Source organism: Nocardiopsis sp. NPDC058631, assembly GCF_042716955.1.
Lineage (GTDB): Bacteria > Actinomycetota > Actinomycetes > Streptosporangiales > Streptosporangiaceae > Nocardiopsis.
Map to the genome: position 1 here is coordinate 1 of NZ_JBHXQY010000005.1, position 114091 is coordinate 114091.

Here is a 114091-nt window from a genome sequence, read left to right on the forward strand (position 1 = left end):
TCGTACCCGCATCAGTCACTTCGCAGCGCTTCGCCCCGCCGAGCAACAGCTCGACGGGGCGACGTGATCAGGACCCCGAAATAGCCAACAGCATCCCCCCGTGGGGAGGCCCTGGGGGCGGCATCCACCGCAACCAGACCCCGCCGGGACCCGCGATCGGCGATACTGGAACAGATGCCCTCACCATCGTCTCCACCACCGGGCGGACCCCCGGGGCCGGACTCCGCCTCCGGCCACCACAGCGCGTTCGCCCACCTCAACGCACCCAACGCCGACCTGTACCGCGCGGTCATGGCCGAGTTCGTCCGGGCCAAGGAGCAGTTCCGGGTCCACCTGCGCCCGGAGGAGGTCCACACCGGCCTGCCCGAGGCACTGCGCCCGCCCACCGCCGACCCCGTCGCCGACGCGCTCGCCAGACTCGCCCTCTGGGGCAACCTGCGCCAGGACCCCGACACCGAGCGGGTCACCGCCGTCGAGGACTTCTACCGCCGCCGCCACATCTACCAGCTCACCCCCGCGGGCGAGGCCGTCGAACGGGCGCTGCGCACCTACGACGAGGCACTGGGACGGCGCGGCTCCCTCCAGACCGTCGCCCTGGCCGACATCGCCACCCAGCTGCGGGCCCTGCTGGAACTGGCCGGGCAGGACGACCCCGACCCGGCCGTCACCTACCTGACCCTGCGCGGACTGGTGGACCGGTTCACCGGGCTGGCCGACAACGCCAGCGCGTTCATGGGGTCCCTGCAGCGCACCATCGACCTGCACGACGCCGACGTCGACGCGTTCCTGGCCTACAAGGACCGGCTGATCTCCTACCTGGAGCGGTTCATCGCCGACCTCATCACCCGGGGGGCCGAGATCGCGGGCGTGCTCACCGAACTCGACGGCGACGGCACCGACCCCTCCCCGGCCGAACGCCTCCTGCGCGTGGCCGCCCTGCGGGAGGCCGCCGACGCGGCCCCCGGCCAGGGGGACGGCGACGCCCCGCCGCAGGACTCCCCGCAGTTCCGGGAGGCCCTGGAATCCTGGCTGCGCCGCTGGGAGGGCCTGCGCTCCTGGTTCGTCTCGGCGCCCGACCGCCCCGCCCAGTCCCAGCGGCTGCGCGTCAGCGCCCGCAGCGCCATCCCCCAGCTGCTGCGCGTGGTCTCGGCCATCAACGACCGGCGCACCGGCCGCTCCGACCGGTCCGCGGACTTTCGCGCCCTCGCCCGCTGGTTCGCCCAGGCGCCCGACGACGACGCCAGGCACCGGCTGTGGCGGACCGCGTTCGGCCTCCACCCCTCCCGGCACCTGACCGTGGACGCCGCCACCGTCGACGCCCGCGAACAGGACCAGGTCCCGGCCGGCACGCCGTGGGCGGAGGCCGAACCGCTCACCATCAGCCCCCGCCTGCGCCGTACCGGCAGCTACGAGCGGCGCGGGCGCTCCCGCAAGGTCCTCGACCGCAGCGAGGAACGCCGCTACCTCGCCGAGCTCGCCCACAAGCAGGCACGCGAGATCGCCGCGGCCCGCGCCCGGCTGGCCACCGACGGCACGGTGCGCCTGTCCGCACTGGGAGAACTCGACCCGGTCGCCTTCGGCCTGTTCCTGCAGCTGCTCGGCGACGCCCTGGCCCGCTGGGGTCCCGGAACCACCCAGGCCACGGCGACCAGCAACGACGGAACCATGGAGATCCACCTGAGCGCCATCGAGGACGGGGGCACCGCCACCGTCCACACACCCGGGGGGACGTTCAGCGGCCCCGACCACCTCGTCCGCATCACCGACGCGACCGGGGGAGGGGCGGCTTGGTAGGCAGCGCCTCCCACGACCTGGACCTGGCGCGGCTGCACCGGGCCGCCCGCGCCCTGCTGCGCCGCCCGCTCCTGCGGGCGACCGGCGACGACGCCGACTTCCGGCTCGTACGCGAGCACGCCGCCCGGCTCCGCGCCTGGTTCGACCGCAACACCGGGTGGACCCTGCACGTGGACGCCGAGACGGTGCGCCTGCGCAAGGTCCCCGGCAACCCCCACGACCCCACCCACCCGGCCAGGGAGGAGGGCCGGGGCCGCCTGGTCTTCGACCGCCGCCGCTACGTCCTGCTGTGCCTGTCCCTGGCCGTCCTCGAACGCGCCGAGGCGCAGATCGCCCTGGGGCGCCTGTCCGAACAGGTCATCCTGGAGGCCGCCGCCCCCGAGTTCGAGGACGTCGCGTTCACCCTCACCACCCGCGACGAGCGCCTGGACCTGGTGGCCGTGGTCCGCCTGCTGCTGCGCCTGGGCGTGCTCGGCCGCGTCGCCGGGGACGAGGACGCCTTCGTCCGCTCCTCCGGCGACGTGCTCTACGACGTCGACCGCCGCGTCCTGGCCGGAATGCTCGCCGGTGCGCGCGGGCCCTCCACCGTCACCGACACCGACCCCGCCGACCGGCTGCGCGCCCTGGCCGAGGACTCCGTCGCCCACCACCTGGACAGCGACGACCTGCGCAACACGGCCATCCGCCACCGCCTCACCCGCCGCCTCCTCGACGACCCCGTGCTCTACCACGACGCGCTCACCGAAGAGGAGCGCGCCTACCTCACCAGCCAGCGCGGCGCCATCACACGCCGCATCACCGAACTCACCGGCCTGGTCCCCGAGGTGCGCGCCGAGGGTGTGGCCATGGTCGACCCCGACGACGACCTCACCGACGTGCGCATGCCCGAGCAGGGCACCCAGGGGCACGCCACCCTGCTCCTGGCCGAACACCTGGCCGCCGCGCACGGCCCCGTCACCGTCGAGGACCTGTGCGCGCGGGTACGCGAACTCGCCGCCGAGCACGCCTCCTACTGGTCCAAGTCCGCCCGCACCCCCGGCAACGAACCCGAACTGGTCGCCCAGGCCCTCGAACGGCTCCGCGCCCTGGGCCTGGTCGAACCCGCCGCCGTCGACGGGCGGCCCGCGGTCGTAGGCCTTCCCGCACTGGCCCGCTACGCCGTCGCCGCACCCGTCGTCACCACACCCAAGGGAGGCACCCCGTGACCGCACCGCTGCCCGAACCCGGTCGAGAGCGCTGGCAGCCACTGCGCGTGGGCGTCGTCGACCTCTTCTACTACGAGGACGAACAGTTCTGGTTCCGTGACGGCCGCCTGCTGCTGCGGGGCAACAACGGCACGGGCAAGTCCAAGGTCCTCGCCCTGACCCTGCCCTTCCTCCTGGACGGCGAACTGTCCGCCCACCGGGTCGAACCCGACGGCGACCCCAAGAAGCGCATGGAGTGGAACCTGCTCCTGGGCGGCGAGTACCCGCACGGCGAACGCCTCGGCTACGCCTGGATCGAGTTCGGCCGGCGCACCGCCGGGGGCGGCACCGAGTTCCGCACCCTGGGCTGCGGACTCAAGGCCGTGTCCGGGCGCGGCATCGCCCGCCACTGGTACTTCTCCACCCCGCAGCGGATCGGCTCCGGGGACGGCCGGATCAGCCTCCTCGACGCCACCCGCACCGCCCTGTCCCGTGACCGCCTCGCCGACGCCGTCGAGGGCCACGGCATGGTCTACGACCGCGCCCGCGACTACCGGCGCGCCGTGGACGAGGCCCTGTTCGGCCTGGGCGAACAGCGCTACGGCGCCCTCGTCGACCTGCTCGTCCAGCTGCGCCAGCCGCAGCTGTCCAAGCGCCCCAGCGAGACGGCCCTGTCCAAGGCGCTCACCGAGTCGCTGCCGCCGGTGGACCAGGCGGTCATCGCCGACGTCGCCGAGGCCTACCGGGAACTGGAGGACGACGAGACCGAGCTCAACGCCATGACCGACGCGGAACGGGCCGCCTCCGCCTTCCTGGGCCACTACCGCGACTACGCGCGCGCCGCCGCACGCCGGGCGGCCCGCCCGCCCCGCACCGAACACTCCCGCTACGAGCGGCTCACCACCGCACGCAACGAGGCCGAGACCGCCCGCGCCGAGGCCGAGAGCACCCTGGCGCACGTGGAGGCCCGCACCACCGACCTGGCCGAACACGTCGCCCGCCTGCACAGCCAGGACCAGACCCTGCGCCGCAGCCCGGAGATGGACAGCGCCCGCGACCTGGACCGCGCCCGCGTCGAGGCCGAGCGGGCCGCCGAGCGCGCCACACAGGCCGCCGGCGACGCGGCCCGCGCCGGCCAGGACGCGGCCCGCGCCGAACACCGGCGCGACCAGGCCCGGCAACGCCTCGACGGCGCGGCCCAGGACCTGGGCGCCGCACGAGAGCAGGCCGCACGGGCCGCCGCGCGGGCGGGCGTGGAGGCCGGCCACCGCCACGGCGTCGACGCACCACTGGCCCCCGGGCGGGCCCACGGCGCCGACCCCGCAGCGCCCGACCGCACCGGCGACGGGCCAGGAGCCGACCGCCCCGGCACCCCGCCCCCCGCCGAGCACGCCGAGCACTCCGAGCACTCCGAGCACGCCGACCACTCCGACCGCCGCGAGCCCCGGGCCCGGGAGGCCGCCGAGGCCCTTGTCGAGCGCCGCACCCGCGCCCTCGACCACACCGCCGACCTGCTCGGCGCCGCCGAGCGCACCAGGGCCGAGCACCGGGGCGCGCTCCAGCGCCTGGAGGACACCGAAGCCGAACTCACCGAACTGGCCGACCACCGCGCCGGCGCCGAGCAGCACCTGGCCCGGACCGCCGAGGCCCACGTCCTGGCCGTGCGCGACCACCTCGGCGGCTGCCAGGAGCTGCGCCCCGACGACCCCGAGTCCACCCTCGACCTGGTCGCGGCCTGGGCCACCACCCTGGACGGCCCCGACCCGGCCCGCGTGCGCGCCCGCGAGAGCGCCCAGCAGGTCGAGGCCGACCTGGCCTCCCAGGAGGCCGGACTGGGCCTGGCCGACACCGCGCTGCGCCGCGACCGCGAGTCCCTGGAGGCCGAACGCCGCACCCTGGCCTCCGGAGGCCAGGGCGCACCCCCCGCCCCCCGCACCCGCACCGCCGACCGCGCACCCGGCCGCCCCGGCGCGCCCCTGTGGAAACTCGTCGACTTCGCCGACCACCTCGGCCCCGCCCCCCGCGCACTGCTGGAGGCCGCCCTGGAGGCCTCCGGGCTGCTGGACGCCTGGGTGGGCCCCGACGGGACCCTCACCGACCCCGCCGGCCACGACGTGCGCGCCCTGCCCGGCGACCCGGTCGACGGCCCCCACCTGGGCACCCTGCTGCGCCCCGCCATCGATCCGCACGACACCGACGCCCGCGCCGTCACCCCCGACACCCTTCGCGCACTCCTGGCCGGGATCGGCGTCGGCCCCGACACCGGCGCCGCCACCTGGGTCGGCACCGACGGCGCGTTCCAGACCGGTGTGCTGCGCGGCACCTGGGCCAAGGACGAGGCCCGCCACCTCGGCGAGGGCGCCCGCGAACAGGCCCGCCGCGACCGCCTCGCCCAGATCGCACACGAACTCGACGACCTCGCCCGCCGGGCCGAGGACGTCCGCAACGGACTCCAGGCGCTGGCCCGCCGGCGCACCGCCCTGCGCGCCGAACTGGCCGCCCTGCCCGACGACACCGGCCTGCGCGCCGCCCACGCCGCCGTCGCGGACGCAGTCCGCACCGTCATCGCCCTCACCCGCCGACGCGACGAACGCGCAGCCCGCGCCGACCAGACCCGACAGGGCCGCCAGGACGCCGAACGCGAACTCGCCGACACCTGCGCCGAACTCGGCACCCCCGCCGACCCCGCCGACCTGGCCGCGCACCGCGACGCCCTCGCCGCCTACCGCGTCGCCCTGGCCGGGCTCTGGCCCGCGGCCCGCGCCCACACCGAGGCCCTGCGCGGCCTGGCCGACGAGCACGGCGAGGCCGACCGCGCCCGCGACGTCGCCGCCGACCTGGCCGAACGCGCAGAACAGGCCCGGCTGGAGGCCGGCGCCGCCGACCAGCGCCACACCACCCTCGGCGAGACCGTCGGCGCGGCCGTCGCCGAACTCAACCGCAGGCTCGCCCGGGTCGAGGCGGACCTGAAGGCCTCCCGGGCCCGGGAGAGGGACCTCGCGCAGGCCCGCGCCGAGGCCCTGGACCAGCGCGGCCGCGCCGCCGGGCGCGTCGAGACCCTGGACGCCGACATCACCGACAGCGTCCGGGCCCGCGCCGAGGCCGTCGAGGGCCTGCGCGCCTTCGGCGCCACCGGGCTGATGGCGGTGGCGCTCCCGGACCTGGACGTCCCCGACCCCGGACAGCCCTGGGCCGCCGACCCGGCCGTGCGCCTGGCCCGCACCCTGGACCGCGAACTCGACGGCGCCGACGACTCCCCCCAGGTCTGGGACCGGCTCCAGAAGAACCTCTCCCAGCAGTTCAAGAACCTCCAGGACGCCCTGTCCCGGCACGGGCACGGCGCCACCTCCTGGCCCGAGGCCGGGGTCATCATCGTCCGCGTCACCTTCCAGGGCCGCGAGCAACCCGTGCCCGAACTCGCCGGCGCCCTGGCCGCCGAGGTCGCCGCCCGCCGCGCCCTGCTCTCCGCCCGTGAGCGCGAGGTCCTGGAGAACCACCTGCTCACCGAGGTCGCCGGGACCCTCCAGGACCTCATCGCCACCGCCGAACGCCAGGTCCTGCGCATGAACGGCGAGCTCAAGGACCGGCCCACCAGCACCGGAATGCGGCTGCGCCTGTCCTGGAGGCTGCGCAAGGACGCCCCCGAGGGGGTGGACACCGCCCGCGACCGGCTCCTGCGCCAGACCGCGGACGCCTGGTCCCAGGGGGACCGGGCCGCCGTCGGCGACTTCCTGCAACGCCTCATCGAGCAGGAACGGGCCAAGGACCCCACCGGGTCCTGGTTCGACCGGCTCGCCCGCGCACTCGACTACCGGTCCTGGCACCACTTCGCCGTCGAACGCCACCAGCACGGCCAGTGGAACAGCGCCACCGGCCCGGCCTCCGGCGGCGAACGGGTCCTGTCCGCGTCGGTCCCCCTGTTCGCGGCGGCCTCCTCCTACTACGCGACCGCCTCCAACCCGCACGCGCCCCGCCTCATCACCCTGGACGAGGCGTTCGCCGGGGTCGACGACGACTCCCGCGCCAAGTGCCTGGGGCTGCTGCACGCCTTCGACCTGGACGTGGCGATGACCAGCGAACGGGAGTGGGGCTGCTACCCGCAGGTCCCCGGTCTGGCCATCGCCCAGCTGTCCCGGGTGGACGGGGTCCCCGCCGTCCTGGTCACCCGCTGGGAGTGGGACGGCCGCGAACGCACCCTGGCCGCCGACCCCGCCGCGTCCGACCCGGCCGGGGCGGACCCGGGCGCCGGCACCGATACCGGCTCCGACCCGGACACCGGGGGCCGGGACGACGCGCAGGAGAGCCTGTGGACCTGACCGGCCCCGACCTCCCCCGGCTGCGGCGCCTGCTCGGCGGCCCCGGGACCGCACGCCTCCTGGCCCGGCTGCGCCGCCGCATGGAGGACGGCACACCCCTGACCGGCACCCTCACCCTGAGCAGGGTGGGCGAGGGCGAACGCGCGGCCGTGGAGTCCCTGCTCGGCCGGCGCCCCGGAACGGGCACCTCCCTGAGCGTTCCCCTGGACACCCTCGACACGGTGCTGCGCTCCAGCGCCGCCAGCCCCGACGGGCTGGCGGCGGCCGTGATCCTGCTGACCGGGCCCGTGCGCTCCCGCAGGGAGGCGGACGACGAGCGCGAACGCGCCTGGGCCGCAGCCCTCGCCCCGCTTGAACAGGTGTGCGAAACCAACGGGGCCCTCGCGCGCTGGTGCGCCCGCGTCCGCTCCGACGGCCGTATCCGCCGCCTCACCGCCGACAACGACGACGCCGCGCGCCTGGTGCGGACGGTGGCGCGCGCCGTCGCCGCGCTCCCCGCCGAGGGCGTGGCCCTGTCGGAGTTCGCCGCCCGCACCCTGGGCGACGCCCACGCCCTGGACGACGACCGCCCCGCCACCGGCCTGGTCCTGGGCGCCGCCCGGGCCCTGACCGACCAGCCCGAGGGCGGCGGGGCTGCCTGGCGCCGACGCGTGTGGGCGGCGGTGGGCGTGCTCAAGGACGAACTCTCGTCGACCGTCCTGGCCCTCAACCTGCCCGGCGACCCCGCGACCGCCACCGGCCGCGCCCTGGCCGCGCTGGGGGAGGCGGGACAGCCCGCCGTGCTCACCCTGCGCCAGCTGGCGGGCGAACCCGCGCACACCCGCTGGTCCGGCACGACCGTGTCCGTGTGCGAGAACCCCGCGGTGGTCGCCGCCGCGGCCGACCGGCTGGGGGAGCGCTGCGCGCCCCTGGTGTGCCTGCAGGGCCAGCCCAGCGCGGCCGCACTGGCACTGCTGCGCCAGGCGGTGGGAGGCGGGGCGCGCCTGCGGGTCCACGGCGACTTCGACTGGGGCGGCGTACGCATCGCCACGGGACTGGCCCGCCACGTCGCGTGGCAACCCTGGCGGTTCGGCGCCGCGGACTACCGGGCGGCGGTGAGCGGACGGGGGCGGCCGCTCACCGGCACACCGGCCCCCACCGGTTGGGACCCCGGCCTGGCCGGGCTGATGGAGCAGCACGGGCGCCGGGTGGAGGAGGAGACCGTGGTCGGGGAACTGCTCGCCGACCTGGCGCGGGACTGACCCGGGGTCAGTGCCGGTTCGGGCCCGGGTCCCGGTGCCGGCCCCGGCCGCGCCACGGGTTGGTGGGCCCGCGCCGGAACCAGTTGCGGACACGGAACCGCTCGCGCTCCCCGGTGCGGTCGCCGCCGGCGCTCTCCGCGGTGTCCTCCGGGCGCACGGGCGGTGCCGGGGCGGGCCCCGTGACCTCCGAGGTCCGGGACCGGGCCGGGTTCCGCAGGTCCGCGGAACGGGGACCGTGCCGCCCCCGCGACGGCGCGACCGCTCTGGCGCGGACGGCGTCGCGGGCCCTGGCCGCGGTCGACGCGTCCGGGTGGTGGCGGCCGATCGCGTCCAGGACCGGGAGCGTGTCGGGGTGCTCGGGGCTCCACAAACGGTCCGTGTCGTCCAGGACGAGCTGTTCGATGTCCGGCGCGCCCTCGGCGGAGAGGAAGGGCGACGGGTCCTCGGGGCTGCGTTCCGCGGCCGCCGCGATCATGTCGATGACGATCCAGTGCCCGCGCCCGGCCATGAGCCGGTCGGTGTCCTCCGAGGACAGCATCCCCGAGGCGAGCAGGACGATGGCCGCCAGGCTCACCACGGACGGGCGGTCGGAGAACAGGAGGGCGCGCAGTTCGGGCTCGATCTCCGAACTGGTGGCGTCCAGCACCTTCGTCCCCGTCCAGCGCCGCAGCGCCTGACCGGGGCCGCAGGCCACGGCGACGATCTGGCCGAGCGCCTCGGCCGGGGTCCGCCCGTCCAGCCACGGGCCGATCTCCGCGAACAGGTGCTCGTGCGGCAGCGCCTCCAGGGCGTCGAGGAACTCCGCAGCCCCCGCACCGGCCAGGCTGCCGACGAGCGGGGCGGGGACGCCCTCCTCCTCCAGGAGGCGGCGCACCCCGTACCTGCCCAGGGGCGTCAGCTCGACCGTGGGGACACCGCGCCCGGTAGACCCAGAGGTCTCACCCGCCCCCGGTTCCGCCGCGGTACCCGGCCCGTCCGCCTCCGCGGCCAGGTGCACACCACCGGTGGCGTGCACCAGGCGCAGGGCCCGCAGGACCCGTGCGGAGATCCGCCGCCGGTCCCGCGGCGAGAGGGCGTCCGAACCCGGCTCCCCGCCGAGCGTGCCCAGAACCGACCGGAGCAGCACCGAGAACGGCACACGGAACCCGTCCGGCGCCTCGTAGAGGAAGCGCAGGGCGGTGAGGACCGGACAGGGGGCGTCGCCGCCGGAGCGGGAGAACCCGGTGCCGGCGGCCTCGTCCCGGGCGCGCCCGACGGAGGCCCCGAACACACCGGACCACCAGATCAGGACCTGACCGGGATCGCGGACCCGCTCCTCCAGGTCGGGTGCCGGCCCGGCCCAGTCGGCGGTCGCCTCCAGCAGGCCCAGGCGCACGGCGGTCCTCCAGGGCAGCGCGAAACTCGCGGCTTCGGCGGCAGCGGCGCCGCCCCGGTCCTGCTGCTCGGTGCGCGCGGCGGCCGCCGTGTCGAGGCCGTGCGGCCACAGCCCCAGCGCCTGGATCGCCGCGTGGGCGTCGTCCGGGTACGGCAGGCCCCCGGGGGTGAGGGGGATGGCGGGAGCACTCCAGCGGGCCAGGCGCAGGGCGTCGCGGAGCAGGGGTGTGGTCAGGGCGGCGCTCGCGAGGGCGTCCGGCGGCAGGAGCGACACGGGTCTGGCCGAGGACGGCTCCCGGCCCTGGGCCGGCCGGTCATGAGAGGGCATGTTCGCTCCGGGTCTCCTTGCGGTGGGCGGACATCCCTTCTACCTCTCCGGAGCACCGCCGTGGGGCGGTTTCGCAAACACCGCCGGTCAGGCTTGTCGACGACGGTGTTCCGGGCCCCGGCCAGGGGGCGGCGCGGGGGAGGAAGAATGCCCGGCCTCGTCCGCGGGGGGCCGGTTCGTCCCGGGTGCGCGGACCGCGCACGGCCGCGGTGGAGAACCCCCTCCCACAGCACCCGCGGGAGGCCGGAGCGTCACGACTCGGGAGGTGTTTTCCACAGCACACGAGCGGTACCCGGTCCGGTCTGCCACCATGTCCGGGGAGGTGCGGATGGGCACGGACAACAGGGACCGCCGTCAGGCCACGCGCAGGAAGGAGCGTGAACACAGGCGCCACCGCTCGGCGGCACAGACCGGATCGGGACCCGGGGCACAGACCGGATCGGGACCGGGCCCCCAGGCGGGTCCGGGATCGGCATCGCAGGCAGGACCGCAGGCGGGACCGGGACCGGGCGCGCAGGCCGGACCGCCGCCGTCCGGACAGTACCGGCAGGGCGACGCCGAACGGGTCCTGGCGCTGGTCGGGCAGGCCGTCCAGGCCTTCCACCACGGACGCTCCGGCCCCGCCCAACGCGTCGTCGGCCTCCTCGCCGCGGGCACCACCGGGTGGCGCACCACGGTCGACCGCGTCCTGTTCGCCGAACTCCAACAGGCCGTCTCCCAGGTGTGGCCCCGGGGCTGGCAACCCGCCGAACTGGTCCGCGGCGCGCGCCGCGAGACGGGTGAGGTGGGCTCCGCCCTGACCGCCGACCTCGTGGTGGCCCAGCACCGGAGCTACGCCGCCGCCCGCGTCGCACCGGAGTGGGCGGACCAGGTCCGCGCCCTGGGCGAACCCTGGTGGGACCGGGACGCCGACCACCCGCAGCTGTTCGCCGAACGCCACCGGCTACGGCGCGTCGCAGCCCTGGACACCGCACTGCGGGTCCTCACCTTCCTGTACGCCGTGCCCCCGCTCCAGGTGTTCTGCCCCCTCCCGGGCCGCGCCCGCACCTCTCCCACCGGCGCCACCACCCGCGCCGACCCCGCCAAACTCGCCCGCATCCGCGCCCTCCTGGCCAAGGCCGAGGCCACGGAGTTCCCCGAGGAGGCCGAGGCCCTCTCCGCCCGCGCCCAGGAGATGATGGCCCGGCACAGCATCGACCACGCCGCGCTCGCCGCCCAGGCGGGGACCACGGGGGACACCCGCGGCCGCCGCCTGCCGGTGGAGGCGCCCTACGAGCAGCACAAGGCCTCCCTGCTCTCCGTGGTCGCCGAGGCCAACCACTGCCGCTCGGTGTGGCACAAGGACCTGGGTATGTGCACCGTGATGGGCGCCGCCGGGGACGTGGACGCGGTCGAGCTCCTCTTCACCTCGCTGCTGCTCCAGGCCACCAGGGCCATGCGCCAGGCCGGGGTCACCCGCGACGCCTACGGCCGCTCCACCACCCGCTCGTTCCGCACCTCGTTCCTGGCGGCCTTCACCACGCGCGTGGGCGAACGGCTGGCGGAGGCCGCCGTCGCCGGACGCGGACAGGCTGTCGACGAGTACGCCGAGTCGGGCACCGACCTGGTGCCGGTCCTGGCCCGCAGGGAGCGCGAGGTGGAGGAGGCGTTCGCGAAGGCCTTCCCCGAACTCGTGGAGATGCCCGTCGCCAGCCCCTCCAACGCCGACGGGTGGTCGGCCGGGCGCGCGGCGGCCGACGCCGCCGACTTCGGCGTCCGCGACCCGCTGGACGGGTGACGCGCTGGACCGGGCGCCCTTGCCTGCGGGGGACCGGCTCCTGCGGGGACCGGCCCACCGAACCCCCTCTCGGAGTCACCCTCAAGGGCGAGAGTGACTCCGGGAGGCGGTTCACCAGCGGTACGGCACGGGCGGCGGGCCTGCCTCTACAGGCCCACACGGTCCAACTCGGCGAGAAACCGCCGCTTGCGCTTGTGCTCCCGGCGCAGCCCGGCCGCGAACTCCGCGGCGTCCTGCGGCCGCCCGAGCCGCCCGTAGAGTCCGTGGACCCTGCGGGCCAGCTCGGCCGCCCGCGGGTAGAGCGCAGTATCGGCCCGCGTGACCATTCGGGCGACCTGCGGCACGTACACACCGAGGGCGTCACCCGGATGGTCGTCCTCCCTCAGAGCCGCGATCCTCAACCACTGCCCGTCATCGCAGCCGTGTTCCGTGGCGGCCTCCCACGCCTGGTCCCCACTGCCCTCCCAGAGCAGCACCTCCACCAGAGAGCACGGGAAGTGCCGGGACCTGCGCCTGGCCGCCGACCGCCGCAGCACGGCCAGGGCCTGGTCGCGGACCTGGGGCCACTCCTTCTCGGTGCTGTCCTCGCGCAGGGCGCTGTAGCTCCCCACCTCGGGGGACTGCTCGAACGCCTCCCACCGAACCCGGCACAGGTCCTCCCACCTCTCCGCGGTGCGGTAGGCGCCCACGACGTGGTCCACGAGCCGCTCGTCGGGGCGGCCTTCCCGTGCGGCCAGCCCCCGCTCGGCCCACTCCAGGGCCTCGCGGTCGCGCCCGGCGGAGCGCAGGGCGTCGACGATCCCCGCGTAGTACACCCTGTCCCGGTCCTGGGAGTACACGCGTACGAGCAGGTCCACGTCACCACTGACCCGGGCGAACTCGGACATCAGGAAACGCGAACCCCAGTCGGCGGACGGACGGCTTGCCCTGATGCCGGCCAGCCTGACCCCGTAGTGCTCCAGCCCCACCTCACCAAGAACCCCGGCATAGGGCTCCAACAGGAGTTCGGGGACGCCTGAGCCGTTCAGCTGCCGGTCCAGGAGCCACTCCGCCAGCTCCACCGGATCCGGCTCGGCCCTCGCGCACGCCTCGACGTGGGCCTCCAGGACGTGGTCGGCGGCCTCTCCCACGTGACCGGCCGAGTCGTCGGTGAGGGGCATGTACTCCCCGAGCCGCCCGACCGCGTACCGGGAGAGCTCCTCGGCCTCGTCGTGCAGGCCGTCGTGCAGGAGCTTTTCCAGCTCACCGGCGACACCGGCCACCGTTGCCGCGTACTCCCCGGCTTCGCGGTACTCCACGAAATCGTCGATACGCAGCGCCTGGTCGACGAAGGCGCGCAGGGCAGACATGTTCACCACGCCTCCGGTGGCGGCGGCAGCCGAGGCCGCACGAACCTCCAACCTGCGACTGAGCGCCTCGTCGGTGTCGGCCGCCGCCACCAGCAGGTCGACCAGTTCGGCGTGGTCGAGCGACTCCAGGTACGCGCGGATGTCCGGCGGGGCCGCGGAGACGGGGACGGCCGTTCCGTGCTCCACAGCGGAGAGGTACACCAGTCCGAGCGCCACGCAGTGCTTGCAGAAGTTGCCCTCCTCCGCCCACGGGCAGTCGCACTCCCAGGACATCCCGGATCGGCGAGGCGTGAGTTCGACCCGGTAGGCGTGGGTCCCGGTGACCGTGCCGCGCACGGTCGTCCTGTCGGCGGACAGCCCCTCCACGGCGGGGACGTAGGAGGCCCCGCGGTCGTAGGACTTCCGCCCGGCCAGTTCGAGGAGTTCTTCACGGGTGAACGTACGCATTCGACCATTGAACAACGGACGCGATGCCCGGTCCGGCGAATCGCTTCGCTGTGGTCGTCGCCACCGGAGCCCCTTACCCCGAATCCGCGGGGAGCCCCCTTCCCTGCGGGGATCGGCCCACCGAACCCCCTCCCGGAGTCACCCGTCAGGGCGAAAGTGACTCCGGGAGGGGGTTCACCGGGGGTACGGCACGGGCGGCGGGCCTGCCTCTACAAGTCCACCCGGTCCAGCTCGGCGAGGAACCGCCGCTTGCGGGGACACCTGCCTGGAGTGGATCCGGTCCACGGTCACCCGCGACGACTCCCGGCTCGATTCCTGCTCGCCCGGGCGCAACCAGTCCTGTTTGTGAGGTTCGGGCCTCACAAACAAGAAGTGCTGCGGATTCCCGGCCCACCGCTGAGCCCGCACCAGCCGGTCCTCACCTCGGTACCCGGCGCGGAAAGGGACCCTGCGGCCGGACAGGACTCCTGCCCGCCCGTCCGGGGCCACCGGAGCCGGCTGGGGGTCTCTCACGTCACACGTCGCAGCTCCGACAGCGACGCTCGGCGCTCCGCGCCGTGTTGCCGTGCGTGGCCCGGGCCGGTGTCCCCTCGCTGATACGTCGCCACAGCTGGGGGTCGGGTTCGGGGATCCACCCCCACTGCGGTGCCCTGACCTCGCTGTCGTTCTGGTGCATGCAGCCCGGACGGTGGGCTACGCCCCGAGGTGAGACGAGGATGGCCCCACTGGGGAAGACGGAGCCCGCTGACACGGCACCTGCGTCTCCTGCCCGTGTGGCCTCGCCGTTCCGGCCGAGAGAGCAGGCGCAGCCGCCGCCGATGGGGAGTTCACAGAAATCGCAGCGTTCCATGGACCCCATCGTGCTCGTCCCCTGTGACCATCGGGCTCCGAGGAAACCCCTCCTGCCCAGGCCCGCCGTCGTGTTTCCAGGTCACGGGGCGGATGGCCGGAAGCGGCCACCTTCGAGACCGAGAAACCGGTCGAACGGGCGACCGGTTCCCGGACACCGGCACCGGCCGGGTCGGGGCGCGACGCGAGGCCTCAGTCCACGGGAACGCTCTGCGCGAGCACGCGTGCCCGCAGGAGCGGGACGGTCCTGACCATCACCGCCGACACCACCACGCAGTAGCCGCCCAGAGCGGCCAACTGCCCGGGGTAGGGGACACCCGCGTCGATGAGCAGACCCGCCGCGCCGGGGCCGGCGGCGGAGGCGAACACCATGACCGCCACGATCACCGACCGGATCGAACCCAGGTGCGCGGTGCCGTAGACCTCCGGCCACACCGCGCCGAACAGGCTCAGCGACAGGCCGTTGGTGACGCCGTACAGCGCCATGAAGGCGAAGGCGCCCCACTGGCCGGGCACCGCCGCCAGCACGAACAGCCCGAGGCCGAGCGGCAGCAGGTAGGCGGGGACCAGCCGCATCGCGCTGAACCGGTCCACCAACTGCCCTCCCACCAGGTTGAACACGACCGTGGTCACCGCGTACACGGTGAACGCGGTGGCGAACGCCGCGGGCGCCCACCCGCGCGACTCCACCAGGTACACCTGGTGGAAGAACACCGTGTTGCCGATCAGAGCGGGGGCCGCCATCGCAGCCGCGACCAGGTAGAAGTAGGGGTCCCGCAGCGTCTGGTGGCGTGTCCAGTTCCGTGCCCGCAGCCCCCGGCCCGCCTCGGCCGCCGGGGCGGGTTCGCGCTCGGCGCGCATGAGCGCCGTGACCGGCCAGGCGAGGACGAGCAGGAGCACCGCGGCCGACCACCACGTCCCCCGCCAGCCGATCAGGGCGACGAGCCAGACCACCGCCAGGGGGAGCAGCGCCTCCCCGGTGTTCAACCCCAGCGTCGCCACCGACGTGGCGCGTCCCCGTTCACGTCCGAACCACCGCCCCATGAGCGTGAACGAGGTGTGCGTCATCATCCCCTGCCCGAACAGGCGCAGCAGGAACAGCGCTCCGAAGAGCGCGAGGACGTGCGCCGACAGCGCCATCGCCGCCGCGCCCGCGGCCAGGAGCGCGAAGACGCCGAACACGACCCCCGCCGCGCCGAAGCGGTCGACCACCGAGCCGATCTGCGTCAGGGCCAGGGCGCTCGCCAGGGTCGCGAACATGAAGAGCGAGCCGAACTCCCCGTGGGAGAGCCCGTACTCCGCCCTGATGTCGCCGGCGAACAGCGAAACGAAGAAGGTCTGCCCGAAGGCGGACATGAGGAAGAGCGCGAAACCTCCGAGGAGCCAGCGCCGGTTCGAGTGCAGGAAACGCAGGTAGCCGGGCATGTCCACTCTTCGCTGGTCGTGTCCTGGCACGCCCCGGGCCGGTCGGTCTCCTCGCGCGCCGGGCCGCACGGGTACCCGGACGGGGCAGACGCGGTCGCGGCCGATCCTAGCCCCCCGCCCGCGGCCGCAGCGCGGCCCACTCCGCTCGCGGACCCGCCGGCCTCCCGCGCTCGGCTGAGGCCGGGCTTCGTCCAGGCCGGGTATTCGCTTTGGGGCCGTGCCTGATTCCTTAATCGGGTGGCCGCAAATCCCTTCTGCGGGGCGGGGATCCCTGCTGGGGGCCTCTTTTTTATGGAGGGGTCATGTCATGACATGTGCCAAAAGAAGGGTCATTCTTCGCGAAGGCATTTGAGGCATGGTGTGGCGAATGGTGGAGGCCATTTGTCGTCTTTTGTTCCTCTAAGTCACGGGTTTGAGCTGGTATCGAAGAGGGGAGCTCGAATATTTTCACGATTTCCTCATGGATGAGCCAGTGAAGATCGCGAATTCCAAAGGCCTCTCCCCGGAGCGGGAAAAACACGATTCCGCTGCCGTGACCTCGGGGTCTCTCCTAAAGTGATCATCGTTTCACGGGGCGCGGTTCTGAGGCCACCAGCGCCGGGCGGCTCGCGTAAACGACCAGCCAACCCTCCTTCCCCTCACCCGTCCCGTGAGATCCCCCGAGGACTCACGGGACGGGTACAACGACCAGCACGAGGAGAAACACCGCGGATGTCGATCGACTCAGCCCCCGAGGTACGGACCAGCGAGCAGCGCAGCCTGGCGACCGCGGCGGCGCGCAACCTCGCCACCACCACCAAGTCCGCGCCGCAGATGCAGGGCATCAGCTCCCGCTGGCTGCTCAAGATGCTCCTGTGGGTCCAGGCCGACGGCGGCGCCTACCGGGTCAACCGGCGACTCACCTACACCGTCGGCGACGGCCGGATCGACTTCGAGCAGACCGGATCCGAGGTCCGCGTCATCCCGGGCGAACTCGGTGAGCTCTCCCTGCTGCGCGGCTACGAGGACGTGGAGGTGCTGCAGGCGCTGGCCGGACGCTTCGTCCAGCGCGAGTTCGAGGCGGGAGAGGTGCTGGCCCAGGAGGGGACCCCGGCCGACCACCTCTACCTCCTGGCGCACGGCCGGGTGCACAAGACCACCAACGGCCACTACGGCGAGGTCAACCGGCTCGGGGTGCTGGCCGACGGCGACAAGTTCGGAGAGCGCTACCTCCTCGACACCGAACCGCTCTGGGACTTCACCATCAAGGCGGCGACCGCCGGTGTCCTGCTGCAGCTGCCCCGCCACGAGTTCATCTCCATCCTGGACGACTCGCCCAGCCTCCAGGCCCAGGTCCAGGAGTTCCTGTCCCTGCCCGAGCACCGGCAGAACAAGCACGGCGAGGCCGAGATCGCCCTGTCCTCCGGCCACGTCGGTGAGACCGAGCTGGCCGGCACCTTCGTGGACTACGAGCTCAAGCCCCGCGAGTACGAGCTGAGCGTCGCCCAGACGGTCCTGCGGGTGCACACCCGGGTCGCGGACCTCTACAACAAGCCGATGAACCAGACCGAGCAGCAGCTGCGGCTGACCATCGAGGCGCTGCGCGAGCGCCAGGAGTCCGAACTGGTCAACAACCGCGACTTCGGCCTGCTCCACAACGCCGACTTCAAGCAGCGCATCCAGACCCACGAGGGTCCGCCCACCCCGGACGACCTCGACGACCTGCTGAGCATGCGCCGCAACACCCAGTTCATGTTCGCCCACCCCCGCGCCATCGCCGCCTTCGGCAAGGAGTGCAACAAGCGCGGCCTGAACATGGGCACGGTCGACGTCAACGGCCACCACCTGCCCGCGTGGCGCGGCGTACCGCTCCTGCCCTGCGGGAAGATCCCCGTCTCCGACCACCAGACCTCGTCGATCATCGCCATCCGCACCGGCGAGGACAACGAGGGGGTCATCGGGCTGCACCAGACCGGGCTCCCCGACGAGGTCGAGCCCGGCCTCAACGCACGGTTCATGGGCATCGACGACAAGGCGATCATCTCCTACCTCGTCAGCACCTACTTCTCCGCCGCGGTGCTCGTCCCCGACGCCATCGGCATCCTGGAGAACGCCGAGGTCCGGCCCCGTGCCTGAGCGCCCGACACTGTCAGGGAAGGAGGACTGAGACGGTGTCACTGCTGACCCGGATGGCGGCCTCCACCGCCACCCACAAGACGGCGGACCTGGTGGACGCCCTTCTCCGCGATCCGAAACGCCCCGGCAGACCCGACCTGCTGGTACCCCCGGCGGTGCCGGCCCCGGACGGTTCCGCCACCACGCGGCTCCCCACCGGGCCCACCGGGCTCGGCGTCGCGGCGGCCACGATCCGGCTCCCCGCGCCGCCCGTCCGGGGACCGAGCGCGGTCCCCACCGGGGCCCCGGGCCGGGCCCACATCGGTGCGAGGACCCTGCCGCGGACACCCGGCGCGCCCGCCGGCCCCGGCAGCGCCGGTACGCCCGCGGGCAGGGGAGCGGCGAACACCGCCACCCGCCCGCAGGGCACCGGGCGCCCCCCGGCGGACGGCGCGGCGGCCGTACCCGTGCTGTACTGCCCGCCGGCCGTCCGCGACGACCCCGCCCTGGGCGACGAGGTCGACGACCGCCTCGTCGCATGGGCCGAGGAGGTCGGGGTCTACCCCGGCCAGCTCGACCGGGTCAGGGCGACCGGGTTCGGACGCCTCATCATGCTCGCCCACCCGGAGACGGACGACCCCGAACGGCTGCTGGCGGCGGCCAAGTGCGCGCTGGCCGAATGGTCCGTGGACGACCACTACGTCGACGGCGAGGCGGAGGAGGCACACCCGGAACTGCTCGGACAGCGACTGGCCATCGCCCACTCGGTGATCGACCAGGCCCACCTCCCGCTGAGCTACGCGCCCCAGCTGGAGGAGGTCGTCCAGAGCGATCCGGTGATGGTCGCCCTGCGCTCCAGCCTGGACAACCTCTCCCGCTACGCCTCCTCCGCCCAGGTGCGCAGGCTCCGCCACGAGCTCGCCACCATGTTCGTGGCCTACGGCCAGGAGGGTGTCTGGGCGGCCACGGGGCAGCGCCCGCCCGTCTGGGAGTTCCTCATGCACCGGCACGAGAACAGCTTCGTGCCCTGCATGGCGCTCATCGACTCGGTCGCCGGCTACGAACTCTCCGCGGAGGAGTTCTCCGACCCCAGGGTCCGCCGCGTGTTCACCATGGCCGGATCGGCGAGCGTGATCGTCAACGACCTGTACTCGATGGGCAAGGAGGACCCCTCCGACTTCAGCCTCCCCCGGCTGATCGCCACCGAGGACGGGTGCTCCGAGCGCGAGGCGATCGAGCGCACCGTGGTGATCCACGACGAGCTCATGCACACCTGTGAGGCGGAGGCCTCCGCCCTGGCCCTCGCCGGCTCACCCGAGCTGCGCCGCTTCCTGGCCGGGGTGTGGGCCTGGCTCGGCGGAAGCCGCGAATGGCACGCACGCACCGCCCGCTACCACGGTACGGGCACCACCTGAGCGACCCACGACCTCCCAGACGCCACCACCGCGGCCGGTGCACGCCCCTGGCCGGAAACCACCACAAGGAGTACACGCGATGACCACGACCATGCCCTCCCCGGACAACGTGCTGCGTACCGCCTACCAGAAGTCCGTGGCCGCGTACTGGAACGCGGAGAAGGACCCCGTCAACATCCGCCTGGGTGAGGTCGACGGCTTCTTCCACCACCACTACGGGCTCGGCGCATACGACCCGTCCGTCCTGGAGGGGCCCGAGACGACCCGCGATCAGCGCATCATCGAGGAGATGCACCGCCTGGAGACGGCCCAGGCGAACGTGCTCATCGACCACCTCGGCAACATCCGGCCCGAGGACCGCATCCAGGACACCGGCTCCGGCCGGGGCGGCACCAGCTTCATGGCCAACCAGCGTTTCGGCTGCCACGTGGACGGCGTGTCCATCTCCCAGCAGCAGGTCGACTTCGCCAACGCGCAGGCCCGCGACCGGGGCGTCGACGACAAGGTGCGCTTCCACTTCCGCAACATGCTGGACACCGGCTTCGAGACCGGGTCCATGCGCGCCACCTGGAACAACGAGTCGACCATGTACGTCGACCTGTTCGAGCTCTTCCGCGAGCACTCCCGCCTGCTCCAGTACGGTGGCCGCTACGTCACCATCACCGGCTGCTACAACGACGTGACCGGCGGCCGGTCCAAGGCGGTCAGCCGCATCGACGAGCACTACACGTGCAACATCCACCCCCGGAGCGCGTACTTCAAGGCGATGGCGGCCAACGGCCTCGTGCCCATCAGCGTCGTCGACCTCACCGAGGACACGATCCCGTACTGGGAGCTGCGCGCGCAGTCCTCGGTCGCCACCGGTGTCGAGGAGCCGTTCCTCACCGCCTACAAGGAGGGCAGCTTCCACTACCTCCTCATCGCCGCCGACAAGGTCTGACCCCCGGCCCCGGCACGCGGGCGCTCCCCGCCCCCGCGGTGGGCGCCCGCACCGCACCCCCGCCGCCCGGCCACGGCCCGGGCAGCGCGACCCCGGACACACCGGCGGGCCCGCGACACCGGGCCCGCCGACCCCGCCCCCTCCGTCGAACCGAAGGACCTACATGACCACGAGCCCCGCCACAGGCCACCCCGGTACCGCAGCCACAGCCCCGTCCGGAGACCGCGCGGACCACCTGATCATGCTCGAACTGGTCGACGAGGCGGGAACCACCATCGGCACGGCCGAGAAGCTCTCCGCGCACCTGGCCCCAGGGCGGCTCCACCGGGCCTTCTCGGTCTTCCTCCTCGACGGCCGGGGCCGCCTCCTGCTCCAACGCCGGGCCCTGGGCAAGTACCACTCGCCCGGCGTGTGGTCGAACACCTGCTGCGGCCACCCCTACCCCGGGGAGCCGCCGTTCGCGGCCGCCGCCCGCCGCGTCGGCGAGGAGCTGGGTATGGCGCCCGCGCTGATGCGCGAAGCCGGCACCGTGCGCTACCACCACCCCGACCCCGACTCCGGGTTGGTCGAGCAGGAGTACAACCACCTGTTCGTGGGCCTGGTCGACGACGGCCCGCGCCCCGACCCGGACGAGATCGCCGAGACCGCCTTCGTCTACCCGGAGGAGCTGGCGCGGGCCCTGGACGAGGACCGCTTCTCGGTGTGGTTCACGACGGTTCTCGACGCGGTCCGGCCGGGACTGCGCGAACTGGCGCCCTCCTCCGGCTGGTAGCCGGCCGGGGCCGGGGCCCTTCCGGGTGCGCGTGTCCTTCGGGGGGCGTCGGCGGGCCGGAGGATGAGTCCGGACCGCGCCCGCCGACGGACCCGAAGGCGCCCGGAACGCGCTCAGCCCGCCTTCGCGGTCAGCCCGGTCAGGAACTCCTGCGTCTCGGGGTCCGTCGAGTACAGGAGAGTGCCCCGCATCCCTCGTGTGAGCAGCACCTTGTAGGTGTTGCGGATGAGGGCCTCGGCCTCGGTGTCGGTCGCTTTCTTCCCCATGGCGGGATCCCTGTTGGCCTGACGGTCGATGACCAGGTGACCGTCCCGGACGAGCAGGTCCGGCCCCAGGATCACACCGGACCAGTCGTACTCGAACCCCTGCGCCGTGTACACGCACCCCACCTGGTCGAACCCGCCCTCCTCGGTCGCCCACAGGGAGCTCGGCGGCACGCCAGGCAACCAGCGCTCCAGGCGGCTGTTCCACGGGCGTTCCCAGTCACCGATGCGGACGTCGTTCTCCAGGGGCCGGTCCTTCTCGGCCCTGCTCCACGGCCAGCAGTACCCGGCGCTCATCCGCGCGGTGTAGCCCTGTTCCAGGGTGGGGCGCAGAACCCCGTCCATCTCAGCCGGGGAGGGCACCGTGCGGAGGACGAAGTTCTCGTCCCCCTCCCAGCGAACCGGGCCGCCCGGGACCAGCCCGAGGAGGCGGAGCACCCACTGTTCGTAGAGGGCGCTGCCACCGCACCGGAACTGTCCGGACAGGTCGATCTGGTGGACCTCGAAGTCCTTGGCCTTCGCATGCTGGCGGATCGTCTCCACGGTGCCCATCTCACCGGGCCGCACGACCTGGTGCTCGTCCAGGAGGAAGACGGGCACCCTGGCCGCTGAGAGCAACTCGTCCACCTGTGACCTACCGGTGCGCAGCGTGGCCTTCGTGTACCTGTTGGCCGAGGTCTCGCGGATGCGGTGCGACTCGTCGCAGATCAGCACCTCGAACTGGTTCTTCGAGGCCTCCATGAAGCTGTTGAAGTACTTGAACAGCTCCTGCACCCGCGGGCTGCGCTTGCCCGCCACCTTGCGCATGGTCGTGGTGAAGGCCTTCGAGCCGGTCGCGTGCATGGTGCTGATGCCCTTGCGGGAGAGCTCGCCGAGCAGGGACAGGGCGATGACGCTCTTGCCGCTTCCCGGACCGCCGCTGATGATGACGGCGGTCTTGCGGTCTTCCTCGTGGGCCCGCTCCACCGCGTGCATGACCGTGCGGAACGCGATGTGCTGCTCGTCCAGCAGGGTGAACTGCGTCCGCTCCTTGACCTCGGCGGCGGCGACCTTCATCAACTGGCGGCTGGGCCGGATCTTCCCGCCCAGGAGGCGGTCCGCGGCCTCCGCGCCGGGAAGCGGCGCGAGCCTGCTGCGGAGGAAGTCGAGGAACTCACCGCGCCGTTGGGCGGTGAAGAGCCGGCCGTTGCCGTCCTGCGGGAGGTCGAAGAGGTCGCGAACGGCCGGGTCGTAGGCGTTGTGCAGGTAGGCGGCGCCGCGGACCTGCTTCTCGGGGTCGGTGACCGAGGAGACGAAGTCGCCGATGTAGGAGCAGTAGTCGCGCACCTGCAGGACGGGGTGGAGCTTGGGGCCGCCGGGCTGGTGGGGGACCAGCACCATGGTCGGGTCCTCCTCCCACGACTCTGCCTCGCTCCACTGCTTGAGCTCCACGACCACGTAACTGTGGTCGTCCGTCTCGGGGTGGTGGCCGGCGAGCACCACGTCCACGCGCTTGTCGGACAGCGGCAGGCGGTACTCCATCAGCACCTCGACCTCGCCCAGCCCGGCGTCGACCAGATCGTTGGCGAGTGCGGGCAGGCTGCGGTTCCAGGAACGGACCTCGGCGGGGCTGGGGGAACGCCCGGTCGCGTACCGCAGGTGCTCGGCGAGAAGCTCGCCGAGCTCCTCCTCGAGGGGCGAGAAACGGGACAGGGACGCGGCGGATCGGCGGAAAGCCGTCAAAGCACACTCCAGAGCAGCACGAAGGAGGACTCGTGCGGGTGGAGGCGTGTCCTACGGGGCAGGAAGCCTGTCGGGCCGCGAGAAGTACCGACCCAGGCTAGCGACGTCCAGCCAGGAGGAACCAGCCTTCACGGAACACGAGGGGGAGTCCCGGCGGACAGGCGCGGGATGTCACAAGTGCTTTGTACCATAAGTGGCCTTGGCGGCTTATGCGGCCAAGAATTCCCCTCATGCTGTTCTCCTGGCACGCAGAAAGCTGCCAGGGACACACTTCGTGGAGGTGATCGCTGTTACCACTGCCTTCGTCTACGTCGGCGCCGACGGGAAGCACAACCTGGATATCGGCATCGACCTCTCAGTCTGGGGATGGAAGGCATCCACGGCTGAGACCCCCCAGAACCAGGCGGTCCTCGGTTCCCTCAAAGAAGGCGACCGGCTCGTCCTCGGTCATCTGGGACTGGGGAGGATCTCACCGGAGGAGGCGCAGACCAGGACGGTGTCCGAGCTGGTGGTGGCCCGTCTGACCGGCTCCCCCTACCAGGACACGTCCCCGGTGTGGCCCGACGACGACTACCCGTACCGGGTCCCCCTCGAGGTTCTCGAGATCAGGGAGGACGTCACCAGGGACGAGATCGGCGCCGAGTCCATCGAGGCACTGCGCCAGTCGGCCAGCACCCAGGGCTCCCCGCGTCTGCCCGAAGGCCAGGGGTCCGAGTTGGAGGCCTTCCTGGAGCAGGAGATCGAGAAGTACAAGGAGGAGCTCTCCGACCCGGAGGATCCGGCCGACAGCACGAACCTCGAGCTGCCCCCGGTCCTGGACCTCCCCGCCTTTGTCCTCGCTCGCGCGGAACAGAAGAAGCTGCGCAAGGCCAAACTCAAGGGCAGGCCCCAGGTCCACTGCGACCTGTGCCAACTGCTTCTCCCGGCCCGGCTGGTCCACACCGCGCACGTCAAGAAGCGCAGCAAGAGCTCCTACCAGGAGCGGGGCGACCTCGACAACCTGATGCTGGCCTGTGTCCTCGGGTGCGACTCCCTGTTCGAGCACGGTTACGTCTACGTGGCCGCTGACGGGTCCATCCACCCCTCGGCTCGGGTGAGGGCCGCCCCGGGGCTCGGTGCCGCAGTGGAGCGTGTCGGCCGGACGTGCTCCTCCCACAACGACGCCAGCGCCGACTACTTCGCCTGGCACCGCCACCACATCGCGAACATGGATGAGAGCTGATGCCGGAAACCTCCCCCGATCCCCTGAGGTTCGTGCACTCCGGCCGAGTCGGCGACACGGCCCAGCACCTCGAGATGCCCGGGTTCATCGACCAGTGCCGAGGTCGCTACCGTGCCGCGGGTTTCGGAGAGCCGGAGAAGTCCGAGGTCGACAGCTGGCGCAACAGCTGGCCCCCGCTCCTGCGGGCACTGGTTCGCGCAGGACTCGAAGATCTGTGGATCTATCTGGAGTTCGGCACGCCCGAGGGGAACAGCCGCTTCGACGCCCTCCTGCTTGGAAGTACCGACACCGGTGAACTCGCAGCCGTCGTGGTCGAGCTCAAGCAGTGGACACAGGCCACGGTGCTCTCGCACGACCGCGTTCATGTGAGACAGGGCGGTATGGTCCGAACCCATCCCGTGGCACAAGTGGCTGGTTACACAGCCTTCCTCCGCCACTGGTTTTCTTCTTCCGAATTGTCACTCGATGTGCGAGGGCTGGTCTTTCTGCACAACGCCGACGAGAAGGATGTCGCCCCGCTCAGAGGGCTCTCTCCAACCGGCTACGGATGCCCCGTGCTCAGTCGTGAGTTGGTGTCCGGTACCTCGGACGGAGAAGCCCTGCGCGAGATTTTCCGCTGCTCCGACGTCCGTGCTGTGAGCGAATCACAACTCAGGGCATTCGAGACTTCGTCTTGGCGGCCGAACCGTGAGTTGCTCTCCCTGGTCGCGGATGCCATCCGGCGCAATCCGTCGTTCGTCCTGATCGGCGACCAACAGGACGCCTTCCTGCAGATCAAGGCGAAGGTCGATGACGCACTGGCCAGCGGACGCCAGAGCGTCATCCTGGTCAGCGGAGGCCCGGGAAGCGGTAAAACCGCGCTGGCCATGCGTCTTCTGGGCACCTACATGGGTGAGACGGAGGAGGGCGCCCGATACGGGACGCCTTCGGGGACGCTCCGGCGCAACGTCCGACTGGCCGCAGGAGTGCCCGGTTCGTCCAGGCTCTTCGACCTGCCCAGGGGGGTGCTCAAGGGAGCGACCCTGGTGATCCTCGACGAGGCACACCGACTTCGCCGTTCCAGCGGCGACTTCGGTACCTATGTTCGGAAGAACCTGGCGAACGTCCCCGTCGTGGTGGTCTTCCTGGACGAGCGCCAGAGAATCCGGCCGACCGAGGGGCTCGGGGCATGGGAGGTGCACAGGCTGGGAGAGGACTCGCGAATCGACGTGGTCTCCCACGAACTGCGGGGGAGTTTCCGCTGCAACGGGTCGCGTGCGTTCAGCGCCTGGGTCGACGCCCTCCTCTACGACCAGCCCTACGCGTGGTCCGCGCCCGACTACGACCTCGGTGTAGTGCACAACCCCTCCGAGATGGAGAGGTGGCTCGAAGAGTGCCTTCGCCAAGAGCGCAGGGCCCGGATCAGCGCCGGTTTCTGCTGGAGTTGGGAGACGGTCGAGGAGGGGCAGCGTTTTCCGGGTGTGCGTATCGAGTGGCAGGACCCCCACACGGGGGGCGTACACCTGTGGCGGAGGCCATGGAACCTGCACGATGAGGTGTTCGGAGAGGAGGGGGAAGTCGTCGCTCCCCACAACCAACTCTGGGCCACGCAAGCGGGTGGTGAGCACCAGATCGGCTGCGTCTACACCGCCCAGGGGCTCGAGTACGACGACGCCGGAGTCATCTTCGGCCCTGACCTGGTGCGGCGCGGGGATCGGTGGGAGGCCCGTCCCGAGGAGAGTCGCGACGGAGCGATGCGGGGAGTCGATGCAAAGGAGTACCTCGACCTGGCCCGGAACACCTACCGCGTGCTGATGACCCGGGGGATGGGCTCGTGCCGTCTGTACTCCACGGACGGGGAGACCCAGCGGTTCCTGACCTCACTCATTCCGCAAACCGTGGACTGACGTGCTGAACCCGGTGGGCGGGCCCGCCTGCCCGCCCACCGGGCCGTACCTGTGGAGAACCGCGGACGGAAGCCGACCTCTCTGCCACCACTGATGGGATGGAACTCGAACCTCGGCATACTGACTCGCTTGTCGGGTCCGCGGAGACGCGGATGGTTGTTCTCCCTGCGCGCGGAGTTCCGTTCACGTCCGTCTCCCGACCCGTCGTGGAGCAGGCCCGGGCCGGGCCGAAAAGCAGGAACATCGGCTCACGCCTGTGTGCCCTGGGGCGGGGACGGGTACAGGGAGAGCTTCTACGTCGGGCACCGCGACGGGGTCGACGACGGGGGAGGCCGCGTCGTCATCTCGTGGACCGCGGCCGCCGCCATGCGCTCCCGGTGCGGCGGTCCTGTCCTGGGCGGCCCGGACAGCACCCCGGCTGTCCGACACGGAACCGGATGGCTCCCGACTCTGCGTGGTCCTTCGGGTCTTCATGGGCTCAGGGTGTTCCTGCCCTTCGAATGACCGAAGCCCGCGACCTTGACGCTTCGCAAAACCCTTCATCGGTGATCCGCGATGCCGTGGGTGGCCGAAGTTCTAGGCGGAGGCCGTGTCGTCAATCCGGGCTGCGACCTTCTCGCGCAGGCGCTCGGCCCGGGGGTCGGTGAAACCCTCCAGGGCCTCCAAAGCCTCGAACCAGTGCCCTTGGGCCGCATCCGGGTCACCGTTCCGGGACACCACGCCGGCCAGCCGGTCGAGGCTGACCGCCAGGTTCCACCGGGACTGGTTCCTCCGATAGCCGCTGGCTGCCTGACGGTAGAACTGCGCCGCCTCCTCAAGACGGTTGAGGGACTCATAGACCTCACCCACGCCCTCGAAGGACTCGGACTCGCGAACGTGGTCGCCGATCGAGCGGTGCAGGCTCGCAGCCTCGTGGAAGTTGGTCAGGGCCTCCTCCGGTTGTCGGAGCAGCGCGTGGATCCGGCCGAGTTCCAGGAGCGCGAACCCCTCCCGGACGGTGTGGTCGAGATCCTGTGCGATCTCCAGAGCCCGCCGGGTCAGGGCCAGGGACCGGTCGGCCTGGTCCATTTCGCGCAGGGCCGCGCTCAGGGACGTCAGGCAGGCGAACTCGCTCATGCGGTTGCCGGTCTCCCGGTGAATTTCCAGAGCCTGCTCGGCCAGGAGCACCGCATCCTCACGCAGTCCCAGGTCCAGGAGGCAGCGGACCAGGTTTCCCTGAGCGATTCCCTCCCACAACCGGTCGCCGAGGTCCCGGGCGGCTGCGTTGGAGCGTTCGAGATGGTCACGTGCCTCGTCGAGCCGGTGGCCGCGCAGATGGGCCAGGCCGAGGGCGTTCAGGGACATGACCACCCCGGGCTCGTCTACCAGCTCCCGCCGCAGTTCGAGGGCGCGGGTGTGGTGCTCGATCCCCTCGACGGGCCGGTTGGAGTGCAGGTGGGCGCCGACGAGCGTGTCCAGGGAGCGCCGGGCGCGACGTACGGGCAGATTCGCGAGGGCGGCTGCGGCACCGACGTCGAAATCCCGTCCGGGGTGCAGGCCCAGGAGGCGGAACAGGCGTGCGGCGTCCTGGGGCAGGACCCGGTAGGACCAGGCGAACACGGAGCGCACCGTGTCGGCCTCCTCCTCGTCACCGGTGGCCAACGCGTTCCACAGCCCGGACTCGTCGCGCAGGTCCTGGATGAGGTCGGCGAGCGGCATGTGCGGACGGCTGGCCGCGCGCTCGGCGGCGATGCGCAGGGCCAACGGGAGCTGCCCGCACAGGCGGGCGAGTTCGGCGACCTCGCCCGGGTCGTCCTGGGGGCGGTGGTGGACGGTCACCTACTCCAGGAGTTCCACCGCCTCGGCGGGGTCGAGGGTACGCACGGTGAGGCGCTGTGCCCCGTCCCTGGCGACCAGGCCGGACAGCCGGTCCCTGCTGGTGATGACGACCGCGCAGTCGGCGGACCCCGGTAGCAGTGGACGGACCTGAGCGGCGGTTGCGGCGTTGTCCAGCAGGATCAGAACGCGCTTACGCGCCAGGAAGGACCGGTAGAGGGCGGCTCGGCTGTCGGTGTCGGGGGGAATCGATCCGGCGGAGACACCGAACGCCCGCAGGAACCGCTCCAGCACCTGCTCCGGGGCCGCAGGCAGGCCGGGGCCGTAGCCCTGGAGGTCGACGTAGAGCTGACCGTCGGGGAAGTGGTCGTGGACCCGGTGCGCCCAGCGCAGCGCGAGCGCGGTCTTGCCCACCCTGGCCGTACCGACGACGACGTGGATCGCGGCCTCGAAGGGCCCGTCCGCATCCTGCCCGGTACTCGGCAGGCGGCTGCTGAGCACCTCGAGTTCCCCGGTACGGTTCACGAACCCGCGTACGTCACCGGAAAGCTGTCTGGGCACAGGGGTGCTGAAACGCTCCGAACGGTCCGAGTGGAAGTGCACCCCGCCGCGGACGTCCCTCGCCTGCACCGCACGGCCGGAGACATCGGACATGCGGGACCGCGTGTCCGCCGACGGGTTCTCCTCGGGTTCCTCACCGTGCCGGGGTGCGCGGCTATCGGGCACGGGTGGCTTCCGACTCGGACACTTCGCGGACGAAGTAGTCCTCCAGAACCTCGGCCCGCTGGTGCAGCGCAGCGATCTCGGGCCGGCACCCTTCGATAACGGCGGGGTCGGTGAACCTGACCGCGCCTTCGGCCACGCCCTCTGCGTCGTAGAGAATCTTGTAGGTCACCTCGTCTCCGAGGACGACGATCTCCGGAACGGGACGCTCCCGTTCGAAGGCCGCGAGCGGGTCAGGGGAGATGACTCGGATGTCCTCACCGCACTGGGCACGGACCCGCAGCGAGTGCAACTCCCACAGCAGGTAGGTCGGAAAGGGTTGCTCCACGACCCGGACCCGTCGAACCGAGCACCCTGCCTGGGCGAGGCGGTCGAACTGCTCGCGCAGGGCGGGACGCCTGGCCTCCAGGAGGCGGAGGGACTCCTCGGGCCGGCCTTGGAGGAAGGCTATCCAGCTGTCACTCTCCGGCTGGTGGAACACCTGCTGCCGTTCGAGCTTCCAGACGGGGGAGTCGCGCACCGACCAGAACCGTGCGCTGAAGTCCTGCCGGTAAGAGGCCGCGTCCAGCCGTTCACCAGGGAGCCGAGCCATGCTCTCAAGCATCGGGGATGTCCGCCTTGGCCGCCACCAACGTGTTGCGGGGCAGGACCACGAGTCGTTCGTCCCGTGCGATGGCCGCGCCTTGGGGAAGCCGGTGTTCGTAGACCTCCGTCAGGTCGCGGCCGATCACCGCGATGTCGCCATTGTCAAGTTCCCAGATATCTGGGCAGCCGTCGACGTTGTCGGTGTTGCCCAGATTGGCGGGAGAAATGCCCAGACGACGTTTCATTATCGCTGTGGGGTCGGCTTCCCAAGGGCGTGGCATGGATTTTCCTTCCACGTACTCCGATAGGGCAGTGAGTGCGTCTATGGGAAGAATAACACGAGGCGGTCATGGTTCGGAGGCAGTCTTGTGTGTCGGAGGGGTACGGTCCGGTTCCCCTTGGCGGTAGGTCTTGTGGGCGGCGACGGGCAGTCGGCAACCCGAGGGAAATGGCAGCTCGCGGGGTTTGCGAGGTACGATGAAGGGGTTGCATTCGGACCGTTTGCCAAGGAAATCCTGACCGTACTCAGAAGGGAAAAATCGCCTGAGTCCTACGCTGGATCCGGCGGGGCGAGCGGGTGTTCGGCGTTGTGGTCGCAAGGGACGAAAGTCTCTTTCTTGTGGCAGTTTTCGGTCGTGTGAAAGAGCGGACTTTTCTTCACCCCCGCCACTGGCGTCGCTGCGCCATCACACTCCCACCAACCGAGGAGTACGGTCCCTGCCGAGCGGATCTGGCTGGATGTCCCCTACGAGGAGAAGGACCTGGCAGAGGCGGAAGCGGCGAGGTGGGACCCCCGGGCGCGTCGCTGGTCCGCACCCCGGCCCGGTCTCGCCGGGCTGGGGCGCTGGGTGGCCCGTCCCGACCTCCCCGAGCTACTGCCGGGCGAGGACCGTTCGCTGGGTGCGGGGTTGTTCGTGGACCTGGGGCGCCTCGAAGCTTTCGGACAGCGTCCCCAGGGACGATCAGCTCCCGGTCTGCTTGGACGGGCGCCCGCGGTGCGGGGGAGGCGGCGCACCTTCCGGGCCCTGACAGCGCAGGAGCACCGCACGCACCCGCTCGCGGCCGGAGAGGCGGAGGGACGTGGTCAGTAGACCCGGGTGACCTCGCGGACCTCGGCGGAGACCAGGTACTCGTCGGGGTCCAGGGCCATCGCCTTGCGCTCGGGGGATTCCCAGTACCGGCGGTTGCGTTGGGCGAAGCTCTCGGGGCCCTCGTAGGAGATCTCCCAGAGGAAGTGGTTGCGCTCCCGGTCGACCCAGGCGCCGCCCAGGGAGAAGCCGAACTCCAGGCGCAGGGGCACGATCTCCTCCCTCCAGCGCCGGACCCACTCGTCGAGCAGGCCCTCTCGGATCGTGTAGGTGCGTACCTGGGTGGTGGCGGCCATGGTGCTGCCTTTCCGGGTGATCGGTGCGGAAACGGTCGTCCGTGCTGTCCTGGCCACGGGCGGAAGAGACGGTCCGTCGCGCGCGACGGGCTGTGTGCTCTCCCAGTGTTCCCGAGGGGAGCCGGGCGACGCTTCGGGAGCGCGAGGACGGGGGCTGAGGGCGCGGGCCAAGGACAGCCGGCACGGGCGGTGGTGAGGAAGGCGGCCCCACTCGGCGGCGGTGAAGGAGAGGCGGCCCTTGGCCGGGTTCCCGGGGATCCGGGTGGCCTCGCTCCACGGCTTGAGTTCGACCACGACGAAGCTGTCCCCTCCGGAGCCCGGCATGGTCCCGCGGTTGGGGTCGTGGCAGGTGAGCGCACTTCGGGACCAAGGGCACCTGGTCGCGTACCGCCGGACCCCTATGCTGGGTGGGCAGTCGAGCAGGCACAGAACTGGACAGGGAGCCGCTGGATGGCCGACCGATGGTGGGGCAAGCCCTCGGAGTTCCCCTGGGAGCAGTCCGCGCTGGAGCACGTACGGGAGCACTTTCCCGACCGTGAGCCCTACCGCGCCTGGCAGGGGTTCACCTTCACCTCCCGCAACCACCGCATCCGCGAGTGCGACCTGTTCGCCGTGACCCCCACGGGTGCCTTCCTCATCGAGATCAAGAGCCACCCCGGGCGGGCCGCCAACCGGGGCGGTGACTGGACCTTCGACCACGGCCGCCGCCGGACCGTGACCAACCCGCTGCACCTGACCGATCAGAAGGCCAAGGAACTCAAGGGCCGTCTCATCGAGGCCGCGGACCGGCTTGAACTGCGCAACATCAAAGTCCCCTTCATCAAGGCCGCGGTCTTCCTCTCGGCGGAGGACCTCGTCTGCGCCTTCGACGAGATCCAGCGCGTGGAGGTCTACGGCCGCGAGGGGATCGAGGACCAGACCACCCTGCCGGGGATCTGGAGCGGGCTGGTCAGCCGTCCGCACAGCACGGTCAACCCGGGCTTCCTGAAGAACGTCACCCGCCTCATGCAGGAGATCGGCGCCCAGCCGATGGACCGCGAGCTCTCGCTGGGGACCTACACCCTGGAGAAGCGCTCCTCGGAGAGCGGCCCGACCTGGACCGACTACAGGGCCAGGCACCCTCAGCTGGGCAGCGACCGCACCCGTGTGCGGGTCTACCACTACGGTGACGCCCCGGGGGAGGACGAGCGCAAGTCCGTCGAGCGCGCCGCCAAGCGCGAGTACATGTCGTTGGAGGGCATCTCCCACGAGGGCATCGTCAAGGCCGAGTACTTCGATGTCCTGGACAACCTCGGGCCGGCGATCGCCTTCCGCCACCCCTCCTCCTGGCAGCGGCTCGACCACTTCATGGCCGAGCGCGGTGCGGACCTGGACATCGACACGCGGTTGGAGATGGTGCGCCAACTCGCCGATGCGGTCAACCACGCCCACCGCAACCGCCTCTTCCACCGCGCGCTGGCGGCCCGCAGCGTGTGGGTGGAGATGGACGGTGCCTACCCCCGGCTGCGTATCGCCGACTGGCAGGTCGCCTCCCGCGAGAACATCCGGCTGCGCAGCAGCGGCGGGCACACCGCCCATGCCCCCGGGCGGGGATCGGCGACCGAACACCTCGGTGAGGCGCTCGGAGAGCGCGTTCTGGCCGCGCACGTGGAGGCCGCGGCCCAGGCATACCTGGCCCCCGAGTTCCCCGACTACGGGGGCAGGGCAGCCACCCAGGACATCTTCGGCCTCGGCGCCCTGACCTACCTCGTCTTCACGGGCAGGGCCCCGGGCCGCGACCGCCGCGAGATGAGCCAGCAGATCCACGACTACGGCTGCCTCACCCCGGCGGCGGTCAGCGACGACGTCACCCCCCAGATGGACACCCTCGTCCGGGACGCCACCCACCGGCTCCCCGGTGACCGGATGCCCACGGTGCAGGCGTTCCTGCGCATGCTCGACGAGGTCGAGGAGTTCCTGACCCTTCCCGAGGTCAAGACCGACCCCCTCACGGCCAGACGCGGCGACGAGATCGAGCAGGGGTGGAAGGTCCAGGAGGTCCTCGGCAAGGGCGCCACCTCCCGGGCGCTCCTCATGCGGGGGCCGCGGGACGAGGAGGTCGTCTACAAGGTCGCCCTGGACACCGACACGGCCGCCACCTCCCTGCGCGGTGAGGCGGAGACCCTCCAGGCCGTGGGTTCGAGCACGCGGATCGTGGCGCTGGCCCCCATGGGCCCGGAGCGGGACACCGGTGTGCGCAGGATCGGCGAGCGCACGGTCCTGCCACTGGAGCGCGCGGGCGAGAGCACCCTCGCCGACTACCTGTCCAGGCAGGGAGCCCTCGCCACCGGCGAACTGCTCCGTTTCGGACAGCACCTGTTCGACGCGGTGGAGCACCTGGAGGACAAGGAGGTCCTGCACCGCGACATCAAACCCGCCAACCTCGGCGTGCGCGAGATGCGCAAGCAGGGCCGGGCGCTGGTGCTCTTCGACTTCTCCCTGTCGAAGGCCTCGACACGCAACACCCGCGCCGGAACCCGCGGCTACCTCGACCCCTTCCTCGGTGAGGACCGCCCCTACGACGGGCAAGCCGAACGCTACGCGCTGGCCGTGACCCTGCACGAGATGGCCACCGGCGACCTTCCAGTGTGGGACGAGGACGGGCTCGACCCCGAGTTCCTGGCGGCCGACGTCGAACTGCCCGCGCTGGCGGAGGACGCCTTCCCGGAGCAGAACCGCACCGCTCTGGCCACTTTCTTCCACCGCGCGCTGCACCGCCGTCCGGAGAGGCGCTTCGGCGGCCTGGACGAGATGCGCCGCGCGTGGGAGGCCCTCTTCCACGCCGGCGCCGCCACCGAGGCGGTGGTGGAGGACGAGGAGACCCGCAGGCGCAACGCCGAGAACGCGAGCCTGGACACGGCGCTGCACCTGGCCGGACTGACACCCCTGGCCCTGGACACCGCCACCCGCGTACTGGGCTGCCACACGGTCGGTGAGCTGCTCACCCGGCCCGTCGCGGAGCTGCGCCGCCTGCGCGGGGTCTCCTACACCACCCGCAACGAACTGGTGAAGGCGGTGACCGACTGGCGCAAGCGTCTGGACGCCGCCGAGTACGCGGTCTCCGTGCGCGCCAAGCTCGCACGTGACGCGGGCGAGGAGGAGAAGCGCGCGGCCACCCTGGACCAGGTGATCCGCCAGTTCATCCCCGCGACCACCGACGCCAACAGCGAGTGGGTGCGGGTGGTGCGCGAACTGGTCGGTATCCCCGAGAACTCCGCCGCGCGCACGGGTGGGTGGCCCACGCACCGCGAGGTCGCCGCGAGCCTGGGACTGTCGCAGCCGCTGGTGGACCAGGCACTGGCACGGGCCTTCGCCTACTGGTCCAAGAGCGCTTCGCTCCTGGGCCCGGTCCGTGACGACGTCGTGGAGATCCTGTCCCGCAACGGCCGGGTCCGCGAGGTTGGCCAGATCGCGGCGGAGCTGTTGAACCTTCGGGGCACCAGCCTGGACGGGGACGCGCGCCGCGCCTACGCCCTGGCCGCGGTGCGGGTGGCCGTCGAGTGCGAGGAGCGCAGGAACACCGAGCCCCGCTTCCTCGTCCGCCGCTACGCCAGGTCGGTGCTGGCCGCCCAGATCGTCGACGGCGATCCGCTGGTGCCGGTGGAGGACGACCTGTTCGACCACGCGGCGCAGCTCGGCTGCAGGGCCGACGAGCTGGTGGACCTGGGCCCGCGCGACCCGCTGCCCACCCCCGCCGCCGTGCGTGAGGCGCTGCGCGGGGTCCAGGCCCCCTTGGGCATGGACCCGTTCACCGACACCGGCCTGGTGCAGCTGGCCTCGGCGGCCTCCCGCAACGCCGAGTTCACCCCCCGGTTGGAACTCTACCCGGCGGACCTGGACCTGGAGCGCGCACTGCAGATCACGCAGGCCGTCGGCTACCTGGGCGAGCCGGGTATCACCCCCAAGCAGGTCCGCGACCGGGTGCGGGCGCGCTTCCCCGCGCTGCCCAGCCCGAGCGACGACCAGCTGTGGAAGCTGCTCGTCAGCAAGCACAGGAAGCTTCAGCGGCGCGAGGCCGAGGGCACCTGGTTCTGGTACCTGGAACCGGAACTCACCACGATCCGCCCCTCCACCCACACCGGTCACCACCACCGTCCCGGGCAGGTCGACACCGCCTCCGCGCAGGCATGGACCCGCCTGGAGTCGGCTGTCGAGCGGGGCGGCTACCGCGCGGTCAAGGCGTGGATGACCGATACCGAACGCAGCGCCGAAGCGCTGGGGCGCACCCCCGGTGTGGTGCCCTTCGACGTCTCCGCCGCGTTCGTGGCGGTCGTGGACGAGCTGATCGACGCCTCGGGCGGGCGCCCCTCCTGGGAGGTCGTGCTCGAGGCCGACAACAGCCGCCCGGTCTACTTCGACCGGATGCTGGGCGAGGTGTTCCGGCGTCTGGGCGAGCGGGTGCGCGCCGCGGGCGCGCAGGCTCCCGGAGGCGACGGCGTGGTGCTGCTGTACCGGGCCACGCCCCTGGCCCGCTACGCGCCCGGCCGCGCACTGCTGAGCACGCTGGCGCAGGAGGCGCGCGAGTCGGGCACCGGTCCGCGCGGGCTGTGGCTGCTGTGCCCCATGCGCGGCCCGCAGAGCGCGGCGACCCTTGACGGCCACCCTGCGGGGATCATCGCCGATGCCGAGCAGGTCCTGCTCCCGCGCGGCTTCGCCGCCCCCGAGGCGGCGCTGGCCTCCTGACATTCTCGGACAGGGGGACCCGGTCGGGCGACAACCTGGCCGGGTTCCTTCTCTGTCCATATCTGCATATATAAGATCTCAATGCCTTCATTGTCCGAATTGGAAATTTGTGCGGGCTACTCGAAACTATGTGCGCTGAATGTTTGGTGGGGGTAGCATAGTCGGCATTCCTCGCTTTTCCTTCTCCTCTTCTGCTGTGCGCGAGTTGTCGTGCGTGCTCGGCCATCTCATCCTGCGAAGGTGTACATGCGGATCAAGACCGTTCGAGTCGAGAACTTTCGGCGTCTTCGCCAAGTCAAGATCGACCTGGATGAGAGCGCGACCGTGTGTGTGGGGGCGAACAACAGCGGCAAGACCTCGATCACGCACATCTTCCGTTCGTTCTTCGTGGAGAAGGCGCGGGACCTGACTTTCTACGACTTCAACTCCGGTTGCTGGGACGACTTCTCCAGCATCGACGAAGGCGCGGATTTTCCGGTGATCCGACTGGACCTGCTCCTGGAGGTGGAGAAGGAGGACTGGTACCGCGTCATCGAGATGATGTCGTTCCAGGACCTGGACCAGGACATCGGCCAGGTGGCACTGAGGATGGAGTTCGGTCCCAAGGAAGGTCCCGGTGGACTCCTGGCGGCCTTCAGGGAGGCTCGACAGAAGGCGAGGCACACCACGCGGAAGGCGAAGTCGGAGAAGAGGTGGAGGAAGGGGGTGTACTCCCCTTGGCCCGAGGACATGCGCGACTACCTCGACAAGAGGTTGCGGGATTCCTACGCGCTGAGCTACCACGTGATCGATCCGAGGAGCTTCGACCGCGACGAGTGCCGGGACGAGGACGTCGTCGGTCCACTCACCGACAATCCGACCGCGGCACAGCGCTTCCTCGACAGCCTCGTTCGCGTGGACATGGTCGACGCCCAGCGCTTCCTCTCGGACGACCCCACCTCCAAAGGGCTCGACCTGTCACGACACGTGTCCAAGTTCCTGCGGCGCAACATCGACCCGGGCGAGGTCAACCACGCCGCACTGCAGGCGATGCGGATGTCGGAGCGGGGGGCCGAAGACTATCTTCAGGAGAAGCTCAAGGACACCTTCGACGAACTGAACGACAGCTCCGACGACCGGATGGACAACCTGCGTCTGGTCGTGCGCAGCCGCGTCGACAACGACAGCCTCATCATGGACAGCGCGTCGATCCACGTGTCCTCCACGGGCGTCGACGGCAGGCAGCTCGAACTGCCGGAACGCTACAACGGGCTCGGTTACAAGAACTACCTCTACATGATCCTCGAGGTCATCGGCATGCACCGGGCGTGGACCAGGGCCGAGGAGGACAGGGCGGTCATCCATCTGGTGGTGATCGAGGAGCCCGAGGCGCACATGCACCCGCAGCTGCAGCAGGCGTTCCTTAACGTCGTCAGGGCATGCGTGAGGAAGAACGCGACGACTGGTTTCCATACGCAGATCATCGTGACCACGCACTCGCCCAACATCATCTATGACACCTCCTTCGGCCCCATCAGGTACTTCCGGCGTATCTCCGAGACTGCGGGGGCTCCCGCGACCCAGGTGCGTGACCTGTCCCGGTTGAACGTGGAGAACGACGAGACGAACTTCCTGCGGCGCTTCCTGAAGTTGACCAACTGCCACCTGTTCTTCGCTGACGCGGTGGTGCTCGTCGAAGGTGACGCGGAGCGGATTCTGCTGCCGCTGATGATCGAGAACCATGCCCGGAACCTCTCTCGCCTGACCCGGGCGCACATCTCCTACCTGGAGGTCGGTGGATCCCATGCCTTCAGGTTCGAACCCCTGGTGGAATTCCTGGGGCTGCCGGCACTGATCATCACCGACCTGGACAGCGTGGACCCGGGCCAGAACAGGAAGGCGTGTACCGCCGGCACGCAGGATGCGGTCACGAACAACCAGACGCTCATCCAATGGTTGCCGAAGAAGAAGAGCGTGCAGGAGCTGTGGGCGGCCACCGCTGCGGAGAGGACCGGCGTCTACGGCGCGGGCGAGACCTCGTCGGCGGTGTGGGTGGCCTACCAGACACCTCAGGCGTTCATGTGGCAGGGAGTGCCGGGCACGGCGAGCGGGAGGACTCTCGAGGACGCCATGATCCTGGAGAACCTCGCGTGGGTGGAAAAGAACGGTAAGGACGAGATTCCGCTCAAGCTGGACAGCGATATGTCGCATGGCGAAGTGGTCGGGAAGGTTCACACGTTCGTCCGTAACCTGTCCGGCAGCAAGACCAACCTGGCACTGACGTTCTTCGACCTGTTCGCCAAGGAGAAGTGGACCACCCCTCATTACATCGACGAGGGTCTGGTGTGGCTCAACACCCAGCTCGATCGGGAGGCGGACCTGTGAGCGGGCGCCTTCACCGCAAGGACACCCGCGCCGACACCGAGATCCGCGAGGTCCTTGACTCTTCGACCAAGGGTGGTTTCGTGGTCATCGCCGGAGCCGGGTCGGGTAAGACGACATCACTGGTCAAGGCACTCGGGCACATCAGCCGCGTCCATGGACCCGACCTGCGTGCCCGGGGACGCAGGATCGCCTGTATCACCTACACGAACGTCGCGGTGGAGGAGATCCGCAAGGACGTCGGCCATGACAGCCTCTTCTTCGTCTCGACCATCCACAGCTTCCTGTGGGAGATCGCCAAGCCCTTCCAACATGCGATAGCACGGTGGGTTCGCCAGGAGATCACCCGGCGCGTGGCCAAGAACCCGCTGGACGATCTCCAGGAGGCCCTCGAGCGGCTGGACACCCTGAACCCGCGATTCACCTACGAATCGGGGCGGAACTTCGCCCGAGGTGTGCTCGGCCACAGCGACATCACCCGCCTCGTGCCCTGGCTGATCGAGGAGTACCCGAATCTGGCCACCATGACCGCGCAGTCCTTCCCCTACATCCTGGTCGACGAAAGTCAGGACACCACCCGCAATGTGGTCGACGCGCTCAAGACCATCGAACGGCTCGAGCGCGGGAACGTCTGTGTCGGATTCTTCGGGGACCCGATGCAGCAGATCTACACGGGCGGAGCCGGGATCATCGAGGGGGACGAAGGGGCGGACTGGACCACCATCAGGAAGAAGGAGAACTGGCGCTGCCCGGATCGTGTCCTGCACGTCATCAACGGCATCCGTGCGGCCTCACCGCGTGACGGCGGGCTTCAACAGATACCGGGCAGGAAGCCGGGGGTGAGGCCACATCCGGGCTTCGCGGACCTGTTCGTCCTCCCCTCGGACGGGGACGACGACGCCCAGGTGGCCAGGGTTCGTGAATTCCTCGCTCAGAGTCAGAACGACGACGAGTGGCGGGCCGGAACCGAAGGCACGGATCTCAGGATCCTGGTGCTGGAGCACCGACTCGCCGCTGAGCGAATGGGGTTCGCCGATCTGCACGGGGCCTTCGCCAAGGGAAAGAGCGCAGAGGTGAAGGACGGCTTCCGAGAGGGAACCCACTGGAGCCTCGCGCCGTTCATGAAGCGGATCCTCCCCCTGGTCGAGGCGGTGGAGGGAGAGGAAGGGATGACGGCGCTGGCGATACTGCGCGAGTCCGCTCCCCGCCTCCGGGCCTTCTTGGATGGGAAGGACTCGGCGGAGGCCCTCACCGAGGTGAAGCGCGACACCGATGAACTGGTCTCACTCATGAAACACGGTAGCGGGAAGACCGTCGGGCAGGTATTGAGCCATGTGGTGCACACCAAGCTCATCCCGTTCGATCTTCGGCTCCGTCCCCACCTGTTGCGTGCGGTCGACTCCGAAGGACTGGACCGGGTGCCCGTGGAAGAAGGGGAGTTCGCCCCGGAAGCGCCGACGCGGGAGAAACAGGAGGTCATGCGCGCGGTGATGGACGCCTACCTCGCCTGCCCGGTCGATCAGGTCAGGGCTTACCGCGACTACATCACCGGCCAGTCGCCGTACGAGACCCAGCAGGGAGTGAAGGGGGCCGAGTTCGAGCGGGTCATGGTCCTGGTGGATGCCGAACGGAGCCGTCACCCCGATTTCTCCTACGCGAAGTTCTTCGGCCTGCGCGAAACCAGCGACACGGACCGCAGGAACGAGGAGGCGGGCAAGGACTACGCCGTCGACCGGACCCGACGGCTTTTCTACGTGGGCTGCTCGCGAGCGACCCGGTCGCTGGCCGTGGTGCTGTTCACCGAGGAGCCGGAGAAAGCGCTTGATCTGCTGCGCCAGGACGACGGGAGCCCTTTCCCTTACGACAGCGTGCATGGGATCGGTGATCTGGAGGCGTAGGAGGTCTTATGGCGGACGAAGCACGGATGATCGAGGAGGCTGGGCCGGTCAGCCCGCTGCCTGACGGTGTCCGTGCCGTGGTTCGCTGTTCCGAATACGGCGGGTGTCCACCGCGACCGTGCCCCGAGTGTCACCCGGGGGGTCACGGGCTGGCCGCCTCGGGTTCGGCCAACGGCACCGTGCGGGTGTGGGACGCCGACATGCCCCTGGAGGAGCTGGCGCGGCGGCGCACCTTCCAAATACTGACACCGCAGGAGCGGCGCCGCGCGCACCTGCTCGCGGTCGGTGAGGAGTAGGGGCGGCGCCAGTAGACCCGGGTGACCTCGCGGACCTCGGTGGAGACCAGGTAGTCGTCGGGGTCCAGAGCCAGCGCCTGGCGCTCGAAGGATTTGCAGTACCGGCTTCTACCTGCTGGAACTGCGCGCAGGCCATGCCCAGGCTCTCCCAGAGGTCGGACTCGGCCGAGTGCTCCCCTCGTTCCGGGCGGTCTCGATACCGGTGGCGGATTCGCATCGACTGCATATAGGTGCAAACTGGTATTTAGTGGACGTTTCGCGCGCGGAGTGTTTCACACCGCGCCGGGGGAGGAGCGGTCCGGTGGACACGTCAGTGAGGGTCCTGGTCACGGAGGGGGAGTCGCCCCCTGACCGCGTGGACGAGATGACCCGCCAGCTCAGACGCGAACTGCTCCAGCTCGACGTGGACGACGTCGTACCGCCCCGAGGGGACAAGGCCCCACCCGGCTCACGCGGTTGGGACATGGCGGAGACCGGGGCGCTGCTGGTCACCCTGGGCCAGTCCGCCACCGCACTGCGTGCGGTCATCGACGCCGTCAGGAACTGGAGGGCCCGCTGCAGGGAGCGCCCGACCATCCGGCTGGTGATCGACGGTGACGTCCTGGAGATCTCCGAAGCCACCCCGGACCAGGCCGCGCGGTCGTTCGAGCTCTTCGCCGGCCGCCACTCCTCCACCGGGGGCACGTCATGAACGGCGTCCGGCACGCCCTGATCGTCGCCACCGACTTCTACCAGGACGACGGCCTGGCGCACCTGAAGTCGCCGGGCCAGGACGCTGTGGTCCTGGCCGACGTGCTGCGCGATCCGCAGATCGGCGGGTTCGAGGTCGAGGTGCTGCGCAACGAGCCCGTGCACGTGCTGCGCAGGCGCGTGGAGGACTTCTTCTCCGACCGGCACCGTGAAGACTCGCTTCTCCTGCACTTCTCGTGCCACGGGCTGAAGAACGACTCCGGAGAACTCCACTTCGCCACCGTTGACACCCTGCCCCAGAGGCTGTCCTCGACCGCGGTCTCCGCGGACTTCGTCCACAGGTGCATGACCGAGGGGAGGGCGCGCAACGCCATCCTCTTCCTCGACTGCTGCTACGGCGGCGCGTACATGACGGGCATGGGCACCCGCGCGGCCGGGAACGCGAACGTTTTCGACTCCTTCACCGCAGAGGGGTTCGGCAGCGGACAAGGGTGGGCGGTGCTCACCGCCTCCAACGCCATGGAGTACTCCTTCGAGGGCACGGAGCTGGCCGACGACCACCAGGTACGGGCCTCGGTGTTCACCCGTGTGCTCGCCGAAGGACTGACCTCCGGCGAGGCGGACCTGGACGCCGACGGGCGCGTGTCGATCAACGAGCTGTACGACTACCTCTACGACCAGGTCCGCCAAGAGAACCCGCACCAGCCGCCCAGCCGCCGCATCGAACTGCAGGGTGACGTCTACCTGGCCCACAGCAAGCGGAGCAGGACCGATGGGGAGGGTCTGCCGGAGGCGCTGAGGTTCGCGGTCGCGAGCCCCGACGTGTTCACCCGGCGCGGTTCGGTACCCGAGCTTCGGGACCGCTTGCAGAGTTCGGACAGGGAGACCGCGGAGGTGGCGTGCCAGGCGCTCCGCGGGCTGGTGCGCAACGACATCAGGTCGATCGCGGAGGAGGCGTCCCACGCCCTGGACGAGGTGGCGGTACGCTCCTCGCCGAGGTCGCTGGACTTCGGACGCATCGTCCAGAACTCTCCCGCGCCGCACCGCAGGGTCCAGCTCCTCGGCCCCGCATTGGCACACGAGTGCGTCCCGTACCCGCTGGAGCCCTGGATTCACGTGGCGGAGGAGCCGGACGGGCTGGACGTGTCCGTCGACACGGCGCGGCCGGGCAGGTGGGAGGGCTCCCTCTCGCTCGAGGGCAGGGCCGGGGACTCCGTGATGCCCGTCCGCGCGGAAGTGGTACCCGCTCCGGTGCCTGCGGAGCCCGTTCCCTCACCGGCACCGCGTTCGGCCGGGGACGGCAGGGTGCCGGTCACCGCACCAACGCCACCCGTGTCCCTTGGCCCACCACCTGTGCGTCGATCAGCGGGCGGAACCGCCTCCGGGCCTGTGGCTCCCGGACCACGGGCCCCCGACCCCGGCCTGAGGGTTACGCCGGTGACGCCCACCTCACGGCTGTTTGCCGGCTTCGGGGTGAGACTGGCAGCGCGGTTCATCGACTACACCCTGGTGCTGCTCTTCGCTGTGGTGGCGGTCTTCGCCGTGGTGCTGGTCGCGGCGGTCCTGGCCGCCCCGGACAGCTCCATGGACACGCTGGCTGACATCCTCTTGGTGCTGTTCTTCCTGGGGTGGGGCGTGTTGCTCTTCTTCTACGACTGGATCTTCCTGCGGCACCTGGGTGCGACCTTCGGCAAGATGCTCCTGCGGATCAGGGTGGTGAACGCCGCTGACGGCGGGGAGCTGAGCCACCGGCAGGCGGCGGGCAGAGCCGCGGTTTTCGGGCTGCCGCAGACGATCCCGCTCCTGGGGCAGTTAGTGGTCTTCTTCGAGTCGCTCGCCGCACAGACCGATTCGCGTGAACAGGCTCTGCACGACAGGTGGGCGGGGACCGTGGTGGTCCGGGTCCAGGGTCGAGAGTGAGGCAGGAACCCCGGCTTCACCCTGGCACCGGAATTCCCGGACACCCCGGGTAGAGGGGTGAGAGGAAGCGAAGAGCACGCCGCTCACCCGACGGACTCCTCGTGGTCGCGCAGGCCGGTGGCGGTAGATGGGGGCGGAGTCCGCAGGGAAGCGGAAGCGAATACTTCTGACCCAGGGACCACAGCTGACCAAGGCATGGGGCAGGAGGATGCACGACGGCGCCCCTACCCGTGGTGGGCGAGGGCGCCGGACGTGGGGGCAAGCCGAGGATCAGTCTGTGCGGGCGACTCTGAGGAAGGCTTCCCACTCGGCTGAGGGGAAGGGGAAGTGCCCCTTGGCCGGGTTCTTGGAGTCCCGGACGGCCGCACCGCAGGGCAGGTCAGCGACCTCAACACAGTTGTTGTTGACACCGCTGTAGCTGCTCTTGCGCCACATCATCTGGTCGGTCACTGTACTCACTCTTCTAGCTCTTGAACCCGGTGGTTGATAAATTTCAAGGTCTGCGCCGGGGTCATGGAACAACTCTGCGTGCTGCCGAACATGTCGTTGTACGACCTGATCTGGTGGTCTTCTTCAAGAAACATGGTACTTGTGGGGTTCTCCAGGTAGACGATGCTCGCGTCTCTGGGGTCCGGGAAATCCATGATGAGGTAGTTGCCCTCGGTCGAGGTGTGGGCACCTGCGGAGAACGGAAGTACGTAGATGTCAATGTTGTGACGGGCAGCCATATGTGCGAGGTGGCGTAACTGTTCACGCATCACATCTACTGAACCGACCACGCGGTGGAGGGCTCCTTCGTCAAGGATGACCAGGTAGGTAGGCGGGTCCACACGGTTCAGGATGCTTTGGCGTGCGACTCGGGCTGTTACCCGTTGGGTGATTTCGTTGTCGTCCCGGACTCGGTTCGCACGGAAGATCGCATCAGCGTACGCCGGAGTCTGGAGAAGGCCGGGGACCACTTGAGACTCGTAGGTACGGATGGCGCAAGCTTCAGCCTCGAAGTCGACAAGGGTCTGAGGCATGAAGTCCTTGTACAAGGACCACCAGCCCCTCTGCCCAGCCAACTTGGAAAGCTGGTGCATGCTCGCACGAGTGTCGGCATCCTCTACCTCGTAGAGGTCCAGAAGCTTGTCCAGGGTTACGGCCGGGACAGTTTTGGACTCGGCCTGTTCGATCTTGCTCAGGTTGGACTTCCCCATCCCGGCGTGCTTCGCGGCGTCGAAGAGGGTCAGCCCTGACTTGGCTCGCAGGCGCCTGAGCTCTGCGGACAGGCGTCGGCGGCGGACACTGGGGCTGTAGGGAGCGACCATGACTGAAGCCTAACGCAGAATCAAAGTATCAGTGGAATCTACTTGACTCAGTGGATTCCACTGTCTATGTTGAAGATGTAGCCAGTGGCCGGAGTGTCACGCAGAGTTCACTCTGATCAGGCTACGCCGTGCCTCTTCCTCTTACTGGGAAACGCGAAAGCCTCCCGCCTGCGGGCACATCGAACCCCTGTTCCACTCCCACACGCCAAGGAGTCTGTTCGTCATGCCCGTCATCACCCCCGTGCCCCCGCTGCCCGAGGTGACCATCCGGCTCTCCGAGCTGGTCCCGCCGCTGTACCGGCACTACTTCAACGGCCGTCCCGACCGGCCCAACTACAGGGTCCGTCGCTACGACTTCGGGTCCTCCGCCAAGTTCCTTCCGCTGGTTCGCGCCTACCTGAACACGTGCGCTGCCCAGCGGGACGCCGACTACCAGTACCTGTTTTGTCTGCTCGGCACCGAGTTGGCCGCGAACGCGCTGAAGCACTCCAGGTCCGGGCTGCCCGGACGCTCCTACTCACTGCTGTGCGAACGCCACCGTGCTGGTCTGCTGCTCACCTGTCGTGATGACGGAGGGCTCGCCAACCGGAAGTTGGACGTCTACGAGCGGGAGTACCTCACCGTCGACCCCAGTGGTCTCGATCCCCGAGCCGAGTGTGGACGGGGCCTGGCCATGATCGACGCACTCGCCTCCAAGTGGGGAGACAACGGGCGTCCCAACTACCGCAAGGTGTGGTTCTTCCTCGCCTACGACATGGAGGACAGCCTCTGGCCTGACCTCCGGGCGTAGAAGACGGGCTTCGCGGCCCAGAACGTGAGAAGGGCCCAGGAAAGCGCGGCAACGCTTCCCGGGCCCAGGAACCCTGAAACCCACACTGCGAGATGTAAGAAAGCAGGATCAGTGACGCATCCTATCCCCGGATCACGACCGTCCAGTGACCCGATGTACCGCACCCGTCCGACTCCGACCCTGCCCCGACGCCGTCCGCTGGTCGGTCCGGCATGTGTCGAGTGCGAGCATCCTTCGTGCCGCAGGCGGCGAGCCCAGGCTCTGCCCAGGCTGGGTGGCCATCTCGCCGAGTTCTCCCGTGAGCACGCTCGGGCCGCAGCCCTTCAGGCCCACAACCCGCACGTTGTGCTCTGGTTCGGAGAGAGCACCCAGTCCTACTGGGTCGCCACCCCGACCGGCCTGGTCGAGGCCCGGGACCTTGCCGCACTGCTCCTGCTTCTGGACCCCGTGCCTGCCCTGCTCTGAGCACTTAGAGCTCATCTCATTTGGATTCTCGGTAACCTGTGCGCGTGTCGATGGTTGAACGCCTTGTGCCGGATGAGCTGTGGGAACTGTTCCAGCGAGTGGTGCCCGAGGCACCCACGCGTCCCCAAGGCGGCGGACGGCGCAGACACGGGGACCGCCAGGTGCTGGCCGCGATCATTTTCGTCGCGACCAGCGGCTGCACCTGGGCGCAGCTCCCGCCGGTGTTCGGCCCCTCCGGGCCCACCGCACACCGGCGCTTCACCGAGTGGAGCCGGGCCCGGGTCTGGGCCAAGCTGCACCGTCTGGTCCTGGACGAACTCGGTGCCCGCGGCGAGGTGGACTGGTCGCGGTGCGCGATCGACTCGGTCAACATGCGTGCCCTCAAAGGGGGGAGCTGACAGGTCCCAATCCTGTCGACCGGGGCAAGAAGGGCGCGAAGATCCACTTGATCACCGACCGGGCCGGTCTGCCCCTGTCCGTGGCGATCTCGGGGGCCAACACCCACGACAGCCAGGCCCTGCAGCCCCTGGTCCGCGGGATCCCTCCGATCCGGTCCCGCCGCGGGCCGCGGCGGCGCAGGCCCGCCAAACTGCACGGAGACAAGGGATACGACTACAACCACCTGCGCCGCTGGCTCCGAGAACGAGGGATCGTCCACCGCCTGGCCCGCAAGGGTGTGGAGTCCTTCAAGCGGTTGGGCCGGCACCGGTGGCAGGTCGAGCGCACCATGGCCTGGCTCGCCGGATGCCGCCGGCTGCACCGGCGCTACGAGCGCAAAGCCGAGCACTTCCTGGCCTTCGCCGGCATCGCCTGCACGTTGATTTGCTTCCGCAGACTCACCAAATGAGATGAGCTCTTACTGCTGTGGCGGTGGCTGCCTTCCGTGGCGGCAGCTACCGCCACAGGTTCACCACAGCGCGCGAGACCGAAGACAGCCACCATCGTTAGGCGCTTTCGGTCACCAACAGGGGCTTCCAAGCCCGACAATGAGAGGAACCCAGTCCCTCTCGTCGTCTTGGAGCCCTCGTGGTCGATCACGCCCATCTGTTGAAGGACCTACAGAAGCAGGTTCGTCTGCTGGAGACAGACCTGCGGGAACGCAGCGAGGATCCCACAGCGATCAAGGGCATCGGCCCCAACGGTGCCCCCGAGACCTTCGATGCCTTCCTAAAGCGTGAGTACCAGCGGGCCCGGGACGCTGAGCGAATTGCGACCACGGAAGGCGCTTGGCGTGAGGGTCAGGTCACCCAGGCCGCTGTTGCATGGGTTCTGGCAACGGTGTTCGTCCGCTTCTGCGAGGACAACGGCCTCCTGGAACAGCCCTTCATTGCCGGGCCTAAGGACGATCAGGACCGCTTCAGCGTGGCCCAAGAGCTGAAGGATGAGTGGGTTCTTCGGGGCCGCAGTGAGAACCCGAACGCGCCCGAACGCACCGACCGTGACTGGCTGGAGCACGCCTTCGAGCAGATGAGCGTGTCCTCAGTGATGGCTGGGCTCTTCGACAAAAAGCACAACCCGATGTGGACGATCACTCCGTCCCATCAGGCGGCCAAGATTCTGATCGACTTCTGGCGCTCAGTAGGCGACGACGGCCACCTCCTCCACAACTTCACTGATCCTGAATGGGATACTCGGTTCCTCGGTGACCTTTACCAAGACCTGTCTGAGGCCACACGGAAGACCTACGCTCTTCTCCAGACTCCGGACTTCGTCGAGGAGTTCATTCTTGATTACACTCTTGAACCGGCGATCGCAGAGTTCGGGCTCGATGGTAAACGGATCTATCAAACCGAGGACAAAGGCTTTCGGTTGATTGACCCGACCTGTGGGTCGGGGCACTTCCTGTTGGGCGCCTTCCATCGCTTGCTCAACAAGTGGCGTGAGGCGGAGCCTAGGGCTTCTGACTGGGATTTGATCAACCGCAGTTTGAAGAGTGTCCACGGCGTGGACAAGAATCCTTTTGCTGTGGCGATCGCCCGGTTTCGACTCCTTATTGCAGCTATGAAGGAAGGTGGAGTAACTAAGATAAGGAGTAATAATCCGGAATGGACTATCATTGTCGCAACCGGAGATTCTTTGATTCATGGGCGTGATGTTCCGGGGGCTAGGGATCAGCTGTTTGCCGCGAGCGAGGCGCATCATTACGCGACGGAGGATTTTTATGAACACGCACGCCATCAGGATCTACTTAGTGCTCAAAGCTATCATGTAGTCGTTGGCAATCCTCCATATATCACTGTGAAAGATAAGCAGGAGCGGGAGGGTTATAGGGAACGTTACTCTTCATGCTCTGGGTCCTATGCTCTATCGGTTCCTTTTGTCGAACGTTTCTTCAACTTGGCGAAGCGTGCTGGCGGGAATGATCCGGGGTCCGGTTTTATCGGTCAGATTACTGCCAATTCTTTCATGAAGCGTGAATTTGGAAAGAAGCTTATTGAAGAGTTTCTCCGAAACAAGGTGCGGCTCACGCACGTGGTTGATTCGTCGGGGGCTTACATTCCTGGGCATGGGACCCCGACGGTTATCCTAGTTGGCAGAAACGAGCCTAATAGTCACAGGTCGAAAATTCGGGCTATTCGTGGAATTCGGAATGAGCCTAAGCGTCCTGCGGTGGCCTCAGAAGGTCTCGTCTGGAGCGCCATTGCGTCTCAGATTAGCACTCCTGGGAGTGAGTCTGATTGGGTGAGTGTTGGAGATCTCAACTGGGAAGTATTTAAGTCGCATCCGTGGAGGCTTTCAGGTGGAGGGGCGGGAGAATTGGTTGAGAAAATTAAGGCATCCTCTTCTGGTGTCCTCAATTCTCATGTTTATCGCGTAGGCTTCTTTGGTGACACACATTCGGATGAGGCATTTTCTATTCCTGCTTCAGGTTTTCTAGGAAGTTTTGGCGAGAGGAAGCTCTTTGCCAGGCCTGCCCCTCGAGGTGACGAGGTTCGAGATTGGGCATCGACGGCCTCCGAGGCCTTGATTTTTCCGTATGATGAAAACCATGAACTACTCCCTTCTTCCATGCTGGGAAAAGAATTTTTGTCCAGGTTTTGGATGCTCCGCTCTGAGCTTTGGGGTAGGGGAACGTTTGGTGGTGGAACCTACCTATCTTCGGGAAGGGAGTGGTGGGAGTGGCATCAGCTTCCCAAGGATAAAGGTACACACGATTGGTCTATTGCTTTTTCTTTTGTGACTACTCACAACCACTTTAGCCTTTCTCGGGAAAATGGTGTATTTAACCGTTCGGCGCCGGTTATAAAGTTGCCGGAGGGTGTGTCGGTGGAACACTGTCTGGAATTGTTGGGAGTGTTGAATTCTTCGATAGCCTGTTTCTGGCTCAAGCAAGTGAGTCACAATAAAGGACGTCCGGGTGCGGAGCAAGCTGGTGCAGATGAACCATGGGAGCACAGGTTTGAGTTCACATCGACCAAAGTGCAGGATTTCCCAATGTCAAAGGTATTCGCCCTTGGGTGCTCTAGGGAAATTGACAAGCTCGCTCGACAGGTCGCTTCTCTTGAGCCCTTGGCTGTTGCTAGGTCCGCAACTCCGACTGCTGGACGCCTGAAGTTTGCGCGCGCGGAGAGCCTGGCCATGCGCGAGCAAATGGTGGCCCTCCAGGAGGAACTCGACTGGGAATATTACTGCCACTATCATCTCCTTAATGATGCTCAGTATCATGAATTGTGCGTTCTGGATAACGAGCTTCCTAGAATTAAACCAGGTGAGCGGGCGTTTGCCATTGCGATGGCTCGCAGAGTGGCTGTTGGTGATTTCTCCACTACTTGGTTTAGTCATCACAATCATCAGTTCACCCCTGTTACTGAGATCCCCGCGCACTGGCCCGAGGCATACAAGCAGGTTGTGGCCAAGCGCATTGAACTGATCGAGTCCGACAAGAACATCGGCCTGATCGAGCGCCCCGAGTACAAGCGCCGCTGGCAGTCCGAGCCGTGGGAGAAGAAGCAGCAGGCCGCGCTCAAGTCCTGGCTCCTGGACAAGTGCGAAGACCGGCGCCTGTGGTTCACCGCCGACGACTACGGTGACGAACGCGCACGCCCGCTCTCGGTCCGCGCCCTCGCCAACCGAGTACGCGATCTCTTCCCCGAGGTCGTCGAGGTCGCCGCGCTCTACGACTCCAGCAAGGACTTCGCTCAGGTCATCGCGGACATCGTCAAAACCGAGCACGTCCCTTACCTCGCAGCGCTGCGCTACAAGGACACCGGCATGCGCAAGCGCGCGGACTGGGAGCACGTGTGGGACCTCCAGCGTGAAGAGGACGCCCTTAACGCCGATCTGGCCGAAGGCGAGGCGGAGAAGCGCCTCGACATCCCCGTTCCGCCCAAGTACACCTCTGCGGACTTCCGCAAGAACGAGTACTGGTCCAACCGGGGCAAGCTCGACGTGCCCAAGGAGCGCTTCATCTCCTACCTCGGTGCCGAGAACGACTCCGACCCCTCGCTCCTCCTAGGCTGGGCCGGGTGGGACCACGCACAGCAGGCCGACGCCCTGGCCACCCTCGCCCACGAACGTCTCGAACAGGACGGCTGGGCCGAGCAGCGCGACCGGATGGTCCCCCTCCTGGCAGGGCTCACCGAACTACTGCCCTGGGTGAAGCAATGGCACAGCGAGAAGGACGAGTACGGCGACACCCCCGCCGACCACGCCGAAGAGGACCTCACCACCCTGCGCAACACCACCGGCATCACCGAGTCGGAGATGAAGGCCTGGCGTCCGGCGGCGCGGGGCAAGAAGGCCTGACCGGGGGCCGCTCCGGCACCGGTCTCCGGGCCGGAGCGGCACCTCGTCCATGACACCCGTGCGGCCCCGCGGCACCACACCGCGGGGCCGCACCCGGCGCAAGGGACTTTCAGCCCTTGTTCCGGGGCCGGAACCGGCCATCGGGTCACTCCGGTCACCCTGGAAACAGGTGTGTTCAGCCCATATCAGCGGCATAGGCTGGGCACCTGGTCATACGAGGGAACCGCGTACCATCCCCGCCTTCCGGAGCACATTCCCGGAAGTGGTACGCGCCCCCTCACCACAGCAGTCAGAAGGGCACACGGCGACGATGGCGACACCTCCCCCTGGACCGGGCGACGACGCCGGCAGCAGCCGGGTCATCAGCGACCTCATCGAGATCCCCGAGGCCGTCCACGACGGCGACCTGGTCGTCAAGCTCACCGAGAGCACCTCGACCCGCCAGGCCCAGGCCCTCGCCGAGTACGTCGTCACCCCCCAGCTCGCCGAGTCCTTCGACCAGGCGCTGGAGACCATCCGCTCCTCCGTCGTGGACGGCAAGTCCCAGGCCAGCTACTTGCACGGCTCCTTCGGCGCCGGTAAGAGCCACTTCCTCGCCGTGCTCTCCGCGATCCTGGACCACCACCCCGACGCCCGGGGCAAACGCGGACTGGCCGACACCGTCGCCAAGCACGACGGCTGGCTCCAGGGCAAGAAGTTCATCGAGGTCAAGAGCCACCTCATCGGTGAGGAGTCCATCGAGTCGCACGTCCTGGGCGGCTACGTCCGCCAGGTCCGCGCCGAGTACCCCGACGCGCAGGTCCCCGCCGTCTACCGGGCCGACGGGCTCCTGGCCGACGCCCGCGACATGCGCGCCCGCGAGGGCGACGCGGCGTTCATCGCGCAGCTCCCTCCCCGTGAAGCCAAGGCCGAGAGCACCGGGGGCGCCGAGGACGCCGGATCCTGGGGCGCCTTCGGCGGCCCCGCGACCTGGACTCCCGAAACCCTCGACCGGGCCTTCGCGGTCGTCCCCGAGACCGCCGACGACGCCGACCGCGCGCTGCGCGACGACCTCGTCAGCGCGCTGATCGCCGGACCCTTCAAACGCTTCACCGAGGCCGTCGGAGACTCCAGCAGCGCCTACATCGGCATGGACGAGGGCCTGGCCGTCATCAGCCGCCACGCCCGGGAACAGCTCGGCTGCGACGCCGTCATCCTGCTGCTGGACGAGCTGATCCTGCGCTTCACCGCCTTCATCGGCGACGAGGGCCGCATCAACTCCGAGATCCAGAAGATCGCCAAGCTGGTCGAGTCCTCCCAAAGCCACCGGCCCGCGCCCATTATCAGCTTCGTGCCGCGCCAGCGCGACCTGCGCGACCTCGTCGGACTGGGCGGGGGCACCGAGGGCGTCTCCCAGACCATCAACTACTGGGACGGGCGCTTCGGCCACATCAAGCTCGCCGACGCCAACCTCACCGAGGTGGTCCGCCACCGCCTCATCAGGCCCCGCAACGACGATGCCGCGAGCGAGATCGACGCGGCCTTCGAACGCATGACCCGCACCCGCCCCGAGGTCCGCGACGCCCTCCTGGACAGCGAGGGCGGCGACACCAGCACCTGGGAGGACTTCCGCAAGCTCTACCCGTTCAGCCCCGCCCTGCTGCACGTCATGGTGGACCTGTCCGGGGCGCTCCAGCGCCAGCGCAGCGCGCTCAAACTCCTGCTGCAGCTCCTGGTCCAGCACCGCTCCACCCTGCCCGTGGGGCAGATGGTGCCGCTCGGCGCGGTCTTCGACGTCCTCTTCGACGGCGAGGAACGCCCCTTCACCGACAAGTTCAGCGTCGAGTACGCCAAGATCCGCACCTTCTACCGCACCAAGGTCCGCCCCTGGCTGCTCAACCGCAACGGGACCAGCGAGGCCGAGGTCCACGGGCTCGACGTGCGGGCACCGTTCCGCCGCGAGGACCTGCTGGTCAAGACCCTGCTGCTGAGCGCGCTCACCCCCCACGTGCCCGCGCTCAAGGACTTCACCGCAGGCCGGGCCATCGCCCTCAACCAGGGCATCGTCAAGGCCCGCCGCAGCGGCCAGGACGTCGCCGCCGTCACCCAGTTCTTCAAGGACATGGCGGCGCAGTTCGGCGAGATCCGGGTCGGGGACCAGGCCAGCGACCCCACGGTCTCCCTCAACCTGCTGCGGGTGGACACCGAGTCGCTGATGCGCACCGCCTACTCGGCGGCCAACGACCACGCACTGCGCCACCTGTTCAAGCGCCTGCTCTGGAAGGAGCTGGGCCTGGACGAGGGCGCCGCGCGCACCCACGTCGTCTGGCGCGGCACCCAGCGACTGGTCGAGATCACCTTCGGCAACGTGCGCTCGGAGGACATGGGCCGCGAGGAGTTCCAGCCCGAGCACGCGCACGCCGTGCGGATCGTCCTCGACTACCCCTTCGACGAGGACGGCAAGACCCCGGCCGAGGACCGCACCCGGGTCCAGAAGCTGCGCGAGGAGTTCGCCACCCCGCCCGCCACCCTGGTCTGGCTGCCCACGTTCCTGTCCCCGCGCAGGCTCGAGGACGCCCGCCGCGTCCTGATGATGGAGTACCTCCTCCAGCCCGACGTCATCGAGGAGAAGGCCCCCGACTGGAGCAGTGACGACCGGCGCGACGCCCGTGCCCAGCTCGACAACCAGCGCAACCAGCTCACCGCGCAGATCAGCGGGCTGATGCGCGGCTCCTACGGGCTGGTGGAGACCGGCCAGGACAGCACGGACTACGACGCGTTCGCCGACCGCCACATCGAGCCGCTGCCGCCGTCGCTGACCGTCCCGCTGGAGGCGGGCAGCCAGTTCCCGGCCGCACTGGAGCGCGTCACCCGCAAACTCCTGGACCACCTCTACCCCGAACACCCCGACTTCTCCATCGGCACGGGAAAGACCCCGGTGCGCAGGCCCGACCTGTCCACGGTCCTGAGCGCCGTCGAGGCCGCCAAGGCCGAGAAGCTGCACAACCACACCCCGGCCAAGACCGACCTTCCCGCGCTGCGCAGGATCGCGGACCCGTTGGAGATAGCCAAGGTCACCGAGGTGTTCGTGCTGCGCGACGAGTGGGTGCGCAGGCTCGACCACTACGCGCGCGTCAATCAGGCCGAGACCACCGACATCCGGGTCAGGGACCTGAAGCGGTGGATCCGCGACCGCGAGGACGGCCGGGGCCTGCCCGAGGACGTGGTGGACCTGCTCGTGCAGGTCTACGCCATCCAGTCCGACCGGGCCTGGATCCGTGCCGGCAAGCGCTACACCGGGGTCGGCTTCGGTCAGCTCAGCGACGACATCGTGCTCCGCCGACAGGAGCTGCCCTCCCAGGAGGACTTCGACCGCGCCAACGAGCGGGCCGAGAAGGTCTTCGGCCTCACCCGCCAGCCCGTCCTCAACGCCCGCGCCGTCCAGCGCATGGCCGAACAGCTCAAGGAGCAGGCCCAGCGCAAGCAGGCGCCCACGGAGCACCTGGTCAGGCAACTGACGGCGCACAGCGACATCCTCGGCCTCGACGAGGAGGCCCCGCGCCTGCGCACCGCTCGCGCCACCGACGAGCTGCTGGGGCGTATGCGCGGCCTCACCGACGACACCGCGCTGGTGAGCGTGCTGGGACAGGCCGACCTGCCCGAGGAAGGGGCGGTGTACAAGGCCGGCGTGGACGGAGCGGACAGCCTCGCCCAGGCGCTGGCCGCCGCCCAGTGGGACACGCTGCGCGCCCTTACGCAGATCGCGGGCACGGGGGGCACTGACGCGAGGAAGGCCGAGCAGACGCTGGCCGACCTGCGCGAGGCGGCCCGCCACAACGCGCACAGCAAGAACCTGGCCACCGTGCTCAGCGCCGCGAACCGGGACGCCGTGGCCCTGCTGGTCAGCAGAGCCAAGGCGAAAGACCCGGTCGACCCCCCTCTCCCGCCGCCCCCCGTGGTGGTTGACCCCGACCTGCCCGACCCGGTCGGTGACGACACCCCGGACCCTGACCGCAACGACGGCTGGCTGCGCGTGGAGGCCGACGGTGATGTCGCCACCGCCGTGGATAGGCTCCGCGAGAAGCACGGCATCGCCCCGGACGCCGACATCGAGATCACCATCCGGGTGGTCAAGTGAGTGCCGCCGCCCCTTCGGGGGGCACCACCGAGGCCGGTCCCGCACTGGGCCGGGTCAACGAGGAGGCCGTCGCCGGAGCCCTGCGCCGGGCGATCGAGGCCGACCAGCAGCGTGTCGAGAAGGGCCGCCCGGCCTCGGGGACCCGCGCCCTCGCCCTGTCCGCCGACCCGCACTGGGACGGGCCCGACACGATCACGGTCCCCCACGAGGGCACCGACCTGAAGGTCCGCGTGGTCGGCACCGACAGCGTCCTGGCCGCCGTACGCGAGCTCAGCCGCCCCCAGGACGACACCGACTACCTCGTCATCCTCACCCCGCGCGAGCCCGACGAGTTCGGGGAGGCGCTCCTGGGCCGCTTCCTGGGTGAGGACGTGGTCCGCGTCAACAACTGGGAACTGCTCGCCGCCGACCTCAGGGTGACCGGCATCGACCCCCGGCTGTACTCGCGCCACTGGGGCTGGCTCGCCGACACCCTCCGCGAGATCCGCGCCACCCGGCAACTGCGCCTGGGCGCCGGCGTGCTCAAACTCGAACAGGCCCTGTCCATCGCCGCCTCCGTGCGCTTCGGCCGCGAACCCGGTGAGCAGATCGACGCCGCCGCGCTGCTGGAGTGGAGCCGCGACCCGGACGCCGTCTACGCCTTCAACCGCCTGCACGAGGACGAGCGGGACGCGCTCCGCGCCGAACTGGAGGAAGGCCTGGGAGCCGTGCCCCGCGTGCTCTTCCGCCTGCTCGACCGGGACCTGGTCCTGAACGCGGTCCCCGTCGGGCTGGCCCTGGCCGAACTCACCGAGGCGGCCGCAGAGGACCGGTCCGCCGACAACGCCCTGATCAGGGCCCAGGAACGCTACTTCGGTGCCCCCCAACCCACGGCCGCGGACGTGGAAGCGTTCGGACTGGCCTGCGTCGCCGCACTGCTGCGCCTGCTCGACGGCCACGACCAGGACCAGGCCTCCGAGACGATCCACCGGGCCGAGGAACTCCTCGACCAACTCGACGCCGCCCCCGTGGCGCGGGCCAGCCGCCTCCTCGACGCCGGCCTGCACGCACGCCTGGCAGACCTGGGACAGCAGGTCAACCTAGCCCTGGGCGATGCCCAGGCCGACACCGCCGACCTCCTGCCGCTCCCGCAGGACCTGCGCGAGGTGGAGGCCGCACTGGAACGGCTGCGCGGCCACCGCCGCCACGACCCGGACTCCGACCAGGGCCGGGCCGCGCTCAACGCCGTCCGGCTCCTGCGGCGCCTGGCCTCCGCCACCGCGGACCGCCCCATGGGCAACGACACACCCACCACCGCGCGGCGCTGGATCCAGGCACACGTCGACGACACGGGCTGGGTGGACCGGGCGGCCTCCGTCCTCTGGCACTCCCACACCGCTATCCCCGCACTGGACCAGGCGGTGGAGCGCCTCTACACCCGTGTGCGCCGCTGGCGTGCCACGACCGACGCCCTCTTCGCCACCGTCGTCAACAGGTGGAACAGCGGACACTCCTCCACCGACCCCCAGCCGCGATCCGAGAACCTCCTCGACCACTTCGCCCGCCCCCTGGCCGCCGAACGCGCACCCCTGGTCATCGTCCTGGACGGGATGAGCGTCGAGGTGGCCGTCCAGCTCGCCGAGGAGATCAACGCCCGAGGCCGCCTCTCCGAGATCGGCCGGGGCACCGAGGACACTGCGGGGCGCGAGGGCGCGCTCGCCACCGTCCCCTCCACCACCAACTACTCGCGGGCCTCACTGCTCAGCGGACGCCTGACCACCGGGAAGCAGGACACCGAACGGGCGGGCTTCGCCGCACTGTGGAACACGGCCGGCTTCGGCCGGCGCAAGGCCGTCCTGTACCACCAGCGCGACCTGGAGACCGGGGCGGGCCTGCACCTGCCCCTCAAGGTGCAGGCCGCCCTGGACGACACCGACACCGCGGTCGCCGTCGTCCTCAACACCATCGACGACGCCCTGGCCAAGGGTCGCGAGACCGACAGCCCGACCTGGACCCTGGCCCAGGTCGGCAAACTCTCCAGCCTGCTCGACGCCGCGGCCAGGGCGGGCCGCCCCGTCCTGCTGACCTCCGACCACGGCCACGTGTGGGACCGCAGGGAGTCGCACAGGGGCCAGGCGGGGGAGTCCGCCCGCTACCGCACCGGTGAGGCCGGGGACGGCGAGGTCGTGGCCACCGGCGAACGGGTCCTGTTCGGTGACGGCCGCCTCGTGGTGCCCTACCGCGAGGACATCCGCTACACCGACCGCAAGGAGGGCTACCACGGCGGCTTCTCGGCCGCCGAGATGGTCATCCCCGTCCTGGTGTTCCTCCCCGTGCCCGAACACGCGCCCAAGGGATGGGTCCGGCTCAACCCGACCCTGTTCGAACCCGGCTGGTGGACTCAGGCACAGGAGGGCGCCGCCGAGGCGCCCGCGCCCCGGACGCCGCCCGCTGCCACGGGCAGCAGCGGACGCAGGGCCGCCAAGCGCGTCCCCGACGCACAGGCGCCCGCACTGTTCGGGGACGAGGACCTGGCGCCGAGCACCCTGGGCGCCAAGGTCGTCGACTCCGCCCAGTTCAAGGTCAGCGCCGGGCGCACGCCCCGCGCGCCCTCGGCCCAGGAGATCGCCGCCGTCATCGACGCCCTCGTGGCCGTCGGCGGAGCCAACCCGCGTCTGCCGGTCGGCGTCGCCGCGCGGGCCGCGGGCAAGCCGGAGGCCGCCCACCGGGCCGTGCGCTTCCTGAAGATGGTCGGCAAGGTCCTCAACGTGGAGGCCTACCCCGTGCTCACCCTGCCCGACGGCGAGCGCGGCGCCGAACTCAACGTGGCCCTGCTCCAGCAGCAGTTCCTGAACGGAGGCAGCTGAGCGTGAACACCGTCAGCCCGGTACGCCGTGAAGAGGTCGTCGGCGCCCTGCGGCGCGGCACCGTGCCCCACAGCGGACTCGACCTGTTCGCCGTGGGGTTGGAGCGCTTCGAATCCGTCCTCGACAAGGAACTGGGGACCGTCACCGCAGGGGGCGCCGGTTTCAAGGCGGTGCGCGGCGAGTACGGCTCCGGCAAGACCTTCTTCGTCCGCTGGCTGGGCGAGCGGGCCAAACGCGCCAACTTCGCCGTCACCGAGATCCAGATCTCCGAGACCGAGACACCGCTGCACCGGCTGGAGACCGTCTACCGGCGCCTCACCGAACGCCTGACCACCGCCACCCAGCCGCCCAGCGCCCTGCGCGAGATCGTGGACAACTGGGTCTACGCCCTGGAGGAGGACGTCCAGGCCGACGGCGAGGTGGACGGAGACGACGAGGAGGCACTCAACGCCGCCGTCCTGGCTCTGCTGGAGCGTCGCCTGTCCGAGGTCGCCACCGCCAACCCCGGGTTCGCCGCCGCGCTGCGCGGCTACCACCGGGCCCAGGCCGAGGGCGAGCACGCCATCGCCGAGGCCCTCATCGCGTGGCTGGGCGGGCAGCCCAACGTCGCCTCGGCCGCCAAGCGGTACGCGGGCATCAAGGGCGACCTGGACCACTTCGGCGCCCTGGCCGCGCTCAAGGGCCTGCTCGTGCTGCTGCGCGACTGTGGACACCCCGGGATGCTCGTGGTCCTGGACGAGCTGGAGACCCTCCAGCGCGCCCGCACCGACACCCGGGAGAAGGGCCTCAACGCGCTGCGCCAGCTCCTGGACGAGATCGCCAACAACCAGTTCCCCGGGCTGTACCTGGTGATCACCGGGACCCCGGCCTTCTTCGACGGACCCCAGGGCGTCCAGCGACTGGCGCCGCTCGCCCAGCGCCTGGCCACGGACTTCCTCCCCGACCCGCGCCACGACAACCTGCGCGCCGCCCAGGTCCGCCTCACCGGGTTCGACCTGGACAAACTCCACGACCTGGGGGTGGCGGTGCGTGAGCTGTACGCCGAGGGCGCCGACGACGCGCAGCGCGTGCGCAGCCGGGTTGACGACTCCTACCTGCTCGGATTCGCCGAGGCCGTCGCGGGCGAACTGGGCGGCAAGGTCGGGGTCGCGCCCCGCCTGTACCTGCGCAAGCTCGTGGACGTCCTGGACCGGGTCGACCAGAACGCCGACTTCGACCCCCGCCGCCACTACGACCTCGTGGTCAAGGACAAGGAGCTGACCGAGGTCGAACGCGGTGCGCACGCACAGCGGGCCGCCAGCGCCGACGAGGTGGAACTGGAGCTGTGAGCGACACCCCGCAGGCTCCGGCCGGGGCGGGTGCGGGCAGCCTGGACCTGATCCACCCCACACTGGCCCACCACGTCGTCAACACCCTGGGCTGGCCGGGGCTGCGCCCCCTGCAACGCGAAGCGCTGGCCCCGCTCATCGACGGCGACGACGCGATCCTGCTCGCCCCCACCGCCGGAGGCAAGACCGAGGCCGCACTGTTCCCGCTCCTCACCACGATGGCCGGGCGCACGGGGGAGGGGCTCTCGCTGCTGTACGTGTGCCCCATCAAGGCCCTGCTCAACAACCTGCTGCCGCGCGTGCAGGCCTACGCCGGGTGGATGGGGCGCAGCGCCGAACTCTGGCACGGGGACGTCACCACGGCCGGACGCCAGCGCATCCTGCGGCAGCGGCCCGACATCTTGCTCACCACCCCCGAGTCCCTCGAATCGATGCTGGTGAGCACCAAGGTCGACCACCGGGCGTTCTTCCGGAACCTGCACGGCATCGTCGTGGACGAGGTACACGCCTTCGCCGGGGACGACCGGGGCTGGCACCTGCTCGCCGTCCTCGAACGGCTGAGCCGGGTGGCCGGCCGCCCCGTCCAGCGGGTGGGGCTGTCCGCGACCGTCGGCAACCCCGACGACCTGCTCTCCTGGCTGCAGGGTTCGCTGGCGGGCAAGAGGCCCGGACGGGTGATCGCCCCCGGGGTGCGCCTGCCCGAGCCCGGCGAACGCGCCCCGGAGGAGCCGCCGCCGGGCGACGTCGAACTCGACTACGTGGGTTCGCTGACCAACGCGGCCAAGGTCGTCGCGTCCCTGCACCGGGGCGAGAAACGCCTGGTCTTCTGCGACTCCCGCAAGTACGTGGAGGAACTCGGACACGCCCTGCGCGAGCTGGGGGTGACCACCTTCCTCTCCCACGCCTCGCTGTCCCTGGACGAACGCCGCCGCGCCGAAGCGGCCTTCGGGGAGGCCCGCGACTGCGTCATCGTCGCCACGAGCACCCTGGAGCTGGGCATCGACGTCGGCGACCTGGACCGGGTCATCCAGATCAACGCCCCCGGCACCGTCGCCTCCTTCCTGCAGCGCGTCGGCCGCACCGGGCGGCGCCAGGGCACCCAGCGCAACTGCCTGTTCCTGGCCGTGGACAAACCGGGGCTGCTCGACGCCGCCGGGCTGCTGCACCTGTGGGGGCACCACTGGGTGGAGCCCGTGGTGCCCACCCCCGAGCCCCGGCACATCGTCGCCCAGCAGCTGCTCGCCCTGTGCCTTCAAGAACCCGAGGTCGCCCGCGAACTGTGGCCCGAGTGGTGGGGCGAGCTCGAACCCTTCCACCAGGGCGCACCCATCGCCGCCCACCTGATCCGCGAGGGGTTCATCGACCTGGACGGCGGGCTGATGATGATCGGCCCCGAGGCGGAGAAGCGCTTCGGCCACCGGCACTTCATGGAACTGACCAGTGTGTTCACGGCTCCCCCGCAGTTCACCGCACTGAACGGGCGTACCGAGATCGGACGCATCGATCCCGCGCTGCTCGCCGCCGACGAGGAACGGACCGGCCCGCGCCGCCTGCTGCTGGCCGGGCGCACCTGGGCGGTCACGTGGGTGGACTGGCGCAGGCAGCGGTGCTTCGTGGAACCGGTCGAGGGCGGTGGGGGCAAGGCCAAATGGGACTCCGGCGGTCACCTGGGCTCCTACTTCCACCTCATGCGGGCCGTTCGTGAGGTGCTGTTGGGGGCCGACCCCCGGGTGCGGCTCACCCGGAGAGCGGTCAACGCCCTGGCCGAGGCCAGGCAGGACCACCTCGACCTGGTCCATCCCGGCGGATCGGTGATCGTGCGCGCCACCAACGGGGACCTGAGGTGGTGGACCTGGGCGGGCGCACGGGCCAACCTCACCCTCGCCGCCACCCTGGGGAGCGCTGCCGACCCCAAACAGCACCCCAACGACGCCTGCCTGCGGCTCAACGCCGACCTGGACCCGCGCACCTGGGCGGCGGCGAAGCAGGCGGCCCAGGAACGCATCACCCTCCCCGAGGTGGGGGTTCGCGCGCTGGACGGACTCAAGTTCAACGCGGCCCTGCCCCAACACCTGGCCGAGCGCACCCTGTCCGCGAGACTGGCCGACGTGGACGGGGCGAGAGCCCTGCTGGAGGGCCTCACCCGCTTCGTCCACATGTGACCGAGACCGCTTATTCGTTGTCGGTCTCCTCGACAGGCTCGCCTTCGATCGTGTGAAGCCTCCCCGGTCCTGGGTGCTTGATCGATCTGATGCCCGGACTGCTATAGGAGAGCCAGGTGGGTTCCTGGAGAGGGGTGAAGTTCTCCGGCAAGTTTGTGTCGAGCACGAAAACCTGGAAGGTCGCTTCTTGTTGTACTGCCATACCCTGGATATGTCGGTACATCTTCGTGCTGAGCTCCTGGAGCGGGCCCAGCGATTTCTGTGGGCTGTCCAGGATCAGAAAATCTGGGAAGGGGTATCGGGGGCTGGTCAATGCCTCCGACTGCAGAGCCAGCCAGTATCCCACGATGAACGGAACCCGGTACTACAGTCGCACTTCCGTTTCGCCCTGGACTGATGCGGTTTGGTCGAGTGTGACCGCTCTCGGAAGCACTGATCTGGCCGTTTCCCGGACACGACAACGGCCACCGCCTGATCATCAGTGGTTGTGAGAACACAGAATCCCGAGGCGGTGGCCGCAGCCACCAGCGTAGCGGCCCAGCGCTGGCCCCACCTGCTGAACGAACTCACCCACACGATCATCGACCCCCACCTGGCCCGACCCGAGACCCGCACCACCACCCACCAAGTCATCCGCTCCCTGCTCACCCCGCTCACGGCCAAGAACTGCTGGACCCTGGCCCAACAGGCCGGACACCCCACCCCCTACCGGATCCAGCACCTGCTCGCCCGAGCCAGCCTCGACGAGAACGCCCTGGCCAGCGCACTGCGCGGCTACGTCATCGGCCACCTGGGCACCGACGACGTGGTCCTGGTCGTCGACGAGACCGGCGACCTGAAGAAGGGAACCCGCACAGTCGGGGTGGGACGCCAGTACACAGGCGTGACGGGGCAGGTGGAGAACTGCCAGGTGGCCGTCTATCTCGTCTACACCGTGCCCGACTCCCACGCATTGATCGACCACCGCCTCTACCTGCCCTCCTCCTGGACCGAGGACGAGGACCGGCTCGCGGCGGCGGGGGTTCCCGGCGACGTCTCCTTCGCCACCAAGCCGGAGCTGGCCAGGCAGATGATCGCCACCGCCCTGCAGCACACACCGAAGGCGTGGGTGGCCGGCGACGAGGTCTACGGGCGCAACCCCGGCCTGCGCCACTTCCTGGAGAAACGCGGGGTCGGATACGTGATGGAGATGGCCGCCACCGACCGCCTCGCCACCCCGCGCGGGCCCGTCACGGTCAAGGAGCTGGCCGTCCTGGTCCCGGATGCGGCCTGGCAGAAGCGTTCGGCCGGGACCGGGTCCAAGGGCGAGCGGTTCTACGACTGGGCGCTCATCGACGACCGCTCCGATGAGCGCGGGGTGTGGTGGGTGCTGATGCGCCGCAACCGCACCACCGCCGAGCTGGCGTTCTTCCACTGCTACGCCCGTCAGGCGGTGCCTCTGGGACGTTTGGTGGCGGTGGCCGGACGCCGGTGGCGGGTGGAGGAGTCCTTCCAGCAGGGGAAAGGCCTGGCCGGGCTGGACGACCACCAGGTGAGGACATGGACGTCCTGGCACCGGTGGGGCCTGCTGGTGATGGTGGCCTACGCCTTCGTGGCTGTCTGCCGCCTACGGGAGCTGCGCCATCATCCGCCTGGACCGGGGCTGGTGGCGTTGACCTGCAACGAGATCGTCCGTCTGCTGCACGAGCTGTTCAGGGCCGAGCACAGCCGGGATTACGTGTTGGGCTGGTCGGTGTTCAGACGCGCACACCAGGCGCGGGCTCGACAGCTCCACTATCGGAGACAGGCGGCCCTGGAATCATGACAAAACGGAAGTCCAACTGTAGTACCGGTTGCCTCCACTGATGCTGACGGCGTCGAACTTCTTACCGTCGATGTAGGGAAGGAAATCCTTGGAGGAGATGAAGGACTCTCGCACGTTGGGCGCGGAAAAATCCTCCAGGAGCAGGTCGTTGTAGAAATCCGACAGGTCGTCAAATAGCGTTCTGGATGTCGAGTCGAGGTGCTGCCGGTACAGACGGAGTTCGCCGTTCGCATTCGCCAACTCACCATCGGCTTTTTCACAGGCGGTGACGAAGCTCCCCGCGTGGTCGGCCGTGGAGATCAGAGCGTTGATCCGCTTGACCTCCGCATCGGCTCCCGCTAGTTGCTCCGCCACTCGGGCGAGTTCCTCCGAACCGGGGAAACCCAGGCGCGACGTGAGGAGTTCCAGTTTCGCTTCGTGCTGTACCAGTGCCTGGAGCCCTCATTGATCAATCACGGGCATCCTCCACATGAATGTGCTCATCGTCACGGGCGACATTATCAAAGACTTGCGTCACGAAATAGGGGTAGCGCACCAAAAAGTCGAGTTTGGCCAACTGGCCTAGTCCATCGACGTGTGCGGCACTATCGGGACTTCGGCTGCCAAGTTGACCAGCAGATGAACTCGCAACTTGTGGTTATTCCGATCCCACAGGAAGTAGGTCCGATTTCTGGCTGGGAAATCGATGCGCAACCTGGGCCAATTCATGGAGGCCGACATTCGCTGTTGGAATCAGGAGCAGGTGGAACGCCGATTTTTGTCCATTCGTGTGGAAACAGGAGGGCCGAGGATATCCTCGGCCCTCCTGTTTCCACACTGCCATCTGATTGAAAAATTGGGGAGCTAGAATAGGCCAGGGTTGTTGTATTTATTCTTGCGTCGACTTTCAGGCCAGAATCTTCCTATCCTTTTTCTGGCATTTTTCGTCACGGAGGAGATGGATCCATCTCCTCCCAGTGCCCTTTTTGGTGATTCTTGCAGAGCTAGTCTCGTGAGAATTTCTGCATCGGTCTTAATGGTTCTCCACAGCTTTATCCCACCCTTTGTGATCTCCTCCTCTTTGTCTCCGGACTTTTCTAGAGTGAACACAAATATCCAAGAGTTTCCCTTCGGGGGAGGTGGAGGTCCTTCTGAGTTGCTGTCGGCAAGAAAGTACGTTCCATCGAGATTTTGATGCAGTCTAGGGTTTGCGAGATGACGAGCCCAGCTATTCCATACAGAGTAAGGAACGGCAAATCCACCGCCGACCCACTGATCGTGGCCAGCTAGTTGGAACTTGTAAGCCATCTGGTAGAAGGTCCTTTTGAAGACATTGGAAAGATTTGGTCCTTCTATTTTCTTTGAAAGGATTTCTTTTCCGGCTGCACCCTGAAGCTTCTTGTGAAATTCAGAGGCATTGGTTTTAATTTCTTCTTCAAGGAGCTCGACAGCGTGTTTGTATGAACCGTGGAAGTCCATGGTTTGGAGCTCTAGGATGCCAAATCTTCCGAGGGACAACTCTGGCTCTATGCTTGTTAGCTCTACAAGAGTCCAATCGAAGGAGAACTCTGGCGAGAATGGAGTTTTTGAGATTCCAATCTCACCGCCAAGTTTTTCTTGGAAATAGACAAGTACGTTGTCGCCACTTTTGATTGCCTGGCTTATTTGTTCTCGAATCCCTGGGCTGCTGAGCTTTGGGGCGGCTATAAAGTGCAGAGTAGCTTCTTCGGGGTACCTGAAAAGGCGTCGAGCAGCCTGTTCCATGAAATTCGGGTCAAGAGCTCTACTCGGGCATACAAGCCAGTCGTGGCGCTCAGTGTCTACCACAGTACTTACCGTGCATACCCCGCGAGCCTCCTCGCGCTTCGTGCAAGTCTTTTGCTCGCCTGTGGCGAGGCTGAGGAAGGGGCAGTGTTTCTGCTCCTGCGCGCTGAGGGCAGAGTGCCCGGATGCAACCTTTGGGTACACTCTGTATCCGTAGTACTCTGCAATGTAGTTGCCAGTCTCTTTGCTGCTATCTTCTCGCATAACGGTTCATCATGCCAGATCAGGCGTGTTCTGTTAAGAGGTTAGAACAAGTAAGAGCTTTGGTTGCAAGAGTCTGCCCTTTTCTTGGCTGCTTCTGTGAAATGCTCGGTGACTTCAAATCCGATGCTATTCCTCCCATTTTGCTTGGATACGGTTAGCGATCGTCCTGTACCGCAAAATGGGTCAAGAACAAGCCCTCCGGGGGGGCAAGAGCTCAGTATCCTTGGCTTGATCAGAGCCTCGGGAAACGTTGCCGAATGCCCATCGGAACCGGATTTGACATTCGTAGTGACTACGTCGCGCGAACCGGACTCAGTTTCTTCGACATCATAGTAGTACTTCGGGCGTCCTTCTGTTGGCTTTTTTACGAAGTGAAAAAAATGCTCATGTGAAAGGCGAAGCCGATCTTTTTCTGGGCGAGGAGGGACATTGGGTTTGTTCCAAATCACGTCATTTCGCAAAATCCACTTTGCCTCTTGCATTGCGATAGCAAATCGTGCTGGAATGAGAAGAAGTTGTTTTTCTTGCCTGTATCCACCCATGGGGGTTTTGCGGCGCATTCGCGGGTTGTCTCCCATGCCCTGCCTGCCGTTCATGCGAATGCTGGACCAGCGGGCAAAGTAAGTGTCGCCTAGGTTGACCCAGATATTTCCTCCGGGCTTTAGGGATGGTCGGAGTCGGTCGAAAATCTCAACAAGATGGTGGATGAACCATTCCGGAATTGGCTCCATTCCGAGAATTCCACCATGCTCCTTGTACCATTCATATGAAGGGGTTTCGTGGGGTTCGGGGTTGCTATTTTTCCACTCTGCGAGGATTTCTTCGTTGTGTTCCATTCCATACGTCCGAAGGCCCCAATATGGGGGAGATGTTATTATGAGGTCTACGGAATTTTCTTGGAGTTTTTCTGCAAGGTCGTATGCATCTCCCTGCCATACGTCAATCGTTGAAATAATTTCGGGAGCTATCTCAGTCATGTCTGAAGCATACCGGGCTGTGCCGACCGTTGAGCTTGGTCCACAGGCCGAACCATGTGCAACGCAGGTTCTTTGGGATGCTCTCGCGGGTGTGGAAGTCTGCGATGTAGCGCGAGACACTCTGGCGGTGGGACCCCGTGCGGGCGTAGGTTGCGGATGAACGGTCTCGTTGGGTCTGTCTTGCGACAGCTCGGAGCTCATCTCATATGGATTCGTGGTAGTCTTACCCGTTTTCGATGGTTGAGCTCTTGGTGCTGGACGGCTCAGGCGCGTCGACCACGAGGTCTTGGCTGTCATCATCTTTGTGGTCATGACCGGCTGCATCTGGGCTCAGTTCCTGCCAGTGCTCGGTCCCTCCGCTCCCGCCGTGGCACCGGCGGCGCTTCACCGAGTGCAACTGGGCTCGGGTCTGGGCCAAGCTGCGCTGCCTGCTCCTAAGTGGACTCAGGTTCCGAGGTGAGCTGGACTGGTCACGCTGTGCGATCGACTCGGCGAACATGCGTGCCAGAAAAGCGGGCCGACAGGGTCGAATCCTGTCGATCGGGGCAAGAAGGATGCACAGATCCACCTGGTCACCGAACACAAGGGGGTACCACCCTCAGTGGCCCTCTCCGGTGCGAACCTGCACGATAGCTAGGCCCTGCAATCCCTGGTGCATGATATGCCGTCCATCTGTTCCCGGCGTAGACCTCGGCAACGCAAGCCAACCACGCTGCACGGAGACAAGGGTTGTGCCCACGATCACCTGCGCCGATGTATCAGAAAACGTGGGAGCGTCCGTCGCTTTGCACGTAAAAGCGTGGAGTCCTCCTGGCGACTGGGGCGATGTTTGTGTCAGATTGGCGTGTTTATGGCCTGGCTGGTCGGCTGTCGATGTCTGCGTTGCCATTATGAGTGCAAGGCCACGCACTTCCTTGCCTTCGCAGTATTTCTTGCACGTTGATCTGTCATCGCCGACTCCCAAACGAGCTAAGCTTTTATGTTGGACTCTGCCGGTCCTGTGGCTCTGTGATGGAGTCTGTGAGCTTTCAGAAACTTCCGATGATCGGAAGGGCCGTGGTTCTTGGCTTGGTCGGGTGCACAGCCTCCGCAACGGCATCGACCTGGGCAAGAAGTACCCCCGGCTCGGTGTCGAGGTCCAGGACGTGCTGGTGCACGGTGATCCCCGGGTCGCCGTGCAGGCGGTGTCGGCTGCCGGTGACCCCCGAGCCGGCCGCGTACACGAGGTGGCCCTCGCGGAGACCGAGGCGGGTGCAGTAGGCCAGCATCTGGTAGAGGTCCCCCGTGTGGCTGCCCGCCTCCCGACTGCGTTTGTACTTGGCGTCGACCACGCCGGCGGGCGCCCCGGCCCCCGGGGGTTCGTAGACCAGGTCGGGCCGGAGCTGGGCGGTCCCCGCGTGGTCCAGATGGAAACGGCGGTCCTGGAGCAGGCAACGGCCCCCCGCGGCACCCAGGGACTCGGCGAGCGCGCGGGTCACGAAATCCTCGAACACCTGCCACATCCGCAGGACGAGACCGTCAGCCCGGAGGGCGTGGTCCTCGCCGAACTCGTAGGAGTGCGAGTTCAGGACGAGCTCGGCCAGCCTGAGCGGGTTCTGGAGCCGGGTGTTCAGACGACTGGGCTGCCAGACGGGCAGCTGGCGGCCCGGGGGCAGCGCGCTCACCCCGTCCAGGCGTACGGCGACCCGGCGGAGGAGGGCACGTGTGCCGGGCGAGGTGCCGGGTGCGCGCATCAGTCTGCGTGCGGCGGCGAGCAGGATCCGGTTCTCGGCGATGTCCGCGGTGTGGTCGTCGTAGCGGACCTCCGCAGGAAGGAGCCCGCCGTACCTGCGTCGGATCTGCTCGGCGGTGCGCAGACGACCGCGGATCACCGGCGCCGACTCCTCCACGGTGCGGTAGCCCATGAGAACGCCCTGGCCCAGGGCCCGCTCGCACATGCGGGCGAAGGCGTGCGCGACGGCGGGGACGAGGTCGTCGTGTTGTTGCACGTCCACCGCCTCCCGGTGCCAGGTCATGCCTGTCTGGGCGTAGCCGAGAAGGAAGAACAGGCGCTGGACCGCGAGTTTGGGGGTGATGACCAGCTCGATCGACTCCCCGCCGGCGCTCAGCCGCACGGACCCGACCATCTCCCGGTCCGCGTTGACCCGCCAGAGACCGTCGGGTTCCGGTGCCACCGTGACAAGCCCGGAGGCGGCGAGCAGAGCGGCCTGCGGCGCGGAGAGACACACCCTCCGCCGGGGCCTGTGCTCGGTCAGGCGCAGGACGTCCGTCATGGGTTCTCGGTCAGGCCCAGGGCCTTGCGGAGGGAGGCGAGCCCGTACCTGGCCTCGACGTCGGTGCCGTCGCCGTAGTGGTGCTCCTCCAACAGGGGGAGGACCTGGTGGCGCCACACACGGTCCAGGCCCCTGTCGGTGTGCGCCGAGGGCCGCATGAGGTACGAGGGGCCGATCCGGAAGTCGCGGTCGTCGATCCGGCTGTTGAGCTCGTCCAGCAGGAGCGCCGCGGTCTCGGGTAGTTCGTGGTGGCGCAGCCACTGCCGCAGGACCGACGCGACCGGTTCCGCGCTCGGGTGCAGCTCGGCGAACCAGAAGCGGCGGCGCATCGCCGTGTCGACCAGGGCGATCGAGCGGTCCGCGGTGTTCATCGTGGCGATGATCAACAGGTTCCGGGGCAGGTCGAAACCGGGGTCGGCCTCGGATCCGTACAGCAGCCTCACCGACCGGTTCCGGTACTCCAGCAGGTAGTAGAGCTCCCCGAAGACCTTGGCCAGGTGGCCTCGGTTGATCTCGTCGATGATGAGGACGAACGGTTCCCCGGGGTGTTTGCGTGCGGCGTTGGCCAGGCTGCGCAGGGGGCCGTGGGTGAGGGTGAATCCGGAGGGGCGCTCGGAGTCCCCGGGGTGGGGACGGTAGCCCTCGAAGAAGTCCTCGTAGGAGTAGGACGGGTGGAACTGCACGAGTTGGACGTTTTCGGGGCGGTCACCGGTGAGGTGGCGGGCCAGCTCCTGGGCGAGGTACGTCTTGCCGGTCCCGGGGGGACCGTAGAGGACCAGTTGGGGTTTCTCGCGCAGCAGGTCCACGCACTCCGACAGCCATTCCCGGTCCACGAACACGCTCTTGGCGAACTCCTCGGTGGGCTCGGGCAGCTCCGCCTCCCGCAGGAGGGCGGGCCGCTCGCGATGGCCATCGATCAGCTGTTCCAGCTCGCGGCGGAACCCGGTGAGTTCGAGTAGCTCGGTGTTGGGCGTGCCGATCCTGCCCGCCAGCTCGTTCGACAGGTCCCCCCTCAGGTCGAGAGGGGTATCCGGGGTGTGCCACGACACCGGACGAATCAGCTGGCCCGGGTCCGAGGGGCCGCCGAAGCGGAGTTCGTCGTCGGTGACCGTCCCGAGGTGAACCTCGCGACCGACGTTGGTGAGGACGATGTCCCCGCTCCGCATCCTGGAGACGAAACTGTGAAGTGCGAAGACGAGTCGCTCGCGCTCTTCGGCCGACCGGTGCTGGTGGAGGTTGGCGACGGTGTCGCGGACGACGGCCTCGCCCACGCCCGAGCGCAGGATGTCGGCTCCGTTCGCCGTCAGGGAGCACTCTCCCCGCTCCACCCAGGACGCGTGGACGGAGCCGTCCTCACCGAGGTCCGTGCCGCGGATCAGCCATGCGCGTGCGGGGAGCGGGGCCCGGTCGGGAGCTGCGTCATCGGTGGAGATCTGTTCGGTGAGCTCGGCACGGGAAACACGGTGGCTGGCGAGGGTCCAGCCACCGGGGCCGAGGATGCCGTCGGTGTCCAGCAGTGCGTTCGCCGAGGCCTGTTCCGCTTCGGTGAAGTGAGCGCACTCCGGTGCCCGGCCTTCCTCGTCCAGGACGCGGTGCCAGCCCTCTGCGCGTGTCGCTGACAGGTGTTGCATCAGTGTTGTGGGGTCCAGTCCGGTCACCTCGGCAAGGTCCTTCAGACTGACCCAGCGCCCCTCGGGCAGGGACTGGAGGACGTCATAGGCCAGGTCGTAGCTGCCCTTGGCACGCTTCCACTCGTGGTAGCGGAGCTTGATGAGGGGCTTGAGGTCCTCATGCGCATCGAGGTTGGACAGTGTGTGGCGTCCAGCCCCTGTCAGTTCCCAGGTTCCGTCCCCGTCCTTGCGCATCCACCCGGCCTTGACCGCCTCCGCAGCGATCCAGCCCAAGTGGGTGAACAGGCTCGTCTTCCCTGAAGTGCTTTTCTCCCAGGCCTCTTCCAGTCCGGAGCTCGCGCCGAGGATGAGGTTCCAGACGGTGTTCTTGTGCAGACCTTCGGGGTGCTTGTCCAGCGTCGCGAAGAGCGTGTGCGTGATCCTGGCGCTGAGTTCGCTACGGGATGCCAAGGAGGGGACCTTCCAGGGGGAGGGGCAGGGCTGCGGGGATGACGAGCGTACAAGCGTCTTCGCGCCACCCGGCGCCATCTGCCCACCGCAGAGCCTCCCCGGTCCGTTATGGCCGGAAGCGGCCAGGGGACCGAAGTCCCGGTCGCGGCAGGGCGTCGGCTGGTAGAACGTGTGGCGGAGTGGCAGCGGGCCGTGACCGGGCGGTCCTTTCCGGGGGACGGGAGCGTGCGCGGGTGCGGCAGAGTGCGTTGGTGGCCAGGGTCGGCTTCGAGGACGACGTCACGGAGGAGGAGGCGGATCAGCACACCCGTGACCTGGTACTCCTCCTGGAGGACCTGGACGTCGACGAGGTCCGGGCGGTGGAGGGAGAGGCCGTCTCCGGGACCAGGTCGGCGGACCCCGCGACCGTGGCCGGCGCCGTGCTGGTCACCGGGATCCTCCTCAAACCGGTGCTCACCGCGGTCGTCTCGCTCGTGGGGACCTGGCTGGAACAGAGTGGTCAGCGGTCGGTGACGGTGGAGGTCGAGGGGGCCAAGGTCACCGTGCGGGGGCGTGTGGCGCCCGGTGAGGTGGAGGGCTACGTCCGGGCCCTGCGCGACGGCGGTTCCGGCCCCGGCATCGCATCCGGGAAGGGCGACGCGTGAGGCGTACCGCGATCCTTCTCGGAGTCAACCGCTACGACGATCTCGACGACCTGCGTTCGCCGCACGAGGACGTCGGTGCGATCGAACGGGTCCTGAAGGACAACGGCCACTACGACCGGATCGAGACGCTCCTCGACCCCACACGCGACGACGCCATGGAGGCACTGGAGGCGGCCCTGTCGGAGGGCATGCCCGACGACCTCCTCCTCGTCTCCTTCTCCGGGCACGGGCTCAAGGACAAGAGGGGCAGGCTGCACCTGGCCCTGCGGGACACCCGCCGCAAGCGGCTGGAGACCACCGCGCTGTCCGCCGAGGTCCTCAAACGCCTGTTGGAGGACTCCCGCATGCGCCGCAAGGCGCTGCTGCTCGACTGCTGCCACGGCGGTGCCTTCGCCGACGGGTTCGCGACCCGCTCCGCCGGTGAGGAGGCGGAACCGCTCGACCTCGAACGGCAGCTCAGCGACGGCGCGGGCACCTACGTCATCGCCGCCTCCGGTGCGCTGGAACTGGCCAGGGAGGGAGACAACGCGCACGGCGCGCGGCCCTCGCCCTTCAGCGCGGCGGTCGTGCGGGGCCTCGGCGGGGCCGCTCCCGACTCCAACGGTGACGGGTGGATCGACGCGGTCGACCTCTACCAGTACGCGCACAGGGAGGTGGACCAGGTGGACGGCCAGCGCGTCACGGTGTCCACTCTCGGGGTGCGGGGGTCGCTGGTCCTGGCCCGGCACACGGGTTCGGCCACCGCGGCCGACCTGCCGGGCGGCTCCGGGCGGACCGGTCGGGTCGGCTCGGCGCACGCGGAGGGGGCGGCGGCACGCGGGCCCGACGTGGAGCCTTCTCGAACCGGTCGGGAGCGGACCGGCCGATGGAGCTGGCAGGGCTACCTGGACTACCTGCGCGACTGCCTGGTCCGGCAGAGCGTCCTGCAGCAGCTGCCCGATGCCAGCGGCCGGGACGCGGCGGTCTGCGAGATGGACTCGGAGGTCCTCCTCGGCCGGGCGCAGGAACGGTGGCGGCTGACCGGTCGCGCCGAGACCCTCGCGCGGGAGGCGGCGAAGGAGGGCCGTCCGCTGCGCTACGGCTACCCGGCGGTGCTCTTCGACCCCGTGCGGTCCGACCGCGGCCCCGGCAGGAAGGCCAAGCTCGCCCCGCTGTTCGTGATGGACGTGGAGATGGCCGAGGAACCCGATGGCCACTTCCTGGTGCCGGTCGGGGAACCGGAGCTGAACCGCGAACTCCTGGTCTCCGCGGCCGGCCTGGACGACGGGGACATCGAGGAACTGGTCACCTGGTTCGAGGTCGACTGGGACGGGGGAGAGGTCTCCGGCCTCGCCGACAAGGCGCGCACGGTCTGCGACCGGCTCGGGCTGGCCCGGGTGGACGACCTGGTCGCCGGTGAACTCCGCACCTCGTTGGACGTGCGCCGCGGTGCGCGCCGCGGGGCGCAGAACGCCGCTCTCCTCTACCGCGGCGACCCCGCGGGCGCAGCCGTCAAACAGCTTCTCGGCGATCTCGACCACCGGGGCAAGGGGATCCGGGGTCGATACCCTCCCGGGCACGGCGCTGGCGGCCCTGTCCGACCCCCGGCACGCGGTCAGCGGTTCCGGGTCCGCGCTGCCGGTGGTCACCGGCCGCAGCAACGCCGCACAGGAGGAGATCCTGGCCTCGGCCATGGGCCGGGTCCTGACCGTGGCCACCGGCGCCCCCGGCACAGGCAAGAGCGAACTCATCACGTCCGTGGTCACCACCGCCGTCGCGGCCGGGCAGTCGGTCCTGGTCGCCTCCACCAACAACACGGCCGTGAACGAGGTGGTCGCGCGGGTTAACGGGCTCGCTCCGAAGGCCGACCTGGTGGTGCGCACCGGCAACCAGGAGCACAGGGCCGCCGAACCCGAGATCCTCAACGGACTCCTGGCCGCCGAATGGGACCCCGCCGACACGGCCACCGCGCGGGCCCGACTCGTGGTCCACCAGCGCGCTGTGGGGGCGGCCCAGCAGGAGCTGGCCGTGGCAGAGGAGGCCGAGCGCAGGCTGGCGGTGCTGGCGGTCACACGCAACCGGCAGCTACGGAACCTGCCCCGCGGGGTCGGTCCGGACGTCTTCGCGGGGCCCCGGGAGCTGCGCCGGTGGACCCGCCACGCTGAGGCAGCGCTGGAGTCCCGGTGGACCCGGTGGTGGCACCGTCTGCTGACGCGGCGGGGGCTGCGCATCCCGGGGACCGATGAGGAACTGTCGCAGGTCCTGGCCTTCCTCACCACCGAGGGGGAGTGGCGGGAACTGCGCGAGCGGGTGGGGGAGGGGGCGCGCCCGGAGGCGGCGGTCGCCCGGATCCGCGACCTGCGGAAAGAGCGGCGCCAGGCGAGCAAGGAGTTCCTGTTGGGCCGGGTCGCGGAGTCGCTGCACCGGGGCCGCACCGTCGTGGAGGGGAGGTTGCGCGACCTCGCCTCGGGCCAGAACGGATGGAAGGGCATGAAGGCGCTGGTGCGCACCGTGCCCGCCTGGGCCACCACGTCCCGCTCGGTGCGCGGGGTCTTCCCGCCCGATCCGGGGCTGTTCGACCTGGTGGTGGTCGACGAGGCCAGCCAGTGCACCGTCGCCGACCTGCTTCCGCTGCTGTACCGGGCCAGGCGCGCGCTGGTGATCGGCGACCCGCACCAGCTCCAGCCGGTCAATCCGATGACCGGGCAGGACGACCGCAGGATCCAGGCGGTCCACGGGCTTCCCGAGACCGAGATGGGGGAGCGCTCCCTGGCCTTCACCGGCTCCTCCGCCTACCACGTGGCCGCCTCCGCGCTGGTGGCGGGCGGGGGCGAGGTGCTGTGGCTGGACGAGCACTACCGCTGCCATCCCGACATCGTCGCGCCGGTGAACCGGCGCTTCTACGGTGACCGGCTCGCGGTGCGCACCGACACGACCGACCTGGCCGCCCCCGGGGACCGGGCTGTCCAGTGGATCGACGTGCGCGGTGCCTGCGAACGCCCGGGCGGGCGCTCCTGCCTCAACCGGGACGAGGCGGAGGCGGTACTCGACCTGCTCCGCCGACTCTGGCGGACCCTCCCGCCGGAGGCGACCATCGGCGTGGTCTCACCCTTCACCGCCCAGGTCCGCTGGATCGAGGAGCAGCTGGGCAAACGCGCGGCCGAGAGGATCCGGGTGGGGACGGCGCACCGTTTCCAGGGCGGTGAGCGGGACGTGGTCGTGGTCTCGCCCGCCGCGGCCGAGGGTGTGAACCGGCACAGCGGCCAGTGGGCGCTGCAGCAGCAGAACCTGTGGAACGTGGCGGTCACCCGGGCGCGCTCGCGCCTGTATGTCGTGGGCGACCGGGGGTACTGGGCCGCGCAGGGAGGACTGCTCTCCGACCTGGTCGCCGAGACCGGGACCGCAACCGCGCCCGCCCTGGACGAGGCCGCGAGCCTGCTGTTCGAGGCCCTCACCAACGGTGGGTCCTCGCCCCGGGTCGGCCGCCACGTCGAGGGATACGTCTGCGACCTGCTCGTTCCCGCCCGGGACGGGGACACGGCCGTGGTGATCGACCGACCAAGGTCGGGCACCACCGCCACGCCCGCGCCGGGGCGCGCGCTCCAGCGCACCCTGGACCGAACGGCCCTGTTCGCGTCGGTGTCCGGGCTGCGCACCGTACGCGTCCCCGAATGGCGGTGCCTGGCGGAACCCGAGACGGTGGCAGCCGAGCTCATGGCCGGGTAGCGGGTCCTGTCGGAGCGTGAATGAGCCCCGCGTCGGGACACCGTTCCGTCCGTACGCTGCCAGGCCGCCGTTCGAGGCCCTCTGGCACCGGGGTCAGAGGGCCTGCGCTGCGCCGGAACAGGTGGTCAGCGCACTGGCGTCGTCTGGGCCAGGGCGATGCGCCAGTCGTCGCCCTCGCGGACCAGCGTGCAGGACATGACGCCCTCCATGGGAGCGGAGGACTTCGCCTCGGGGCGCTCGTCGAAGACGGTCTTGGTCAGGCTGACGAGGGCGACGTCGCGCGTGACGAACCGGATGTCGTCGACGCGCAGCGCAGTCCGGACGTCCTTGAGCGGGGTGGAGAGCGCTTCGGCCATCGCGGAGGTGAAGGCCTCCCGGCCGAAGAGCCGCCGCCCGCCGAAGTTGATGATCACGACGTCGGAGGTGTGCAGTGCCGGGAGTGCGACGGGATCGTTCTGGGTCAGGTCTGCCCGGGCAACGAGGTCGCGGATGCGCCGCTCGTCGGTGTCGCGGTCGGGGAGTGTCGTGCTCGTGGTGTCCATGGGGGAAAGCTAGAAGCTCAACTTATGTTCATGTCAAGGCGCCAGCCCCCCACCCCCCTCAGGCCAAAATCAGCCGGGGCCCCTCGGGGGGCTTGGGCCGGGGCGCCCACTCGCGGGGGTAGCCGAGGGAGACCTCGATGTGGGGCACGCCGTCCACGGTGATGGTGCGCGGGATGTGCAGGTGCCCGTAGACGACGGCGCGGGCGCGGTAGCGCGTGTGCCAGTCGGCGGTGGCCTCGGTGCCGCACCACTGGGCGAACTCGGGGTAGCGCAGGACGCGCGTGGGTTCGCGGACCAGGGGGAAGTGGTTGGCCAGGACGGTGGGGACATCGGGGTCGAGGGCGTCCAGGCGCTCGCGCGTGTACTCCAGCCGGGCGCGGCACCAGGCGTCGCGGCCCGGGTGGGGGTCGGGGTGCAGCAGGTACTCGTCGGTGCACACGACCCCGGACGCGTGGGCGACGGCGAGCGCCTCCTCCTTGGTGCGGGTGCCCTCGGGACGGAAGGTGTGGTCGTACAGCACGAACAGGGGCGCGACGACGACCGGTCCGTCCGGGCCGGGCCACACCGGGTAGGGGTCCTCGGGGGTGTGCACCCCCAGGCCGCGCAGCGACTCGACGAGGTACTGGTAGCGGGCCTCGCCGCGCAGCTGGACCGGGTCGCGCGGGGTGGTCCACAGCTCGTGGTTGCCCGGAGTCCACACGACGGTGGAGAAGCGCTTGCTCAGCAGCTCCATCGCCCACAGGACGTCGCCCGCCGTCTCGGCCACGTCGCCGACGACCAAGAGCCAGTCGTCGTCGGAGGCGGGCCGCAGGGCCTCGGTGAAGGCACGGTTGTCGTCGTGCCGGACGTGCAGGTCACTGATGGCGACCAGGCTCATCGTCCGCGTCCCCCTTCGCTGGTCGTGGATCGGCGACACCCTACACACCCGGACGGGCCCGTGTCCGGGCGCCCCGGCCCCGTGTCCCGCCGCCCCGGCCGCGGGGCGGCCGAGGAATTGCCCCCGCCCTCTGCTTGACTCCTCCCATGAACGTGCGTGAGGCGCTGCCGGACGAGATGGCGGCGGTCGGGGAACTGAGGGTCGGGGCCTACCGGGCGCTGGGGCTGCTGAAGGAGGGCGACCCCTACACGGACTCGCTCCGCGCCCTGGGGACCGACGGCCGGGGTGAGGTGCTCGTGGCGGCCGAGGGTGAGCGGGTCGTGGGCACGATCCTGTTCGTCCCGTGGTCTGAGTCCAGCAAGGTCGCGCGAGGCCCCGACGAGGCGGAGGTCCGGGCCTTCGCGGTGGCGCCCGAGGCCCAGGGCCGCGGGGTGGGCCGTTCCCTGGTGCGCGCCGTGGCCGCGCGGGCCTCGGAGCGGGGGGTGTCCCGGCTGGTCCTGTCCACGCAGCCGTCGATGCTCGCGGCGCAGGCCCTCTACCGGGCCCACGGGTTCACGCGCACCCCCGAACGCGACTGGACCCCCGGCCCCGGGGTCGACCTGCTGACCTACGCGCTCGCGCTGCCGGAACGGGTGGCGGCCCCGCGCCCGGCCCCGCGCCCGGCCGACCGGGGCTGAGCCGCACCAGCCCCGGGCCGCCCCCGCCCCCCGCCTCCCGCCCCGCCGCTACCCGCGGCCCGCATGCTCCTCCCGGCCGGCCCCGCCGACGTCCGCCTCCCGCCCCGCCCCCACGTCGAAGGCCCTGTCGCACGCCGCCCTGACCCCGTCGTTGTGGGTGGCCACCACCACCGCGCACCCCTCCCGGGCCAACTGCCGCAGGACGTCCACCACCATCGCCGCGTTGGCCCCGTCCAGGGCGCCCGTCGGCTCATCGGCCAGCACCAGCGAGGGCTGCTTGACCAGCAGGCGGGCCAGGGCGACGCGCTGTTGCTCTCCGCCGGACAGGTGGTGCGCCCTCTCGCCCTCCCGCCCCGCCAGGCCGACCCGGTCAAGGGCCCTGGCCAGGGCTCGGGCGTGGTCGGGGCGGGTGCCGCGCCGCCGCGCCACGTCCAGGTTGGCCCGGACGGTGGCGTTCTCGATGAGGGCGTAGTCCTGGAAGAGGTAGCCGAGCCTGTCGCGGCGGAAGCGCCGCCGCCCTCCCGGCCCCAGGCGGGTCAGGTCGGTGCCCTCGAAGAGGATCCGCCCGCCGCTGGGGGTGTCGAGCAGGCCCAGGCAGTTGAGCAGGGTGGTCTTGCCCGAGCCGCTGGCGCCGACGAGGGCGACCGTCTCCCCGGCCCCGACGGTCAGGCGCAGGTCCTGCCACAGGACGCGCGGCCCGAACGACTTGGCGAGGTTCTCGGTGGTGATCATGGTGTTTCCCGTTGGTCTCAGGCCTGCGAGGAGCCTTCGCGGACGATGCGGCGGTGGAGGAGGGCCAGGGCGGCCAGGGTCAGGGCGAGCCCGGCCGCGGTGACGGCCACGGCGTAGAGGGGCTCCAACCCGGTGGTCGGCACCAGTTGCGGCGGCAGGGCGCGACCGGGGTCCTCCAGCGCCCGCAGCGTGGTGAGGGAGTCCCACGCGGCCCAGCCCGCGAAGCCGAGCCCGATCGCGGCCTCCACGGCGAGGAAGCGCCGGTGGGCGGCGACGAACGTCCACCCGCTGATGTGCCGTGCGAAGACGGTCTGGGCGTGCGTGCGGACGTGGACCAGGCACGCGGCGGCACCGGTCATCAGCAGGACCGCGGTGCCGGCGGCCAGGGCGAGCAGTTCGACGCGCAGCTGGGTGAGCTGGGCGGCGTGGGCGGCGGCGGCCTTGGCGCGGATCGGCTGGACCGTGTTGACGTACTCGGCCACCCGGGGGTCGGCGCGGGCCTCCTCGACCACGCCCGGGTCGGGGAACAGCAGGGCCTCGTGCGTCATGTAGGTGAGGTAGGTCCGGTCGGAGAGCGCGGTGCCGTCGGGCAGGGCGACGATCACCGGATCTTGTAGGAAGGGGGCCGCGTCCAGCCCGCGCGGGTCCTTCGACCCGTAGGTGAACACCCGCTGGCCGTCGGCCAGCGGCAGGACCTCGATGTCGGCCGCGGTTCCCGTGCCCCCGGCCTGGAGCCCGTACCAGGCGGGCATCTCCGCCTCGACGCCGTCCCGGCGGTCGGCGTGGGCCCGCGGCACCAGGACCCGGACCCGGTCCGGGGAGGGGGCGGCGCCGTAGCGCGTGCCGTCGGGCGACACGACCTCCTGGCGTGCGAGGTAGGTGTCGTTGACCACCAGCACGTCGAAGTCGGGCCGGGGGGCGCCGACCGGCACGAGTGCCTCGGGGGGGTGCTGTTCGGCCAGGACGAGCTGCCCGTCGAGGTCGGCCCCGCGCAACCAGGGGCCGAGCAGGGACTCGGCGGTCGCGGGGTCCTCGAACGCGGTGCTGCCGTTGAGGGTGGCGTGCGAGGTCTCCCCGGTCCGGGCGAACACCTCCAGCGCGGCGCGCTGCTCCCGTGCGGACTGCGCGAGGTGGACGGCGCTCGCCAGGACACCGAGCAGGAGGACCATGACGGGGACGCGCACCAGGTAGACGGCGGCCCGGGTGCTGCGGACGGGAAGGCGCCCCCGGAGCGCGGGCAGGACGCCGGTGGCGTGCACGAGGCCGAGCACCGCGGCGTGGGCCACCACCGCCGCCGTGGCGAAGACACCGAGGAGGGCCAGCGCGACGGCGCAGTAGAGGCCGAGCTGGTTCCACCCGTTGTAGAGGCCCAGGGCGACCAGGGTGAGGGCGCCGACGGCGGGCAGGGCGAGGCCCCACAGGCGCGCGATCCGGCCCAGGTCGCCCAGGAGGATCCGGGTGTAGGAGTGCCCGTGCAGGCGCCGGACCGCGTAGTCCCGGGAGCCGAGCAGGACGCCCGCCCCGATCGAGGTGGCGCCCACCAGCAGGGCCATGGCCAGGACGTGGAAGAGGGGACCGCCCAGGAACGACTCCCACAGGCGTGCCTGGCTCGCGCCGGTGCTGGCGCCCAGCCCGTGGTCGGCGAGCGCCTCGGCGAGCACCGTCGCGTTCTCGGCCGGCCCGAAGACGAGGTAGTTGCCGCGGAGGCCGCGGCCGTCCAGGTCCTCCACGGGGTGGACGCGCAGTTCCATGGTGCGGCCGAAGGACGGGTACCCGTCGGTGAGCCAGCCGGCCTCGGCGGAGCCGGGGTCCCCGACGGCCAGGTACATGTGCCACAGGGAATCGGGAGTCCGCACGTCCGGCGCGATGAAACCGATCGCGATGCCGCGCTCCTCGGCCACGCGTTCGAGGGTCCGCGCGACCTCCTCGCCGTCGGAGGTGCCCTCGTCCTCGACGATCCACACCGCCGCCGAGTGCCGTGCGGTGGGGATCGTCAGCTCCCAGGTCGCGAGCAGCAGCGCGGCGATGAGCGCCGCGAACAGCAGGAACGAGACGTGGGCGAGGGAGAGGGTGCGGTTGGGCATGGTGTCCTGGCGCGTGGTCGGGCAGAAGGTGTGGGCCGGTGCGGGGGCGGTCCCGTGGGCCCCGGGGCGCTACCCGCAGTGCCGCCAGTAGGTCTCGTTGTTGCTGGCGGCGCGCGGTGCGGAGGCCTTGGACGTCTTCCCCGGCAGCATCGCCGCGGACGTGACGGTGTACGTGCCGACCGCCGTCGACCCGTGGCACAGCGTCGAGTGGAAGTAGTCCGAGTACACCCTTCCGGTGGTGAGCCCGTGGTACCAGGTACCGCCGCCGACGTAGCTGACCGCGGCTCCGGCGGCACCGGCCGTTCCGGCGGCGAGCCCGGCGGCGAGCACCAGGGTCGTCGCGGCACGCTTCAGGGGGTGGGCCATGTCGTTCCCTCTCACGGTCTCCGGCACCGGTGGCGCCGGGGACCTTCGTGGTGTGGGGCGGCGCTGCGCGGGGCGTCCTCGGCAAGGCCCTCCCGGCCGCGCACCAGGAGCTTCTTCGGTCTCGGGGTGGGCAACGGTCGGGATACGGCGGCGCACCCGTGGAGACAGGCTGTGCTCCGTGCTCCTGTCCCGCCCATGTCGCCGCGAGGGAAAAGTACCGCAGCGGAGCGCCATGGTAACTCTTCGTGGCCACTATTGGACAGGGAGAGGTCCGTGTCGGATGCTCCGGCGCCCTGGCCTGCGTCTTCGCCCGGTCATACCGGGGGGCGGCGACGGCGCCGCGGAGGCCGACCGGTGGCACGTGTGCGGTGACCGGCCCGCGGGTAGCGGCGGGCGGATCGGGCCCCGGGCCCGCGTCAGCCCCCGTCGCGCAACCGGGCCAGCTCGGCCCGGAGCTCCTCGGCCAGCCCGACGGCGCGGTCCAGGCCGGACGCGCCCTCGGCCTCGATGTCGAACACCACCCGGTCCGAGCGGTGCCAGCTCTCGAACCACTCCAGGGGCGCGCCGTTCCGGTCGAACGTCCCGCCCTCCAGCGGTAGGAGCGGGGCCTCGGGGCCACAGAAATTCACACCGGGCCCCGTCCGGACGGTCCTCCCTGCGCGCCGCCGTGCGCGGCGGACCGGCGTCCGCACGGGCGTCAGGAACGCACGACCCCGCCTACGCCGGGGCGGTCCGCGGGGGCGGCCGGGGCGCGGCGGGCGCGCAGGTGGTGGACGAGCACGGCCAGGGTCGCGGCCAGGAAGAGCACCTGCATCGCGGTCCGGATCGGCAGGTTGTCGGTGAACCCCTCGCTCGCCCCGGTGGTGATCGAGTAGACGTTGGCGGGGAACATCACGACCAGCAGGGCGCTGAGCCCGGCCGCGGCCCACGGCGAGGTGCGGGACCACAGGAGTCCGGCGGCCCCGGCCAGCTCCAAGGCCCCGGTCACGGTGACCAGGAGGCCGGGCGCGGGCAGTGCCGGCGGGACCATGGCGATGAGCTCCTCGCGCAACCCGACGAAGTGCACCGTGCCGGTGAGGACGAACATCGCCGCGAGGCCGCCGCGCAGCGCGAGCGGCCACGAGCGCAGCGGGCGCACGCCGACCGCGCCGAGTGCGAGCAGTGCGGCGGTGACGCCGACGAGGGTGATGAGCGGTTCCATGGTGGGCCTCCGGCGGGCGGTGCAACGAAATCTTTCTAGTGGAAAGATTGCCCCATCCGCCCCAACTTGTCAATGGAAAGATGTGGGTGGAGGCCGAGCCCGGGCAAGAGGGGAGGGGTGCGGGGCGGGGAGTGGGGGACCCCGGGTCATGGGGGCGCAACAGCATGCGGGGGAGGGTCGGGTCGGCGGGGCACAGCCGGGGAGGATACGCGGTCAGGGCGGGGAGGCGAGTCTTTCGACGGCCTCGCGCGCGGTGGCCGCCACACCCGGGTCCGGGTGCTGGCGGCCGATCGCCTCCAGGACCCGCACGGTGTCGGGGTGCCGGTCCTGCCGGAGCCGGTCGACGTTGGCCAGGAGCACGCCCTCGATGCCCTCGGTGCACTCCGCGGTCAAAAAGGCCCGCAGGTTGGCCTCGTCGGGGGCCAGCGCCGCCGCGAACATGTCGATGACGACCAACGGCCCGTGCCGGTCCATGACCCGCTCGATGTCGTGCTGGGAGAGCATGCCCGAGGAGAGCAGCACGGAGGCGGCCAGGCCCACCGCCGTCGGGTCCTCGGAGCCGAGCAGGGCCCACAGGTCGGGGACGATCTCCGAACTCGTCGTGTTCAAGACCTTGGTGCCCGTCAACCGGCGCCGTGCCCGGCCCGGTCCCCGCACCGCCTCGGCGATCTCACGGAGGGCGCGTGCGGGGGTGCGCCCGGCCAGCCAGGCGTCGAACGAACACAGGCGGCTCTCCGGCGAGAAGGTCCCGAGCATGTCGAGGAGCTCCCCCGCCCCGTCCAGCTCCTCGACCAGGGGGGCGGGCACGCCCAACGCCAGGAGGATCCGGCGGACCCCGAACCGGCCCAGGCCCGTCAGGCACGCCCAGAAGGTGCGGGGGTCGTCCCCCGCCCCGGAACCGTGGCGCCCCACGACCACGGCCCCGGTACCGGCGAGCCGCCACAGTGCGCGCAGGAGCCGCTCGACGTCCTCGGGGTCGGCGGCGCCGGGGCTCCCGGGCGCGGTACCGGTCGTCGACCGGGCCCTGCGGGCCAGGGTCTGCACGGCGGTGCGGGAGCCGTCCGGGGCCTCGTAGAGCAGGCGCAGGGCGCGCGGGAGGAGGTTCTCGGAGCCGGGAGAGGCGGGGTGGCCCCGGGCCTGTTCGACACGGGACCCGAACACGTGCGCCCACCGGTCCAGCACCCGGTCCGGCGAGCGGACCTGCTGTTCCAGGTCCCGGGCCGGGTGGGCGTGGCCCGCGCCCAGCTCGACCAGCCCGAGCCGGACGGCCGTCCGCCACGGCAGGGCGAACTCCTCCGGCACGCGGTCGAGCCGGTCCAGCCATCTACCGCGTTCGCGGGGGCGCCCCTCCAGGCCGCGGGGCCACAGCCCGCAGTCCCGTACGGCGTCGCGCACGTCGGTGATCTCGGGCAGGCCCCGGGGACAGACGGGGGTGGTAGGCCCGCACCAGCGCGCCACGGCGAGGGCGTCGCGCAGGGGCGGTGTCCCCCGTGCGGCGCGGGCGAGCTCGTGCGGGGCAGGGAGCGAGACGGGGCGGGCCGAAAGCCGTGGGCGATCGGGGGACGCCGGGTCGTGAGGAGGCATGGGCGCTCACGGATTCTCTTGTGTGGAACGTGATGCGTTCCCTTCTACCGTGCCGGTGCGCGGCGGCGAGGCCGTTTCGCCAACTCCGCGCAGTGGTGCCCGGCACACCGGGCCGGAGGCCGCCGTCAGCGGCGGCGCGGCCCCGGAGCGGGGCCGCGCGCGTGCGCACCCGCCCTCGCGGTCACGTAGCGTCATGGGGTGGCGGAACCCCCTCCGCCGCGGCTACACCACTCCCACCTCACCGAAAGAACGGCCCGTGGTCGAACGCAGAGCTCTGGACATGGACTCCCTCGCCGTCAGCGACCGGTTCCGGCTGTTCAACTTCACCCGGCGCGACGACCACATCACCTACCTGTGGATCCTGCGGGCCATGGACCGGCTGCGCGAGGTCCACCAGGTGCAGGTGTCCCCCGACGACGTCGCCGCAGCCCTGCGCGAGCTCGCCGCCGCACACGACCATGTGCCCACCCCCGACCGCGGACTGCGCGACCGCCTGGACGAGCTCCACGCCGACCGCGTCGTGCACCGCTTCGACGACGCCTCCCGGGCCGGGAACCTGGTGCGCTACCGCAACCGCCAGTCGGTCTACCAGTTCAGCGAGCTGGGCTACTGGGCCTACCGGTCGGTGGAGAACCTGCTCGGCGCCCGCATCGAGGACGTCAACCTGTCCCGCCTGGTCTTCTCCGAGGTCCTGGACGACCTGCGCGCCCTCGCGGAGGCCAACCGCACGGGCCGGGCCGAGCACGTCCACCGCAGGCTCGCCCGCCTGGACTCGGCCATGGAGGACATGGGACGGCGCTCGGCGCAGTTCCACGTGACCCTGGGTGAGATCCTGCGCTCCACCGACGCCTCACCGGACGTCTTCCTGCGCCACAAGAACGCCCTCCTGGTGCACATGTCCGACTTCACGGCCGAACTCGACCGCTACCTGCCCCGCCTGGACCGTGCCGTCCGCGAGGTCGAGGAGACCGGCCTGGCCACCCTGCTCTCCCGGGCCGCCGACGCCGACGAGCGCCCGTTCATGGAACGCGGCGAGCGCCGCGACGACTGGGAGCGCCGCTGGCAGGCCCTGCGCGCGTGGTTCTCCTCCGACGACGCCGTCCCCGCCCGCGCCGCCGAACTCCACGCGGCCACCCGGACGGCCGTCTCCGGGGTGATCGCCCTGCTCCGACAGATCACCGAGGCGCAGCGCGGCGGCGTCAACCGCTCCAGCCAGCTGCGCCACCTCGCCTCCTGGGTGTTCAACACCCCCCACGACGGGGCCGCCCACGCCCTCATGGGCGCCGCGTTCAACGTCCGCTCCGCCCGCCACCTGGGTGTGGCCCACGACGACGAGGAACAGATATCCCCCGGTCTGACCTGGTGGGACGCGCCCGGGGTCGAGGTCTCGGTCACCCTGTTCCGCAGCGGCACCGCGCCCACCACGGGCGTGCCCAGGCCGGTGCGCCGCAACCCGGGGGCCCAGGCACGGCTGCGCGGACGCCAGGCCGCCGACCGCGGGTCCGAGCGCCGCTCCGCCGAACGCCTGGCCGAGGAGGGCGCCCACGGCCGCGTGCTGGACGAGACCGACACGCGTATCCTGCTGCGCCTGGTCACCCGCGCGCTGGAGGCGCGCACCGTCGTCGCCGGACGCCTGTCCTCGGCCTCCGGCGAGGGCGAGGGCACCATGGTCCGCCTGGTCCCCGACCCGGCGGGCAGCACCGTCCGCACCAGCCAGGGCCGGATCCACCTGCCGGGCCTGCGCCTGGAGGCCACCGCACACCGGACACGAACGAAGAACCCCTGATGCCCCGAACCCCCGCCCCCGCGGTCGCCCCCGCCGACCTGGGCTCCTACCAGCAGGCCATGCGCCGCGTCCTGACCTGCGACCTCATCACGGCCTCCCGGCCCCGGCCCGGCGTCCTCGACCAGGTGCTGCGCTGGGCCGACGAGCTCGCCGCCGACCTGGAACGCCTCTTCGGCTACACCCTGATCGCCACCACCGACCACGTGCGCCTGGTCCGCGAACTGGACGCCCTGGACCCCACCCAGCGCCAGAACTTCTCACGCCGGGGCAGGCCCTTCGACCGGCGCAGGCTCGCCTACCTGTGCCTGCTGCTGGCCTCCTTCCAGCGCTCCCAGATCGAGATCAGCCTCGCCGACCTGGTCGCCCGCCTCACCCCGACCGCCAACACGATCGAGGGCCTGGGCTACGACCCCACCGACGGCACCCACAAGGCCGCGCTCGTGGACGCCGCCCACTGGCTGCTCGACCGGGGAGCCCTCCACCTGTCCGACGGCTCGCTGGAGGCGTGGGCGGCCAACGGGGACCAGGGCGACGCGCTCTTCGACATCGACCACGAGGTGTGCGAGGTGCTGTTCCGCCCGGCCCGCCCGGTCCAGCACCTGGGCAGCGCCGCGGGGCTCCTCGCCGAACCGCTGAGCGCCGCCTCCCCCCGCGAGCAGGCGGCACGCCGGGCCCGCCGCCTCCTGGTGGAGCGCCCCGTCGTGTACCACGCCGACGTCGAACCCGAGGTCTGCGCGATCCTGCGCCGCCGGGGCGCGGCCGAGGAGATCGCCCGCGCCACCGGCCTGAAGGTGGAGCGCCGCGCCGAGGGCGTCCTGCTCGCCGACCCGGCCGGAACCTTCACCGACCGGCCCTTCCCCGGACGCGGCGGCGCGGTCAACCGCACCGCAGGACTCCTGCTCGCCAAGGTCGCCGACCTGCTGGAGTCGTCCCTGGCGGCGCTGGTCCCGCTGCCGGTGACCCCGCTCCCCACCGACCAGGCCGACCTCGTCCGCCTGGTCGACGCGGGCCTTCCCCGCGACGGCGTCGTCGCCGAACTCGCCTGGACCGCGGAGCCCGGGGAGGGGCACGGGAGCGAGCCCCCCGAGCCGATGGAGGCGCCCCTGGTCGAACGCGCCCGGTGGGAGGCGATGATCCACGAGCTGTTCGCCGAGTTCGGCGCCTCCTCCTTCGGCGGCACCTGGCAACAGGACCCCTACGGCCTGCTGGACGCCGCGCTGGCACTGCTCGCGGAGCTCTCCCTGGTCCGCCCGGTCCCGGGCGGGGCCCTGGTGCTCCCCGCGTCCTCCCGCTACCGCAACCTCCAGGGCGCGCTGCCCGAGCGCGCCGACAGCGGCCAGCTCCCCCTGGGGCTGACCGGCTCCGCGCACAGTCCCCCCGCCGACCAGCACCTCTCCGGCACCGGGCCCGGCGACACCGGACCTGCCGACGGTCCCGCGCCCGATCCCGAGACCACGGCCGCCCACGCCCCCGCGGAAGGAAACCGATGACCCCCAGGAGCGACCGCTTCCAGCCCAGCCGCGCCGGCGTCATCAACGTCTGGGACTACGTCGACGAGGAGTTCGTGTTCGCCGACGGCCGCCTGGTCCTGCGCGGCCACAACGGCTCGGGCAAGACCAAGGCCCTGGAGGTCCTCTTCCCGTTCGTGCTCGACGGGTACACCGACGCCCGCCGCCTCGACCCGTTCAGCGGCCAGAACCGCACCATGAAGTCCAACCTGCTCTACCGGGGCGACGACTCCGCGTACGGGTACGTGTGGATGGAGTTCGCCCGCGCCGACGGCGAGCGCACCGAGACCGCCACCCTGGTCATCGGCCTGCGCGCGCACAAGCACCGCGACGGCGTCGTCCCCTCCTTCTTCGTCACCGACCAGCGCCTGGGCGTCGACTTCGGCCTGCTCGCCTCGGACGGGCGGCCCCTCACCGAACGGCAGCTCAAGGGCGTCCTTGGCGACGCCGCCTGCCACGCCACCGCCGCGGACTACCGCAGGGCCGTGGACGCCCGCCTGTTCGGGCTCGGCGACCGCTACACCCAGCTCCTGGACCTGCTCCTGGCCCTGCGCCGCCCCCTGCTGGCCAAGGACCTGGACCCCGACAAGGTCTCCGAGACCCTCACCAGCGGGCTGAGCCCGCTCGACGAGACCCTCCTGGACCAGGCCGCCCGGGACTTCACCAACCTGGCCGCCGTCCAGCGCAGGTTCGACCAGGCCACCCTCGCCCACACCGCGACCACCGCCTTCGTCGGCGAGTACGCCTCCTACCTGACCACCCACGCCCGCCACCGGCTCGCCCGCGTCCGCACCGCCACGGCGCAGGCCGCCGACCAGGCCAGGGCCGTCACCGAGGCCCGCGACACCCGGCAGCGGGCCGCTGTCGACCACGCGGCCGCCACCGAGCGCTCCGAGGAGCTCGACACCCGCATCCGCGGCCTCGACGCGCACAGGAGCGGACTGGAGGCCGACGACGCCTTCAGGAGCCACACGGCCCTGGAGGTCGAACGCTCACACAGCGCGGAGACCGCCCGCGACCTGGGCGAACAGCAGGACCGCCTCGACGCCCAGGCCGGGGAGGTGAGCGCCCTGCGGCGCGAGGCCGACCAGGTCGAGCAGGGCCTCGAACGCGCACGGGCACGCACCGGCGAACTCGCCGCCGAACTGGCCGAGGCCGCCGACCAGGCCGGGCTCGGGCACGACGGGGAGGGGCCCGCCGACAGCGGCGACGACCTGCCCGCCACCGCCCGGGCGCGCGCCACCGCCCGCCGCGCCGACGTGGACGCGGTGCGCGAACGCCTGCGCGGGCTCGCCGCCGCGGAGTCCGCGCGCACGGCCGCCGACCAGGACGCCGCCCACGCCGACCACCGGCTCCAGCAGCGCGACCAGGAGTGCGGCGAAGCCGCCGACGCCCTGGCCGCCGCGCGGGCCACCGCCGCCAACGCGCTCGCCGCCTGGGCCGGCCACTGGGCGCACGGACCGTCCCCGGTCACCGGCGCCGCCTGCGTCGAGGCACTGGAACAGTCACTCGAACGCTTCGGAGAGCCCGGAACCCCCGCCCTGGCCGAGGTCTACGGCGAGCACACCGACCAGCAGCGCCTGGACGCCGCCGGCCACGTGCGCACCCTGCAGGACCGCAAGGAACAGCTGGACGCCGAGGCCGCCCGCCTCAGCCGCGAGCGCGCGGACATCGCCGCCGAACGCGACGACGCCCCGGCCGCCGACCCCCGGCGCACCGCCCCCCGCCAAGGCCGCCCCGGCGCCCCGCTCTGGCGCCTGGTCAGGTTCGCCGAGACCGTCGCCGAGGCCGACGCGGCCGCGGTCGAGGGCGCGCTGGAGGGCGCCGGGCTGCTCACCGCGTGGGTCCACCCCGACGAGGCCGCCACCCGCTCCGCCCTGGCCGACGGGGACGCCGACGCGTACCTGCTGCCCACCGGCGGCACCGTCGCGGACGGCGGGCGCACCCTCGCCGACGTGCTCGTCCCCGAACAGCAGGACCTGGTCCCCGAGGACGTGATCGCCCGCGTCCTCGCCTCGGTCCGGCTGGAGGGACCCCTGGCCGCCGACCCCGACACCGGCGCCAGCGTGGACACCACCCCCGACGCGACCACCGGCGCCCCCGCGGCGCACACCGTCACCACCCGGGCCGGGTTCGCCCAGGGCCTGCTGGTGGGAGCCGGCCCCAAGCCCGTCCCCGAGTTCATCGGCGCCACCAACCGGGCCCACCGCCGCGGCGAACGCCTCGCGGCCTGCGACGCGCGCCTCGCCGAACTCGCGGAACAGGGCACCCTGCTCTCCGAGGGGCTGGACCGGGCGGGCGACCTCCTCAAGGCCTTCACCCGGGCACGGTCGGCCCTGCCCGACACGACCCCGGTGGAGCGCGCCGTGCGCCTGGTCGAACACCACTCCACCCTCCTGGCCTCGGCCCGCGAGGAGAGCGCGCAACGGCACCGCGCGCTGGACGCCGCCGTCGCCGAGGTCGACGCCCACCGCCACCAGGTGCGCGCCGTGGCCGCCGAACGCGCCATGCCGGTCCGTCCGGAGGCCGTCGAGGCCGTCGCCTCGGCCGTCGACGACTTCGCCGCGGCCGCACGCGACCTGCACGCCGCCCGCGCCGAGGCCGCCCGGCACACCGCCGACCTCGACGCGCGTCGGGAGACCGTCACACGGCTGGGCGCACGGTTGGAGGAGGACCGCGAACGCCACGAGGAGCGCCGGCGCGAGCACGAGCGGGCCGCCGCCGAACTCGCCGCCCGCGAGGCGAGCATCAGCGCCCCGGTGCGCGAACTCATGGCCGAACTGGAGGGTGTGCGCGACTCCCTGCGCGAGGCCCGGACCGAACAGCGCGACGTCCGGGCCAGGGTGACCTCCTCCCACGAGACGATGATCCGCGCCGACCGCGACCTCGAACACGGGCAGAAGGCCCTCACCGACGCCTTCACCGCCCTGTTCGAGCACGCCGACGCCTTCGCCGCCCTCACCCACCCCGACCTGCGCGCCACCCTGGGCGTGGAACCCGGGCCCGCCTGGCCGGACCGGCGGCTGTGGCCCGCACCGGAACGGGCCGCGAAGGAGGTGCTCGCGGCCGCCTCCCAGGACCCCGGGGACGCCGTCCGCGCCGCCCTGCCGCACCCCGCGGCGGCGCTGACCGACGCGTTCGCCGGCGCCGTCGACCCCGACCGCGCCGTCACCGACAGCGACCTCAAGTCCGCCTCCACCCGCGTCTCCAACGCCCTGCGCGCCTTCCAGGACGCCCTGGGCGGCGACGCCGAGGGCTACCGCGTCGACCACGACTTCGGCACGAGCGGGATCATCAGCGTGTTCGTCAACGACGAGACGGGCCGCAACCCGGTCTCCGCCTTCGCGCGCGTCATCGCCGACCGCGTCGAGGACCAGAGCGCGCTCCTGCGGGAGGAGGAGCGCGGCGTCCTGGAGGACGAACTGCTCACCGGCATCGCGCAGCAGATCCACGAGAGGGTGCGCGTGGCCCGGGACCTCGTCACCGGGATGGACCGCGACACCCGCTCGCGCCCCATGTCCTCGGGCACCCGGATCGGTATCCGCTGGAGCCGGTCGGACCGTCTCACCGAGGACCAGGCCGCCGCCGCGGGGCTGCTCAAGCGCGACGCCGCCGGACTGGGGCACGCCGGCCTGACCCGCCTGCGCGAGGTCCTGCGCCAGATGATCAGGGCCCACCACGCCGCCCACCCCCGGGCCACCTACAAGCAGGTGCTGGCCGCGGTGCTGGACTACCGGACCTGGTACCGGTTCGAGCTGCGCATGGCCGTCCCGGGCCAGGACGAGGTCCGCCTCACCAAGAACAAGCACGAGCAGATGTCCGGCGGCGAGAAGTCCGCCGCGATCCACCTGCCCCTGTTCGCGGCCGCGAACGCCCTCTACACCTCGGCGTCCCCCGCGTGCCCCCGGATGGTGGCGCTGGACGAGGCGTTCGCCGGGATCGACGACCGCTACAAGCCCGAACTCATGGGGCTGACGGTCACCTTCGACCTGGACATGTTCATGACCGGGCACGACCTGTGGGTGCACTACGACAGCGTGCCCATGGCCTCCCACTACGACATGCACCACGACAAGGGCTCGCACACCGTCTCGTCCCTGTTCATGCTCTGGGACGGCACCCAGACGATCGACGCCGACGCCGGGTTCGCCGGGAACGAGGAGCTCGCGGCCGAACTCCTCGGGATCACCCCCAGCCGCTACGCCCCGCTGTCGACGGCCGGAACCCTCCTGGAGGACACGGGCGGGTGAGACGGGGGAGGGGGTGCGCGCCCCCGGGTCCGACCGGCCGCTGCGCGCGGCCCGGCACCGGGCGCCGGGCCGCGCGGCCGGAGGCGCTCAGCGCAGGAAGGACGCCCCGTTGACGTCCAGGACGGCACCGGAGGACCACACCGCCTCCGGTGAGGCCAGGTACAGCACGGCCGCCGCCACCTCCTCGGGGGCGGCCACCCGCCCGAAGGGGCTCTGCGCGCGGACCTCGTCGGTGACCCGGTCGGCGACGCGCTCGGTCGCCACGAACCCCGGCGCCACGGAGGCGACGGCGATGCCGTGCGGGGCCAGGGCCACGGCGAGGGACTGGCCCAGGGAGTGGAGCGCGGCCTTGCTCGCGCCGTAGGCGGGGTGGTCGGGCTCCCCCTTGTACGCGCCGCGCGAGCCGACGTTGACGATGCGGCCCCGGGTCCCGCGGTCGATCATGTGCCGGGCCGCGAGATAGCCGATGTTGGCGGCGGCGACCACGTTCACGTCCAGGGTGGTCCGCCAGGCCTGCTGCCACTGCTCGTAGGAGGTCCCCACGACCGGGTGGGCGGTGTTGACGGCAGCGTTGTTGACCACCACGTCGATCCCGCCCAGGTCGGCGACCACGCCGGTGACCAGGTCGGCGGTGGCTTCGGGGTCGCGCAGGTCGGCCCGGAACAGCGCGTGCCCCTCACCGGGCAGGCCCGCGAGGGTGCGCTCGGCCTCCTCCACGCTGTTCCCGCAGTGGACGGCCACGCGGTCGCCCGCCTGCGCGAAGGCGCGGGCGACGGCCCGGCCGATGCCCCGGGCCGCCCCGGTGACCAGCACGTTGCGGCTCACGGGCGCCTCCCCGTGGCAGGGGCGGGCGCGGGGGTCATCCGATGATCTGACATGGGCGGCATCCTAGCCTCCGCACCCCGCCCGCAGCCCGGCAGGGAGGCGCGTCCGGGCGGGACACGGAGCGGACACGGCCCGCGGCGTCAGGAACCGCCCCCGTCGAGGCGCCCCTCCCCGGCGTGCAGACCGAAGGGCACCCCGAAGCCGGTCAGCCAGCCACCCTCGCGCAGGAGCCGGAACACCTCGTGGGTGACGTCGTGGTCCGGCGCCTGGCGCGGCGGCCAGCCGAACGCCTGCTCGATGGCGGACCAGCTGGGCCCGTGCCCGTGCTCGTCACGGTAGGCGCCCACCCACCGCGCCACCGCCGCCTCCCGGCCCGAGAGCAGGTCCCTCGCGCGGTCGGCCACGGGCACGTCGAGCGGTGTGCTCGCCGGGACCTGCTTGGGCGGGGTCCGCGGCGGTTCCGGCCGCACGGCCAGCGGCAGGGTGATCTCGGTCAGCCGCGCGCCCACGGTGGCGCCGTCGGAGAGGTCCTCGATCCACGAGACCTCGGCCAGCCAGGCCAGGAGCTCGGACAGCTCCCCGGCCCCGGAGAGGGCGCAGGCCGCGACCACCTCCCCGGCGGGCAGGGACACCGCTCCGCCGTGGTCGGCGTGCACGGCCAGGTAGGCGGCGACCAGCCGGAGCCGGTTGGGCTTCTTGCGGAGCTTCTTGTGGGCGAGCGCCTGGGAGAGCCACCCCGACGCGCGCGAGCGCACGCCGTTGCCGACCGTCCACAGCTCGCCCCGCAGGCCGGGCAGGTCGCACAGCGCGGGGTGGGCGGCGTCCGCCCCGATCACCTCCTCCGGGGTCGAGGCCAGCCAGCCGGTCGAGGTCAGCTCGACGAGGGCGGCGTGCGCGTCCTCCAGACGCAGCATCCGCAGATCCTGGCCGGTGAAGTTCGCCCGCCCCGTGATGGCGCCCCGCACGGCGAAGGTGAGGGCCAGCAGACGGCCGTCGGGGGTGGTGCCCGCGTGCGCGGCGCTCAGACGCGCCCACAGCTCGCGCAGGAGCGCCGCGTGGTGGGGGCCGATCGGCAGGGCGCGCTTGCGGTCGACGGGCACCTTCACCTGGGGCCTGGCCCGCGCCTCCTCCCGCGCACGCCTGCGCTCCTTCTTGTACGCCCGCAACTCCGCGTTGGACAGCCTCCGGGGCGCTCCGCCCGGCGGGGTGGTGATGCCCTGTTCCTCGCAGCGCTCGCACGCCATGGCCGCGGCCAGGTCCTTGTTGGGGCGCAGGAAACGGGGCTGCGCGATCTCGTGGGTCACGGGTGCGTGGGGCGCGGGGTCCGGCTCCCGCACGTCACTGCCTGCGGTGTGCTGCGTCATGGTCAGGAGGGTAGCGACGAATCGGCTCCGGTGTCCGGCATCTGACGAATTTCACCGGCAGGCCCCGGGGGCGCGGGGGACCGGGACCGCCCGGTGGGAGTCCGAGGGGGCCGGACGGGGCAGGAACCCCGGCATGGGTGAACTGGTGCTGATCAGGCACGGGCAGACCGAGTGGAGCCGGGACCGCCGGCACACCGGGTGGACCGACGTCCCCCTCACACAGAAGGGGGAGCGCCAAGCGGGTGAGCTGAGGCCCCTGCTGGAGGGCCGCGACGTCGGGCGGGTGGTGACCAGCCCGCTGACACGGGCCGTCCGCACCGCGGAACTGGCAGGGCTGCGCGGCGGCGCGACCGACCCGGATCTGCGGGAGTGGGACTACGGGGGCTACGAGGGGGTCACCACCGTCGACATCCGCCGCGAGCGCCCCGGGTGGGACCTGTGGAGCGACGGGGTCGTCCCCGGCGGTCCGGGGCATCGGGGGGAGACGGTCGAGGAGGTCGCCGAACGCGTGGACCGCGTCCTGGCCCCGCTGGCGCCGCTGGTCGGCGACGCGGGAGCCCCCGACACGGTCCTGGTGGCGCACGGGCACGTCCTGCGGGTGGTCACCGCCCGCTGGCTGGGGCTGGACCCCCGCAACGGGGCGCTGTTCGCCCTGGGCACGGGCACACTCAGCACGCTCGGACGCGAGCACGACCGGCCGGTGGTCACCTCCTGGAACCTGTCGCCCTGAACGGGGCCGCCCACCCGGCGGGCGTGTGCCGCAGGAGGCCGCCCGGCGCCGGGCCCGCGTGCCCTCACAGGCCCCGGAGCCGGATCCGCCCGGCGGCCCCGACCGCCGCCCGGGCCACCCGCGGGTCCCGGTGCAGGCGTCCGATCGCCTCCAGCGCCGAGACGGTGTACGGGTGCCCGCACAGCCACAGGCGGTCGGCGTTCTCCAAAAGGGACGTGTCGAGACCCGAGGGGAACGCGAAGGCGAGCGCGGCCGTGAGGTCGTGCGCCCCGGACCGGGCCGAGGACGCCAGGTCCAGCACGAGCCAGGGGCCGAACCGGTCGAGGACCGCGTCGATCTCCTCCTGCGGCAGCATCCGGGAGGACAGCAGTACGAGGGCGGCCAGGCCGGCGGCGACCCGGTCGGCGTCGCGCAGCATGGCCCGCAGCCGCGGGGTCAGGCGCGAGCTGACCATGTGCAGGACCGTCGCGCCCAGGCGCCGGCGCAGCGTCAGCCGGGGGTCGGTGACCGCCAGGACGATCTCCTCCAACGCCTCCTCCGGGGTGCGCCGGGCCAGCCAGGGGTCGATCAGGGCGCCCCGGTCGCCCTCCGACACGCGCGCCAGGGAGTCCAGGAACTCCGGGGCGCCGGTCACGGCGAGGTCCTCGGCCAGCGGGGCGCGGACGCCCCGGCGCAGCAGCAGCCGGTGCACGCCGTACCGGCCCAGGTCGGTGAGTTCGACGTCGGGGTAGCCCGCCGGGTCGGGGGCGGCGGGGGAGTGCGGGGTGCCGCTCCCGTGGTCCGTACCGTCACCGTCGTCCCCGTCGCTGCGGGGACAGCGCTGGGGAGGGGCCCAGGGGCCGGACCGGCTCGGGCTGAGGATGACCGCCCCGGTGTCGGAGAGCTGCCACAGCAGGTGGAGCACCAGGTCGGGGTCGGGTTCGGGGCCGAGGGGAAGCGGGGGTGCCCCCGGGAAGGGCGGGGCGCTCGTGGCGAGGGAGGGCAGGGGGACGCGGGCCCCGTCCGGACCCTCGTAGAGCCGGAGCAGGACCGCGGGCAGCAGTTCGGGACGGTGGGACTCCGGGGGGTCGGGGTCCAGGAGGCCGCCGCGCGCACACCGCACGGCGTCCTCGAACAGCCGCCTCCACCAGTCCAGGACCTCCTCGTGGTCGTGGACGCACTCCTCCAGCCCCGGCGCGGGTCGGGCGCGGTCGGCGTCGAGCTCGATCATGCCGAGGACCACGGCCGCCTGCCAGGGGGCCATGAACTCCGCGGCGTCCGCGGCCGAGCCGAGGTCGCGCAGCCAGGCCAGGCGGGCGCCGCGGTCGCGGACGAGTCCGTACGGCCACAGCCCGAACCGCTCGATCGCGGCGCGGGCGCTCTCCGGGCCCGGTACCCCGGGCTCGGACACGGGGGTCTCCGGGGCGCTCCACCGGGCCAGGCGCAGGGCGTCGCACAGCAGGGGCGTGCCCAGGGCGACCTGGGCGAGCACCTGCGGCGGCGGCAGGGACACCGGCCGGAGCGCGGCCTGGTCGATGTCGCAGTGGTCGAGGTGCGAGGTCTCGTTCGACGCCATGTCCGCTCCCTGCTGTCCCCCGTGGTGCCCGTCCCTCCCCTTTTACCGTTCCGCGGCCGTCCCGGGGGGCGTTTCGGTGAAGACGGGGGGTGTGAAACGCCCGGGAGGGGGTCGCGTTCGAGGCCGGGGCGCCGTGATCGTCGGACGCGGGCCCGTTGGGCCACCGGATCAGCGGCTCCGTGGGGCCGGGACGGGGGAGGGACGGTTCTCCCACCGGCGGCAGGACCGGGGTCGGTGCGGCGGATGGCCGACGATCGCCGACACCTGTCTCCCCACGAGGGGACGGTCCCGTCATTGAGGGATGAGCAGGGGACACTCGGGGCTCGACGGACCGGACCGGTCCCCGCTCCTGTCACGGGAACCAGGCATTGGTTACGACGTGCCCCTGGGGTCACCGGTTCCACATTCGGGAGGCCGGTGGCGCGGACACCGGGGCCGTTCGGCGGTCACCGGGGGAACGTCCGCACCCTCCGCGGGCGGGGAGGGAGGGGCGCGTGTCGTCAGGAGTGTCCTACTGGGGGGTTGACATGACGGGCAAAGGCATATTGGCTAGGCCACTGAGCCGTATGAGCCAGATCACAGCCCTGCTTTCCGTCTGATCGGTACACGACATGACCCCGCAACTCCTCACCATCCTCGCCCTCCTGGCGATGTTCGTCATCGCCACGGTCCTGCCGATCAACATCGGCGCCCTCGCCTTCGTCGGAGCCTTCCTCGTCGGCGTCCTGGCCCTGGGTATGGACACCGACGCCATCCTGGGCGGTTTCCCCGCAGACCTCTTCCTCACACTGGTCGGTGTCACCTACCTCTTCGCGATCGCCAAGAACAACGGGACGATCGACCTCCTCGTACGCGGTGCCACGCGACTGGTCGGCGGCCGGGTCGTCGCCATCCCCTGGATCATGTTCGGCATCACCGCCCTGCTGACCGGCGTGGGCGCGCTCAGCCCGGCGGCCGTGGCCATCGTCGCACCGATCGCCCTGGGCTTCGCCGTCAGGTACCGGATCAACCCCCTGCTCATGGGCATGATGGTGATCCACGGCGCCCAGGGCGGCGGGTTCTCCCCGGTCAGCGTCTACGGCGCCACGGTCAACGGCATCGTCGCCGACAGCGGACTCGCGGTGGCTCCGCTCACCCTCTTCCTCGGCAACCTCGTCTTCAACCTCTGCATCGCGGTGGTCCTGTTCGTCTCCCTGGGCGGCAACCGCCTGATCGGCGCCAGGGCCCACGAGTTCGAGGCCGCCGAGAGCGTGGCGGCACCGGCGGGCGCCGCCACGGTCGGCGGCGGCTCCGGCGCGGACGCCGGCTCCGTCGCGGTGGCCACCGGAGGCCCCGGGGGCGCACCCGCCGGATCCGCGGGCGCGCCCGACACGGCCGGGGGACCCGCGGGCCAAACGGACCGCGGCCCGGTCCGGTTCGACCAGATCGCCACCATCGCGGGCATCATCGTCCTGGGCGTGCTCGCCCTGGGCTTCGGCCTCGACGTCGGGTTCGTCGCGCTGTCGGTGACGGTCGTGCTCGCGCTGATCTCCCCCAAGGCCCAGAAGAACGCGCTGTCCCAGATCAGCTGGCCCACCGTGCTGCTGATCACCGGCATGCTCACGTTCGTCGGCGTCATGGAGAGCGCCGGGACCATCGACTACGTCGGCAACGCGGCGGCCGGGCTGGGGGCTCCGCTGCTGGTCGCGCTCGTGCTCTGCTACATCGGCGCCGTCGTGTCGGCGTTCGCGTCCTCGACCGCGATCCTGGGCGCGACCATCCCGCTGGCGATCCCGTTCCTCCTGATGGGCGATGTCAGCGCGACCGGGGTGATCGTGGCGCTGGCGGTCTCCTCCACCATCGTCGACGTCAGCCCGTTCTCGACCAACGGCGCCCTGGTGCTGGCCAACGCCTCGGGCGTGGACCCGGACCGGTTCTACCGCCAGATCCTCGTCTACAGCGCCATCGTGGTGCTGGTCGGTCCGCTGATCGCGTGGGGGGTCCTGGTCGTCCCCGGCCTGCTGTGACCCCGGGCCGCACCGGCGCGGGCCCTTGAGCCGGTCCGCCGACGCCGCGGAACCCGTGGACCCGCACCGGATCACAGGCCCGTCCTGTGGTCCGGTGCGGCGCCTCAGGGGGCGACCGGACCGACCACGCGGGAGACCAGTAGCAGGTGCTCGCGCATCGCGTCCGCGGCGGCCTTGGGATCGCCCGCGTGGATGGCGGCGCCGATCCGCTCGTGCCCGCTGAGCGAGGCCTGGGGCCGGTCCGGCTGGGACAGGGACTCCAGCCGGGTCTCCCGGATCATCGGGGCGAGCTCGTTCATCATCCGGGTCAGCAGGCGCGAGCGCGCCGCCGCGGTGATGGCGGCGTGGAACCGCTCGTCGCCGGTGACCCCCCGGTCCCCGTTCTCGACCTCCTGGCGCATGAGCTCCAGAGCCGCGTCGATGGCGGCCAGGTCCTCGGCGGTACGCCGCTCGGCGGCCAGCTCCGCCAGCTTGACCTCCAGTGCCTGCCGGGCCTCGATGATCTCCGCGCGCCGGTTGGCCCGGTCGCGCAGCAGGGCGAGAACCCCCTGCTCGGAGACGGTCTGGCGGATGATCGCCCCGTCGCCGTGCCGGACCTCGATGACCCCCTGGACCTCCAGCGCGACCAAGGCCTGGCTCACCGAAGCACGGCTGACCTCCAGCGCGGAGGCCAGCTCCCGCTCGGGCGGCAACCGGTCGCCGACGCCCAGCCCGGCCTCCCGCATGTGTTCGACGAGGCGTTCCACGAGCTGTTCGTACAGACGGGGTCGAGCCGGCGGTCGGGGTCGGGATTTGGCAGGCACGCTCGGTGGCTCCTGATCTTCGCATCCGGCTCTGGCAGAGGGGTTCCAGGCTAGAGCATCCCGCCCGGGGGGCCCCGGGATTCGGTCGGTGCGGCCGACCGCGGGGGCGGGCGGAAGCGGCCTCCGGCAGGGCTTCCCAAACCGGGGGTGGGCATGCCACCCTGGCCCTAAGGCCTAGTGGCCTAGCCACTGAACCATTTGGAGGTTGCTGTGGGGACCCGACGCACCGCTCACCAACTCCTCGACCTCGTCCTCGACACGGGGTCGTACGTCTCCTGGGACAGCGACCCCGCCGACGTGGGCCCCGACGCCGCCTACGCCGCCGCCCTGGCCGACGCGCACACGGCGAGCGGGTGCGACGAGGCCGTCCTCACCGGCGAAGGCCGCCTGAGCGGACACCGTGTCGCCGTCGTGGCCTGCGAGTTCGGATTCCTCGCCGGCTCCGTCGGGGTCGCCGCCGCCGAACGGCTCCTCGACGCCGTCGAACGCGCCACCGCCGAGGGGCTCCCCCTGCTGGCCGCGCCCGCCTCCGGCGGCACCCGCATGCAGGAGGGCACCCGCGCCTTCGTGTCCATGGCGCCGATCGCCGCCGCCATCACCGCGCACAAGGCCGCCGGACACCCCTACCTCGTCTACCTGCGCCACCCGACCACGGGCGGGGTCCTCGCCTCCTGGGGATCGCTGGGGCACCTGACCGCGGCCGAACCCGGCGCCCTCATCGGCTTCCTCGGACCCCGCGTCTACGAGGCCCTCCACGGGGACGCGTTCCCCACAGGGGTCCAGAGCGCGGAGAACCTGCGCCTGCACGGACTCGTCGACGCCGTCCTCACCCCCGAGGAACTGGGCGGGGCCGCCGGACGCGCCCTCGACGTCCTGCTCGACCGCGCGGCCGACGACGCGCGGCCCCCCACCACCCCGCCCGCCGCGCCCGCCACCCGCGTCCCCACCTGGGACTCGGTACTGCGGTCCCGGCGCAAGGAGCGGCCGGGCGTACGCGACCTGCTGCGGCACGCCGCCACCGACGTCGTCCGGCTGCACGGCACCGGCGAGGGGGACGACGACCCCACCCTGCTGGTGGCCCTGGCCAGGTTCGGCCGACGCCCCTGCGTCCTGGCCGGCCAGGACCGGAGCAGGCAGGGCGCCCGCACCCCCATGGGACCGGCCGCGCTGCTCCAGGCGCGGCGGGCCATGCGGCTGGCGGCCGAACTCCGGCTGCCGCTGGTCACGGTCATCGACACCCCCGGCGCCGAACTGTCCGCGGCGGCCGAGGAACGGGGCATGGCCGCCCAGATCGCCCACTGCCTCGCGGACATGGCCACACTCGGCACCGCGACGGTGTCGGTCCTGCTGGGGGAGGGGACCGGTGGAGGGGCGATCGCCCTGCTCCCCGCCGACCGCGTCCTGTGCGCCCAGCACGCCTGGCTCTCGCCGCTCCCTCCCGAGGGCGCGAGCGCGATCGTCCACCGCACCGTCGACCGCGCCGGCGAACTGGCCGAGAGCCAGGGCATCGGCTCCGCCGACCTGCTGGCCGCCGGTGTCGTGGACCGGGTGATCGCCGAGGACGGCGACGCCGCCGACGAGGACGAGGCGTTCTGCGTCCGGGTCGGCGACGCCATCGCCCACGAGCTCGCCACCCTGCGCCCGCACGCCGAGCATGCCCCGCACGCCGGGCGCCTCGGGCGCTACCGGCTGCTCGGTGCGGGGGTCTGACCCGCACAACCGCAGAACCGGCGGCCGGACCGCGTGGACCGGCCGCCGCGGACACCCCTCCCGCAGGGGCGTCCCGCTCGACACGCACGCCCGGTCGGCGACCGGCGGACGGGGAGGCGCGACCTCCGCGCACGCCCGTGCCCGCCGGCCCAGGGCAGGACGAACAACACCGGAGGTGGAACGTGGACCGCTCGCAAGGCCCGCTCAGGGGAACCGTGGTCGTGGATCTGTCGCGGGCCCTCGCGGGGCCGCACGCCGCCATGCTGCTCGGAGACCTCGGGGCGAGGGTGATCAAGGTCGAGCAGCCCGGCACGGGTGACGAGACGCGCGGGTGGGGCCCGCCCTTCGTCGGACCGGAGGAGGAGCGGATCAGCACCTACTTCCTGTCCTGCAACCGCAACAAGGAGTCCATCGAACTGGACCTGAAGTCCGACGACGGCGTCGAACAGCTCACCCGGCTCGTGCGCGCCGCCGACGTCCTGGTGGAGAACTTCCGGCCGGGCGTCCTGGACCGGCTCGGGTTCTCCGTCCGCCGCCTGGAGGAGCTCAACCCACGGCTGGTGGTCTGCTCCATCACCGGGTTCGGACACGACGGGCCCGAGGGCGGGCGCGCGGGCTACGACCAGATCGCCCAGGGCGAGGCGGGCCTCATGAGCGTGACCGGCCCCTCGTCCAAGGAACCGACCAAGACCGGTGTGGCCATCGGGGACGTGCTGGCCGGGATGAACGGGGCCCAGGGCGTGCTCGCGGCCCTGGTGGAGCGGGGGCGCACCGGCCGCGGACGGGTGGTGCGCACCTCCCTGCTCTCCTCCATCGTGGGCGTGCACGCCTTCCAGGGGACGCGCTGGACGGTCGCGCGCGAGGTGCCGACGGCGCTGGGGAACCAGCACCCCTCCATCGCCCCCTACGGCGCCTTCGCCTGCATGGACGGGATGCTGCAGGTGGCCGTGGGCGGTGAGGCGCAGTGGGCGCGCTTCGCCGGGCTGCTCGGCCTGGACGCCGAGGACCCCAGGTTCCGGGACAACGCCTCCCGGGTGGCGCACCGCGAGGCACTGATCGCCGAGGTGGAGGCGGTCCTGGCCCAGGGGACCCGGGACGAGTGGCTGAGCCGCCTCGGCGGGGCCGGGCTGCCCTGCGGCGCGGTGCGCACCGTCGACCAGGTCTACGAGTGGGACCAGACCCGCTCCCAGGGCCTGGTGGTCTCGGTCGAGCACCCGGTGCTGGGAGACGTGGAGCTGCCCGGGTCGGCCCTGCGCTTCGACCCCCGCGGCCCCGGCGAGGCGGAGGAGTTCGGACGGGGCTACCTGGCGCCCCCCGCCCTGGGCGAGCACAACACCGCCGTGCGCACGTGGCTCGACGAGGTCGAGCGCGAGCGCGGGGCCGTGGCGGAGCCGGCCGGCTGATCCCCCGGCGGGGCACCGGACCCGCGCCCGCCCCCTCGGCCGGTCCCGCGCGCTTGCGCCCCGCCCCTTGGCGGACCGCCCCGCCGGTGCCCCCGCCACCGGCCTTCACGACCACCGCGACAGCCATGCGAACGGCCGTGCCGCACCCCCGGGTGCCGGTACGGCCGTTCGGCGTCCCGGCCGGTCCCCGCCTCCCACCCCGGACCGCCCCACCGCGGCGCACCCGCCCCGCCCGCCTCCCCGGCCCCCGGGTCCAGGGCCCCTGTCCGCGGCCTGCGGCCTCCCCGAGGATTCCGGGCACGGGCGGGCCCTGGATCGGTGACGGCCCGGCCTGCTTCGGGGCGGCCCGTATCCGGGGCCGATCCGGCCGTGCCCCTCCGAGCGGATTTCGCACCGCACGCGCAGCGCGGGACCCCGGCCCTCAGGGCGACCCCGCCGCGGGCCGGGAAGAAGAACCCGGATCCGGTCCGACCGCAACCGCGAAACCCCCTTCGGGCTGTCCTGCGCCGGGTCCATGATCAGCAGCACTTCAACGCCGGCCACGGAGGAGGCCGCGGCGAACACACGGCACGGCCGCTCCTCCCGCGCGCCCGAAAACGGGTGCGGACCGGTCCCCGACCACGTGAGGACATCACGATGCGCACCACGCCACCACCCGCACCCGACGACGACGGGACCGGTGAGGGTCTGTCCCTGCCCGCACTGACCACACCGCGCTGGAACCACTACGGCGCCCAGGCGTCCGAGGCCACCTGGGCCCGGATCGGCCGCCGCCTGCCGGCCCTCACCGCCCAGGCCGCCGCCCTGGCCTGGCGCAGCAGCCCGAGGGACGTCCTGGCGACCACCGTGCTCAACATCGGGGTGGGAGCGGCCACCGCGTGGGCGCTCATCGCCACCAGCGGTGTGCTCGCAGAGCTCTTCCAGGCAGCACCCACCCCCGACCGGCTCCGGGACGCGCTGCCCTCCCTGATGGTGCTGGCCGCGGCCCTGGTGGCGCGGGGGCTCTGCTCGGCGGCAGCCGGACGCGCCCAGGCCCGACTGGAGCCCCAGGTGGTGCTCGCCGCTGAGAAGAGGCTGCTGCGCCGGTGCACCGCCGTCGAACTGCGGGCCTTCGACGACAGCGCGTTCCACGACCACCTCTTCCGCTGCTACGTGCGCGGCAGCGACCAGGCGGGCGCGCTCGTCCGCCACACCGCCGACGTCCTCACCGGGGTCGTGGGCGTGGCCGCCGCCGTCGGCGTCCTGGGCGTGCTGCACCCGCTCCTGCTCCCGCTGCTGTTCCTGGCCATGGCGCCCCAGTGGTGGGGGTCCTCGGCGGCGGCCCGTCTGCGGTACCGGATGATCATGGCGTTCACCGAGGGGGCCCGCCGCAAGGTCCTGCTCGAACAGATCATGATCAACCGCGACAACGCCGCCGAGATCCGCTCGTTCACCATGGAGGGGCGGCTGCTCTCCGAGTTCGACAGGATCGCCGACCGGGAGCTGGACATCCAGCTCGGACTGGCCACCCGCCAGTCCCTGATCCGGCTCGCGGGCAACACCGCCGGGGGCCTCGCCGCCGGAGCGGTGTTCGCGGTGCTGGGACTGCTGCTGGTCGACGGGGTCGTGGAGATCGCCGTCGCGGGGGCGGCCGTGGTCGCCATCCGGGTCGCGCAGGGGGCACTGGGCAACGCCCTGTCCTCCCTGACCCACGTGTACGAGTCCGGGCTGTACTTCTCCGACTTCGTCGCCTTCGAGGAGGAGGCCGCGCGCAGGCTCCCCCCGGCGGATCCGGAACCGGCTCCCGAGGGGTTCGAGGAGATCCGGGTCGAGAACGTCACCTTCACCTACCCGAGCGGGCAGAAGGGGGACGCCCCCGCCCTGGACGGTGTCAGCCTCACCCTCCGGCGCGGCCGGACCGTGGCGCTCGTGGGGGAGAACGGGTCGGGCAAGACCACCCTGGCCAAGCTCCTGTCCGGCCTGTACGGGCCGGAGAGCGGGCGGATCCGCTGGGACGGCACCGACCTGGCCCGGGTGGACGGGACCGGTCTGAGGCGACGGATCTCCGTCATCGCCCAGGACCACACCCACTGGCCGCTGACCGCCCGGCGCAACGTCGTGATGAGCAGCCCCGGCGACGACCCGGAGCGCCTGGAGCGCGCGGCGCTCGCCGCCCACGCCGACACGGTCGTGGCGGAGCTCGCCCACGGGTGGGACACCCTGCTGGACAAGCGCTTCGTGGAGGGAGCCGAACCGTCCGGCGGACAGTGGCAGCGGCTGGCCGCGGCCAGGGGCTTCTACCGGGGCGACGACGGCGACGCCACGCCCCTGCTCATCGCCGACGAGCCCACGGCGGCGCTCGACGCCCGGGCCGAGCACGCCTTCTTCTCCTCCCTGCACGCCCACGCCGGACGCACCGGGGCGGCCGTCGTCCTGATCACACACCGTCTCGCGTCGGTGCGGATGGCCGACCACATCGTGGTGCTCCGCAAGGGACGGGTGGAGGAGGAGGGCTCCCACGCGGAACTGCTGGAGGCCGACGGGCTCTACCGTGAGCTGTGGGACCTCCAGGCCGACGCCTACCAGTGGTCCGTGCCGCAGCAGCGCCGTACCGCCTGACCCCGGGCGGTGGCGGCCCCGCCCGTCACCGCCCCGGCGGCGCGGGACCCCGCGCACGCTCCTCCGGCCCCCGCTCCCGGGACGCCCCGCCGACGGTGGCCGGGCACCAGCGCAGGTAGGGGCAGTCCCGGCAGACCCCGCCCGGGGTCGGGGGGTGCCGGAGGTCGCGGTGCCAGGGCTCGGCGAGAGCGTGGACCACCTGCCGTGCCCCGGCCCGGACCCCGTCCGCGCCGGGGTCGATCGACCGCACGTGCGCGCCGTCGGGGGTGAGGACCTCCAGCTCCACCGCGGACCCCGCCTCCAGGGGAAGTGCCCCGGACGCGAAGAGCAGGACGGCCAGGGCCAGCGCGGGCTCGCGGTCCATCAGGCCGTGCTCGTCAGAGGGCAGGTCGGCGGTGGCCGTCCTGACGTCCCGGTAGCACCAGGACCCGCCCCGGTGGTGGAGCAGGTCGGGCCTGGCCAGGACGAGGACGTCGGCCCGGGTGTCGTCGGCGGCCACGGTGCGGCCCACCCGGACGTGGCCCCCGGACCGGAGCCCGCCCAGCGGGCAGACCCCGATGTGCGCGGCGATCATCGCGGCCCCCCGGCGGGCCTCCCCGCCGCTGAGCGTCCGCCCGCCCGCGCTCCAGGAACCGCGGTCCCCGGGCAGGTCCTCGGGGCCGCAGGCCCTGCGCGGCTGTCGCCCGTGCAGCCGTCGCAGCCAGGCCCGGACGGCGCCGTCCCGGTGCGAGGCCGCGGGTTCCCCGGACACGGAGTTCTCCGGCGGGTCCCCCGGCAGGCCGAGGGAGTGGAAGTGGTTGCGCGCCGGGCAGCCCCGGAAGCGCAGGCCCTCGGCCACCGACCAGGACCTGCGGGGCCGGGAGCGGTCGTGGACGCCGAGGAGCCCGGGCGCGGCCGGAAGGCGCCCGCAACCGGACCGCACACCGCAGGACAGGCAGTCGGGGCCGGGGGACCGGGCCCCGCCGACCAGGGCCGAGCGCAGGCCCTCCCGGCCCGCGGCGTCGAAGAACTCCCCCGCCTCGGCGGCGGTGGCGTCGTAGAGCACGGCGGTGGAGGAGTCCAGACAGGACCCCTGGACCACCCGCACCCGGTCCGGTGGCTCCCGGTCGGCGGCGGGGCCGCCGTGGCGCCCCCTCATCGGGTAGGGGACGCCGTTCCGGTAGCGGCCGGGGCGGCTCGCGTAGACGTCGCGGTCCACCCCGGCGCCGGTGGCCAGCACGTACGCGGCGACAGCCACCTCCGCGTCCGCGAGGCGCCGGTCGCCCGCCGGCCCCAGGACCGGGACGCGCAGCTCCCGCACCCGGTGCTCGCCGTCCCGGTACGCGTATCCGCGGCCCCGGGCGCACACCTCGTAGGGCCGGGAGTGGGAGGAGCCCCGGTCCGGCATGTACTGCCGCACCCAGAAGTCCGGCACCGGGACGCGGACGAGGCCGTCCCGCGCACCGTCCCCGGCCAGGCCGCCGAGGTAGGCCCGTGCCGCGTGCCGGACCCAGGTCAGCAGACCGCCGTGCGGCGGGACGACCAGCTCACCCATCACGTCCGTGCTCCGCCGGCCGGGCGCGGGAAGCCGCGAGCACGCGTCCGCGACCGTCAGCCCCCGGTGCTCGACCAGGTCCAGGACGGCGTCGAGGAGGACGAGCGGGGAGTCCGCGAGGGGAGGCGGTCGGAGCGCGGGGTCCCGCCGCAGGGCGTGGTCGGCCCGCGTCCGGCGGTGCGTGGGGCAGCCGTCCCGGGCCAGGACCGCGGCACTGCTGAAGAGCCGTATGACGGGTGCGTGGTCGTCGCTGTCGCGGGTCCTGTCGGTCACGGTTCCCCCTTCTGGGAGAAGGGTGGCACGATCCGGGCCCGGCCGCCGCAGGCCTGTGGACAAACCTCTCGGAGCGCGACGGTAAGGCTCCCACAACGGACTCGGCTCCCCTGGGGCCCGGAGGCAACGCAGGCATTCCCACGGCGTACCGCCGAGGGGGAGCGGCCGCGGCGCCCTGCCGAGGACGCCGACGGCCGGGACGCCCGCCGCCACGGGCACGAGGAATACGCGGCCGTCCGCGGCGCCCGGGTGGCACCGCGCGGCCGGGAGCGGGAGCGGATCTCCAGTGGCGGGGAAGCTGGGAATAAACCTCCGTAAAAAGTCACTCACGGTGACGATTTCCCCTCCATGAGTGGTGCGGCGAAGACCCGCTCGGCACCCCCTCATCATGTTGAATGACCTGCATGATCGTGCGTCGAGTACTTCCCGATGAGATGAACGCCGTCAGCGAACTGCGAGTGATGGCCTACACGGCCGACGGCCTTGTGAACGTGAACCCGGCCTACGTCGAGGCGTTGCGGCTCCTGGGGGCGGACGGCCGCGGCGAGGTCCTGGTGGTGGTGGAGGACGAACGGCTCCTGGGGACGATCATGTTCGAGCCATGGTCGCCGGAGAGCGAGATCGCCCGCAACGCCGACGAGGCGGAGGTGCGCGCCTTCGCCGTCTCACCCGAGGCCCGGGGGCTCGGGGTCGGCCGGGACCTGGTGAACGCGACGGTGGAGAGGGCGCGCGAGGAGGGGGTGTCCCGCCTGCTGGTGGCCGCGCTCCCGGAGATGGTCGCGGCCCAGTACGTGTACGGGGCGCGCGGCTTCCGGCGGGTGCCCGACCGGGACCTGTCACCGCTGCCCGACGTCGAGCTCCTGGCCTACGAGCTCGTGGTCAAGGACTGAGGGCCCGCCCCCGGCGGGGCCGGGGGCGGAAGGACCGCGCCGGGAGGGAGGGGCGAGCGCCTCAGTAGAGGGCCGGGGCCGACCGGACCCGGCCGGCGGCCTCCGCCAGCGGCGCTCCCAGCGCCCCGTCGGAGAGCCGGTCCAGCACCGTGTCGGCGACCGGGTGACCGGTCAGCCACACGGCCCGCACGAACTCCTCGGCGCACCCCGCGTACCGCTCCCGGTCCTGCTCCGGGAGCGGCCGACCCGCGTCGAACCGGATCGCGTAGCCGTCGAGCACCGCCCACACCGCCTGGTGCGACAGGGGCTCGGCGGAGGGTGGGGCGTCGCGGAGCCCGCGCGCCCACCCGCCCAGCACGGGGTGGTGCACGTACAGCTGCAGGACCGGGGACAGGTCCTCGTCCAGGGCCGACAGGGCCCCCGCCACCCGTTCCCTGCGGTGCCAGGCGTCGGGGGCGTCGGCGGCCTCGAACAGGTCGCACACGGCGCTCTCGGTCTCGCGCGCGGCCAGCCACCTCTCCAGCAGACCCTCGGTGTCCACCGGGCGCCCCCCGTCCACGAGCGCGAGGACGTCCTCGGCGTCCATCCCGGCGAGGGGCGGGGCGACCAGGACCTCGGCCCCCGACTGGCGCAGCTGGCGCACCATGAAGTGGTCGCCGAGCCGGGTGACGCGGAACCGCCCGGCGGCGGCGGGTTCGACCGCACCCAGCGAGGCCAGGACGCCGAGCACCCGGCGCACGTGCCGCCCGGGGTCCTCGCCCGCGGGGGCCGCCCCGGAACCGCACACCCCGACCAGCTCGCCGGGCGTGCGCGCCTCACCGTGGGCGAACAGGTCGGTGAGCAGCAGGAAGGTCGTCATCCCGCGGTGGCCGGCCATGGTCAGCAGGGCGTCCGCCCAGCCGTCGGCGACCGCGCCCGGTACCCCCTCCGCCCACGCCCGCGCGGACCGCCCCGGCAGGACGCGCGTGTACGTCGTGCGCAGCAGACCGGCGTGACGGGCGACGGCGAACAGCGCCCGCACCTCGTCGGGCGTCCGGCCCAGGGCGGCGGCGGCCCCGGCGGCGTCGGCCGGGGCCAGCTCGTCGCCCCCGTCCCCGTCGGAGCGCAGGTCCTTGCCCTCGCCCACCCAGGCGGCCAGCCGGGCGGCGTCGGCCAGCGGGCGGCACCGGTGGGCGGCGGCGTCCAGGTCCTCGGAGGGCGCCGGGACGACGGGGCACAGCGGTTCGGGGCCTGTACCCTCCCCGACGCCGAGCCGGTCCAGCAGCGGTCGCGCGGCCTCCTCCACGGCGGCCCCGTACGCCGGTCCGGGCGGTCCTTCCGGTGAGAGGTCGACCGCGGCGATGGCCCCGCGCAGCCTGCGGGGGCTCTCCGAGGACAGCAGGAGCCCCTCCTCGACCAGGAAGTCGCACCAGGTCAGCCAGGTTGCCCGGAGGTCGGTGGGTGTCTGGTCCCAGTACCGGACGGTGCGGGCGATGTCGTGCACGTCCGCGGTGGACCAGTCGCCGGGGTCGTGCGCCCCGGCGTCCAGGTGCGCGGCCAGGAGGAAGAGCAGGGTGCGGGGCTCCAGGACGGGGCGGGGGTCGAGGCCCCCGGCCCACTCCAGACACGCGTGCACGGCAGAATGGATGCGCTCAGTCATTGCCCTGTCACCCGACGTGGTATGAGTCGCCGAAACGGCATCAGGCTAAACCCGCCGGACGCACCCGCGCGGGAGAACGCGGAAATCGCGCCTATCCCAGGTCGGAGGCGGTGGAACAGGGGGTCCGTCCGCTCCGCGGTGACGGAGCCGGGGCGCGGACCGGCACGGGCCCGAGGCCGGACGGCGAACTAGGTCGTGTTTTTTGGATCCTTCCGGGCCGCGTCCACCAGGCTTCCTCTCGCCGCGCCTCTGCGCTCGTGAAGCACAACCAGGCTGAACTTCGCACATCGTCTTGCGAGAGATCGCCTGGACGGCCGCTCGCCGACCCGAAAACCTCCAAAAAACACTCCCTAGTCCTCCGAACCGGTGGGCGAGGACGGTACCTCGACGACGAAGAACAGGAAGCCGATCTTGGTCGACAGGCTCCGAAAGCCCTCGGGGAACAGCTCGCGGGCGGCCGGGTCGGGCTGTGGCTCGCTGATGACGCAGAGGCGGAAACCGGCGGCGGTGAAGGCATCGGTCATCGCGTGCAACGGCCTGCGCCAGAACCTCAGCCGGACGGACCGCCCGCTGAACGTGAACTCGTCGGAGTAGCTGGTGGTCGCGGAGTAGTCGGGCCGGGGGTCCTGGATCGCGTAGTCCGCGAACGGGTGCTGCACCGACGCGATCAGCCGGCCGCCGGGCCTGAGCACGCGCCGCATCTCGGCCAGCGTCGGCCCCCAGTCCTCCAGGTAGTGCAGCACCAGCGACGCGACCACGTCGTCGAACGCGCCGTCGGCGAAGGGGAGGGGGCCGCCCAGGTCGACCACGCGCAGGTCCGTGTCGTCGCCGAGCCGCCGCCTGGCCAACGCCAGCATCTCGGCGCTGGCGTCGATGCCGGTGACGTCGGCACCGCGGTCGCGCAGGGCAGCGGCCAGGGGGCCCGCACCGCAGCCGGCGTCCAGGATCCGGCGGCCGGTCACGTCCGCGGCGAGGGCCACCATCGCGGGCCGCTCGTAGTAGGCGTTCTGGAGGTTGCTCTCGTTGTCGGACGCGTACGCCTCGGCGAAGCTGTCGTAGCCGTTCGCCGGAGCCGGATCCGCGGGCCGGGCGAGAACCTCGGGTGTCTCGGCTGTTCGGTCCATCGGTGCAGCCTAGCTTTCACGGGATCGGCCGGACAGAACCCGGGAGTGGCAAGAACCGGCCACGTGAAGTCCTGGGTCGGCGCACTCCCGTGGAAGTGTTCGACGATCAGCCGAGGTCGCTCCGACAACCAGGTGTTGCACCGGCCGGTTGGACCCACCCAGTACACCGGTCCGGCCTTTGGCCGCCGTTGCGCCGAGGCGGGGACCGCTCCATCGACGGGGCGGACGGGGCCGTGCTACGACAACGCCGTCACCGAGAGCTTCTTCGCGTGGTTGGGAGGTCGAGGGCGAGGAACCAGGTCTCCGTACCCGACCAGCGGAGCACCGGGGGCGAGGAGTGCCGTGTGTCCGGGAAACTACTGTCGAAGGCACCCTCGAAGGGGGCGACCAGATCTTCCTCGGCGAACTGTGCGCCGACCACGACCCGGACCAGGAACCCGCCTGGACCGACCTGGACCGGGCAGAGCAGAGGGACGAGGCCGTCGAGGCCGGGACCGCGTCCGTGGTCGCACTGGACGTGGCCACGGGGCAGGAGAACTGGCGGCGTGAATGGCCCACCCACCCGCAGGAGTCCACGCCGATCCTGTTCTGGGGCGGGCACCCGCGCCCCGGCGCGACACCGGTCCTTGTGACCGGCGAGCGCGTCCTGGACGCCACGACCGGACAGGACCGACTCCCGGACCTGCCCGTGGACCTGCTCGACATCGACCAGTTCGGGATCGTGGACGAGGACTCCTTCCCGCACGCGGACAGCGCGGGCGCGGTCCTGGTCGAACGCGGTCACCCCGACGAACCATCCGAACCGATCGTTCTCCACCACGCCGACGCCACGGGAGAGGTCGTGGACACCACGGTGCTGGAGAACTCCGAACCCGGACGGCTGTTGTCAGAGGGGGTCGTGCTGGAGGACGCGCTGGTGGCCGCAGGCGTGGAGTACACCGCCGGCCTGGGAGTGCCGACCGTTCTGGTGGGCGGACTGGGACGGGAGATCACCGCGGAGAACACGCGTCGGATCCCCCTCGGCGGCGAGCTCGACCGGGACCGGAACGGCTGGTACGGCGGACCCCACCGCCTCGTCCCCGTACCGGGAGCGCTGGTCTCCTACCTGGACCTGGGCGAGGATCCCGAGGGTGCGGACCTGACCGCGGTGTACGGCTTGGTGCCGTGACCGCGTCGGGCTTCTGGGGGCCTCGCCCAGTGCCATCGCACACCGTGGGTTCGGGGGCTGGTCCCGGGGGCTCCAGGTTGGCGGACGTGAGGACCAGTACGAGCACCACGACCACCAGGACCAGGAGCGGCACCCCCGACACCCTGAGCGACACGGGGCCCAAGGCTCGCGAGAACCCTGCCGTACACAGACACGGCGGGCTTTTCAGTGCGTGATCGCGCGGTGGCTCACGGTGCCGTCGCGTGTGTGCCCCCAGGGGAAGGGGCGCTGTCGGCGGGGCCACCGCTGGGCCCCCCAACGTGGGCGTCGGGAGGGCCGTCGGGGTACAGGTGGGCCATCAGCCCCCGGAACCGCACCCAGGAGTCGTGCTCCACCCCGGTGCCCACCTGGTACCAGAGCGCGGGTGTTAGCGGCGGCCCGAACGGCAACGGGCGCACGGGGGTGCCCAGTGCGCGACCGGTGCCGATGACGGCCACCGCCTCCTGGCCCAGGGCCATACCCACCGGCAGCGGCAGGCCCGCCCAGTGGGGCGCGTAGGTGAGGTCGGCGCGACCGCCCGCCCGCCGCACCGTCATAGCCCGCAGCACGTCCCGTTCGGTCAGTTCCCTGACCAGTGAGGGCAGTACCGACAGGTCGGGTTCGGTGCCCTCGGGGTACCCGACGGAGGCAGACCCCCATCGGCCATGAGGGCAGGAACTACTTCGACGAGTACAACGCGCTCGACGATGTGGAACACGTCTACGACGGTTCTTCCTGGCAGGGCGGGCATGTCATCGCGAGCAACTTCTTCGCCGGCCCTGGGGAGCGCATCAACATCATCCCCATGCTCAAGTCCCTGAACCACCCCGGTGGGAGCGCGACCTTCGCCGACAACTGGGGACGCCTCGAATACCTCTGGCACGGGATCCTCTCGGGGAACGACGGGAACCTGGGCAGGGCGTACAGCACCGGTCACGCGGAGAACCACCCGGGTGGGAAACCGGCTCTCATCGACCAGTGGCGCAAACTCGCGGGCGACAAGCCCTCGATCACGTTCCGGGTGGAAGTCGAATACGATGACTCACTCACGGATTTCAACCGAGCTGAATTCCAGGCGAGGCAGGACAACCTCAACAGCTATGCGCATCAGTACGACAGGAACCGTCCCGAGGAAATGAATAATCTGGGAGCTCCGCCTTCAGAAATAGTAGTAGACTGGTCGCTTAATGGTGTGGACCAGGCGAGGTTGAATTACGATAACCACCCCACGCGGACTCCAAGGAATTAGTGGAAGGAAGTTCGATGGATCTTGCCCAGCAGCAGGAGCTGGTGCGCGCCATGGCCCTTGAACTGGTCGAGGCGGCCCCGGGCGGTTGGGCCTCGATGAATTACAGGTATGACTACATCGGGGGCGTTGCGGCGAGCGAGAACCTCGTAACATTCGAGAACGGGGAGACGGAGAGGAAGCGTCATCCGAGCCCTGTCGACAAGAAGGCCAAGTTCCTCAAGGGTGAGATGTACCAGGAGGGCAAGGGGGCTTGGCTTGCCATGTCGATTTCGGTGACCAGGCCGGGAAAGTTCAAGGCGGAATTCCATTATGACAGGGAGTTGGGGGTCCACCCGATTTCCCCGTCGCCGGAAAGCTATGTCTTCGAGCTGGGGAAGTTCCCCCGGGACGACGACGCGATCTCCGACTGGCTCAGGGAGAAGATCGGCCAGGCGCAGGGATAGACCGTTGGCGGGAAGTGGGCGCCCCATGGTGAGCACGAGGACGCCACCTCCGACGACGACCGCCCCCGCGACCCACAGCGGGACCGCGATCCAGCGATGGCGGTCGAGGAAGCTCGCGGGTTCTGCACGGTGTTTGCCATGCGACCACTCTGGGCTCGGCCGCGGCCGAGCCCATGAATAGCCGTACTCGTGCGCGGCGGCCGCCCCTTCCAAAAACACCGCGAGTACAGCCCACGTGAGTCGGCCGTGCCCCGGACCGGGCGACCCAGGCAGGCGGGCGGTGGCAGTGGTGAAGGCCAGACCTGCTGAGGCGCGGCCCGGCTTCCAGCAGCCTGCCCCGCCCTACCCCCCGGTCGCGACGTGGGTGATGCGGTGCGCCTCGGTGGGGTCGGGGCACTCCCAGCGGCGGACCATCCGCTCGACCGCGGATGCCGGGACGGGGGAGTCCCTGCGGTCCAGGCGCGCGCGCAGAACCCTCGGCGGTGCCTCCACGGAGACGATGTCCACGCGGGCCCGGTAGGCGGCGGCCATGCCCACGCACTGGTCGCGCAGCTGACGGGAGACGTTGGTGGCGTTCCACACGAACGGCCGCCCCGCGCGCAGGTGCTCGCGGGCGCGCTCGTGGGCGGCGGCCGCCACCGGCCGCTGGTCGGCGGTCGGGCGCACGCCCAGTTCGGTGCGCAGCGCGTCCAGGCTCACCACCGGCGTGTGAGGGAGGTGGCGGGCGATCCAGGTGTCCTTGCCCGCCCCGGGCAGCCCCGACATGACCGTCACCCAGGTGCGGGTGTCGTCGTGGGCCGCGTAGTCGGGATCGCGGTCGGGTTTGCGGAAGAACCAGAACCGCGCGTGGTCGGAGGGGAAGTCGCGCGGCCGGTCCAGGCACCGCTGCTCCGCGCAGTACTCGCCGTACAGTCCGATGCTGTCCAGGACCTCGGCGGTGTCGCCGCAGTGCCTGCCCAGGATGTCGGCCGTGGCCAGCAGCACCAGGTCGTCGTTGCGCGCGAGCAGGCTCACCCGGAACGCGATCTGGCGCAGGTCGGGGCGCTCCAGCGCCCAGAACGGCACCTGGTGGTGGCGCACCAGCGCCGCCACGTGCTCGCGCCACCGCGCCGCGGCGAGGTGGTCGGCCTCGCTGGCCCTGCCCGGGCGGGCCGTGCCCTGTGGTCCCGACTCCCACAGCAGGCGGCGCACCATCAGGTCGCCGCGCCGCGAGTGGCCGTGCGCCCTCACACGGCCCTCCCCGTCCCGGCGGGTGCAGTAGGGCTTGGCGACGTCGTGCAGCAGGACCGCGGCGAACAGCCGCACCCTGTCCGGGGCGGGCCGTGCCCGCCATGCGGGGAGCCCTGCCAGGGCCTCGCAGGCCATCCGGGTGTGCACCTCCACGTCGCCCTCGGCGTGGTGTACCGGGTCCTGTTCCACCCCCGCCAGGTCGCGCACCCAGGGGAAGGCCGCCCTGACCCGCTCCCAGTCCAGGTCCCAGTACGGGGGAGCGGGGCACAGCTCATCGAAGACCCGCATAGAGCACCTCCGGTTCGGCCAGGCCGTTCGCGATCACGGGCCGGTCCATCCAGTGCGTGCCCGAGTCCAGGACGGCGGCCGTGAACCCCGAGCGCACCCATTTGTACCGGTCGACGGTGTGGTCGCCCTCCTCGACCTTGATGTACAGGCCCTCCATCAGGTCGGAGCCGTCGCCCTCGGCCAGGGCGCGCTCGGGGTCGGCGCCGCCGGCCACCGCGGCCCGGGTCAGGGCCTGGCGCCAGGCGGGTGTGCGGCAGGTGGAGGGTCCCACCAGGGAGGTCAGGTCCTGCAGGCGGTCCAGGGGGCCGGAGTGCAGCACGGGTACCGGCACCACGGGGGTCCCCTCCAGCAGTTCCCTGCGCCGGGGGGTGGACAGGAACGCGTCCTCGCGGGTGTCCAGCACGTCGAACTCGCAGAAGAAGTGGGGGAGCGCGTCGTAGAAGACCGTGTGCCTGGCGTACAGCCACTCGCCGTACAGCACGTACCGCTCACCGAGCCGCGGCCACAACCGGGGGGCCACGGCCGCGGCCCACGCCTTGAACGGGGCGAACTGCCGTTCACGGGGTCCGCCCGTCAGGTAGTGGCCCCGGCTCTGGAGGAGAAGCTCGCCCCCGGGCCCGAAGCTGATGCCGGCGTTGGCGCCGTCGAGCTTCTCCTCCACGACCAGGTGCCGCCCGGACAGCGCGTCGAACGGCACGGCGGACAGGTCGTGGTCGCCCGCCTGGAGGCGGGAGCCGCGGATGTGCCGGGTGCGGGGGTACTTGCGCATGGGTGCGGTTCTACACGTCGGCCCACCCGCACCGCCACCTGTTTTTCCGGAGGGGCGGTGCGCGTCCCGCGTATTCTCCGGCCACGGCGCCCGGTTTCTCGTTCCCGAACTCCACGGGTGCCGGCGCTGCCCGCCGCGGGAGATATCCACCTACCCCAGGATCGCGTTCGCCGTATTCGACGGGGTCCGCCCCCCGTGCCGACTCGGCAGTCCGAACCGCATCCGGGACCGGAACGAATTCATATCCGCGTTGCCGCGGCAGTCGTCAGTGTGTCGGGTTCGCGGAGCAGGCCGCCATGGTCTGATCCGCCATTGTCGAAGCGGCGTTTCCGGCCGTATCGCTCGGCGACGGCAGAAGCGACCACGCGGCGATGACGGCCGAGTATGCGTCCGGGCGGGGGCTGAATCTTTCGTCGTATTTCCGGCGCGGAGCGAAACGTGAAAAGCATAACCGTTCCCATTCCTTTTTCGTACCCGAGGGTTTTGCCGCGTATATGTTTCCCTCGCGAGGGCTGCCGGTTTACGGTGTCCCCGTACCATTCCGGTGACGTACACAGGGGGAGACATGGCGACGCAGCACCAGGTGCACGAGGGGCATGCGCACGAGCACGGCACGGGTTGCGGGCACGTGGCGGTGCCGCACGGGGACCACGTCGACTACGTACACGACGGACACCTGCACCACGAGCACCAGGACCACGTGGACGAGTGCTCCGCCGAGGGGCACCAGGTGCACGAGGGGCATGCGCACGAGCACGGCACGGGTTGCGGGCACGTGGCGGTGCCGCACGGGGACCACGTCGACTACGTACACGACG

The 114091-nt window shown here is 70.9% G+C and carries 73 protein-coding genes and 5 pseudogenes; 43 read left to right on the forward strand and 35 right to left on the reverse strand.

The annotated features are described in order from the left end of the window. The first annotated feature begins 174 nt into the window (after positions 1-174). Genes ACFWTE_RS03435 through ACFWTE_RS03450 form a run of 4 tightly spaced genes read left to right on the forward strand, consistent with a single transcriptional unit; the run spans position 175 to position 8535 of the window. Positions 175-1794 (forward strand): TIGR02677 family protein, encoded by a 1620-nt coding sequence (locus tag ACFWTE_RS03435; RefSeq protein ID WP_378777573.1) that lies wholly within the window; start codon positions 175-177, stop codon positions 1792-1794. Beyond that, the gene (locus ACFWTE_RS03440; RefSeq protein WP_378777575.1) at positions 1788-2999 is read left to right on the forward strand and encodes a TIGR02678 family protein; all 1212 of its coding nucleotides are present in this window, start codon (positions 1788-1790) and stop codon (positions 2997-2999) included. The genes ACFWTE_RS03435 and ACFWTE_RS03440 overlap by 7 nt, the downstream gene beginning before the upstream one ends. Further along, positions 2996-7294, forward strand: coding sequence for a TIGR02680 family protein (locus ACFWTE_RS03445; RefSeq protein ID WP_378777577.1), 4299 nt, complete (start codon positions 2996-2998; stop codon positions 7292-7294). The genes ACFWTE_RS03440 and ACFWTE_RS03445 overlap by 4 nt, the downstream gene beginning before the upstream one ends. Further along, a complete protein-coding gene (locus tag ACFWTE_RS03450) occupies positions 7285-8535 on the forward strand; it encodes a TIGR02679 family protein (protein ID WP_378777579.1) in 1251 nt (416 codons plus the stop codon). The genes ACFWTE_RS03445 and ACFWTE_RS03450 overlap by 10 nt, the downstream gene beginning before the upstream one ends. A gap of 7 nt (positions 8536-8542) precedes the next feature. Here ACFWTE_RS03450 and ACFWTE_RS03455 read toward each other — a convergent pair whose 3' ends face one another. Then, complete coding sequence (locus tag ACFWTE_RS03455; protein ID WP_378777581.1) at positions 8543-10237, reverse strand: hypothetical protein; 1695 nt, start codon at positions 10235-10237, stop codon at positions 8543-8545. 328 nt (positions 10238-10565) lie between these two features. Here ACFWTE_RS03455 and ACFWTE_RS03460 point away from each other — a divergent pair, with 328 nt between their 5' ends. Continuing rightward, positions 10566-12014: a DUF2786 domain-containing protein gene (locus ACFWTE_RS03460; RefSeq protein WP_378777583.1), complete on the forward strand. Its 1449-nt coding sequence runs from the start codon at positions 10566-10568 to the stop codon at positions 12012-12014. A gap of 146 nt (positions 12015-12160) precedes the next feature. On the opposite strand, the gene ACFWTE_RS03465 is transcribed toward ACFWTE_RS03460, so the two are convergent. The 3 genes from ACFWTE_RS03465 to ACFWTE_RS03475 all read right to left on the reverse strand — a co-directional run bounded on the left by ACFWTE_RS03465 (position 12161) and on the right by ACFWTE_RS03475 (position 16084). Beyond that, positions 12161-13810: an SWIM zinc finger domain-containing protein gene (locus tag ACFWTE_RS03465; protein WP_378777585.1), complete on the reverse strand. Its 1650-nt coding sequence runs from the start codon at positions 13808-13810 to the stop codon at positions 12161-12163. Between the two features lie 514 nt (positions 13811-14324). Next, a complete protein-coding gene (locus ACFWTE_RS03470) occupies positions 14325-14486 on the reverse strand; it encodes a hypothetical protein (protein WP_378777587.1) in 162 nt (53 codons plus the stop codon). A gap of 365 nt (positions 14487-14851) precedes the next feature. Beyond that, the gene (locus tag ACFWTE_RS03475; protein ID WP_378777589.1) at positions 14852-16084 is read right to left on the reverse strand and encodes an MFS transporter; all 1233 of its coding nucleotides are present in this window, start codon (positions 16082-16084) and stop codon (positions 14852-14854) included. Between the two features lie 711 nt (positions 16085-16795). Between ACFWTE_RS03475 and ACFWTE_RS03480 the strand changes: the two genes are divergently transcribed. The 4 genes from ACFWTE_RS03480 (at position 16796) to idi (ending at position 21305) form a co-directional block, all read left to right on the forward strand. Then, positions 16796-18199: a family 2B encapsulin nanocompartment shell protein gene (locus ACFWTE_RS03480; protein ID WP_378777591.1), complete on the forward strand. Its 1404-nt coding sequence runs from the start codon at positions 16796-16798 to the stop codon at positions 18197-18199. A gap of 35 nt (positions 18200-18234) precedes the next feature. Beyond that, entirely contained in the window at positions 18235-19593 is a 1359-nt protein-coding gene (locus tag ACFWTE_RS03485; RefSeq protein WP_378777593.1) for a family 2 encapsulin nanocompartment cargo protein terpene cyclase, read from the forward strand. Positions 19594-19672: 79 nt separating this feature from the next. Next, positions 19673-20533, forward strand: a complete 861-nt coding sequence (locus ACFWTE_RS03490) for a geranyl diphosphate 2-C-methyltransferase (protein WP_378777595.1) — start codon at positions 19673-19675, stop codon at positions 20531-20533. A gap of 163 nt (positions 20534-20696) precedes the next feature. Further along, positions 20697-21305: an isopentenyl-diphosphate Delta-isomerase gene (gene idi, locus ACFWTE_RS03495; RefSeq protein WP_378777597.1), complete on the forward strand. Its 609-nt coding sequence runs from the start codon at positions 20697-20699 to the stop codon at positions 21303-21305. Positions 21306-21418: 113 nt separating this feature from the next. On the opposite strand, the gene ACFWTE_RS03500 is transcribed toward idi, so the two are convergent. Beyond that, positions 21419-23290: a DNA/RNA helicase domain-containing protein gene (locus ACFWTE_RS03500; RefSeq protein WP_378777599.1), complete on the reverse strand. Its 1872-nt coding sequence runs from the start codon at positions 23288-23290 to the stop codon at positions 21419-21421. A gap of 280 nt (positions 23291-23570) precedes the next feature. Between ACFWTE_RS03500 and ACFWTE_RS03505 the strand changes: the two genes are divergently transcribed. Further along, positions 23571-24512: a hypothetical protein gene (locus tag ACFWTE_RS03505; protein WP_378777601.1), complete on the forward strand. Its 942-nt coding sequence runs from the start codon at positions 23571-23573 to the stop codon at positions 24510-24512. A gap of 74 nt (positions 24513-24586) precedes the next feature. Further along, positions 24587-26398: a DNA/RNA helicase domain-containing protein gene (locus tag ACFWTE_RS03510; RefSeq protein ID WP_378777603.1), complete on the forward strand. Its 1812-nt coding sequence runs from the start codon at positions 24587-24589 to the stop codon at positions 26396-26398. 576 nt (positions 26399-26974) lie between these two features. On the opposite strand, the gene ACFWTE_RS03515 is transcribed toward ACFWTE_RS03510, so the two are convergent. From ACFWTE_RS03515 to ACFWTE_RS03530, 4 genes are all read right to left on the reverse strand, one after another. Further along, the gene (locus tag ACFWTE_RS03515) at positions 26975-28216 is read right to left on the reverse strand and encodes a tetratricopeptide repeat protein (RefSeq protein WP_378777605.1); all 1242 of its coding nucleotides are present in this window, start codon (positions 28214-28216) and stop codon (positions 26975-26977) included. Beyond that, positions 28217-28774, reverse strand: coding sequence for an AAA family ATPase (locus ACFWTE_RS03520; protein ID WP_378777607.1), 558 nt, complete (start codon positions 28772-28774; stop codon positions 28217-28219). 154 nt (positions 28775-28928) lie between these two features. Next, entirely contained in the window at positions 28929-29528 is a 600-nt protein-coding gene (locus tag ACFWTE_RS03525) for a DUF6879 family protein (RefSeq protein ID WP_378777609.1), read from the reverse strand. A gap of 4 nt (positions 29529-29532) precedes the next feature. After that, positions 29533-29802: a hypothetical protein gene (locus ACFWTE_RS03530; protein WP_378777611.1), complete on the reverse strand. Its 270-nt coding sequence runs from the start codon at positions 29800-29802 to the stop codon at positions 29533-29535. Between the two features lie 447 nt (positions 29803-30249). Between ACFWTE_RS03530 and ACFWTE_RS03535 the strand changes: the two are divergent. After that, a pseudogene (locus tag ACFWTE_RS03535) lies at positions 30250-30444 on the forward strand (DUF5710 domain-containing protein); the annotation flags it as partial. 161 nt (positions 30445-30605) lie between these two features. Here the strand turns inward: ACFWTE_RS03535 and ACFWTE_RS03540 are convergent. Next, positions 30606-30905, reverse strand: a complete 300-nt coding sequence (locus ACFWTE_RS03540) for an NIPSNAP family protein (protein WP_378777613.1) — start codon at positions 30903-30905, stop codon at positions 30606-30608. 450 nt (positions 30906-31355) lie between these two features. Here ACFWTE_RS03540 and pglW point away from each other — a divergent pair, with 450 nt between their 5' ends. The 5 genes from pglW (at position 31356) to ACFWTE_RS03565 (ending at position 42792) form a co-directional block, all read left to right on the forward strand. Further along, positions 31356-35627 carry a BREX system serine/threonine kinase PglW gene (gene pglW / locus ACFWTE_RS03545; protein ID WP_378777614.1) on the forward strand — a complete coding sequence of 1424 codons (4272 nt, stop codon included), beginning with the start codon at positions 31356-31358 and terminating at the stop codon, positions 35625-35627. A 246-nt stretch (positions 35628-35873) separates the two neighbouring features. Then, positions 35874-37991, forward strand: a complete 2118-nt coding sequence (locus ACFWTE_RS03550; protein WP_378777616.1) for an AAA family ATPase — start codon at positions 35874-35876, stop codon at positions 37989-37991. Then, the gene (locus ACFWTE_RS03555) at positions 37988-39886 is read left to right on the forward strand and encodes a UvrD-helicase domain-containing protein (protein WP_378777618.1); all 1899 of its coding nucleotides are present in this window, start codon (positions 37988-37990) and stop codon (positions 39884-39886) included. The genes ACFWTE_RS03550 and ACFWTE_RS03555 overlap by 4 nt, the downstream gene beginning before the upstream one ends. A 597-nt stretch (positions 39887-40483) precedes the next feature. After that, on the forward strand, positions 40484-40873 hold the full coding sequence (locus ACFWTE_RS03560; RefSeq protein WP_378777620.1) for a hypothetical protein: 390 nt from the start codon (positions 40484-40486) through the stop codon (positions 40871-40873). Further along, the gene (locus tag ACFWTE_RS03565) at positions 40870-42792 is read left to right on the forward strand and encodes an RDD family protein (protein ID WP_378777622.1); all 1923 of its coding nucleotides are present in this window, start codon (positions 40870-40872) and stop codon (positions 42790-42792) included. The genes ACFWTE_RS03560 and ACFWTE_RS03565 overlap by 4 nt, the downstream gene beginning before the upstream one ends. 270 nt (positions 42793-43062) lie before the next feature. Here ACFWTE_RS03565 and ACFWTE_RS03570 read toward each other — a convergent pair whose 3' ends face one another. Both ACFWTE_RS03570 and ACFWTE_RS03575 read right to left on the reverse strand, forming a co-directional pair. Then, positions 43063-43251, reverse strand: a complete 189-nt coding sequence (locus ACFWTE_RS03570; RefSeq protein WP_378777625.1) for a DUF397 domain-containing protein — start codon at positions 43249-43251, stop codon at positions 43063-43065. Further along, positions 43248-44102, reverse strand: a complete 855-nt coding sequence (locus ACFWTE_RS03575) for a helix-turn-helix domain-containing protein (RefSeq protein WP_378777633.1) — start codon at positions 44100-44102, stop codon at positions 43248-43250. Before ACFWTE_RS03575 ends, ACFWTE_RS03570 begins: the two co-directional genes overlap by 4 nt. 223 nt (positions 44103-44325) lie before the next feature. Here ACFWTE_RS03575 and ACFWTE_RS03580 point away from each other — a divergent pair, with 223 nt between their 5' ends. From ACFWTE_RS03580 to ACFWTE_RS03615, 8 genes are all read left to right on the forward strand, one after another. After that, a complete protein-coding gene (locus ACFWTE_RS03580; protein ID WP_378777635.1) occupies positions 44326-44892 on the forward strand; it encodes an ATP-binding protein in 567 nt (188 codons plus the stop codon). Positions 44893-45407: 515 nt separating this feature from the next. Continuing rightward, positions 45408-46204 (forward strand): IS5 family transposase gene (locus tag ACFWTE_RS03585; protein ID WP_378777735.1). Its coding sequence is split into 2 segments (ribosomal slippage): positions 45408-45750 and positions 45750-46204, totalling 798 coding nucleotides; the frame shifts between segments, so codons are not numbered across the junction. Between the two features lie 179 nt (positions 46205-46383). After that, on the forward strand, positions 46384-50103 hold the full coding sequence (gene pglX / locus ACFWTE_RS03590; protein WP_378777637.1) for a BREX-2 system adenine-specific DNA-methyltransferase PglX: 3720 nt from the start codon (positions 46384-46386) through the stop codon (positions 50101-50103). A 310-nt stretch (positions 50104-50413) separates the two neighbouring features. Continuing rightward, complete coding sequence (locus ACFWTE_RS03595; protein WP_378777639.1) at positions 50414-54220, forward strand: DUF6079 family protein; 3807 nt, start codon at positions 50414-50416, stop codon at positions 54218-54220. Continuing rightward, positions 54217-57066, forward strand: a complete 2850-nt coding sequence (gene pglZ / locus ACFWTE_RS03600) for a BREX-2 system phosphatase PglZ (RefSeq protein ID WP_378777641.1) — start codon at positions 54217-54219, stop codon at positions 57064-57066. Before ACFWTE_RS03595 ends, pglZ begins: the two co-directional genes overlap by 4 nt. 2 nt (positions 57067-57068) lie before the next feature. Beyond that, the gene (gene brxD, locus ACFWTE_RS03605; RefSeq protein ID WP_378777643.1) at positions 57069-58394 is read left to right on the forward strand and encodes a BREX system ATP-binding protein BrxD; all 1326 of its coding nucleotides are present in this window, start codon (positions 57069-57071) and stop codon (positions 58392-58394) included. Continuing rightward, positions 58391-60556 (forward strand): DEAD/DEAH box helicase, encoded by a 2166-nt coding sequence (locus ACFWTE_RS03610; protein WP_378777645.1) that lies wholly within the window; start codon positions 58391-58393, stop codon positions 60554-60556. The genes brxD and ACFWTE_RS03610 overlap by 4 nt, the downstream gene beginning before the upstream one ends. Before the next feature lie 577 nt (positions 60557-61133). After that, on the forward strand, positions 61134-62360 hold the full coding sequence (locus ACFWTE_RS03615; protein WP_378777737.1) for an IS701 family transposase: 1227 nt from the start codon (positions 61134-61136) through the stop codon (positions 62358-62360). Here ACFWTE_RS03615 and ACFWTE_RS03620 read toward each other — a convergent pair. The 3 genes from ACFWTE_RS03620 to ACFWTE_RS03630 all read right to left on the reverse strand — a co-directional run bounded on the left by ACFWTE_RS03620 (position 62355) and on the right by ACFWTE_RS03630 (position 65344). Beyond that, the gene (locus tag ACFWTE_RS03620; RefSeq protein WP_378777648.1) at positions 62355-62714 is read right to left on the reverse strand and encodes a hypothetical protein; all 360 of its coding nucleotides are present in this window, start codon (positions 62712-62714) and stop codon (positions 62355-62357) included. The two genes, ACFWTE_RS03615 and ACFWTE_RS03620, sit on opposite strands and share 6 nt — an antisense overlap. Before the next feature lie 489 nt (positions 62715-63203). Then, positions 63204-64367 carry a hypothetical protein gene (locus tag ACFWTE_RS03625; protein WP_378777650.1) on the reverse strand — a complete coding sequence of 388 codons (1164 nt, stop codon included), beginning with the start codon at positions 64365-64367 and terminating at the stop codon, positions 63204-63206. Positions 64368-64408: 41 nt separating this feature from the next. Further along, positions 64409-65344, reverse strand: coding sequence for a DNA-methyltransferase (locus tag ACFWTE_RS03630; RefSeq protein WP_378777652.1), 936 nt, complete (start codon positions 65342-65344; stop codon positions 64409-64411). A gap of 250 nt (positions 65345-65594) precedes the next feature. On the opposite strand from ACFWTE_RS03630, the pseudogene ACFWTE_RS03635 reads away from it, so the two are divergent. Continuing rightward, a pseudogene (locus tag ACFWTE_RS03635) lies at positions 65595-66304 on the forward strand (IS5 family transposase); the annotation flags it as partial. Between the two features lie 68 nt (positions 66305-66372). Here ACFWTE_RS03635 and ACFWTE_RS03640 read toward each other — a convergent pair. Together ACFWTE_RS03640 and ACFWTE_RS03645 are read right to left on the reverse strand one after the other, a co-directional pair. After that, positions 66373-67617, reverse strand: coding sequence for an McrC family protein (locus ACFWTE_RS03640; protein WP_378777654.1), 1245 nt, complete (start codon positions 67615-67617; stop codon positions 66373-66375). Continuing rightward, complete coding sequence (locus ACFWTE_RS03645; protein WP_378777656.1) at positions 67614-69698, reverse strand: AAA family ATPase; 2085 nt, start codon at positions 69696-69698, stop codon at positions 67614-67616. Before ACFWTE_RS03645 ends, ACFWTE_RS03640 begins: the two co-directional genes overlap by 4 nt. Before the next feature lie 251 nt (positions 69699-69949). Here ACFWTE_RS03645 and ACFWTE_RS03650 point away from each other — a divergent pair, with 251 nt between their 5' ends. From ACFWTE_RS03650 to ACFWTE_RS03660, 3 genes and pseudogenes are all read left to right on the forward strand, one after another. Continuing rightward, positions 69950-70342: a hypothetical protein gene (locus tag ACFWTE_RS03650; RefSeq protein WP_378777658.1), complete on the forward strand. Its 393-nt coding sequence runs from the start codon at positions 69950-69952 to the stop codon at positions 70340-70342. Then, positions 70339-70872, forward strand: a pseudogene (locus tag ACFWTE_RS03655) (caspase domain-containing protein); the annotation flags it as partial. The gene ACFWTE_RS03650 and the pseudogene ACFWTE_RS03655, both read left to right, overlap by 4 nt. 1090 nt (positions 70873-71962) lie before the next feature. Beyond that, on the forward strand, positions 71963-74047 hold the full coding sequence (locus ACFWTE_RS03660) for a DEAD/DEAH box helicase (RefSeq protein ID WP_378777659.1): 2085 nt from the start codon (positions 71963-71965) through the stop codon (positions 74045-74047). A gap of 125 nt (positions 74048-74172) precedes the next feature. Here ACFWTE_RS03660 and ACFWTE_RS03665 read toward each other — a convergent pair whose 3' ends face one another. Together ACFWTE_RS03665 and ACFWTE_RS03670 are read right to left on the reverse strand one after the other, a co-directional pair. Beyond that, positions 74173-74589 carry an SgcJ/EcaC family oxidoreductase gene (locus tag ACFWTE_RS03665; RefSeq protein ID WP_378777661.1) on the reverse strand — a complete coding sequence of 139 codons (417 nt, stop codon included), beginning with the start codon at positions 74587-74589 and terminating at the stop codon, positions 74173-74175. A gap of 58 nt (positions 74590-74647) precedes the next feature. Continuing rightward, complete coding sequence (locus ACFWTE_RS03670) at positions 74648-75466, reverse strand: metallophosphoesterase family protein (protein WP_378777663.1); 819 nt, start codon at positions 75464-75466, stop codon at positions 74648-74650. Between the two features lie 146 nt (positions 75467-75612). On the opposite strand from ACFWTE_RS03670, the gene ACFWTE_RS03675 reads away from it, so the two are divergent. Next, positions 75613-76143, forward strand: coding sequence for a GNAT family N-acetyltransferase (locus ACFWTE_RS03675; RefSeq protein ID WP_378777665.1), 531 nt, complete (start codon positions 75613-75615; stop codon positions 76141-76143). 48 nt (positions 76144-76191) lie between these two features. On the opposite strand, the gene ACFWTE_RS03680 is transcribed toward ACFWTE_RS03675, so the two are convergent. The 6 genes and pseudogenes from ACFWTE_RS03680 to ACFWTE_RS03705 form a co-directional block, all read right to left on the reverse strand. Next, positions 76192-76875, reverse strand: coding sequence for an ABC transporter ATP-binding protein (locus ACFWTE_RS03680; protein WP_378777667.1), 684 nt, complete (start codon positions 76873-76875; stop codon positions 76192-76194). A gap of 17 nt (positions 76876-76892) precedes the next feature. After that, positions 76893-78959, reverse strand: coding sequence for a hypothetical protein (locus ACFWTE_RS03685; RefSeq protein ID WP_378777668.1), 2067 nt, complete (start codon positions 78957-78959; stop codon positions 76893-76895). 69 nt (positions 78960-79028) lie between these two features. Continuing rightward, positions 79029-79325 (reverse strand): lactococcin 972 family bacteriocin, encoded by a 297-nt coding sequence (locus ACFWTE_RS03690; protein WP_378777670.1) that lies wholly within the window; start codon positions 79323-79325, stop codon positions 79029-79031. Between the two features lie 416 nt (positions 79326-79741). Further along, positions 79742-79936, reverse strand: a pseudogene (locus ACFWTE_RS03695) (GntR family transcriptional regulator); the annotation flags it as partial. 86 nt (positions 79937-80022) lie between these two features. Further along, entirely contained in the window at positions 80023-80526 is a 504-nt protein-coding gene (locus ACFWTE_RS03700) for a DoxX family membrane protein (RefSeq protein WP_378777672.1), read from the reverse strand. Positions 80527-80739: 213 nt separating this feature from the next. After that, complete coding sequence (locus ACFWTE_RS03705) at positions 80740-82110, reverse strand: hypothetical protein (RefSeq protein ID WP_378777674.1); 1371 nt, start codon at positions 82108-82110, stop codon at positions 80740-80742. Positions 82111-82366: 256 nt separating this feature from the next. Here ACFWTE_RS03705 and ACFWTE_RS03710 point away from each other — a divergent pair, with 256 nt between their 5' ends. From ACFWTE_RS03710 to ACFWTE_RS03720, 3 genes are read left to right on the forward strand one after another with little or no spacing between them, the layout of a single operon-like run. Then, entirely contained in the window at positions 82367-83896 is a 1530-nt protein-coding gene (locus ACFWTE_RS03710) for a TIGR02677 family protein (RefSeq protein WP_378777676.1), read from the forward strand. Further along, positions 83896-85386, forward strand: a complete 1491-nt coding sequence (locus ACFWTE_RS03715; protein WP_378777678.1) for a DUF2398 family protein — start codon at positions 83896-83898, stop codon at positions 85384-85386. The genes ACFWTE_RS03710 and ACFWTE_RS03715 overlap by 1 nt, the downstream gene beginning before the upstream one ends. After that, the gene (locus ACFWTE_RS03720) at positions 85383-89654 is read left to right on the forward strand and encodes an SbcC/MukB-like Walker B domain-containing protein (protein WP_378777680.1); all 4272 of its coding nucleotides are present in this window, start codon (positions 85383-85385) and stop codon (positions 89652-89654) included. Before ACFWTE_RS03715 ends, ACFWTE_RS03720 begins: the two co-directional genes overlap by 4 nt. Positions 89655-89741: 87 nt before the next feature. Here the strand turns inward: ACFWTE_RS03720 and ACFWTE_RS03725 are convergent, their stop codons facing one another. Further along, entirely contained in the window at positions 89742-90479 is a 738-nt protein-coding gene (locus tag ACFWTE_RS03725; RefSeq protein WP_378777682.1) for an SDR family NAD(P)-dependent oxidoreductase, read from the reverse strand. Positions 90480-90619: 140 nt separating this feature from the next. Continuing rightward, a complete protein-coding gene (locus ACFWTE_RS03730) occupies positions 90620-91843 on the reverse strand; it encodes a hypothetical protein (protein ID WP_378777684.1) in 1224 nt (407 codons plus the stop codon). A gap of 133 nt (positions 91844-91976) precedes the next feature. Between ACFWTE_RS03730 and ACFWTE_RS03735 the strand changes: the two genes are divergently transcribed. Beyond that, a complete protein-coding gene (locus ACFWTE_RS03735) occupies positions 91977-92573 on the forward strand; it encodes a histidine phosphatase family protein (protein ID WP_378777686.1) in 597 nt (198 codons plus the stop codon). Positions 92574-92637: 64 nt separating this feature from the next. Here ACFWTE_RS03735 and ACFWTE_RS03740 read toward each other — a convergent pair whose 3' ends face one another. After that, a complete protein-coding gene (locus tag ACFWTE_RS03740) occupies positions 92638-94128 on the reverse strand; it encodes a hypothetical protein (RefSeq protein WP_378777688.1) in 1491 nt (496 codons plus the stop codon). A gap of 611 nt (positions 94129-94739) precedes the next feature. Here ACFWTE_RS03740 and ACFWTE_RS03745 point away from each other — a divergent pair. Then, positions 94740-96134 carry an SLC13 family permease gene (locus tag ACFWTE_RS03745; protein ID WP_378777690.1) on the forward strand — a complete coding sequence of 465 codons (1395 nt, stop codon included), beginning with the start codon at positions 94740-94742 and terminating at the stop codon, positions 96132-96134. Positions 96135-96238: 104 nt separating this feature from the next. On the opposite strand, the gene ACFWTE_RS03750 is transcribed toward ACFWTE_RS03745, so the two are convergent. Then, positions 96239-96937, reverse strand: coding sequence for a FadR/GntR family transcriptional regulator (locus ACFWTE_RS03750; protein WP_378777692.1), 699 nt, complete (start codon positions 96935-96937; stop codon positions 96239-96241). Positions 96938-97147: 210 nt separating this feature from the next. On the opposite strand from ACFWTE_RS03750, the gene ACFWTE_RS03755 reads away from it, so the two are divergent. The 3 genes from ACFWTE_RS03755 to ACFWTE_RS03765 all read left to right on the forward strand — a co-directional run bounded on the left by ACFWTE_RS03755 (position 97148) and on the right by ACFWTE_RS03765 (position 102648). Next, entirely contained in the window at positions 97148-98647 is a 1500-nt protein-coding gene (locus ACFWTE_RS03755; RefSeq protein ID WP_378777694.1) for a carboxyl transferase domain-containing protein, read from the forward strand. Positions 98648-98829: 182 nt separating this feature from the next. After that, positions 98830-100050 carry a CaiB/BaiF CoA transferase family protein gene (locus ACFWTE_RS03760; protein WP_378777695.1) on the forward strand — a complete coding sequence of 407 codons (1221 nt, stop codon included), beginning with the start codon at positions 98830-98832 and terminating at the stop codon, positions 100048-100050. Positions 100051-100686: 636 nt separating this feature from the next. Beyond that, on the forward strand, positions 100687-102648 hold the full coding sequence (locus ACFWTE_RS03765; RefSeq protein WP_378777697.1) for an ABC transporter ATP-binding protein: 1962 nt from the start codon (positions 100687-100689) through the stop codon (positions 102646-102648). Positions 102649-102673: 25 nt separating this feature from the next. Here the strand turns inward: ACFWTE_RS03765 and ACFWTE_RS03770 are convergent, their stop codons facing one another. Continuing rightward, on the reverse strand, positions 102674-104455 hold the full coding sequence (locus ACFWTE_RS03770) for a PD-(D/E)XK nuclease family protein (RefSeq protein WP_378777699.1): 1782 nt from the start codon (positions 104453-104455) through the stop codon (positions 102674-102676). Between the two features lie 434 nt (positions 104456-104889). On the opposite strand from ACFWTE_RS03770, the gene ACFWTE_RS03775 reads away from it, so the two are divergent. Then, the gene (locus tag ACFWTE_RS03775; protein ID WP_378777739.1) at positions 104890-105345 is read left to right on the forward strand and encodes a GNAT family N-acetyltransferase; all 456 of its coding nucleotides are present in this window, start codon (positions 104890-104892) and stop codon (positions 105343-105345) included. 61 nt (positions 105346-105406) lie between these two features. Here the strand turns inward: ACFWTE_RS03775 and ACFWTE_RS03780 are convergent, their stop codons facing one another. Then, the gene (locus ACFWTE_RS03780; RefSeq protein WP_378777701.1) at positions 105407-106984 is read right to left on the reverse strand and encodes a hypothetical protein; all 1578 of its coding nucleotides are present in this window, start codon (positions 106982-106984) and stop codon (positions 105407-105409) included. A 350-nt stretch (positions 106985-107334) separates the two neighbouring features. Further along, positions 107335-108108, reverse strand: coding sequence for a class I SAM-dependent methyltransferase (locus tag ACFWTE_RS03785; RefSeq protein WP_378777702.1), 774 nt, complete (start codon positions 108106-108108; stop codon positions 107335-107337). Between the two features lie 337 nt (positions 108109-108445). Between ACFWTE_RS03785 and ACFWTE_RS03790 the strand changes: the two genes are divergently transcribed. Next, entirely contained in the window at positions 108446-109276 is an 831-nt protein-coding gene (locus ACFWTE_RS03790) for a hypothetical protein (protein ID WP_378777704.1), read from the forward strand. A 227-nt stretch (positions 109277-109503) separates the two neighbouring features. On the opposite strand, the pseudogene ACFWTE_RS03795 reads toward ACFWTE_RS03790, so the two are convergent. Continuing rightward, positions 109504-109929: pseudogene (locus ACFWTE_RS03795) on the reverse strand (DUF6177 family protein); the annotation flags it as partial. A 74-nt stretch (positions 109930-110003) separates the two neighbouring features. On the opposite strand from ACFWTE_RS03795, the gene ACFWTE_RS03800 reads away from it, so the two are divergent. Together ACFWTE_RS03800 and ACFWTE_RS03805 are read left to right on the forward strand one after the other, a co-directional pair. Continuing rightward, entirely contained in the window at positions 110004-110543 is a 540-nt protein-coding gene (locus ACFWTE_RS03800; RefSeq protein ID WP_378777706.1) for a hypothetical protein, read from the forward strand. A gap of 14 nt (positions 110544-110557) precedes the next feature. Next, complete coding sequence (locus ACFWTE_RS03805) at positions 110558-110986, forward strand: hypothetical protein (RefSeq protein WP_378777708.1); 429 nt, start codon at positions 110558-110560, stop codon at positions 110984-110986. Positions 110987-111328: 342 nt separating this feature from the next. On the opposite strand, the gene ACFWTE_RS03810 is transcribed toward ACFWTE_RS03805, so the two are convergent. Next, positions 111329-112504: an AAA family ATPase gene (locus ACFWTE_RS03810; protein WP_378777710.1), complete on the reverse strand. Its 1176-nt coding sequence runs from the start codon at positions 112502-112504 to the stop codon at positions 111329-111331. Beyond that, positions 112488-113273 carry an RNA ligase family protein gene (locus tag ACFWTE_RS03815; protein ID WP_378777712.1) on the reverse strand — a complete coding sequence of 262 codons (786 nt, stop codon included), beginning with the start codon at positions 113271-113273 and terminating at the stop codon, positions 112488-112490. The genes ACFWTE_RS03810 and ACFWTE_RS03815 overlap by 17 nt, the downstream gene beginning before the upstream one ends. Positions 113274-113838: 565 nt before the next feature. On the opposite strand from ACFWTE_RS03815, the gene ACFWTE_RS03820 reads away from it, so the two are divergent. Beyond that, positions 113839-114091, forward strand: a 253-nt coding sequence (locus ACFWTE_RS03820; RefSeq protein ID WP_378777714.1) for a threonine dehydratase, incomplete at its 3' end; no start/stop codon positions are given.

Excerpts from the sequence above, each read along its gene's own strand:
- ACFWTE_RS03540 (WP_378777613.1), bottom strand. The coding sequence starts at position 30,905 with ATGGCCGCCACCACCCAGGTACGCACCTACACGATCCGAGAGGGCCTG.
- pglW (WP_378777614.1), top strand. The coding sequence starts at position 31,356 with ATGGCCGACCGATGGTGGGGCAAGCCCTCGGAGTTCCCCTGGGAGCAG.
- ACFWTE_RS03465 (WP_378777585.1), bottom strand. The coding sequence starts at position 13,810 with ATGCGTACGTTCACCCGTGAAGAACTCCTCGAACTGGCCGGGCGGAAG.
- ACFWTE_RS03510 (WP_378777603.1), top strand. The coding sequence starts at position 24,587 with ATGCCCGGGTTCATCGACCAGTGCCGAGGTCGCTACCGTGCCGCGGGT.
- ACFWTE_RS03700 (WP_378777672.1), bottom strand. The coding sequence starts at position 80,526 with ATGGAACCGCTCATCACCCTCGTCGGCGTCACCGCCGCACTGCTCGCA.
- ACFWTE_RS03735 (WP_378777686.1), top strand. The coding sequence starts at position 91,977 with ATGGGTGAACTGGTGCTGATCAGGCACGGGCAGACCGAGTGGAGCCGG.
- ACFWTE_RS03785 (WP_378777702.1), bottom strand. The coding sequence starts at position 108,108 with ATGGACCGAACAGCCGAGACACCCGAGGTTCTCGCCCGGCCCGCGGAT.
- ACFWTE_RS03730 (WP_378777684.1), bottom strand. The coding sequence starts at position 91,843 with ATGACGCAGCACACCGCAGGCAGTGACGTGCGGGAGCCGGACCCCGCG.
- ACFWTE_RS03715 (WP_378777678.1), top strand. The coding sequence starts at position 83,896 with ATGCCCCGAACCCCCGCCCCCGCGGTCGCCCCCGCCGACCTGGGCTCC.
- ACFWTE_RS03780 (WP_378777701.1), bottom strand. The coding sequence starts at position 106,984 with ATGACTGAGCGCATCCATTCTGCCGTGCACGCGTGTCTGGAGTGGGCC.
- ACFWTE_RS03675 (WP_378777665.1), top strand. The coding sequence starts at position 75,613 with ATGAACGTGCGTGAGGCGCTGCCGGACGAGATGGCGGCGGTCGGGGAA.
- ACFWTE_RS03460 (WP_378777583.1), top strand. The coding sequence starts at position 10,566 with ATGGGCACGGACAACAGGGACCGCCGTCAGGCCACGCGCAGGAAGGAG.
- ACFWTE_RS03805 (WP_378777708.1), top strand. The coding sequence starts at position 110,558 with ATGGATCTTGCCCAGCAGCAGGAGCTGGTGCGCGCCATGGCCCTTGAA.
- ACFWTE_RS03490 (WP_378777595.1), top strand. The coding sequence starts at position 19,673 with ATGACCACGACCATGCCCTCCCCGGACAACGTGCTGCGTACCGCCTAC.
- ACFWTE_RS03565 (WP_378777622.1), top strand. The coding sequence starts at position 40,870 with ATGAACGGCGTCCGGCACGCCCTGATCGTCGCCACCGACTTCTACCAG.
- ACFWTE_RS03580 (WP_378777635.1), top strand. The coding sequence starts at position 44,326 with ATGCCCGTCATCACCCCCGTGCCCCCGCTGCCCGAGGTGACCATCCGG.
- ACFWTE_RS03665 (WP_378777661.1), bottom strand. The coding sequence starts at position 74,589 with ATGGACACCACGAGCACGACACTCCCCGACCGCGACACCGACGAGCGG.
- ACFWTE_RS03640 (WP_378777654.1), bottom strand. The coding sequence starts at position 67,617 with ATGACGGACGTCCTGCGCCTGACCGAGCACAGGCCCCGGCGGAGGGTG.
- ACFWTE_RS03745 (WP_378777690.1), top strand. The coding sequence starts at position 94,740 with ATGACCCCGCAACTCCTCACCATCCTCGCCCTCCTGGCGATGTTCGTC.
- ACFWTE_RS03690 (WP_378777670.1), bottom strand. The coding sequence starts at position 79,325 with ATGGCCCACCCCCTGAAGCGTGCCGCGACGACCCTGGTGCTCGCCGCC.
- ACFWTE_RS03435 (WP_378777573.1), top strand. The coding sequence starts at position 175 with ATGCCCTCACCATCGTCTCCACCACCGGGCGGACCCCCGGGGCCGGAC.
- ACFWTE_RS03680 (WP_378777667.1), bottom strand. The coding sequence starts at position 76,875 with ATGATCACCACCGAGAACCTCGCCAAGTCGTTCGGGCCGCGCGTCCTG.
- ACFWTE_RS03530 (WP_378777611.1), bottom strand. The coding sequence starts at position 29,802 with ATGCCACGCCCTTGGGAAGCCGACCCCACAGCGATAATGAAACGTCGT.
- ACFWTE_RS03525 (WP_378777609.1), bottom strand. The coding sequence starts at position 29,528 with ATGGCTCGGCTCCCTGGTGAACGGCTGGACGCGGCCTCTTACCGGCAG.
- ACFWTE_RS03575 (WP_378777633.1), bottom strand. The coding sequence starts at position 44,102 with ATGGTCGCTCCCTACAGCCCCAGTGTCCGCCGCCGACGCCTGTCCGCA.
- idi (WP_378777597.1), top strand. The coding sequence starts at position 20,697 with ATGACCACGAGCCCCGCCACAGGCCACCCCGGTACCGCAGCCACAGCC.
- ACFWTE_RS03630 (WP_378777652.1), bottom strand. The coding sequence starts at position 65,344 with ATGACTGAGATAGCTCCCGAAATTATTTCAACGATTGACGTATGGCAG.
- ACFWTE_RS03455 (WP_378777581.1), bottom strand. The coding sequence starts at position 10,237 with ATGCCCTCTCATGACCGGCCGGCCCAGGGCCGGGAGCCGTCCTCGGCC.
- ACFWTE_RS03740 (WP_378777688.1), bottom strand. The coding sequence starts at position 94,128 with ATGGCGTCGAACGAGACCTCGCACCTCGACCACTGCGACATCGACCAG.
- ACFWTE_RS03685 (WP_378777668.1), bottom strand. The coding sequence starts at position 78,959 with ATGCCCAACCGCACCCTCTCCCTCGCCCACGTCTCGTTCCTGCTGTTC.
- ACFWTE_RS03720 (WP_378777680.1), top strand. The coding sequence starts at position 85,383 with ATGACCCCCAGGAGCGACCGCTTCCAGCCCAGCCGCGCCGGCGTCATC.
- ACFWTE_RS03625 (WP_378777650.1), bottom strand. The coding sequence starts at position 64,367 with ATGCGAGAAGATAGCAGCAAAGAGACTGGCAACTACATTGCAGAGTAC.
- ACFWTE_RS03470 (WP_378777587.1), bottom strand. The coding sequence starts at position 14,486 with ATGCACCAGAACGACAGCGAGGTCAGGGCACCGCAGTGGGGGTGGATC.
- ACFWTE_RS03595 (WP_378777639.1), top strand. The coding sequence starts at position 50,414 with ATGGCGACACCTCCCCCTGGACCGGGCGACGACGCCGGCAGCAGCCGG.
- ACFWTE_RS03705 (WP_378777674.1), bottom strand. The coding sequence starts at position 82,110 with ATGCCTCCTCACGACCCGGCGTCCCCCGATCGCCCACGGCTTTCGGCC.
- ACFWTE_RS03775 (WP_378777739.1), top strand. The coding sequence starts at position 104,890 with ATGAACGCCGTCAGCGAACTGCGAGTGATGGCCTACACGGCCGACGGC.
- ACFWTE_RS03815 (WP_378777712.1), bottom strand. The coding sequence starts at position 113,273 with ATGCGCAAGTACCCCCGCACCCGGCACATCCGCGGCTCCCGCCTCCAG.
- ACFWTE_RS03765 (WP_378777697.1), top strand. The coding sequence starts at position 100,687 with ATGCGCACCACGCCACCACCCGCACCCGACGACGACGGGACCGGTGAG.
- ACFWTE_RS03670 (WP_378777663.1), bottom strand. The coding sequence starts at position 75,466 with ATGAGCCTGGTCGCCATCAGTGACCTGCACGTCCGGCACGACGACAAC.
- ACFWTE_RS03475 (WP_378777589.1), bottom strand. The coding sequence starts at position 16,084 with ATGCCCGGCTACCTGCGTTTCCTGCACTCGAACCGGCGCTGGCTCCTC.
- ACFWTE_RS03550 (WP_378777616.1), top strand. The coding sequence starts at position 35,874 with ATGCGGATCAAGACCGTTCGAGTCGAGAACTTTCGGCGTCTTCGCCAA.
- ACFWTE_RS03480 (WP_378777591.1), top strand. The coding sequence starts at position 16,796 with ATGTCGATCGACTCAGCCCCCGAGGTACGGACCAGCGAGCAGCGCAGC.
- ACFWTE_RS03810 (WP_378777710.1), bottom strand. The coding sequence starts at position 112,504 with ATGCGGGTCTTCGATGAGCTGTGCCCCGCTCCCCCGTACTGGGACCTG.